The organism is Methylobacterium sp. Leaf104 (assembly GCF_001422885.1).
In the GTDB taxonomy this organism is placed as follows: Bacteria; Pseudomonadota; Alphaproteobacteria; order Rhizobiales; family Beijerinckiaceae; genus Methylobacterium.
The window spans coordinates 444,952-556,065 of the sequence record NZ_LMMZ01000001.1 but is presented as its reverse complement, the minus strand read 5'-3'; the positions used below and the strand labels follow the sequence as shown (position 1 = coordinate 556,065).

Sequence of the window (111,114 nt, the reverse complement as noted above, 5' to 3'; positions counted from 1 at the left end):
GCTCGCCCGCACCCGCATCTACGGGGAGCAGATCGCGCTCCTGCGCGGCGAACGCGCCGAGACGGTGCGTCTCGGCAGCCTGTTCCACGCCATCGTCGACAACTACATCGACATCATCGTGCGGCGGATCAAGCTCGGCAGCTTCACCCTGTCCTACAGCCAGATCAGCGTGGTGTTTCCCTACATCCTCGCCGCGCCGTCCTACTTCCTCAAGAAAATCACGCTCGGACAGTTTCAGCAGACCGGCGATGCCTTCGGCAGCGTGCAGTCGTCACTGTCGTTCTTCATCAACTCCTACGTCACCATCGCGGCCTACCGCGCCAACACGAACCGTCTGTCGTCTTTCAAGCAGGCCATGACCAAGGCGGAAGCGATCGGCGGGACCGGCGAAGGCCTGCTCCAGGGCAACGACACCAAGGGCGACGTCACCGCCGCGAAGCTCAGCCTCGGCTTGCCCGACGGGCGCGAGATCGTAGCCGCGGACAACCTGACCATCACCAAGGGCGGCGCAACGCTGCTGACGGGGCCATCCGGCTCAGGCAAGTCGACCCTGTTCCGCGCCATCGCGGGGATCTGGCCCTTCGCCAAGGGCCGGATCGACCTGCCCAAGGGGCAGTCGGCCCTCGTCCTGCCGCAGCGGCCCTACATCCCGTTGGGTACCCTGCGCGGCGCCGTCGTCTATCCCAACACCACGGACATGTTCCCGGACGAGGCCATCCGCGACGCCCTCGTGGCGGCACAGTTGCCGACACTCGTCGACCGCCTCGACGAGGTGGATGCGTGGGATCAGCGCCTCTCGGGCGGCGAGCAGCAGCGGCTGGCCGTGGCCCGGGCCGTCCTCGCCAAACCCGACTGGCTGTTCCTCGACGAGTCCACCGCCGCCCTCGACGAGCCGAGCGAGGCCGCGATCTACAGGATGCTGCGCGAGCGCCTGCCGGGCACCACCATCGTGTCCATCGGCCACCGCTCGACCCTGCACGACCTGCACGACCGGCGCCTCGACATGCAGCCAGCCAATGATGGCCGGTTCGTACCGCGGGACGTGACGGCGCCCGTCGCCGCCGAGTAGCCCTCAGCGCAGGAACGTCACCGCGATCGGTGCCAGGATCGCGGTGAGGAAGGCGTTGAATCCGAGGGCGATGCCCGCGAAGGCGCCCGCCACATCATTCACTTGAAAGGCGCGTGCCGTCCCCACGCCGTGAGCCGCGAGACCGGCCGCGAAGCCGCGGGCCCGCATGTCCCGGATGCGCAGGACATTCATCAGGGGCGTCACGAGGATGCCGCCGGTCATGCCGGTGAGCATGACGATGACGGCGGCCAGCGTCGGATCGCCGCCGAGCGTCTGGGCGATGCCCATGGCGACGCCCGTGGTCACGGATTTCGGGGCCAGTGCGATGATGACGTCGCGTGGGATGCCGAGGGCCTCGCCCAGCAGAAGAGCCGAGGCGAGCGCGACCACCGAGCCGACCAGGAGGGCCGCCAGCATCGGCGCCAGGGAGCGCAGCACGGTGGCGCGATACTCATAGAGCGGGATCGCCAGGGCCACGGTGGCCGGTCCGAGCAGGAAGTGCACGAACTGGGCGCCCTCGAAGTAGGTGGCGTAGGGGGTCTTCGTGAGTTCGAGGACGGCGGCGGTGAGCGCGATCGCGATCAGGACCGGGTTCGCCAGGGGATGGCGTCGGGTCGCCTGGGCGATCCGGTCGGCGACCACGTAGGCCAGGAGCGTCACGGTCAGCCACAGAAGCGGCGTCCGCGAGAGGTAGACCCAGACGGCGAAATCCCCGGTCATGACCGGGCTTTCGGCTTCGCGAGCCAGCGCGAGACTGCGACGAAGGTCAGCGCCGTGGCGGCCAGGGTCGTGACGGTCGAGACCAGTACCACAAGCGCCAGGGCGATGCCGTGCACCGCGAGAACATCGAGGCGCCCGACGATTCCCGCGCCGGCCGGCACGAACATCAGCGACAGGTGGGCGAGCAGCCCTTTGCCGGTACCCTCCAGGCGGCCGTCCACGAGCGGCGGCGCGAGCACGCGTCCAGCCAACCGCGGCACCCGATCCCGCAGGACCAGGAACAGCAGCAGCAGCGCCATGCCGATCAAGGGACCTGGGATCGGCAGATCGGTCGCCCGGGCCAGCGCCTCGCCGAGGAGTTGCGCCAGAAGGATCAGGGTGAGGCTGAGGATCATCAGGGCGGCGTGCTCAGCCGAGCGCGCTCTGTCCCTCGGCTGCGCTGCGCCGGGCTTCGCCGATGGCTGCCTCGTCGAGGCCCAAGAGGCCGCCGAGGCGCTCGACCAGGGCCTCCTCGAACTCGTGGACGCTGCCATCGGCACCGGCCACGGACCATGCCATGGCGAGGAGCCGGGCGCGCCGCTCCGGCCCAACCTCGTGGCCGATCATCTCGACGAGCTGCGCCATGTCGCGGGTCTGCGCGTCGAACGCGGCGGCGCGCGCGATCAAGGCCTCGGCCTCGGTCCGGTTCTGCGTGAAACGACCTTCCACCAGGCGGCCGAGGCGTTCGGTCTCCTCTGGCGCCAGGACGCCGTCGGCCCGGGCCACATGCACGAGGAGGGCGATGGCCGCGAGACGCTCATCGCCCTCCTCCGCAACCGCGTCATGGCTTCCGAGGCCGAAGGATTCGGCGGCATAGGCGCGAAGGCGGGCGAGCAGCGACATGACAATCCTTGGAACGCCCTGAATCCTTCATGGGCGACCGTCGCGCCGTCAAGCAAACGGACCTCCGGGCATCACGATGCCCCGGCACCGTGTCCGCGCTGCATCGCTTTTCCCGCCACACCGAGGCCGGTCCAAGCTTGCCATCCGACGCCGTGATCGATATGACCCTCCCCCGAACGGTCCCCTCGGACACGAGTCTCCGACCCGGAACCGCGCCGCAATAGCTCAGCTGGTAGAGCACCTCATTCGTAATGAGGGGGTCGGGGGTTCGAATCCCTCTTGCGGCACCACCGTTCCCTTCTTCATTCGCTCCCATCCGCTGACGTCCAGGTGGTACTTCGTCGGGCGATTTCGTGGCTACGGCAAGGCCGTCACGCGGCCTTCGGGACGGAAGCCTCGCTCGAAGGGCAGCCGGAACATCAATCGAGACCAGGACTTGGTACTTCGTGCCGGCGCTCCCGCCGGACCGCGAGGAGCGACCATGGCGAGCGATACCGAGACGCACCGCGACCTGATCAACGGACTCAAGACCGCGATGGGCAAGGGCGATGGGTCCTTCGAGCAAGCAGTGACGCGCGCCTTCGAGCACGTGTTCGACCACCTCGATCGATTGAACTCACATGTCTCGCTCGGCGGCCCCGGCGGGCAGGATCGCCCGCTGCAACCAGGCGAGTCCGAAACCCTGCGATAGGGATCCGGACCAGCCAGCCTGAGGTCTCGATCGTCGGCGTGCCCACAGCCGGACAGGGGTAGGGATACCTTCCCTCAGCTGCTCTGCGTGGCCCTCGCCCGGACGGGAAGCCGCCAGTTCGGTCGAACGAAGTGGCAGGTGTAGCCGTCGGGGCGTCGTTCCAGGTAGTCCTGGTGTTCGGGCTCGGCCTCCCAGAAGGGACCGACAGGCGCCACTTCGGTCACCACCTTTCCAGGCCAGAGGCCGGATGCGTCGACGTCGGCGATCGTGTCTTCCGCGACCTTCCTCTGCGCGTCATCGGTGTAGTATATCGCCGATCGATAGCTCAGACCGCGATCGTTGCCCTGACGATTGAGGGTGGTCGGATCATGAATCTGGAAGAAAAATTCCAACATGCGGCGAAAACTGGTCCGCTCGGTATCGTAGGTGATCTCGATGGCCTCGGCGTGGGTGCCGTGGTTAGGATAGGTGGCATTCGGAACGTCCCCGCCCGTGTAGCCGACACGGGTCGACACGACGCCTTCCTGGCGCCGGATCAGGTCCTGCATCCCCCAGAAGCAGCCTCCTGCGAGGACCGCGCGTTCATGGCTCATGGTTCACTCCGGATCGAGGCGTGGTGGCGATGACCGATAGATAGGAAGCCGATCAGCGTTTTGCCGCCTCGCGGCGATGTCGCGGCCCTTCGGCCCCGGCAACCAGCGCACCGCTTTCGCCGCTCGCCCGCTCCGCTGTGCCCGAGCGCACATCCGCACCGTCGATCCGGGTGCATCACAAAGCCGGCCGCCATCGCCCCCTCGGCGGCCACGACCAGCGGCGCAGCGGCTCACCGGCCCTGCGTCGTTTGCTTTTGCACCGGGAGTTTCGCCGATGAGACCAAGCCCGCTCGTCCGCTGGTTCGGTCTCGGCGCGGCCCTCCTGATCGGCTCGGCGGCGCAGGCGCGCGAACGCACGCCTCCCGAGGTGAGGGCCTGGCTCTCGGACGTCATCGCGAAGATCGATGCCGCCGATCCTGGGCGGACCGCGCCGGCACGGAGGCGCAGGATCGGAACGGTGGTGGTCCGGGTCGAGATCGCCGCCGACGGCTTCGTGAACCGGGTGGATGTCGAGGGAAGTTCGGGTGTGGCCGATCTCGATCAACGGGCGCAGCGGCTGGTCAGGGCGGCCGGCCCCTTCAGCCCGCCGCCGAAGCCGCTGTTGACCCCGGCCGGCACGACGGAGCTCAGCTTCCCGATCCGCCTCGACCGCTGACCTTACGGAGGTCCGAAGCCGGGCGCCGCCGAACCGAGCCGTGGGTCGGATGCGACGGCGAGGCCGAGGCTCCCCTAGGATGTCCCGAGGTACGGGAGCCAGGCCGCGAGGGCGAGAAGCGCCGCCAGCAGGACCGGCGGCGTCAGGACGAGCCCGACCCTCAGGTACTGGCCCCAGGTGATGCGCTGGCCCTTGGCGTCGAGGACATGCAGCCAGAGCAGGGTCGCGAGGCTGCCGATCGGCGTCAGCTTCGGGCCGAGATCGCAGCCTATGATGTTGGCGTAGATCATCAATTCGCGGGTCAGGGGTGACAGGTCCGGGGCCTGCTGGATCGCGAGCGCCCCGACCAGGACGCTCGGCATGTTGTTCATCACGGAGGACAGCAGGGCGGCCCCGACGCCCGTCCCGAGCGTGGCGGCGACCGGTCCCGCAGCGGCGAGGCGGACCAGGCCCCGAGCCAGGATCTCGGTGAGGCCGGCATTCTTGAGGCCGTAGACCACGAGGTACATGCCGAGGCTGAACAGCACGATCTGCCAGGGGGCTCCGGCCAGGACCTTGCGGAGCGGGATCACCCCGCTCCGGCCGGCAAGGGCGAGCAGGACCAGGGCACCGGCGCCGGTGACGGCCGAGACCGGGACGCCGAACGGGGCGGTGACGAAGTAGGCGCAGAGCAGGACGGCGAGGAGCGGAAAGGCCGCGCGGAAGACCCCGGCGTCGCGGATGACGCGCCGGGGGGATTCCAGCGCGTATACCGCGTAGGTCGTGTCGAGGTCGCGCCGGTAGAACAGCCACAGCACCGCGAGGGTCGCGGCCAGGGAGACGAGGTTCACCGGCACCATGACGGCGGCGTAGCGGCCGAACGATATCGCGAAGACATTCGCCGAAACGATGTTGACGAGGTTCGAGATCACCAGGGGCAGGCTGGTCGAATCGGCCACGAAGCCGCAGGCGACGATGAAGGCCATCGCCGACGCCGGCCGAAATTCGAGCCTGACCAGGATCGCCAGCACGATCGGGGTGAGCAGCAGGGCGGCGCCGTCATTGGCGAAGACCGACGCGATGGCGGCGCCGAGGAGAATCACCAGCGGGAACAGCCGGCGGCCGCGGCCGCCGCCCCAGCGCGCGATGTGCAGGGCGCCCCAGTGGAAGAAGCCCGCTTCGTCGAGGAGGAGCGAGATCACGATCAGCGCCACGAAGGTGAAGGTCGCGTCCCAGACGATGTGCCAGACCACCGGGATGTCGCCGGGCTGGATGACGCCGGTGGCCAGCGCCACGGCGGCCCCCGCGAGCGCGCTCCAGCCGATCCCGAGTCCCCGCGGCTGCCAGATGACGAGGACCAGGGTGACTACGAAGATGACCAGGGCGAGCATCGGTTCTTCTTGTTCTTGTCGGATCGAGATCTTGCGCGGGTCTTGTGGAAGGCTCGGATCAGGCCCCCGTGACGGACCGGCCCTGCGCATCGGCGACGGGCGCGCCGTCCGCCGCGGCGAGGGCGCCCGGCTGGGGCGGCAGCAGGGCGAGCACGGTCTCGGAGGGGCGGCACAGGGCGACGGCGAGGGGGCTCACGACCAGGGGACGGTTGAGCAGGATCGGATGCGCCGCGATGGCCGCGAGGAGCCGGTCGTCGGTGAGGCCCGGGTCGTCGAGGCCGAGTTCGGCGTAGGGGGTCCCCTTCTCGCGCAGGAGGTCCCGGATGGTGAGGCCCGCCCGCTCGGCGAGGCGGCGCAGCAGGGCGCCGGTGGGCGGCGACGTCAGGTATTCGACCACGTGCGGCTCGATGCCGGCGGCGCGGATCAGGCCCAGCGCGTTGCGGGACGTGCCGCAGGCCGGGTTGTGGTAGATGACGACGTCCATCAGGCGGTCTCCGGGCAGCAGGCCGACAGGGCGGCGACGGCGGGGGCGCAGACCTCGGGCCGGCCCTGGCAGCAGTCGCGCATCAGGAACTGGATCAGCGCCGACAGGTTCGGGTAGGCGGCGCTGTAGTGGATCGAGCGGCCGGCGCGCCGCGCGCCGACGAGCCCGGCGCGGCTGAGCTCCTTCAGGTGGAACGACAGGTTGGTGGCGGAGATGCCGACCGCCTCGGCGAGCTGCCCCGCCGCCAGGCCCTCCGGCCCGTCGGTGACGAGGTGGCGCACGATGCGCAGGCGGTGCTCCTGGCCGAGGGCCGCGAAGGCGGCGACGGCTTGCCCCTCGTCCATCATGATGTCAATGTTTCAAGCATCATTGAAACGTAGAGGACCGGCGCGCCTTGGACAAGACCCCTCCCTCGAACAGTTCCCCGTTGGACCACCCCCCGCAGCCCTTCGCCGACGGGCTGCCGGCCCTGAGCGGCCCCCACTTCGCCGTCCCGACCGCCGGCGATCTCGCGGGGGCGCGGCCCTTCGCCCACGCGCCGCGCTTCCTCCTGCTCTACGGCTCCCTGCGCGAGCGCTCCTTCAGCCGGTTCCTGGCCTACGAGGCGGCGCGCCTGCTGGAGGCGATGGGCGGCGAGGTGCGGATCTACCACGCGCACGGCCTGCCGCTGCCGGACGATGCCACCGCCGACCATCCCAAGGTGCGGGACTTGCGCGCCCTCTCGGTCTGGTCCGAGGGCCAGGTCTGGGTCAGCCCCGAGCGCCACGGGGCGATGACCGGGGTAATGAAGGCACAGATCGACTGGCTGCCGCTGTCGGAGGGTTCGGTGCGCCCGACGCAGGGGCGGACCCTGGCGGTGATGCAGGTCTCCGGCGGCTCGCAGTCGTTCAACGCGGTCAACGGCCTGCGCGTGCTCGGGCGCTGGATGCGGATGATCACCATCCCGAACCAGTCCTCGGTGCCGATGGCGTACAGGGAATTCGACGAGGCCGGCCGGATGAGACCGGGTCCGCTCTACGACCGGGTGGTCGATGTCTGCGAGGAACTGGTCAAGTTCACGCTCCTGACCCGCGCGCGGGCCGACTACCTCGTCGACCGCTACTCGGAGCGGAAGGAGCGGGAGCCGGAGCGGCTCCGGGCGGTGGCCGCCGATATCGGGTTCGGCACGCGGCCGGCCTGAGGCCCCGTGGCGAAGCGCCCTGTGATCGAACCACGGCTGCGCCGGGCCGTTGAGGCTGGAGGGTCGCGGAGCGAAAAAGGCCAGATGCCAGAGACAGCGGATATCAAGGCGCACATGGAAGTCCGGTCGTCGGACGGGCTCCATGTGGGGACGGTCGACCACATGGAGGGCGATACCCTCATCAAACTGACCCGGTCGGACCCCGCCGCCCATGGCCGCCACCACCTGCTGCCGCTGGCCTGGGTCGAGCGGGTGGACGAACACGTCCACCTCACCGCCACGGCCGCCGATGTCCGCGGCTACTGGGAGGATGCCGGCTGAGCGGCGCTCGCCCCCGGGCGACCTTTCGTCCGGTCGCCCGCCCTGCGGCCGGCCCTAGATCGGAGAAGCGTTGCGCTCACGCAGACGTGCGGCAACCCAGATTCGCGCCATCGAAAACTTGCGGCGGTCGAAGCGTTGCGACCGCAGAAGCGTTGCGACGACACGACCGCCCGGACAGGAAATTCTCGGACACCATGGAACGGCCCAGCGTCATCGTCGGCATCCACGGCTTGGCCAACAAGCCGCCGGTCGATGAGAAGACGCGCTGGTGGCGCGAGGCCATCGCCGAGGGCCTGGCGCGGAACGAAGGACTCGCGGATGCCGCCTTCGGCCTCGCCTTCGTGTACTGGGCCGACCTGCGCTACGAGGCGCCGCTCGCCAGCGACGCCATCGCCGAGCCGTACCGGCCGCAGGCGGAGGCGAGCCCCCTGCCAGCCGAGGCCGACGCCCCGAGCCTCACCGGCCAGGACGTCCTCGCCACCCTGTATGCCGGGATCGACCGCATCGAGGAGGCCACCGGGATCACCCTCGTCGACGACGTCATCCTGGAACACCGCTTCGACGATCTCTGGCACTATCACGGCGAGCGCGCCTTCGCGGCCGAGGTCCGGAACCGCCTGAGCGAGCGGCTGGCGCAGCTCCGCGGCCACCGCATCCTGCTGGTCGCCCATTCCATGGGCTCGGTGATCGCCTACGACGTGCTGCGGCTCCTGGAGCGGGACCGGCCGGACCTGCGGATCGACCACCTCGTCACCGTCGGCGCCCCGCTCGGCCTCGCCAAGGTGAAGATGAAGATCGCGGCCGAGTTCGGCGAGGCCCGGGTTCCGAACAACCTCGGCCACTGGACCAACCTCGCCGACGGCAACGACATCGTCACGCTCACCGGCACCCTGGCGGAGGATTTCCGGCCGAACGATGCCGGCGTCGCGGTCGCCGACCACCGGGTGGTGAACGACTACCGCCGGCCCACCGGCGAGGCGAACCACCACAAGTCCTACGGCTACCTGCGCACGCCGGAGTTTTCCCGGATCGCGCGCGGATACCTGGAGGCGGAGGCGCGGCCGACGGAAGCGGCCGTCACCGGACGAACACCGCCTCGATCGCCGGCGCATTCGGATCTGAGCAACGCCGATTGAGCGCGGCAGCGGCTGTGCGCGACGGATGCGGCGTGGGGTGCGACCGCGGCAGATGATCCGCCGCCCGCTTCCGGTCCCGCTGATGGCCGCGCAGACCCGGGTTCCCGGCGAGACGGGCGATGGGATGCGTGATCAGGGCTCCGCGCCGTCACTCCCGGGCGTCGCGGGCAGGTCCGAATGCGATGCCGTCGGCCCACGAAAAAGGGGACGCCTCGCGGCGTCCCCCGATATCGATCGATGTCGGGCCGATGCTCAGCGCTGGCCGGCGTGGTCGCCGTCGCGCAGGGTGCCGGTCGGCTCCTGCACGTGGGCCTCCAGGAACCAGAGCTGCTTGTCGACGCCGCGCGAGACCTCGGTAAGGAGGTCGGCCGTGCCGGCATCGCCCGCCTCGTCGGTGTCGTCGATGTTCTGGCGCACGGCGTTGGCGTAGACGCCGTAGCGGTCGATCAGCGCGGCCAAGTGGTCGGCGATCGCGTAGGCGTCCAGGGGATAGGGCTTCAGCTGCGAGGCCGAGGCGACCGCCTGGGCAGTGCCGCGCGCGGTGCCGCCGAGCTGGGTGATGCGCTCGGCGACCTTGTCGTTGTAGTCGTCGAGCTCGGTCCGGAAGCCATCGAGCATCTCGTGGATCCCGATGAACTGCGGGCCCTTGAGGTTCCAGTGCGCCTGCTTCACGTCGAGGGCGAGGTCGATTCCGTCCGACAGGCGCGCGTTCAGCACGTCGATCGAAACCTTCTTCGCGTTGGACTTGGTGCCGTTCTGGGTCTCGTGGAGACGCTGGTTACCGGCTTGGGTCTTATCGGCCATTCGGATCGTCCTTCAGTCTCGTGGCAAGTCTCGTGGAAGGCGCACCGCGCGACCTGCACCAGGGGCGGTGGCGGCGCCGAGCCTCCGATTTCGGCTGAGCTTGATCTCGGGCGAGCGGCGGCATGCGCCGCCCACACGGTCAATCTGCCAAACAACGACAGGCTCCGGCCCATGTTCCTGCCGATCTGGCCGTGCGGGGGGCGTTCCCGGTGGATCACGGACCAGACATGCGACTCCCGCATGGACCCACCCCCCTGCCCTCCCGTCCGATGCGCGCGGCGCGCAGGCGATCGTCAACCATAAATTGACGTCGCCGGCTCCGCCGCGAACGATGTGAACAGGATCGCGTTGGCCGACGGTGCGAAAGAGAGATCGAGGGGCGCGCGTTCATCTGACCTGACGTATGTCCGTGCTTGCCGCCGACCTCGATTCGCCCGCCGTCCCGAGTCTCTCCGCCGCACCAGGTCTTTCAGTCGCCCGGCTCCAAGGCCCGGATGTCCAACGTGGTAAGACAAAGGTGAATGGCGATGCGGCTCGATCCTCGAAACACGGTGGCAATTCTTAAGACGAGCGCGCTTAATCTTGCTCAGGATCGGCGGCAGTCCAACGCTCGTCATTCACTTCACCGGCAGCCGCGCTGCCACCCTACCGGGCATGGCATATCGCGATGATCAGTCCAGAGGTCGCTCGAAGCCGTCCGGGTGGCGGCCCGTCCGCGTCGGCCGTGCCCGGCGCCGCGCCCCTGCGCATCCTCGTGGTGCACAACCGCTACCAGGTGCGCGGCGGCGAGGACTCGGTGGTGGCCCAGGAGGTGGCGAGCCTGCGCCGCGCCGGGCAGACCGTCGAGACGCTCTTCTTCGACAATGCCGGCATCCGCACCGGATGGGACCGCCTGCGCACGGCCTACGAGGCGGCGCACGCGCCGCGCGGGATCGCCGCCGTGGTCGAGGCGGTGCGCGCGTTCCGGCCCGACCTGGTGCATGCGCACAACGTGTTTCCGCAGGTCTCGCCGGGCATGCATGCGGCCGTGCGCGCCGAAGGGGCCGCCACCGTGCAGACCCTCCACAATTTCCGCGTGACCTGCGCCAACGGCATCCTCATGCGCGAATCCCGACCTTGTGAGGATTGCGTGGCCGGCTCCCCCTATCGGGCGGTGCGGCACGCCTGCTATCGCGGCTCCCGTTTGGGATCGCTGGCGGTGGCGCGGATGATCGACGTGCACCGGCGGGCGGGCACCTGGCAGCGGGACGTGGACCGCTTCATCGCGCTCACCCCCTTCGCCCGCGCGCGCTTCCTCGCCGCCGGCCTCCCGGAGAGCCGCATCCGGATCAAGCCGAACGGCCTCGCCGATCCGGGCCTCGCCGATCCAGGCCTCGACACCGCCGGCCCGCGGGCCGGCATCCTGTTCGTCGGGCGGCTCGTGCCCGAGAAGGGCGTCGGCACCCTGATGGAGGCCGCGCGGCTCGGCCGCGCCCCCGTGACGGTCATCGGCGAGGGTCCCGAGGAGGCGGTCCTGCGCCGCGCCCCCGGCCTCACCGTCCTCGGCCCCCAGGACCGGGCGGCCGTGCAGGCGGCGATGGCGCGGGCGGCCGCCCTGGTGGTGCCCTCGCACTGGTACGAGGGCCTGCCCATGGTCATCGCCGAGGCGTTCAGCCTCGGCACGCCCGTCGTCGCCTCGCGCATCGGCGCCCTGGCCGACCTCGTCGCCGACGGCGAGACCGGCCTCCTGGTGCCGCCGCGCGATCCCGCGGGGCTCGCCCGCGCCCTCGACCGGATCGTCGAAGACCCCGACGCCGCGCGGGCGATGGGCCGCCGGGCGCGCCAGGCCTACGAGCGCGACTGGACGGAAGCCGCCGTCACCGCGCGCGCGCTCGCGATCTACCGCGAAGCCGTCGCGGCCCGTTCCACAGACACCGACCGGGCCGCCGCATGACGCGCCCTCTCATTCCGGACACCGACATGCCTGCGCGCGCCTGGGGCCACGATCCGGATGTTCCGCACTTCCTTCTGGGCGGCGTCCCGGTCTCGATCACCGACATGGGCGGCCTCGTCGCGGCGCTCCGCCGCCGCCTGGGCCGGCCCACCCCCGCGCCGGGCACCTTCGTGGTCTTCCGCGACGCGCACGGCATCGTCCGGGCACAGGACGAGCCGGAGGTGCGCGCGGCCCACGACGCCGCCCTCCTGGTCTGCGCCGACGGGCGGCCCCTGGCCTGGGTCGGGCGCCTGCGCGGCCACAGGGCCATCGCCCAGGTGCCGGGCATCGAATCGGTCGAGGCCGTGTGCCGGGCCGGCCTCGAGCCGGGCTGGCGCCACTTCTTCCTCGGCGGCGGACCCGGCGTGGCCGAGAAGCTCGCCGCCGAGATGGCCCGGCGCGCGCCCGGCCTCGCGGTGGCCGGGGCCGAGACCCTGCCCTACCGGCCCCTGACCGAGCCGGAGGCCGGGGACCTCTACGCGCGCCTGCGCGCCAACGGCACCCAGGTCCTGTGGATCGGGCTGAGTACGCCCAAGCAGGAGCTCTTCATGCAGGCGCACACCCCGTTCCTGCCGGGGATCGTCGCCATGGGCGTGGGGGCGGCGTTCGACGTGAACATCGGCACGATCCCGCGGGCGCCGCGGGTGATGACCTGGTGCGGCCTCGAATGGCTCTTCCGCCTGATCCAGGAGCCCCGGCGCCTGCGCGCCCGCTACGCCCAGGTGGTGCCGCGCTTCCTCGCCATCGTGGCCTTCGACCGCGCCCGCCGGGGCAAGCGGGCCGCGCCGCCGCACGGCGTCCCCCTGTTCTGAGCCGGGTTCAGGCGAGGGCGGGGCCGAGCGCCGCGCGGTAGGCCCGCGTCGCGGCGTCGAGGGAGAACCGTGCCAGGGCCGGCACGGCCCGGCTGCGGAAGGCGGCCCGCCGCCCGGGATCGTCGAGGAGCGCCAGGGCCGCGTCGGCCCAGCCCGCCACCGTCATCGGGCGGACCTCGCCGCATCCGGAGGCCGCGACGAGCTCCCGCGCCGCGCCCGAATGGGGCGAGGCGAGCACCGCCGTCCCGCTCTGCAGGGCCTCCTGCAGGACGATGCCCCAGACGTCGCCCCGGCTCGGGAACAGGAACAGCCGCGCCGAGGCGTAGACCGCGCCGAGATCCGCCTGCTGCACGAAGCCGTCGAACCGCGCCGCGACCCCGGCCGCCGCCAGGCGCGCCTCCATCTCGGCGCGCAGGGGGCCGTCGCCGGCGACCCGGACCCGGAGAGCCCGGCCGCTCGCCGCACAGGCGAGGACGACGTCGGTGAAGAAGCGCGCGCCCTTCACGTCCTCGTTGAGGATGCCGCAGAACAGGAGGTCGTAGGGCCGCTCCGCCTCGGGCGTGCCCGCCGCCGGGCCGGCATCCCAGGCCGGGAAGAGCGGGGCCAGCGCGAGCCGGTCGGCGGGCAGGCCGTAGCCTTCGAGGAGGGCGAGGCTGCCCGCGCTCGGCCCGAGGCCGAAGCGCGCGCCCGGGACCAGCAGCCGCCGCATCGCCCGGTGCGGCCGCGAGCGCCGGCCGGGATCGGTCTCGGGCACGCCGTCGGTGCGCAGGCCGTAGGGCACGCCGAGGGCGCGCGCGGCCGCGGCGGCCATCAGCATGGTGGGGGCGAAGTCGTTGACCACGAGGACGCTCGGGCGCAGGGCGGCGAGGCGGGGCACGATGGCCGGATTGACGTAGAGGTTGCTCACCGCGCTGCGGTACCAGCGCAGGCCCGGCACCACGGCGAAGCGGTAGGCCTCCGGCTCGGGCATCTCCCATTGCCGGGCCGCCTCGCGGGCGCTGCAGGCCAGCACGTGCAGGGGCCGGTCGAGGGCGGCGCCGAGGCGCTCGTAGAGGCGGTGCATGTACGGCGCGCGCGCGCCGATCACGATCACCACGGGGCCGTCGCGGCGCCCGGATGCGGTCCGGCTCATCGGGCGGCGCGCGCCCGCCCGCCCACCAGGGCATCGATCTGGTAGAGGCCCCAGTCCGGCTCGAGGACGTGGCGCGGCATCAGCATGAGGTCGTCCGGTCCCCGGGCCGCGCCCCGGCGGGTGGTGTGGAAGCTGCGGTAGCCCGCGTCCCGGGCCAGCGCCGTGTCGCGCGCCGGGTCGAAATCGGTGCCGGCCACGCCCCAGGGGCAGGCGAAGTCCCGGATGGGACGGCCGGTCAGCGCCTGCAGGTCCCGGCGCGAGCGGGTCAGTTCCGCGCCGATCTCCGCCGCGTCGAGGCGCGCAAGGTTGCGGTGGGTCGCCGAATGGGAGCCGACGTCGAGGCCGGCGGCGAGCCAGTCCGCCACCGCGGGGCGGTCCATGTAGCCGGCCCGGTCCGCGTCCGGGGGCGCGTCGATCCAGTCGCTGACGAGGAACAGGATCGCGGGGACGCCCAGGCTGCGCAGCACCGGCAGCGCCACCGCGTGGGTGTCGGCGTAGCCGTCGTCGAAGCTGACGAGGAAGGAGCGGCCCTGGGCGGCCTCCCCGCGCGCGACGAGGTCGGCGGCCCGGTCCGCCGTGACGAAGGTGCCGTGCCGGGCGAGGAAGCGCAGCTGACGGGCGAAGCGCTCCTGCCGGCCCGGGGCGACATGGTGATAGCAGAGCGTGTAGAGCCCGGGCGGCGCCGCCGCCATCGACCGGGACAGCGCCCGCACCCGCAGGGCCGCCTCGCGCAGGACGGGCGTGTCGCGGATGAAATGTTCGAACGTCCTGGGCATGACGCGACCTTAACAGATCCGCGGCTGATCAGCAGCGACGCGACGGACATCCCCGGAACCATTCGCCAACAGCGTTAAATTAAGGATCTTCACAGTCTTGCCTGAAGACGAGCGCCGCGCGAGCGGGGATGGCAGGCATTTCACCGTAAGAAGGCGCCTCGATCGATCGACCTGACGGACCGACGCCCGTGGCGGACCTGCGAGACATGAAACTCCGATGAGCGCGGCACTGACCATCCGTCCCTGTCCGGACCCGGCCGTCTGGGACGAAGCGATCTGGTCGCTGCCCCGCGGCAACGTCTTCGCGTCGTGGATGTGGGGCGCCTACAAGGGCAGGATCGGCTGGGACGTGACACGCCTCGTCGTGCGCGATGCCAGCGAGGCGCCGGTGGCGCTGATCCAGTACCAGGTGAAGCGGCGCGGCTTCGTGCGCTTCGTGCTGCTCCAGGGCTGCCCGCTCCTCACCGAGAAGGGCGAGAAGCACGCCGACGCGGTGGTCGCCCTGTTCCTCGAGCACCTGGCCCTCGGCCGCCTCGACCTCGTGGCGGTGAGCTTCGAGCATTTCCAGTCCGACGCGATCCTCCTCGCCCTGCTGGGTCACGGCTTCGTGCCGGCGCAGTCGGCCAAGTACTTCACCCTGGAACTCGACCTGACGGGGGGCACCGAGCCGCTCCTCCAGGCGATGGACCAGCGCTGGCGCAAGGCCCTGCGCAAGGCCGAGCGCAATCCCGACCTGACCACGCGCTTCCTCACCGACCTCGACGAGCGCCTCGCGGCCTTCGACGCCTTCTGGGAGATGTACGGCGCGCTCCAGGCCCAGAAGGGCTTTCGCGACAGCCTCAACGGGCCGCTCTTCCGCGACCTCGTCGCGCGCGATCCCCACCACCGCATCCTCGAGGTCCGCGAGAAGGGCGAGCGGGTGCTGATCCGCATCGCCCACGTCTCGGGCCGGCGCTTCACCGATTTCTACACCGCCTCGAACGATCGGGCGCGGGCCTGCGCCGCCCCGACCCTGGCGGTCTGGCGCTTCGTCGAACAGGCCCATGCCGAGGGGCGCCGGACCTTCGATTTCGGGGGCATCGACCCGGCCAACAACCGGGGCGTCTTCGAGTTCAAGCACGGCCTGAGCAAGACGCCGGCCCTCAGCGGCCCGCGCTGGATCTATGGCCGCACCCCGCGCCTGCGGGATGCGGCGGCGGCCTTCCTGTCCTATCGCTGACCGACGCGTCCCCCGGAGGTCGATGGTCCCGCAAAGCCCCGTGATCCAGCCCCGCGGCGACGAGGCCGGGCTCGTCGCCCGCGCCCTGCGCTTCGCCCGGCGTCCGGCCCTGGCCTCCCTGCTCGACCAGGCCGTCGTCAGCGGCTTCGGCTTCGTCAGCGGCATCGCCACCGCGCGCCTGGTCGGCATCGAGGAATTTGGGCTCTTCGTCCTGATCCTGATCGTGACGGCCTTCGCGCAGGGGCTGCACAACGCGCTGGTGACGGCGCCGATGATGACGCTGGCGGCGCGGGGGCGGCGATCCGCCTCGACCTACGACGCCACCGTCCTGGCCGCCGCCCTCCTCGCTGCGGTGGTGGCCGCGGCCGGCGTCGCCCTGGCCCTCGTCGCCGTCTTCGCCCTGCGCCACCATGCCGTGGAGCCGGGCGTCGTCGCCGCCGGCGCCGCCCTGACGGTGGCGCAGAACCTCCAGCTCACCGTGCGCCGAACCCTGTTCGCCCGCGGGCGCGGCCTCGTCGCCGTAGCGATGGACACCGCCCGGGCCGTGGCCTTCCCCCTGGCCCTCGCGCTCGCCTGGTGGTGCGGCCTCGTCCTCGACGCGGCCCTGGCCACCGCGCTCCTGGCGGGCACCGCCCTCGTCACCGCCGCCCCCCTCGCCTACGGCATCTGGCGCGCGCCGCGGCGCCCGCTGCGCCTCGTGCCGGTGGCGCGGCGGCACTGGGGCATCGGCCGCTGGATGTTCCCCCTGGTCTTCGTCACCTTCGGGCAGGAGCAGCTGGCCTGGATCGTCGCCGGGATCGCGCTCGGCGACGAGGCGATCGGCGGCCTGCGGGCGGCGCAGTACCTCGTCGGCTTCGTGATCATCCTGCTGACCGCCACGGAGAACATCCTTCCCACGGCCGCCGCGCACGCCTTCGAGACCGGCGGCGACCGGGGCCTGCGCGCCTATCTGGAGCGGGCGACGCTGACCCTCGGGCCCGTGGTCGCCCTGCTCCTCCTCGCCATCGCGCTCCCGGCCGGGACCTGGCTCGCCCTGGTGTTCGGGCCGGCCTTCGCGGACTACGCCGCCAGCGTGCGCATCCTGGCGCTCGCGGTCGCCTGCATCTTCCTGCGCGATATGGTGACCCAGTATTTCCGGGCGATCCAGGACACCGGCCCGGTCTTCCGCGCCTTCGTGGTCAGCCTCGTGGTCTCCCTGGCGATCATGGTCCCGCTGATCGCCTGGTACGGGATCACCGGGGCCGCCCTCGTCATCACCATCGGGCACGCGGTCTCGGCCGCGCACCTGATCCTGACCATGCGCCGGCGTTCGGCCCGCGGCGGCTGAACCGCCGGATCCGGGCGCCGGGCGTCAGTCGGGCGCCGGGCGTCCTCGGCCGTCGGGGTCAGGCCGCGAGGGCCTTCATCCAAGAGACCAGGGCCGGCTGCGCCTCGCGGCCCATGCCGGACAGGGCCGCGCTCAGTCCCGTCTCCCGCGGCAGGACGCCGAAGCGCCGGTGGAACGCGCGGGAGAACGCGCTCTCGCTGGAGAAGCCGGTGGCGTAGGCCACGGCCGAGACCCGCGGCTTCCCGCCGGGCGCCGTCAGCAGGCGCATCGCACGCAGCAGGCGCCGCTCGCGGATATAGGCGGCGACCCCGCCATCGGCCTCGAACACGCGATAGAGGTTCGAGCGGGACAAGCCGAACCGAGCGAGGATCGCGGGGGCATCCAGCGCCTCCGAGCCCAGCTCCGCCTCGATGAAGCGGCGGATCGCGATGCTGGTCAGCCGGTCCGAGGCCCGGGCGGCGCCCTCGTCGGGCTGGAAGCAGGCGTTGCAGAGATGCGCGGCCGAGAGGGAGAGGTGGCGGGCCTCGTGGGCGCTCAAGCCCTCGGCACAGGAGGCGAGCCCCGACAGGAAGGTGTGGAACAGCCGACGCACCGGCGTGCCGCCGTAATCCAGGGACTGGCCGTGCAGGCCCTCGATGGTCGCGATGTGGTCGGCCAGGTGCGCGCGGGGCAGCATGATGTTGGTGGCACAGACCGCTTCCGCCTCGGTCACCACCGGCTGCGCCATGTCGAAGACGACCAGCTGCCACGGCTTCACCGCGGCGGCCCGGCGCCCATTCTCCACCTTGCTCTGCCCGACCGTGTAGAATTGCAGCAGGATGTGGTCGACGCCCTGGCGCGCGATCATGCGGGCGTTGCGCTCCAGGCGCTGGGCCGGCGCCGAGACGCTGCCGAGCAGCACGGAGCCGAAATTGTAGGTCGTCAGCCCGATGCCCGCCGACAGGTCGGCGTCGCGGGCGACCGTCACCGCGTAGATCGACGCCAGATGCGCCTCCCAGGTGCCCGCCCGCCGGTCCGGATCGGCGGGCAGGCGGAACCGGTCGCACGGGATCGCGGAAGCCGAAGCCTCCGAAGCGGGATCTTGCGAAGCGGGGTCTTGCGAAGCGGGGTCTTGCGAAGCGGGGTCTTGCGGATTCGGCGTCTCGGACATCGCATCTCATTCGACGGTCGGCGGCGCGCCGGGGGACGACGGACCTGCGCGGGCCGGACCCGACCCACCGCGCGACGTCTCCGCCACGCGACTTGCCCGAGTCGGGCCCGTGGCGGGGCCACGTCTCGATAGCGGAGCACGATACAGGCGATCGACCGTAGAACCGCGGGCTTGTTCGTCTCCAGATCGACGGGATTCACATCTTCGTCAGGATCGGACCGGCGGCCCGGACAGGCTCGGCGAGGCCGGGGCCGGGGCCGAGGCCGGTGCCGGGCCGAGCGGCCCGGGAGACGCCGTCCACAAGCTTTTCTCGCAACCCGTCTTCGCCCACCAGGAGTCGTCGAGTCCGTTCTGCTGCCATTTACGATAATGCCGAAGTCCGGCCGCGTTTCGGGAGCAATTCACGCCCGTGAAACGCTTCACAGCCGAAGTGTCGTCATCGTCGGACCCGCAGGCCATGGGGGAGGGAGACGCGTGCTGAACCTGTTTCTCGTCCTGGCGATCCCGGCCTGGTTCGCGATGCTCTACCCCGTGCTCCGGCGCCGGCTCGCGGTGGCGGTCCGCCCGCTCGATGCCCGGCTCCTGCTTCCGATGGTGCTGGTCTGCACCTTCGCCTTCATGCCCCTGGTCTTCACGGTGCCGCGCGAGGACGGCAACGCGGTGCTGGAGGAAGGCCTCAGCGCGTCGAACATCATCACGCTGGTGCTCACCGGCCTGACCGGCCTGTACCTGTTTATGAAGATCGCCCTGGACCGGCGCGTCGCGCTGCTGCCCTTTGCGATGCCCTACCTGCCGTTCACGCTGATGATCGGCGCGAACACCCTGAGCGCCGCCTGGTCGATCGTGCCGCCCTACACGCTCTACCGGAGCGCGGAGCTGTACGTCTTCTACCACGCCTCGATCGTGATCTTCGACCGGACCGACATCGAGCGGCGCTTCGCCGACCTGCTGGCGATCATCACCGTGGCCTGGCTCGTGGCCGTGCTGCCGATCATCCTGGAGAGCCTGGCCCAGGGCATCGTGTTCTCGGCCGCCAAGAACAACATGATGCCCTACGTCTGCGCGATGCTGGGCTTCCTGGTGATCTTCCGGCCGCCGGAGCGGCGCCGGCGGACCTACCTCGTGCTGGCCCTCGCGGGCTTCGTGATCGCCGGCTCGGCGGCCAGCACCGGCGCCCTGGTGGCGGTCGGCCCGGCCCTGCTGATGTCCTCGCGCAACGCCGTCCTGCGCCGCCTCGGCATCGCCGGCGCCCTGGCGGCCACGGTGGGCTTCGTCCTGCTGATGCTCGACCTCGCGGCCTTCCCGGCCCTCCTCGACCTCCTCGCCACCATCCTGCAGAAGCCCGCCATCGAGCTCGCCAACGGCACCGGGCGCTCGACCTTCTGGCCGACCTTCATCGCGGCGACGCAGGACCGCCTCGCCGGATCGGGCTTCTCGGCCGGCGACCGCTTCATCCAGCTCCTGATCCCGACCACGGCCCTGGCCGAGACCCTGGGGCGCGAGGACGTGTTCATCACGAGCTCGCACAACATGTTCCTCAGCGCCTGGGCCGGCACCGGCCTGATCGGCCTCGGCTTCGCCCTGGTGGTCCTGCTCACGACCCTGTCCTGGGGCATGAGGCTCGATCGCGGCGGGCGCCGCTTCGTCGCCTCCTGTGTGCTGATGCTCGTGCTCAACGGCATGACGACGCCGGGCATCTTCCAGGACTGGAACGTCAACGTGCTGGCCCTGGCCGGCCTCCTGGCCTTCATCCGGGTCCAGCTCCCGCCGGACGGGCGCGTGCCGGCCTATCCCCGTGCGCCCGCGCCGGCGCCGGCGCCGAGCGCGCCCTTCCCGGATGCCGGCGTCCCGAGCGCGTGGCGCATTTCGTGAAACGGAACCGGCAACAGGCTGGATTCGGCGCGCGACGTGCCGGAATCGGCCGGAGCGACCGACCGGAGCGGGACTCGACGGGCCGCACCGTCCCGATCCGGGACGGCGGACACCGCGCCCGCCCCGCGTCGATTGCGTAACGGAAAGCGTCCATGGCTGTCATCGAACGCGCCCCACCAGCGATCCTGCAGCACCTCGGTGCCGGCACGGAGACCGCGCGCGAGCCCCTGCCCTGGTTCCTCGACATGGGCGAGGTCGGCCGCATCCTGCGCCGCCGCTGGCTGAGCGTGATCCTGCCGATCCTCGTCCTCCTGGGCCTGGCGGCGGGCTTCCTCGCCCTGCCGGCCCAGTACGCCGCGACGGTCCAGCTCCTCATCGACCCGCGCGGCCTCGCCGTGCTCAAGGACGAGGCCAACCCGCAGGGCCAGGCCAACGAATCCACGCTCCTCCTCGTCGACAGCCAGCTCCGGGTGCTCCAGTCGGACGACGTCCTGCGCAAGGTCGTGGCCTCGCAGCGCCTCGCCGCCGATCCGGACTTCGTCGAGCCCGGCGCCCTCGACCGCTTCCGCGCCTGGGTGGGGCACCTCCTCGGGCGCGCCGCCGAACCCGAGGCCGATCCGGCCCTGACGGCCCTGCGGGCGCTGCGGGACCGGATGTCGGCCCGGCGCCTCGAGCGCAGCTTCGCCGTCGACGTCTCGGTCTCGTCGAACGACCGCGAGAAGTCGGCCCGCATCGCCCAGAGCGTCGCCGAGACCTACCTCGCCACCGAGATCGGCAACCGCTCCGAGGCGATCCGGCGGGCGCGCGAAGGGCTGAACAGCCGCCTCGGCGAATTGCGCGACGGCGTCCAGCAGGCCGAGACCGCGGCCCAGGCCTTCCGCACCAAGAACAACCTCGTGGGCACCCGCACCCAGCTCGTGAGCGAGCAGCAGCTCGGCCAGCTCAGCGACCAGCTCGGCGCCGCCCGCGCCAAGGCCGCCGAGCAGCAGGCCAAGCTGCGCCAGATCGAGGGCGCCACCAGCGGCGACCCGGCCAAGCTCGACTCGATCCAGGAGGTGCTGCAGTCGCAGACCATCGGGCAGCTGCGCGGCCAGCTCGCCCAGGCCGAGCGCCAGCGCGCCGATGCGGCCACCAGCCTCGGCGAGCGCCACCCCGCGATGAACGCCTCCGACGTGCAGGTGCGCAGCGCCCGCAACCAGCTCGAGGCCGAGGTGAAGCGCATCGGCGCGGCCATCCGCAACGAGTACCGCGCCAGCATGGCCAACGTGACCGAGCTCTCGCAGGCCCTCGAGAAGCGCAAGGCCGAGGCCCTGAAGGTCGGCGACAGCTTCGTGAAGCTGCGCGAGCTGGAGCGCCAGGTCGATGCCCGGCGCGGCGTCTACGAGGCCTTCCTGGTGCGCACCCGCGAATTGCAGGAGCAGCAGCAGCTCGACACCTCGACCTCGCGCATCATCTCGCCGGCCCTGCCGCCCACCCGGCGCCAGGGTCCGCCCGCCGCCATCGTGCTCGTCGCCGCCCTCGTCGCCGGCCTCGGGCTCGGCGTCGGCGGCAGCCTGATGGCCGAGCAGTTCAGCGGGCGCATCCGCTCCCGCACGCGCCTGGAGACGCGGACCCAGCGCCTCGTCCTCGGGCTCCTGCCGACCCTGCCGCGCGGCGCCCGCAACGGGACCGACCGCCTGGGCAGCGGGCCCTACGAGGTCGCGATCACGCGGCTGCGCAACCGCCTGCGCCGCGACCTACCGGCCAAGCGCCCGCACGTCATCGTGGTCACCTCCGCCGACGACGTCGCCGGCCGCTCGATGCTCGCCCTCGACTACGCCGCCTCGGCCGCCCAGGAGAACGAGCGCGTCCTCCTCGTCGACGCCTCCGCCGACGGCACCGTGACCCGGGAGGTCGGCCTGCCGCCTCGTCGCGGCGGCCCGGTGCCCGGCCGGGGCGACCTCTCGGACGTGCTGGTGCGCCACCGCTCGGGCCTCGCCCTGATCCCGCAGGACGGCCAGACCGCGCGCAGCGACCTGCGCGGCTACGTCGACAGCATCCTGGGCACGCAGGACGCCTACGACCTCGTGGTCATCCATGTCGGCCTGATCGGCGCCGACGCCATCGCCGAGCGCCTGGCGGCCGACCCTCGCGTCACCGCGGTGCTCGTCACCGTCCGGCACGGGCAGAGCCGTTACGCCACCCTCGACCGGGCGCTCGCGGCCATCGGCCCGCGCCCCTTCGTCGGCCTCGTGCTCACCGGGGCGGAGGCGCTCGACTGAGCCGCCGGGGCACCCTGTCAGGCCGGGGTGTTCGCGCCGAGGTGGCGGTCGAAATAGCCGATCGTGCGCATCAGGCCCTCGCGCAGCGAGACCGTCGGCGCCCAGTCGAGGACCGCCCTGGCCTGGGTGATGTCGGGCCGGCGCTGGCGCGGATCGTCGGGCGGCAGCGGGCGGGCGACGATGCGCGAGCGCGAGCCCGTCAGCTCGATCACGAGGTCGGCGAGCTCGCGGATCGAGAACTCGCCCGGATTGCCGAGGTTGATCGGACCCGTGACCTCGGGGCCGGTCTCCATCAGGCGCAGGAACCCTTCGATGAGGTCGTCGACGTAGCAGAAGGCCCTGGTCTGCGAGCCGTCGCCGTAGAGGGTGATGTCCTCGTTGCGCAGGGCCTGCACCACGAGGTTCGAGACCACCCGCCCGTCGTTGGGATGCATGCGCGGGCCGTAGGTGTTGAAGATGCGCGCCACCTTGATCGAGAGATTGTGCTGCCGGTGGTAGTCGAAGAACAGCGTCTCGGCGCAGCGCTTGCCCTCGTCGTAGCAGGAGCGATACCCGATCGGATTGACCCGGCCCCAGTACTCCTCCGGCTGCGGATGCACCTCCGGGTCGCCGTAGACCTCGCTGGTCGAGGCCTGGAAGATCTTGATCTTCAGCCGCTTGGCGAGGCCGAGCATGTTGATCGCCCCGATGACGCTGGTCTTGGCCGTCTGCACCGGATCGAACTGGTAGTGCACCGGCGAGGCCGGACAGGCGAGGTTGTAGATCTCGTCGACCTCGACGTAGAGCGGGAAGGTCACGTCGTGGCGCATGAACTCGAAGCGAGGATTGTCGAGCAGCGGGGCGATGTTGCGGCGGGATCCGGTGAAGAGATTGTCGACGCAGAGGACCTCGTGCCCCTGCTCCAGCAACCGCTCGCAGAGGTGGGAGCCCAGGAAGCCGGCTCCGCCGGTGACCAGGATCGTCTTCGTCGCGCCGTATCGCATGCCCTGGTCCGAACCTATTCGCGTTGCACGGCGTCGTCGTGGGGGTGGGCGTCGGGGAGCGTGCTCCGGACCGGGGCCTGGCCGACGCCGGTGTAGTGGAAGCCCCGCCGACGCACATCCTCGGCCTTGTAGACGTTGCGCAGGTCCACCAGCACGGGCGCGGCCATCGTCGCACGCAGCCGGGCGAAGTCGAGGGCCCGGAAGGCGTTCCATTCCGTGACGATCACCACCGCGTCGGCCCCGGCGGCGCATTCGTAGGCGTCCCCCGCATAGGCCACGTTCGACAGGAGCGCGCGGGCGGCCTCCATGCCCTCCGGGTCGTAGGCGCGGATGACGGCCCCACCGTCCTGCAGGCCGGTGATCACCGAGAGCGAGGGCGCGTCGCGCATGTCGTCGGTGTTGGGCTTGAAGGTCAGGCCGAGGATCGCGATGGTCTTGCCCCGCACCGAGCCGCCGCAGGCCTGGATCACCTTGCGCGCCATGGCGCGCTTGCGCTGGTCGTTGACCGAGACCACCGTCTCGACGAGGCGGATCGGGGTGCCGGCATCCTGCGCCGTCTTGACCAGGGCGATTGTGTCCTTCGGGAAGCACGAGCCGCCGTAGCCCGGGCCGGCATGCAGGAACTTCGACCCGATGCGGTTGTCGAGGCCGATGCCGCGGGCGACCTCCTGCACGTTCGCGCCGACCCGCTCGCAGAGGTCGGCGATCTCGTTGATGAAGGTGATCTTGGTGGCGAGGAAGGCGTTGGCGGCGTACTTCGTCAGTTCCGCGGTGCGCCGGTCCGTGTAGAGGATCGGCGCCTGGTTGAGGTAGAGCGGCCGGTAGACCTCGCCCATCACGGCGGCGCCGCGGGCGTTGTCGGCCCCGATGACGATGCGGTCGGGCCGCTTGAAGTCCTCGATGGCGGCGCCCTCGCGCAGGAATTCCGGGTTCGACACCACCGCCACGTCGGCCTCGGGCCGGGTCTCGCGGATGATGCGCTCGACCTCGTCGCCGGTTCCCACCGGGACGGTGGACTTCGTCACCACCACGGTGAAGCCGGTGAGCGCGCCCGCGATCTCGCGGGCGGCGGCATGGACGTAGGACAGGTCGGCGAAGCCGTCCCCGCGCCGGGACGGCGTGCCGACGGCGATGAACACCGCGTCGGCATCGGCGACCGCGCCGGCGAGATCGGTGGAGAAGCTGAGGCGGCCGTGGCGGACGTTCTCGGCCACCAGGGCTTCCAGGCCCGGCTCGTAGATCGGCATGCGCCCGGCCTTCAGCAGGTCGATCTTGCCCGCATCGTTGTCGACGCAGATCACCTGGTGCCCGAAATCCGCCAGGCAGGTGCCCGAGACGAGGCCGACATAGCCGGAGCCAACCATCACGATATGCATGACATGCCCTTCCCTGCCGGGGCGCGTGCCCGGCAACCGACATCTGCGCGATCCGTGGCGCCTAGCAGCCCGGGATGCGTTGATCCATCAAAGAATCCGTCGGTCGGGGAGGGAAGCAGCGGGCCGCTGCCGCGGGGCGGCGGCGGCCAGATCATCTTGGTAATACTTAGCCAAGCATCCAAAACGCGGTCACGCTCTTCGCCGGTGGCGGGCCCCTCGGATACCAGCCCTCCGCCGGCACGCCTCAACATACGCTAACGGACCCGCCCACGGGACCGATTCACGAGGCGTAATGCCCGTCCCGGCGAAGCGGCCCCGCGGGCGGGCGAGCGGGTCAGGGCCGCTTGCCGGAGGGTGGCGGCAGGCGCGCGTCGCGGTCCAGGGGAGCGTAGTCCCGGGTGCGGATCGCGGTGCCGGCGGCGTCCAGCACCGTGTCGAAGCGCGCCGGGCCGCCCGCGGGGGCGCCGGGGGGCAGGCGCAGGCCGTCCGGGCCACGGTTGCCGGTGAGGGCCTGCTCGTCGGCGCGGGCGCCGTCGCCGACCCGGACGGGCTCGCTCCCGAGGAAGACGTTCCCCGCGATGGTGTTGCGCGCGGCCGCCGGATCGTCCCGCAGGATCGTGGCGAGGCCGGGATAGCGGGCGCGCCAGGGCTTGGAGCCGACCGGCATCGCCGCGTAGGCGGCGCGCAGCTCCGATTGCGGATCGGTGATCGCGTCGCTGGCCCAGGTCCGGCCGCGGGCATCGACGTGGATCGCCGGGCTCGACTCCACGAACAGGTTGTCGGCGACGCGGTTGTCCCGGCCGCCGCCGAGGAAGACCGGCTGGTCGACGCGCACGAACAGGTTGTCGCGCACCGTGACGCCGCTCGCCATGTCGTCGAGGTAGACGCCCTTGATCTCGAAGCCCGGCGCGGCGCGCATGTCGTGCAGGTAATTGTGTTCGATCACCGTGCCCCGGGCGGTCCAGTCGCGGCCGGAATAGATGGCGCCGCTATCGGTCGAGCCGGACAGGACCCGGGCGATCTCGTTCCCGGCGACCCGATGGTCGTTGCCCCGCAGCAGGATGGCGTACTCGTCGGTGTCGTGGATGTAGTTGCCCTCCACGACCTGCCCGACGCCCTCGACCGTGATCGCCGGACTCTGGGTCCGGGCCAGTTGGGCGTAGTCGCGGATCCGGCAATCCCGGGCGAAGAGCCCGGCGGGGCTCAAGGTCGCCCGGTCACCACCCGACAGGAGGACGGCGCCGATGCCGGTCTCGGCGACGGTGCTGGCCGCCAGTCCGCTGGCGGTCGCGCGCGCGATCGACAGGGCCCGGCCGGGGGTCCGGCCCAGGCGCGTACCGGTCATCACCACATCGGTCGCATCGGCGACCCGGACGAGGTCGCCCTGCGCCTGTTCGAGGGTCAGCCCCTCGAAGCGCAGATGGGACGCGCCCTCGACCGCCAGCAGGGTCTCGGTGACCGCCACCTCGATCGCACCGGCGGGATCGCGCGGCCAGACCAGGAGGACGCCCCAGCCGGCATCGCGCCACCACTCGCCGGGCGCGTCGAGTTCGCCCAGCGCGTGGACGATCCGGTAGCGGGCGCCCTTGGCGACGCCCTCGTAGGGCTGCGCGCCCAGGGTCAGGCGCCTGGCCGCGGAATCCAGGCCGACGACCGGGAAAGCCTCGAACAGCCAGTCCCAGTGCCAGTAGCCCTCGGCCCAGAGGTCGGGTTCGCCGCGCCAGCCCTCGATGCGCCCGTCGGCCGCGGTGAAGTCCGCACCGGCCCCGCTGCCGGCCGCCACCTTGGCCCAGCCGGCATTCGGCCAGCGCGCCGGCCAGAGCGCCCCGGCGCTATCGAACACGGCGAGGTTCACCCGGGCATCGCGGTGCGCGAGGGTCCGAGGTTCCTGGATGCGGGGATCGATCCCGACCGCGGCGGGCAACCGATAGGCGCGGATCTGCGCGCGCGCGGCGGCCGGCAGGCGGGCGCGCAGGTCGGAGGGGATGCCGTCGGGCGCGGGCGAGAGGGGGACGGAGCCGACGAGGCGGGTGGTGCCGTCGGGACTGCCGCGCACCACCAGGGGGGCCGCGGCCGTGCCGCCATCCTCGGGCCCGAAGCGGACCGGCTCGGAGAGGCGGTGCAGTCCGGGGGCGAGGGCGATCGCGATCGCCTGGCGCGGGTCCGATCGGCGCCAGGCCCGGCGCAGGGCCAGGGCCGCCGGCAAGGTGACGACGACGACATGGCCGACAGGGCGCTTCGAAGCGGGCTTCGAGGAAAGGGTGGTCGCCTTCGGATCGACGGTGATGACGATCGGCTCGGCGGCCGGGGCAGCGGCCCGTAGCGGCAAGCAGAGCGCCGCGAGGCCGGCCAGAAGACGCACGGGCCTTCCCGGCCGTCGGTTGCGTGCCCTCAAGCGCCGGACCTCGATCAGCGTTGCGGCGCCCGTCCCTGCGACGGCCGCCGAACGCGGATGATCTTAGGCGGTCGGGTAGGAGAACACACCCACCGACTTGTGGAACTGGCCGGTCTCGCGCACCCGGTGGCGGCGCGCCTTGTCGAGGAGGCGGCTGTCGAGGCGGTCGCCGCCGATATCGGCGAATTGCCGGTCGGTCAGGTTCGCGATCTCGCGGACCGAGGCGTGCTCCTTCCAGGAGGAGCGGATGTGGTTGATGATTGCGTGTACCATGGGAGTCGGGTCCGAAAACGGTTCGTGCCACGAGGCCAATCGCCCCGTCGCCATGGACCCGATGTAGGCTTCGCCGCAGCGCAGCACGAGAGGCGATGCGGCCGGTCTGCTATGCAGGATGGACATGAAACGGGCAGGGTTTGCTTAACGCCTGCGCATTTCGATCCTAAATCCCTCTTGACGCAGCGGTTTTCACGGCTCCGCTTCGCCGCTGGACGCAGCCTCTGCCCAATGCCCCGGCAGGCCGCGCCTCCCGCATGTGCGGTGCAGCACGGATGTCCCGGAACCGGACGCCGCACGGGCGTCCGAGACCTCGCCCGACGAGCCCGGACCGCCTATTCGGCGGCGGCCTCGTAGGGCCGGGTGGCGAGCCCGTCGGCCAGGAATCCGCCCGACTGGCGCTCCCACAGGCGGGCATAGAGGCCGCCGCCGGCGATCAGTTCGGCATGGGTGCCTTCCTCGATGACCCGGCCGGCATCGAGGACGATCAGGCGGTCGAGGGCGGCGATGGTCGAGAGGCGGTGCGCGATGGCCAGCACCGTCTTGCCCTCCATCAGGGTGTCGAGGCTCTCCTGGATCGCCGCCTCCACCTGCGAGTCGAGGGCGGAGGTCGCCTCGTCGAGGATGAGGATCGGGGCGTCCTTCAGGATGACCCGCGCGATGGCGATGCGCTGGCGCTGGCCCCCGGAGAGCTTCACGCCGCGCTCGCCCACCTGGGCGTCGTAGCCGGTGCGGCCCTTGTGGTCGACGAGGTCGCGGATGAAGCCGTCGGCCTGGGCGAGGCGGGCGGCCCGCTCGACCTCGGCCAGGGTGGCGTCGGGGCGGCCATACGCGATGTTGTCGCGGATCGAGCGGTGCAGCAGCGAGGTGTCCTGGGTCACCATGGCGATGGCGCTGCGCAGCGAGCCTTGCGTCACCCCGGCGATGTCCTGGCCGTCCACGAGGATGCGGCCGCTCTCGAGGTCGTGCAGGCGCAGGAGCAGCGCGGTGATCGTGGTCTTGCCGGCGCCGCTGACGCCGACGAGCCCGACCTTCTCGCCCGGGCGGATGTGCAGGTTCAGGCCCGTGATGATCGAGGCGTCGTCGCGGCCGTAATGGAAGCCGACATTCTCGAAGCGGATGTCGCCGCCCGTGATCGTCAGGGTCCCGGCATCGGGCCGGTCGGTGATGGCGTGCGGACGGGCGATCGTCTGCATGCTCTCCTGGATGACGCCGACATTCTCGAAGATGCCCCGCACGGTCTGCATCACCCAGCCCGACATCGCCATCAGGCGCAGGACCAGGGCGAGGCCGGCCGAGGCCTCGCCGGTGGTCATGCCCCCGCGCTGCCACAGGATCACGCAGACACTGGCGGTGGCGAGGATCAGCAGGCTGTTGAGGAGGCCGAGCAGGGTGGTGGTGCTGCTCACCAGCCGGAACTGGTGGAGATAGGCCTTGGTGTGCACGTCGACGGCGTCGCGCACGGCCGCGCGTTCCTCGCGGTCGCGGGCGAAGAGCTTCACCGTGAGGATGTTGGTGTAGCTGTCGACGATCCGCCCGATCAGGGCCGAGCGGGTGTCGGCGGTGAGGAGCGAGCGGGACCGGGCGCGCGGCACGAACCAGCGCGTCAGGGCGGCGTAGGCCGCGATCCAGACCACCACCGGCAGGGCGAGCCAGAGCGAGATCGAGCCGAACAGGCCGACCGCCGTCACCGCGTAGATCGCCACGTAGAGCAGGGTGTCGATGAACACGACCGCGAGCTCGCGCACCGCCGGCCCGACCTGCACCACCCGGTTGGCGAGGCGCCCGGCGAAGTCCGCCTGGAAGTACGAGAGCGAGTGGCCGAGGGTGTAGAGGTGCGTTCGCCAGCGGATCTGGTTCGTCGCCTGCGGCACGATCAACTGGTTCGACAGGATCTCGTGCAGCCAGATCGTGATCGGGCGCACCACCAGCAGGAGGCCGGCCGCCAGCATCAGGCCGGTGCCGTGCTCCTGCCACAGGGTCGCGCGGTCGGCCTTGTTGAGGAGGTCGATGAACCAGCCCATGAGCAGGTAGAGCGAGGCCTCCACCGACCCGGCCAGCACCGCGACCACGAACAGGATCGCCAGGGCGCCGCGGATCGGCCGGAGGTAGAAGCTCGCGAAGCCGAGCACGGATTTGGGCGGCATGCGGCCGTCGTCGAACGGCGCGAAGGTGTCGATCCGGCGCTCGAGCCAATCGAGAAACATGAGACCATCCGGTTGCTGCAGCGCCCTCTTAGCTATGCCGCCTTGACCGCCTGCCAACCGGGGAGCGATGCCGCACGGACCCGCCAGCCCCGTTGGGACGCCGCCGATGCTCCGCCTCGCCCTCTACCAGCCCGACATTCCGCAGAACACCGGCACCCTCCTGCGCCTGGCCGCCTGCCTCGGGGCCGCCGTCGAGATCATCGAGCCCGCGGGCTTCGACGTCTCGGACCGGCACCTGCGCCGCGCGGGCCTCGACTATCTCGACCGGGTCGCCGTCACCCGCCACCGCTCGTGGGACGCCTTCGCGGCCTGGCGGCAGGCGGAGAACATCCGCCTCGTCCTCGCCACCACGCGGGGCGCCCTCCCCTACACCGACTTCGCCTATCGCGACGGCGACTGCCTGCTGATGGGCCGGGAATCCGCCGGCGTGCCCGACATCGTCCACGCCGCGGCGGAGGCCCGGGTGGTGGTGCCGATCCGCCCCGACCTGCGCTCGCTCAACGTCGCGGTCTGCGCCGCCATGATCCTGGGCGAGGCGCTGCGCCAGACGGAGGGCTTTCCGCGGGCGGATTGAACGCCGTGCAATATCGCACTTGAACAGTGTTCAAACCGTGCGACAACCGGGGGGTGGACAGCAGCCACTCACCCGGAGCCCGACGATGCTCAGATTGTTTCGGACCCTCGCCCGCGGCGCCGCCGCCCGCGCCGAGGAGGACCTCTTCGACCGCAACGCCCTCCTGATCCTCGACCAGCAGATCCGTGAGACCCGTGCCGCCCTGGAGCGCAGCCGTCAGGCGCTGGCCGCTTCGGTGGCCGGCGACCGGACCGAGGAACGCCGCCTCGCGGAGGTCGAGGCCCGCGCCGCCGACCTCGAGACCCGCGCCGTGGCGGCGCTCCAGTCCGGCCGCGACGACCTCGCGGCGGAGGCGGCCGAGGCGATCGCCGAACTGGAGGCCGAGCGCGACGCGATCCGCACCGCCCGGACCCGCTTCGCCGCCGAACTGGCCCGCATCCGCGCGAAGGTCGCCGACGCCACCCGCCGCCAGGCGGAGCTCGAACGGGGCCGCCGCCTCGCCGCCGCGGCCGAGACCGCCCGGCGGCTGCGGGTCAGCCCGGACCCGCAGGACCGGGCCACGCTGAAGGAGGCCGAGGCGACGCTGGCCCGCCTGCGCAGCCTCCAGGCCGAGGCCGACGACACCGAGGAGGCCCTGCGCGAGGCCGAGCCCGGCGCCGACATCGCCGAGCGGATGGAGCGCGCCGGCTTCGGCCCGAGCGCCCGCCCCGCTCCCTCCGCCATCCTCGACCGCCTGCGCGCACGGGCCGACGCGTCCCGCCAGCCGGCCGCCTGACCGCCGCGCAGCGGCTGCGCAAGCGGCCCCTCCCCCTCAGCGGGGGAGAGGGACCGCGCGGCGCGCTTCATCGCCGATCCCACCTTCCGAAATCACCCCGACCCGAGGAGAATCCCCCATGACCAACGAGACCACGCAGCATTCCGGCGCCTGGGTCGCCTTCACCTACGCCTCGTTCCTCGGCTCCGCCGTGATGGTGGCCGCAGGGATCCTGTTCATGCCCATGGACATCTGGATCAAGGGATACTTCGCCATGGGCACGATCATGCTGGTGCAGTCCTGCATCACCGCCACCAAGACCATCCGCGACGTCCACGAGGGCCGGCGCATGGTCAACCGGATCGAGGACGCCAAGACCGAGCGGCTGCTGATGTCCGTCAAGGATTGAGCGCCGCGACCCGACCGCGGCCCGGCGAATTGACGGCCGGGCGGCGGGATGGGACATCCCCGGCATGACCATGCCCGAATCCTCCGTCCCACCGCTGCCCGAGGCCGAGCGCGACGCCGTCAAGGCCGAGGCGACGGCGTGGTTCACCACCCTGCGCGACCGGATCGTCGCCGCCCTCGAGACCCTGGAGGCGGAGGCGACCGGGCCGTTCCACCCGGACGCGCCGGCCGAGCCCGGCACCTTCGTGAAGACGCCCTGGCAGCGCACCGACCACAGCGGCGCGCCCGGCGGCGGCGGCACCATGGCGATGATCAAGGGCCGGGTCTTCGAGAAGGCCGGCGTCCACGTCTCGGCCGTGCACGGCGAGTTCGCCCCGGAATTCCGCGCCCAGATGCCGGGCGCCGCCGAGGATCCACGCTTCTTCGCCACCGGGATCTCGCTGATCGCGCATCCCTGGAACCCCAACGTGCCGACCGTGCACATGAACACCCGCTTCGTGGTGACCACGAAGACCTGGTTCGGCGGCGGCGCCGACCTGACCCCCGTGCTCGACCGGCGCCGGACCCAGGACGACCCCGATTCCCTGGCCTTCCACGCGGCGATGCGGGAGGCCTGCGAAGCCCATGCCCCGGCCGCCGACTACGCCCGCTACAAGGCCTGGTGCGAGGAGTACTTCCACCTCAAGCACCGCAACGAGCCGCGCGGCATCGGCGGGATCTTCTACGATTATCACTGGACCGGCGACCCGAAGGCCGACCTCGCCTTCACCCGCGACGTCGGCGGGGCCTTCCTGAAGGCCTACCCGGCCATCGTGCGCGCCAATCTGGCGACGCCCTGGACCGAAGCGGACCGGCTGGAGCAGCAGGTCCGGCGCGGGCGCTACGTCGAGTTCAACCTGCTCTACGACCGCGGCACGATCTTCGGCCTGAAGACCGGCGGCAACGTCGCCTCGATCCTGTCGTCGCTGCCCCCGACGGTGCGCTGGCCGTGAGCGCCCCTCCGGCGGACATCACCGAGATCAACCGCGCGGTGGCGCGGATGCTGGCGGGCGCCTTCGGCGGCGCGCCCTCCGTCGCTCGGCACGCCGACGATACCGGCCGCAGCCACGTCGACATCCTGACCTGCCGCGACGCGCCGCGTCCCGGACTCACCGCCTGCGCGACGGTGACGCTGGCCAACCACGCGCTCTACCGGGACGGCGCGGAATTCCCCGGGCGCTGCGAGATCCTGGGCGTGAGCACCGACCCCGACGTGGCGCGGATGCTAGCGGCCTGCGCCTTCCAGGTCATCGACGGGCGCTGGTTCCTGGCGCCCGGCATCGTCTTCCCCGGCCTGCTCGCCGGCCTGTCGGCGAGCCTGGCCCACGTCCTGTTCGTGCCGCCGACCCTGTTCGAGGCCCGCCTGCAGGCGCTCCCCGCGGCCGAACCGGCGCTGGCCTTCCTCCAGGCGGTGCCGATCTCGGAGGCCGAGTACGCCTTCGCGCAGGAATCCGGGGGCGATGCCCTCGAGGACCTGTTCGCCGCGCGCGGCGCCGACCTCTTCGACCTCCAGCGGGCCTCGGTGCTCTGATGGCCGAGACCGACGCCAAGGCCGCTGCCAACACCGCGACCAAGACCGATCTGCCGACCCGCTTCGCCCCCCAGCAGGACGCGGCCCTCAAGGCGATCTCGGACTGGCGCAAGTCCGGCGGCGCCCAGGTCTTCCGCCTGTTCGGCTATGCCGGCACCGGCAAGACCACCCTCGCGCGGCGCATCGCCGACGACGTCGAGGGCACGGTGGTGTTCGGCGCCTTCACGGGCAAGGCCGCGTCGGTGATGCGCCAGAAGGGCTGCCACGACGCGGCGACGATCCACAGCCTGATCTACCGCACCAAGGAGACCGAGGATGGCGGCCCGGCCTTCACCCTGAACCGGACCGGGCCGGTCTCGAAGGCCGAGCTCATCGTCATCGACGAGTGCTCGATGGTGGATTCCGACCTCGGCAACGACCTCCTGTCCTTCGACCGGCCGGTGCTGGTGCTCGGCGACCCGGCGCAGCTGCCGCCGGTGCGCGGGGGCGGCTTCTTCACCGAGGCCGAGCCCGACGTGATGCTCACCGACGTCCACCGGCAGGCCGCCGACGACCCCATCGTCCGGATGGCGATGACGGTGCGCGAGGGCGGGCGCCTGTCGATCGGCGAGTACGGCGAGAGCCGCATCGTCTCGCGCCGCTCCATCGACCCGGCCGTGGTGCTCCAGGCCGACCAGGTGCTGGTGGGCATGAACAAGACCCGGCGGCTCTACAACAACCGCCTGCGCGAGCTCGCCGGCCACACCGACCCGATGCCGGCGGTGGGCGAGAAGCTCGTCTGCCTGCGCAACGACCGCACCAAGGGCCTCCTGAACGGCTCGACCTGGACCGTGCACGCCCAGCGCTCCTCGCCGCGCGCCGACACGGTGCGCCTCGACGTGGTGCCCGAGGACGACCCGGCCCTGCGCCGCCGGCCGGTGGACATCAAGGTGCTCAAGGCCGTGATGTCGGGCTCCGAGGAGGAGATCCCGGCCTTCCTCAAGCGCGAGACCGACGAGTTCACCTACGGCTACGCCCTGACGGTCCACAAGGCGCAGGGCTCGCAATGGGACGACGTCGTGCTGTTCGACGAATCCTTCGCCTTCCGGGAGCACCGGGCGCGCTGGCTCTATACCGGCCTGACCCGGGCGGCGAAGCGGATCACCGTCGTCGTGTAGGGCGACGCGCTGGGAGCAGGGCGCGCCTCGGTGCGGGGCGCCCCTCTGTGCAGGGCGCCCCTTGCGCGACTCGGCCCCCTCGGGGACAACGGGCGCGAACGAGGGGATTCTGCATGGCCTTGACCGGACGTTGCCGCTGCGGTGCCATCCACTACGCGGCCGAGGGTGAGCCGAGCCACAGCGCCCTGTGCCACTGCACCGATTGCCGGCGGTCCTCGGGCGCGCCGGTCGTCGGCTTCGCGCTGTTCCCGAACGATCGGATCACGATCACCGGCACGCCCACGGCCTACGAATCCTCGCCCGGCGTCATCCGCGAGTTCTGCGGGATCTGCGGCACCAATCTGTTCTACCGCAACGAGGCGGTCTTTCCCGGCCAGGTCGACTTTCACACGGCGACCCTGGACGATCCCGACGCCCTGCCCCCGTCGATCCGCATCCAGGTCGCGGACGCCCCCGCATGGTTCGGCCGGTTCGACGCGCTGCCGGCCTTTCCGCGCTATCCCGAATAGGCCGGGACCCCGGCGACGCTTGGAGCGGGCCCGGCGAGCGCCTACGTGAGCGGGGTTCAGAACCGAACCGGAGCCTGCCTTGTCCCATTCCGAAGCGAGCGGTCCGCCGCAGATGCACGCCACGACGATCCTGATGGTCCGCAAGGGCGGCCGGGTGGTGATCGGCGGCGACGGGCAGGTCAGCCTCGGCCAGACCATCGTCAAGGGCAATGCCCGCAAGGTCCGGCGCCTCGCCAAGGGCTCGGTGATCGGCGGCTTCGCGGGCGCCACGGCCGATGCCTTCACGCTGTTCGAACGGCTGGAGGCCAAGCTCGAGCAATATCCCGGGCAGCTGACCCGGGCCTGCGTCGAGCTGACCAAGGACTGGCGCACCGACCGTTACCTGCGCCGCCTGGAGGCGATGATGCTGGTGGCCGACAAGGAGGTCAGCCTGCTGCTCTCGGGCGCGGGCGACGTGCTGGAGCCGGAGAGCGGCGTGATGGCGATCGGCTCCGGCGGGAACTACGCCCTGTCCGCCGCCCGCGCGCTGGAAGACAGCGCCCACGATGCGGAAGAGATCGTTCGCCGCGCCATGCGGATCGCGGCCGAAATCTGCGTCTACACGAATGACAGCCTCGTGATCGAGACGCTGGAGACGTCCGAAAGCTGACGAAGGGCTCGTCCGTTAACCGAAGTTTTCGAGACACTGCTTACCAGCTTGTATCAAAGCTCCGAGCAGGGTCTCGAACATGACGATCAAGGCGAAGATACTGATGTTCGTCCTGGCCTGCGGGGCGATCACCCTGCTGGTCGCCGGCGTCGGGATCGCCACCCTCTCGGCCTTCAACGACGCGATGGTCGAGTCCCGGCACGCGGCCCGCCGGGCCCTCGACGCGGCCAACGTCAACCGTCTCGTCAGCAACGTCGTGCTCGAATCCCGCGGCGTCTACGCCGCCAAGGATACCGCCGACGCACAGAAATACGCCGACCGGATGCGCCTGAACCTGACGGCGATGAACGACCTCCTCGCCGCCCTGGGCCGGCGCGTTCCGGAGGCCGAGGGGTCGCAGTTCGCGCGTGTCGCCGAGGGCGCGGCCACCTTCACCACCCTGCGCCAGGAGATCGCCCGGGCCGGGACCGCGATCGCCCCGAAGGCGGCGGCGGATCTCGGCTTCAACGAGGCCAACCGGGCCAACCGGCAGGCCTTTCAGGATTCCATCGACGCCCTGGTGGCCAGCGGCCAGGCCCAGGTCGCGGCGATCGATGCCGCCACCGATGCCCTCTACGCCAGCCGACTGACCCTGCTGATCGGCCTCGCCGTCGGCGGCACCCTCGCGAGCCTCGTACTCGGCATCGTCATCGGCCACCGCCAGATCGCCGCGCCCCTCGGCCGCGTCACCGCGGCGATCCGGCGCTTGTCCGAGGGCCAGCTCGACCTTCCGGCGGTCAAGCCGGGCCGGGACGAGATCGGCGGGATCTGGGCCAGCATGCAGGTCTTCGCCCGCTCGATGCAGGAGACCGCGGCCCTGCGGGCGACGCAGGACGAGGCCGCCGGCCTCGCCTCCAGCCGCCGCCGCAGCGAGCGCACCGAACTCGCCGACCGCTTCCAGGGCAGCGTCGGGGGCCTGGTCGGAGACCTCTCGGATGCCGCCGCCGCGATGGAGGAGACCGCGCGGACGATGTCGAGCCAGGCCGAGCGCACCAACCGGCAATCGGCCGCGGTGATGCGCGCCGCCCAGGAGACGGCGCAGAACGTCCAGGCGGTGGCCGCCGCCACCGAGGAGCTCGCCGCCACCGCCAACGAGATCGGCCAGCAGGTCGGCCAGACCTCGGCGGCCGCGGCGACCGCCGTCGAGAGCAGCCACCGGACGAATGCCCGCGTCGAGGCCCTCGCCGAGGGCGCGGCCCGCATCGGCGACGTCGTCGCCCTGATCTCGAACATCGCCGGCCAGACCAACCTGCTGGCGCTGAACGCCACGATCGAGGCGGCCCGGGCCGGCGAGGCGGGGCGCGGCTTCGCGGTCGTCGCCACCGAGGTGAAGACCCTCGCGGCCCAGACCGCCAAGGCCACGGACGAGATCACGGCGCAGATCGGCATGATCCAGGCCGCCACGCGGGAGACCGTGGAGGCGATCCGCGAGATCGGAACCACCATCGGCAGCGTGCACAGCATCGCCCTCGGCGTCGCGGCCGCGGTCGAGGAGCAGCAGGTCGCCACCCAGGAGATCGCCCGCAGCGTCAGCGACGCCGCCCGCGGCACCCACGACGTCACCGAGACCATGGCCGAGGTCCAGGGCGCGGCGGTGGAGGTCGGCGCCGGGGCCGCGCAGGTTCTGGCCTCCGCGGCCGAGCTCGCCCGCCGTTCCAGCGCCCTCGACGGCGAGGTCACGCGCTTCGTCGGCTCGATCCGGGCCGCCTGAGACGCGGGGACGACTGGAAAGGGCGGCGCGACGCGCTTAAGTCGGGGGCGTGCGTCAGCCAGCCCCCTCTCCCGCCCGACGCGGCATCGCCCCGGCTTCCCCCGGGGCGACCCACCGCGAGGTTCCGTCGTGATCACCGCCGACCACCTTCGCCGCGCCGTGGCCGAGGGCATCATCACCGAGATCCAGGCCGCTTCCCTGGACCGCCTGTCGCGGGCGGACGCGGCGCGGGGAGCCGGGATCGACGAGCCGCGCGACGACGAGCGCCTGCGCTTCGTCTCGGGCTTCGCCGACATCTTCGTCACCCTGGGCCTGTTCCTGTTCCTGGGCGCCTGCGCGCATTTCGGCCTGTCGGCGCTGGGGCCGGCGCCCGGCTACGCCCTGATCGCCGCCCTGGCCTGGGGCCTCGCCGAGTTCTTCACCCGCCGGCGCCGGATGGCGCTGCCGAGCATCGTCCTCCTGGTGGTCTTCGCGCTGGCGGTGCAGTCGGCGGCGGCCTTCGCGCTCGCCGGTCCGGGCCGCGCCGGCGCGAGCTGGCCGACCCTCCTCGACCTGACGGCGGATCCCCGGCTCGGCCCGCTTCCGCTGATCGGCGGCGCCCTGGCGACCCTCCTCCTCGTGACCCTGCACTACCGGCGCTTCGCGGTGCCGATCACGGTGGCGGCCGGGGCGGCGGCCCTCTGCGCCCTCGTCTTCGGGCTGCTGCTCGCCGCGGCACCGGACCTGACGCGCGCAGCCCGCGACGGCCTGTTCATCGCCGCCGGGCTCGGCGTGTTCGCGCTCGCCATGCGCTTCGATCTGGCCGATCCGGCCCGCGTCAGCCGGCGCACCGACATCGCCTTCTGGCTGCACCTGCTGGCCGCCCCGCTCATCGTCCACCCGATCCTCGGGAGCCTGACCGCGGGCGGCGGACAGGCGGCGACCCTCGGGGTGCTGGCCATCGTCCTCGGCCTCGCGGGCATCGCCCTGGCGGTGGACCGGCGCGCCCTCCTCGTCTCCGGCCTCGTCTATGCCGGCCTCGCCCTCGGCGCCCTGGTGCGCGAGGCGGGATTCGCCGGCAGCACCGTTCCCCTGAGCCTCCTCACCCTCGGGGCCTTCATCCTGGCGCTCAGCGCCGGCTGGCACCCCTTGCGCGCGCTGCTGCTGCGCGCCCTCCCCCGCCCCCTGGCAGCCCGGCTGCCGCACCCGATCGGAGCGTGATGACCACCTTCTCTCCCCGCGAGATCGTCTCGGAACTCGACCGCTTCATCGTCGGGCAGGCCGACGCCAAGCGCGCCGTCGCCATCGCGCTGCGCAACCGCTGGCGCCGGCAGCAGCTCACCGGCCCCCTGCGCGAGGAGGTCGCCCCGAAGAACATCCTGATGATCGGGCCGACCGGCTGCGGAAAGACCGAGATCGCCCGCCGCCTGGCGCGCCTCGCCGGCGCCCCCTTTCTCAAGATCGAGGCCACCAAGTTCACCGAGGTCGGCTATGTCGGCCGCGACGTGGAGCAGATCGTGCGCGACCTCGTGGAGGTCGGTATCGGCCTCAAGCGCGAGGAGAAGCGCCGTTCGGTGAAGGCCAAGGCGGAGGCGGCCGCCGAGGCCCGCATCCTCGACGCCCTCGTCGGCCCGACGGCGAGCCAGGCCACCCGCGACAGCTTCCGCAAGAAGCTGCGAGCGAGTGAGATCGACGACAAGGAGGTCGAGATCGAGCTCGCGGGCGGCGCCCCGGGCGGCCTGCCGATGTTCGAGATCCCCGGCATGCCCGGCGCCTCCATGGGCGCGGTGAACCTCGGCGACATGCTCGGCAAGGCGCTGGGCGGCCAGAAGGGCAAACCGCGCCGGATGACCGTGCGCGACGCCTACGCGCCCCTGCTCGCCGAGGAATCCGACAAGCTCGTCGACGCCGAATCCCTGACGCAGGAGGCGATCCGCGAGGTCGAGGACAACGGGATCGTCTTCCTCGACGAGATCGACAAGATCTGCGCCCGCGAAGGCCGCTCCTCGGCCGACGTCTCCCGCGAGGGCGTGCAGCGCGATCTCCTGCCCCTGATCGAGGGCACCACCGTGGCGACGAAGCACGGGCCGGTGAAGACCGACCACATCCTGTTCATCGCCAGCGGCGCCTTCCACGTCTCGAAGCCCTCCGACCTCCTGCCGGAGCTGCAGGGCCGCCTGCCGATCCGCGTCGAGCTGCAGCCGCTGACCGTCGAGGATTTCCGCCAGATCCTCACCTCGACGGAGGCGAGCCTGCTGAAGCAGACGGTGGCGCTGATGAAGACCGAGGGGGTCACCCTCGAATTCAGCGCGGACGCGGTGGACGCCCTGGCCCGCGTCGCCGTCGACGTGAACAACTCGGTGGAGAACATCGGCGCGCGCCGGCTCCAGACCGTGCTGGAGCGGGTCATCGACGAGATCTCCTTCACGGCCACCGACCGCTCCGGCGAGACCGTGCCGATCGACGCCGCCTACGTGCGCGCCCGGGTCGAGAGCCTGGCGGCCAACGCGGATCTGAGCCGCTTCATCCTCTGACGGCACGGCGCCCGGATCGACGGCGTCCGACCTCCGATCCGGGCAGGCGCATCCTATCCCTCCCAGACCTGACCCGGCCGCATGGCGAGGAAGCGCTCCGGCGCGATGCCCCGCTCGGCGCGGGCCTGCGCCAGGGCCTCCACCGGCTGCTCGATCCCCTCGTCGGTGAGCTGGAAGGTGCCCCAGTGGTGGCCGAGCATCTGGTCGGCGCCGAGCAGGAGCCCGGCCTCGACGGCCTCGGCCGGGTTCATGTGCTGGTCCTTCATGAACCAGCGCGGCTCGTAGGCCCCGATCGGCAGGGTGGCGAGGCGCGGCGGCCCGAACCGGGTGCGGGCCTCCCGGAACGTCGCCCCGTCGCGCAGGCCGGTATCGCCCGAATGGTAGTGCACGCCCACCGGGGTGGTGAGCACGAAGGAGCACCACAGGGCCATGCGGCGGTCGTTGAGGCCGCGGGCCGACCAATGGTGGGCGGGGGTGAGGTGGATGGTCAGGCCGCCGCCGAGATCCACAGACTGGCCCCAGTCGCGGGTCTCCACGTGCAGGGTGTCGTCGTAGGCGCGCAGGATCGCCTCGTTGCCGAGGGGGGCGAGGATCAGCGGCTGGTGCGCCTGCCAGAGCCGCGCCACCGTCGGCCCGTCGAGGTGGTCGTAATGGTTGTGGGTGATCAGCACCGCGTCGATCGGGGGCAGGTCCGCGAAGGCGATCCCCGGCGGGTTCACGCGTTTGGGGCCGGCGAATTTCACCGGGCTCGCCCGGTGGGCATAGACGGGATCGACCAGGATGTTGCGGCCGGCGACCTGGAACAGGTAGCTCGCATGGCCGATCAGGGTGACGCGCAGGCCGGAGACGCGCTCCGGAGGCCTGTCGGGTGCGTAGGGACTCGGGTGCGAGGCCGGCCAGGCCTGGCGCAGGGGACTGTCGACCCCGCGCCGGGAGCGCCAGCGGGCCAGGTCGCCGAGGGTCTTGTCCGCCGGCTGGTCCGGGCCGTGGAAGCGGACGCCGTCGAAGTGGTCGCTGCGCGGCCCGCGGTAATAGGGGTTTCGCCCACGCCGATGGGCGGCATAGCCGACCCCGCCGAGCGTCATCACCGTGGCGGCGCTCAACGCCTTGATCAAACTGTGCCGTTTCATGGACCCGAGATGGCGGCTGCGGCGCGCCGATCAAGCGGCGCGGCCACGCATCGCAGCTGGCAGGACCTTTCGCAGCCCGGCGCGGCCGTGCCGGGAGATCACGAGCGCCAGCGCAGCTCCTGCCGCGCCAGCGGGTTGGCGAAGCGCCGCCCCTCGCGGGCGGCCTGGAGCGCCTCGCGCTTGAGGCGGAAGTACCATTGCGACGGCAGGTCGCCCTGGCCGAACAGCACCATGGTCGGCTTGCGGTCGAGGCCGGCCTGGGCGTGCTGCAGCACCTGCTGGTCCTGGGTGAGGAACTGGCGCATCAGCGGCCGCGCCAGGGGCTTCAGGAGATTCAGCGCCGGCATGTTCCAGTACAGGGCGTTGGTGAGCAGGGTCCGGCTCTGGGTCAGCGGCGTCGCGAAGGTGTAGTTCGCGACCCGCTTCGCCCCGGCCTCGATCCGCTCCAGCCGCACGCCCGGAAGGCGGAACTCGATTTCCACCGCGGGCACGCCGCCGAGCAGCCGGTAGACGGGCGAACTCGTCGTGGTGGCGTGGCTCGTCATGGTGAAGCCGTGCGGCGTCGGCGTGAAGGTCTTGACCTTCTCGCGCAACTCCTTGGAGGGGCGGAACCACCAGGAATCGTGGACGAAGGCGACGTGGCCCGGATCGACGAGGCTGAGCGTCGTCAGGTCGAAGGAGGCCTCGACCACGAGCTCGACCACCAGGGAGCCGGCCGCCTGGAATCCGAGCTCCGGCAAGGCCGCGGGCGGCGAGCCGGTTTCCGGCCCGAGATAGGGATTGACCCAGGCGAAGCCCGCGCTCTCGCGGATGGGAAAGCGCTGCACCGCGATGCGCGAGAAGTCGGCGTTGTCGGACGCCGAAAGGGTCGGCACGTCGCGGCAGCGCCCGTCGGTACCGAAGCGCCAGCCATGGAACGGACAGGTCAGTTCATCGCCCGCGAAGCGGCCCTTCGACAGGGCCATGCCGCGATGGGGGCAGCGGTCGCGGAGCGCGAAGGGGGCGCCGGACGCCTCGCGGCCGAGGACGATCTGTTCGCCGTTCAGCTCGACGGCCCGCAGGACCCCCGGCTTCAGGGATTCGGAGCGGCCGACGCAGTACCAGGCGTCGGGCAACGGCTGGCGCATGGCATCCGGGTCGAGCGCCGCGTCGTCGGGCGCCGGCATCCGCAGGGCTGTGGACATGGGGAGGGGCGGGTCCGTGGCCTTTGGGGGGGCGCGTGCTCGCGTCGCGGCACCCCGCGAGGGGAAGGCCCGAAGCTTTAGACCTCCGGCGGGGCCGAGGCCAGCCGGCCGGCCGCGGCAGCCGGGCGCCGACGCGGGCAGCGGCGGATGGGCGCGGGCGCGGGCCTTTTCAAACCGGATGGGGCTGACTAACTTCGGCTCACCCGCAACGAACGAAAGGAGGTGATCCAGTGTCTCATTGTCATCAGCCGCTCACCACGGCCTCCCGGACCTGGACCGTCGCCTCCGGCGCAGCCTTCTAGCGCTCGAAGCGAACGCGACAGTTTCGGCCGGACGATACAGCGGTTCGGCAATGGAAGGGCCGCCCCTCACGGGGCGGCCCTTCGATGTTTCGGTATCCCTCGCCCCCCAAGGGCCTGGACGTCCCAGGACCGCACCGGAGCCTCCGCGGCGTCAGGCGCTGCGCTTTTGGAAGATCGGCTGCGCCAGCGCCTCGGCGCGAGCGGCCCAGAGATCGCGCTCGCTCCGCATCTCGGTCAGTTGCACGGCATCGGCCGCCATCTTCGCCTGGAGGTCGCGGACCTCCCGCTCGAACGCGCCCTGGGCGGCGGTGAGGCGGTCGCGCTCCATGCGCACCTCCTCGAACTCGCGCATCTCGGCCTCGACATGGGCGCGCAGGTTGCGCAACTCGCGGGCGATGACGCCCTGGAGCGCATCGTAGCGGTCGCTCTCGACCTTGAGCTTGGCCTTCAGCATGATGTTCTCGGCCATCAGGTCCGAGACGTCGGCCTCGGCGGCATCCGCCGCGACGGGCGCCGGCGTCACGACGCGCGGGGTCCAGGCTTTTCCCTGGTCCGTCGAGCGGACCTCCTCGGCCTGTGCGGGCGCGGCGGCGGGCTGGGTCTCGGCCGGATTGGTCGCCGCCTTCATCGCCGCCAGCCAATCCCGCAGCGGACCGGGCTGCGGCCGGGATGCCGGCTCGTACGGGGCTTGGTGGCGGGCTGCTTCCGACATCGGCTGATCCTCGACTCTTGCGACGCATCCGATCAAAACATGCTTAACGAACCGTAAAGAGCCACGACTTCAGGCTGTGGCCGGCGAGGCGCCCGCGGTTCGTTCCGTCCCCTCGCGCCATCGGATGTCCGTGATAGAGGCAGGCGCCGGCCCGTCGCCGCGCGCCGTCCAAGACCGTTCGAGGATCGAAGTGCCGAGGATCGATGTGACCATGACGCGCGACCTGCCCGACTCGCTGGAATCGCCCGACCTCTCCGGTCTCCCTGGCATCCGGCACGCCTTCTTCACGCGGCGCGGCGGAGTCTCAGAAGGAATCTACGCCGCTCTCAACGGCGGCCTCGGCTCGAACGACGCGCCCGATCACGTGGCGCAGAACCGGGGCCGGATGAGCCGGCACCTCGGCGTGGCCGAGGACGCGCTCGTCAGCCTGTACCAGGTCCATTCCCCGGAGGTGGTCGTGGTGGAGGCGCCGATCGCCCTCGCCGACCGTCCGCAGGCCGACGGGATGGTGACGCGGGTTCCGGGCCTCGCCCTCGGGATCGCCACGGCCGATTGCGGGCCGATCCTGTTCGCCGACCCGCACAACCGCGTCGTCGGCGCGGCCCATGCCGGCTGGAAGGGGGCCCTCGGCGGGGTGATCGAGCGGACCGTGGCGGCCATGGAGGGCCTCGGTGCCGAGCGCGGCCGCATCGTCGCGGTGCTGGGCCCGACGATCGCGCAGCCCTCCTACGAGGTCGGCCCCGACTTCATCGCGCGCTTCCGGGCGGAGGCCCCGGGCTTCGAGCGCTTCCTCGGGACGGGGGCTCGCGCGGACCACGCGCAGTTCGACCTGCCGGGCTTCATCCGGGCGCGCCTCGCGGAGGCCGGGGTGGGGCAGGCCGGCGACCTCGGGCGCTGCACCTATGCAGACCCGGACCTCTTCTACAGCTACCGCCGGACCACCCATCGGGCCGAGCCGGACTACGGCCGCCTGATCTCCGCGATCACGCTCGCCGGCTGAGCCGCCCTCCGGGCTGCGACACTTTGTCAATCGCCGGCCGCGAAAAAAGCGTGGCCGTTGGTGAACCTTGGCCATTCACGCGCGTTCGGTGTTCACGGAGTGGGTGAGAATAAGACGAGCATCGCCACAAAGGGGCCGCCTTCGCTGCGGCTGGCGTGATCGCAACGCAACAGCTTCTCGCTCGCTGCTGGCTTAAAGACGGGGAACTGCAGCGGACGCCACCAGCAAAAGGGGCGCCGGTGCGTAACGGTTAGAGGACCAGATCATGAAATCCTTCCTTCGCAGCGCCACCGCGCTCGCCGGCATCGCTCTCGCCGGCTCCGCCTTCGCCGCCGACCTTCCGCGTCGCCAGGCTCCGCCGCCGGTGTTCGTGCCGGTGCCGGTGTTCACCTGGACCGGCTTCTACGCTGGTTTCAACGCCGGCTACGGCTTCGGCACGGGCAACGACAACAACGGCCCGACCACCGTGGTCGCCCTGTCGCCGATCTACGTCGGCACCCCGGCCGGCGTCGGCGCCGGTGCGTTCGGCGGCCGTAACAACAACGAAGGCTTCGTCGGCGGCGGCCAGATCGGCTACAACTACCAGTTCACCCCGGGCTCGGGCTTCGTCGTCGGCGTCGAGGCCGACGCCCAGTACGTCGACTTCGGCAACAGCCGGAACCGCTACACCAACATCGTCGGCGCCCTGAACCCCGACCTGACCCCGGTCAACCCGAACGGCCTGTCGGGCCTCGACTACTTCGGCACCGTCCGCGGTCGTCTCGGCTACGCCTTCGACCGCACCCTCGTGTACGGCACCGGCGGCTTCGCCTACGGCGGCGGCGGCGGCTCCGACTTCGGCCTGCCCAACAGCAGCCGCAACGACTTCCGCACCGGCTGGACCGCCGGCGGCGGCATCGAGTACGCGCTCCCCACCGACTCGTTCCTGAACTTCTTCAAGTCCTCGGCCGTCACGCTGAAGGTCGAAGGCCTGTACGTGAACCTCGACCGCGACAACGCCAACAACGGCGTGTTCGCGTTCTCGAACTCCACCGGCCAGACCTACCGCATCAACACCAACTACGCGACCGCCGCCTCCGGCTACACCAACCGCCGCTCCGACGAGTTCGTCGTCGTCCGCGCCGGCCTGAACTACAAGTTCGGCTCCTACTAAGATCCGAGCCCATCGCGCTCCTCGGGGTGCGTTCACGTCACGGGAGAGCCCGGCCGCAAGGCCGGGCTCTTTCGCGTTTGCCCTCCCCGTGTGGAAATGCACGGGGTCGCGGAACATTCGGATCGACGCATGCATCCGGGACGGCAAACTTTGCGTTGAGCCCCTGACAAAGGCCGGCGGCACCCCCATCTGTGACCCGCCCGTGCGGGTGGTCACCCGCCGGCTTGCCCCAGGAGGACAACTCCATGAACAGCGAAGAACGCGACGTCATCGGCGGCATTTTCCAGCGCCTGGAGCAGGCTTCGAGCCAGCCCCGCGACGCGGAAGCCGAGCGCTTCATTGCCGACAAGATCCGGGCCCAGCCCTACGCCCCCTACGCGATGGCGCAGCTGATCTACGTGCAGGAGGAGGCGATCAAGAGCCTGAACGAGCAGCTCGAGCAGCTGCGTCGCGCCGGCCAGCAGCAGCCCCAGGGCGGCGGTGGTTTCCTGTCCAGCATTTTCGGCGGCGGCTCTTCCGCCCGCCAGCCCGAGCCGCCGCGCCAGGGCGGCGCCTGGGGTAACCAGGGCGGGCAGCCCGGCTACGGCCAGCCGCAGCCCGGCTACGGTCAGCAGCCGGGCTATGGCGGCCCGCAGCAGGGCGGCCCCTGGGCCGGACAGCAGGCCGCGCCGGCCCGCGGCGGCGGCTTCATGGCCACCGCCCTGCCCATGGCGGCGGGTGCCGCCGGCGGCATGCTCCTCGGCAGCGCCCTCTCCAACGCCTTCGCGGGCGGCCATTCGCAGCTTGGAAGCGCCGCGGCGGCCGGTCTCGGCGGTACGCCGAACGTCACCGAGAACAATTTCTTCGGTGGCAGCGGCAACGAGGATCTCGGCTCGGCCCTGGGTGGCGGCAACGACCTCCAGGACGCCTCGTTCGCCGATGATTCCGGTGGCGACTTCGGCGGCGATCTCGGCGGCGGCGGCGACGACGACTGGGTCTGATCCACGACGGGGGGAGCCGGCGCTCGCGCGGCGGTGCCGGCTCCCTTCCGATCAGATCCGGGCCGTCAGAGGACCTCGACCCGGGTGCCCACCGGCGTGCGCTCGTAGAGGTCGATGACGTCCTCGTTCATCATGCGGATGCAGCCGGACGAAACGTTCTGGCCGATCGTATGCGGCTCGTTGGTGCCGTGGATGCGGTAGAGCGAAGAGCCGAGATAGAGCGCCCGCGCCCCGAGCGGGTTGCCGGGTCCGCCGGACATGTGGCGCGGCAGGTCGGGGCGGCGGCGGATCATCTCCTCTGGTGGCGTCCAGTCCGGCCATTCCCGCTTCTGGCTGATGGTCTTCAGGCCCGACCACGCGAAGCCCGGCCGGCCGACGCCGATGCCGTAGCGGATCGCCTGGTGCCCGGGCTGCACGAGATAGAGAAACTTCCCGGGCGTATCGACCACGATGGTCCCCGGCCGTTGCGGGCCGTCGAAGGACACGACCTGACGGGCGTAGCGCGGGTCGGGCGCGCGGGTGATGCTCTCGACCGCCGGCTCCATGCCCTGGGCCGATGGGGGAGCGGCGACGCGGACGGGTGGCCGCAGGAAAGCCGCGGCGATCGGCAGCGTCTCGCGGCGTTCGACGCGCTCCTCGGGGACCCGGTCACCGGAATGGAGCTGGCGCGGAGCCGGGGCGACACCGTAGAGACCGGGATCGCGTGCCGCCGCCCGCTCGTCGGCGGGGCGGGAGACGTAACGGACCGGAGCGGGTGCGGCCGGGCGCGCATCCTGGCCTCCCCCGAGCATGTACTCGATGAAGCCCCCGCCATAGGCGCCGGGCCGCGCGGGTCCCTGCTGCGCCTGTGCCCCCTGCCCCGCCAATCCCGCCGTGAGGCAGGCGATGGCCACGCACCAATCGAACCGCATGCTCGTCAACGCTCCAAGCCCGGTCGGACCCGCTCCCGGGTGCGACGTGCCGACAGGATCGGAGACCGAGGCGAGGACCCGGTGAAGGAACATGGTGAATCGTTCAGCCCGGCCCGGCTTCGAACAGCTCGTCGGATTCAGCGTGAACGGGCGGTAAAGGTTGCCGGGGCGTTGCGACGTTCAAGAAATCGCAATCAGTTCGCGCCATCGTCATCCGGCTTCACTCTATCCGGCTGATCGCGACCGATGACTCTCAAACGTTACCGCATCGAGGACAGCCTCGGGCTCGCCGCCCCCGCCGCGGCGGCGGAGGGCGCCGTCTCGTCGGAGGCGGCGAACCTGAACAACAAGCGCCTCGAAGAGATCCTGGCGGCGATCCAGGATCTCAGGAAGGTGACGCAGACGAGCACCGTCGAGACCGTCGAGGCGTGCCGGCGCGAGCTGAACGAAGCCTTCGCGATGCGCTCCGAGCTCGACATCATGAAGGACGCGATTACCCGCACCAAGCAGGAGATCGCGACGCTCTACCGGTCGGAGAACACCGGCAAGGGGATGCGCCGCGTCGCCGGCGAGCTCGACGCCGTCGTCGATTCGACCGAGCGCGCCACCAGCACCATCCTGGGCGCGATCGAGGAGATCGAGACCAACGCGAGCATGCTGCGCGCCATGACCACCACCATGGCCGGGCGCGAGAACATCGACGCGATCCTCGACCGCGTCGTCGTCGCCTTCGAGGCCTGCAACTTCCAGGACCTCACCGGCCAGCGCATCAACAAGATCGTCGGCGTGCTGAAGTTCATCGAGGAACACCTCGACCGGATGATCGAGGCCTGGGGCGGCCTCGACACCTTCAGCGAGCTGCTGGGCGCGGGTCCCGCCAAGGTCGACATCGACGACGAGAGTTCGCTCCTCAACGGGCCGAAGCTCGCCGACGACATCGGGCACGTCGACCAGGGCGACATCGACGCGCTGTTCGACTGACCGGATGGGCGCCGATCCCCTCCGGCGCCCCTTCCCTCTGCATTCCGCGAGGCTTAAGTCAGCGGCATGAGCCGCGCGCCCGCGAAAGACCACGCCTCGAAAGATCTGCCGCCGGACGGCTTCGACGAGCAGGACGGCTTCCGCGAGGACGACCTCCGGGACGACGCCTCCGACGACGGGCAGGACCACGCCCAGGCCGACGACGCCCCCGAGATCGACTTCGATTTCGAGGAGGGCGCGGTCAAGGCCGGCACCGAGGTGATCCGGCGGTTCTGGACGACCCTGCCGACCTCGCCCGGCGTCTACCGGATGTTCGACGACAAGGGCGACGTGCTCTACGTCGGCAAGGCCAAGAACCTCAAGGCGCGGGTCGGCTCCTACGCCCGGGGCCAGGCCCATTCCAACCGCATCGCCCGCATGATCTCGCAGACGGCGGCGATGGAGTTCGTCACCACCGCCACCGAGACCGAGGCGCTGCTCCTCGAGGCCAACCTCATCAAGCAGCTGAAGCCGCGCTTCAACGTGCTGATGCGGGACGACAAGTCGTTTCCCTACATCCTCGTCACGGCGGATTCGGAAGCGCCGCAGATCATCAAGCATCGCGGCGCCCGGCGCCGGAAGGGCAGCTATTACGGCCCCTTCGCCAGCGTCTGGGCGGTCAACCGCACGGTCAACGCCCTGCAGCGCGCCTTCCTGCTGCGGACCTGCACGGACAGCTACTACGAGAACCGCACCCGGCCCTGCCTGCTCTACCAGATCAAGCGCTGCTCGGGTCCGTGCACCGGCGAGATCGACCTCGCCGACTACCGGGCGCTCGCCGACAACGCCAAGAGCTTCCTCGCGGGCAAGTCGAACGCGGTCAAGGACCGCATGCGCGAGGAGATGCAGGACGCCTCGGAGAAGATGGAGTTCGAGCGCGCGGCCCGGTTCCGCGACCGCATCGCGGCCCTGTCGGCGATCCAGGGCACCCAGGGCGTCAACACGCAGGGCGTCGAGGAGGCGGACGTCTTCGCCCTCGACGAGCAGGCGGGCCAGTTCTGCATCGAGGTGTTCTTCTTCCGGAACTTCCAGAACTGGGGCAACCGCGCCTACTTCCCCAAGGCCGACCGCACCATGACGCCGGACGAGGTCCTGGCCTCGTTCATCGGGCAGTTCTACGACGACAAGCCGGCGCCGCGCAGCGTCCTGGTCTCGCACGCCATCGAGGATGCGGAACTCCTGGCCGCCGCCCTGTCGAGCCGCACCGACTACCGGGTCGAGATCCACCAGCCGCAGCGCGGCGAGCGCAAGAACCTCGTCGAGTACGCCCAGCGCAACGCCAAGGAGGCTCTCGGCCGGCGCCTCGCCGACACCGCCTCGCAGGGCAAGCTCCTGGCCGCCCTCGGCCAGTCGTTCGGGCTCACCGGCGCGCCCCGGCGGATCGAGGTCTACGACAACTCGCACATCATGGGCACGAACGCCGTCGGCGGCATGATCGTGGCCGGGCCGACGGGCTTCGCCAAGCAGCACTACCGCACCTTCAACATCAAGTCGGAGGAGCTGACCCCCGGCGACGATTACGGGATGATGCGCGAGGTGCTGCAGCGCCGCTTCAAGCGCCTCGTGAAGGAGAATCCCCGCACCGCCCGGGAGGCGGCGATCGCCGCGAGCGAGGGCGGCGCGCAGGAGCCCGTGGCCGAGGCGGCCCCGGAGAGCGACACCCTGCCGGCCTGGCCCGACCTCGTGCTGATCGACGGCGGCAAGGGGCAGCTCGACGCCGCCCGGACCGCCCTGGAGGAGATCGGTGTCACCGACGTCGCCCTGGTGGGCATCGCCAAGGGCCGCGACCGCGACGCCGGGCGCGAGACGTTCTTCGTGCCCGGAAGGCCGCCCTTCAAGCTGCCGCCGCGCGACCCGACCCTCTACTTCGTGCAGCGCCTGCGCGACGAGGCGCACCGCTTCGCCATCGGCAGCCACCGGGCCAAGCGCAAGCGCGAGATGGTGAGGAATCCGCTCGACGAGATCGCCGGGATCGGCCCGAGCCGCAAGCGCGCCCTGCTCCACCATTTCGGCACCGTGAAGGCGATCCAGCGGGCGGCCTTCGAGGATCTGGCGAAGACCCCGGGGGTCAACGCCGCCACGGCCCGGGCCGTGTACGACTTCTTCCACACCCATGCGTGAGGAGATCGGCGTACCCGCGCGGTTGACCCCCACCGCCGCACATGGTTTCACGCCTGCGATGAATCCCGTCCTCACCCGCCGTCGGTCGCCAGCCTGGACGCTCGCGAACTGCCTCACCTACGGGCGGCTCGTGGCGGTGCCCGTGGTCGTCGCGCTGCTGTACTGGCCCGACGAGCCGAGCGCGCGCTTCGGCGCCCTGGCGGTCTACATCCTGGCCGCGATCACTGACTACCTCGATGGCTACGTGGCGCGGACCTACGACCAGAGTTCCGCCCTCGGGCGGATGCTCGACCCCATCGCCGACAAGCTGCTGGTGGCCGCCTGCCTCCTGATGCTGGCCGCCGACCACACCATCGTCGGCTGGACCCTCTGGGCCGCGATCGTGATCCTCTGCCGGGAGATCCTGGTCTCGGGCCTGCGCGAGTATCTCGCCGAGCTCAAGGTCGGCGTGCCGGTGAGCAAGGTCGCCAAGTGGAAGACCACCGTGCAGCTGATCGCCATCGGATTCCTGGTGGCCGGGCCGGCCGGGGAATCGATCCTGCCGGGCACGATCCAGGCCGGGACCGTCCTCCTCTGGATCGCCGCCGCTCTGACGCTCTATACCGGCTGGGACTACCTGCGCTCCGGCATCAAGCACGTCATCGACGACCCGCGCTGAGGAACCCATCGCGATGAAGCTCGTCTATTTCGCCTGGGTGCGCGAGCGCGTCGGCAAGGCCGAGGAGATTGTCGACCTCCCCGACGGGATCGTCACGGTGTCGGACCTCGTCGCCTGGCTGCGTGGCCGGGGCGAGGAATACGCCTACGCCTTCGAGACCACCGGCATCGTCCGCGCGGCGATCGACCGGGTCCATGCCAAGCCGGACGCGCCGATCGCCGGCGCCTCCGAGATCGCGTTCTTTCCGCCCATGACCGGGGGCTGAGGCTCGGGCCTCAGCCCGCGCGGCCGATGACCGGCAGCCGAGGCGTCGGCCTCAGCGCTTGCCCAGCGCCGCCGTGAAGGCCGCGAGATTGTGGCGCATCATCGCCACGTAGGTCGGCGCCGGTCCGTCGGCGCCCGACAGGGCGTCGGAGAAGACCTTGCCGCCGATGGCCGCGCCGCTCTCGCGGGCGATCTGCTGCATCAGGCGCGGGTCGCTGATGTTCTCTAGGAACACGGCCGGGACCTTCTCCTGGCGGATCTGCCGGATGATCCGGGCGACATCGCGTGGACTCGCCTCGCTGTCCGTCGACACCCCCTGCGGCGCGATGAAGGCGAGGCCGTAGGCGGCGGTGAAGTAGCCGAAGGCGTCGTGGGTGGTGATGATCCGGCGCTGGGCCTTCGGGATCGCGCCGATTGCCGTGCGCACCTCGGTCTCGAGGGCGTCGAGGGTGGCAAGGTAGGCCTTGGCGTTGTCCGCGTAGGTCGCGGCGTTGTCGGGGTCGATCCGCACCAGGGCATCGCGGATGTTGCCGACGTAGATCCGCGCATTGGCGATGCTCTGCCAGGCATGGGGATCGTCGTGGTGCCCATGCGCGTGGCCGGATCCGCCATCGGATCCGCCATGGCCGTGATCGTCGTCCTCGGCCTCGATCGGCCTGACCCCGGCGGAGGCGACGACGACCGGCGCCTTCGTGCCCGAGGCCTTGATCAGACGGTCGATCCACCCCTCCAGCCCGAGGCCGTTCACCACCACGAGGCGGGCATCGGCCAGGGTGCGGGCGTCGCTCGGCGCCGGCGCGTAGCCGTGGGCGTCGGCATTGGGCTGGACCAGGGACGTCACCGCGACCCGGTCGCCGCCGACCTGGGCGACGAGGTCGGCCAGGATCGAGAAGCTCGCCACCGCCCGGAGCTTGCCCTCGGCCGCCGCGGCCGGGCCGAGGAGGAGCCCGAGGACGAGCGCGAGAGCGACGGGCAGGCGCGAAAGCCGGAGCGGCATCGGGGACGGTCCTTTCGGTGAACCCGTCGGCTCTACTGTAACATTATCACATTTCCAAGTCCGAGCGGGCGTTCCCGTGTCTTTCCCTTGATCTCGCCGGGATGCGGACGCAAACACCCCCGGCAGTCACGGCCCGGGCGCCGTCGGGCGGGCACGGACACGGAAAGAGCGGACCAGATGGCGCGACGGGCGCTTCCCAAGAGCGACATCCTCCCCCTCCTCGGCCGGGTCTGGCGGGAATGGCTGCGGCCGCACCGGGCCACCCTTGCGGTGGTGCTGGTTCTGATCGCCGTCGTGGGGGCGGCGACCGGCCTGTACCCGACCCTGATCAAGCTCGCCTTCGACGCCTTCGACCGAAAGGACATGGCCGCCCTCGCCTACGGCCCGGTGATCGTCATCGCCATCACGTCGATCCGCGGCTTCGCGCTGTTCGGCCAGAACGTCCTGACCAACCGCGTGGTCACCCGCGTGGAGGCCGATATGCAGGCCGCCCTCTACGGGCACCTCATCGAATCCGACCTCGCCCAGCTCGGACGCGAGAGCCCGGCGGCCTTCACGCAGCGCTTCACCACGGATTTCGCCTTCATCAAGGAGGCTCTGACCCGCATCTCCACGGTCCTCCTGCGCGACATCGCCATGCTGATCGCCCTGGTGGCGGCCCTGGTCTGGATGGATCCGATCCTCACCCTGGTCGCCGGGGTGGTGGTGCCCTTCGTCGCCGGCCCGATCGGCCGGGTCGGCCGGAAGCTGCGCCGGGTCTCGACGGCGACGCAGGAGCGCATGGGCCTGACCGCCAGCCTGATCACCGAGAGCCTGCAGGGCGCACGCATCGCCAAGACCTACGCGCTGGAAGGCTACCTCAAGGGGCGCGCGCAAGGCGCCTTCGACGAGGTGCGCAGGCTCAAGATGAAGGCCGCCAATGCCCGCGGGCGCCTCGACCCGCTCCTCGAGATCGGCGGCGGCCTCGCGGTCGCCGCGGTGCTGGCCCTGGTCGGCCAGCGCGTGACCTCGGGCGACCGCACGGTGGGCGACTTCACGGGCTACGTCACCGCGCTGCTCCTGGCCTCCCAGCCGATCCGCACGCTGGGCACCCTCAACGCGATCCTGCAGGAGGCCGGGGCCGCGCTCCAGCGCTACTTCGCCCTGATGGACGAGGCGCCGCAGATCCGCGACGTGCCGGGCGCGCGCCCGCTCCGGGTGGCGGGGGGCGAGATCCGCTTCACCGGCGTGCGCTTCCGCTACCGCGCCGACGCGCCCGCCCTGGAGGGCATCGACCTCACCGTCCCGGCCGGCGCGACGGTGGCCCTGGTCGGCCGCTCGGGCTCGGGCAAGTCCTCCCTCCTCAACCTCGTGCCGCGCCTCTACGACGTGACCGAGGGCGCCGTGCTCATCGACGGGCAGGACATCCGCGCCATCTCCCTCGCCTCCCTGCGCGCGGCGGTGGCGGTGGTCTCGCAGGACGTGGTCCTGTTCGACGACACCATCGCGGCCAATATCGGCTTCGGCCGGCCGGGGGCGACCCGGGCCGAGATCGAGGGGGCGGCCGAGGCGGCGGCGGCGCACGGCTTCATCAGCCGGCTGCCGGAGGGCTACGACTTCCCCGTCGGCCCCTCGGGCGGGCGGCTCTCGGGGGGCGAGCGCCAGCGCATCTCCCTGGCCCGCGCCTTCCTCAAGGACGCGCCGATCCTCCTCCTCGACGAGGCGACGAGCGCGCTCGATTCCGAGTCCGAGCGCCTCGTCCAGGACGCCCTCCTGCGCCTGATGCAGGGCCGCACCACCCTGGTCATCGCGCACCGCCTCTCCACCGTGCGCGACGCCGACTGCATCGTCGTCATGGAGAGCGGGCGCATCATCGAGACCGGGCGCCACGAGACACTGGTGGCGGCGGGCGAGGCCTATGCCCGGCTCCACCGGATGCAGCTCTCCGGCGACGCCGAGGACGCGGCCCTGCCGGCCTGACGGGACCGATCCGCGCCCCGCGGCGTTGAGCCGGCCGGAGCGGGATCGAGGACCTCGATGCGGACAGAGCCTTTCGGAACCACCGCGGGCGGCGCGGCCGTGACGCGCCATACCCTCGCGCGGGGCGACGTCACGGTGCAGATCCTCGATTACGGCGCCCTCATCAGCCGGATCGAGGTGCCGGACCGGACGGGCCGCAGCGCCAACGTGGTCCTCGGCGCCGCCGACCTCGCCGGCTACGCCGCGAGCGACGCGCATTTCGGAGCGCTCATCGGGCGCTACGCCAACCGGATCGCCGGTGGCCGCTTCAGCCTCGACGGCCAGCTCTACCGGTTGCCCCGCAACGAGGGCCGCAACACCATGCACGGCGGACCGGAGGGCTTCGACCGCCGGATCTGGCGGGTCGAGGCCGCCGATGCGACGAGCCTGACCCTGGCCTACCGCTCCCCCGACGGCGAGCAGGGCTTTCCCGGCAACCTCGACGTCACCGTGGCCTATCGGCTGGAGGCGGACGGCACCCTCGCCATCGCCTACGCCGCCGTCACCGATCGGCCGACGATCCTGAACCTGACCAATCACGGCTACTTCAACCTCGCCGGCGAGGGTACGGGCTCCGCCCTCGGGCACGTGGTCACCATCGCGGCGGAGGCGATCCTGGAGACGGATGCCGAGCAGATCCCCACGGGCGCGCTCCTGCCCGTGGCCGGCACGCCCTTCGACTTCCGGACACCGGCGGCCCTCGGCGCGCGCATCCGGACCGCGCATCCGCAACTCGCCCTGGCCCACGGCTACGACCACACCTTCGTGCTCGGAGGCGACGGGACGCTGCGCGAGGTCGCGCGGGCCGTCGATCCGGCGAGCGGGCGCTGCCTCACCGTGGCGACGACCCAGCCGGGGCTGCAGCTCTACACCGCCAACATGCTCGACGGGACGGTGACGGGCTCGGGCGGCGGGCTGTACCGGGCCGGCGACGCGGTCTGCTTCGAGGCGCAGGGCTTCCCGGACGCCCCGAACCACCCGGCCTTTCCCAGCACCGTCCTGCGGCCGGACGCGCCCTTCCGGGCGACGACGGCCTATCGGTTCGGCACCGTTCCCTAGGTCCGGGTCGCGGCGCGGTCGCGGGCCTCAGCCGTGATGGGAGTCGGGCTCGATCAGGATCTCGCGCTTGCCGGCATGGTTGGCCGGGCCGACGATGCCCTCGATCTCCATCTTCTCCATCAGGGAGGCGGCGCGGTTGTAGCCGATCTGCAGGCGGCGCTGGATGTAGCTCGTCGAGGCCTTCTTGTCCCGCATCACCACCTGCACGGCCTGGTCGTAGAGATCGCCGCCGGCCTCGCCGAAGCTGCCCTGGTCGAAGACCGCGCCGTCCATCTCGATCTCGTCGGCGCCGCCCTTGGCGCCCGACGCGCCGTCCTCCTCGGCCGTGACGGCCTCGAGGTAGGAGGGCCGGCCCTGGCGCTTGAGGTGGGCGACCACGCTCTCGACCTCCGCATCCGAGCAGAACGGCCCGTGCACGCGCGTCGTGCGCCCGCCGCCGGCCATGAACAGCATGTCGCCCTGGCCCAGNGCGACCACGCTCTCGACCTCCGCATCCGAGCAGAACGGCCCGTGCACGCGCGTCGTGCGCCCGCCGCCGGCCATGAACAGCATGTCGCCCTGGCCCAGGAGCTGCTCGGCGCCCATCTCGCCGAGAATCGTGCGGCTGTCGATCTTCGACGTCACCTGGAAGCTGATCCGGGTCGGGAAGTTGGCCTTGATCGTGCCCGTGATCACGTCGACGCTCGGGCGCTGGGTCGCCATGATCAGGTGTATGCCGGCCGCGCGCGCCATCTGGGCCAGACGCTGGATCGCGCCCTCGATGTCCTTGCCCGCCACCATCATCAGGTCGGCCATCTCGTCGACCACGATCACGATGTAGGGCAGCGCCTTGCCCGCCACCATCATCAGGTCGGCCATCTCGTCGACCACGATCACGATGTAGGGCAGCGCCGAGAGGTCCATCTCCTCCGTCTCGTAGACGGCCTCGCCGGTCTGGCGGTCGAAGCCCGTCTGCACGGTCCGGGTCAGGATCTCGCCGCGCCCGCGCGCCTCGGCGAGGCGCGCGTTGAAGCCGTCGATGTTGCGCACACCGACCTTCGACATCTTCTTGTAGCGCTCCTCCATCTCGCGCACGGCCCATTTGAGGGCGATGACCGCCTTCTTCGGGTCGGTGACGACGGGGGAGAGCAGGTGCGGGATGCCGTCGTAGACGGAGAGCTCCAGCATCTTGGGATCGACCATGATCAGGCGGCACTCCTCCGGCTTCATCCGGTAGAGGAGCGACAGGATCATGGTGTTGATCGCCACCGACTTGCCCGAGCCCGTGGTGCCCGCCACCAGCAGGTGGGGCATCTTGGCCAGATCCGCGATGATCGGCTCGCCGCCGATGTTCTTGCCGAGGCACAGGGCCAGGCTCTGCTTCGTCTCGGCGAAGTCGGCCGAGGCGAGGAGCTCGCGCAGATAGACGGTCTCACGCCGGGCATTCGGCAGCTCGATGCCGATGGCGTTGCGGCCCGGCACCACGGCGACGCGGGCCGAGACGGCCGACATCGAGCGGGCGATGTCGTCGGCGAGCGAGATCACGCGGCTCGACTTGGTGCCGGGCGCCGGCTCGAGCTCGTAGAGGGTGACAACCGGGCCGGGGCGCACCGCCAGGATGTCGCCGCGCACGCCGAAATCGCTGAGGGTGGCCTCCAGCAGGGTGGCGTTCTGCTCCAGGGCTTCCGACGAGATCTGGCTCGAGGCGGGCAGGCGCGGCGCATCGGCGAGCAGCTCCAGGGCGGGATGCCGGTAGTTCTCGGCGTTCTGGGGCTGGGGCGGTGTCGCGCGGCGCGCGGCGGCGGGAACGGGCGGCGGCGCGGCGGGCGCCACGCGGGACCGCGCCGGGGCCACGGCCTCGGCGGGCGGTGCCGCCTCGAAATCGACGGCCGCGTCGGCCTCCTCGTCGTCGTGGTGCACCGGCGCCGGCGGACGCCGCGAGGCGGCCGGGGCCTGCGGCGGCGCATCGAAGACCGGCTCGCGCCGACCGTCGGACGGCGCCACCCGGGCGTCGGCGGCATGGGTCGCCCAGGGCGCATCCTCGGGGGCCGCGAAGGCGCGCTGCGCGGCCAGCGCCGGCGAGGCGCCCGCATAGGCGAGCGCGGTGGCGGCGGCCGCCCGCTCGGCGCGCCAGTCGGCGATGCGTGCCGCCAGGGCCGCGCGCCCGCCCATCAGGGCCTGCGCCATCGCCCCGAGGGAGACGATGCCGAGGCTCGGCTCGTCGTCCTCGTAGCGGCCGTCCTGGCTGGCATCCGGGCGGCCGCGCGCCGGCTGGCGCGCCGGGGCCGGGGGCGCGTCGTAGGCGTCGAGATCCTCCTCGTCGATCTCGCCGACCCGGCACGCCCCGGTGAGGCACAGGATGGCGATGCCGGCGAAGAGGAAGCCCGCGAAGGCGAGGAGCGGCGTCGCGACGATGCCGAGCATCGTGCGGGCGGCATGCATCAGGGCGTCGCCCGCGACGCCCCCGAGGCCGGTGGGCAGCGGCCAGCGCGCCGTGGAGGGCAGCGCGCTCGCCACGGCGCTCGCGGCGAAGAAGCCGATGATCCACAGGGTCAGGCGCAGGCCGCCGCGGGGCAGCGCCCGCGTGCGCATCAGCTGGATGCCCCACAGCGCCGGGGGCAGCACGAAGGCGAGCGAGCCCAGTCCGAGCAGCTGCATCGCCAGGTCGGAGACGACGGCACCGCCGGTGCCGAGGACGTTGTGGGCGGGATGGTCGGTGGCGTGGTTCAGGCTCGGATCGTCGATCGACCACGTCGCCAGCGCGACCGTCAGCGCGGTGGCACCGGCAAACAGCACGAGACCGCCCAACTCTGTCATCCGCTTGGCCAGGAACGGGCGAAAGCTGTCGACGAAAGTATCGTAGGGCGATGCGGAACGGCGAAGCGAGCGCATGCGGTACCAGACACGATGGGGAACTGTCCGGTCACGCTAGCGTCGGCGGAGTTAACGGCTGGCTAAGGTTGAGACTTCCCTTCCAGCCCGAACCCCGGCCCCTGGCCGCCGTGGCACAGGCGCCGCACCGGTTCGCCTCGGCACCGCGACGCGGCCGTGCAGACACGGGGTGCCCGGGCGACACAACGCCTTCCCTCCCCGCAGCCCGGCTCCCAGGACGGGGCGTGAGGACGCGCTCGGCACTCCGCTTCGCGAAACCGCCCCTCGCAACGCGAAAGGCCCCGGTCGCGGGGACCGGGGCCTTCCGTTTCGACGCCCGAAGGCGCCGCAGGTTTCAGGCGTCTCAGGCCTCAGTAGTTGTAGGCGCGCTCGCCGTGATCGGCGATGTCCAGGCCCTCGCGCTCCTCGTCCTGGGTGACGCGGAGGCCGATGGTGAGATCGACGAGCTTGTACAGGATGGCGGAGCCGACACCCGACCAGACAATGGTGAAGCCGACGGCCTTGAGCTGGCTCATCAGGGCGGCGCTGGTCTCGTAGGCGCCGACCGCGAGTTCACCGGGCTTCGAGGTGTAGTCGGGCAGGCCGACGCCGCCGAAATCCGGGTTCACGAGGAGGCCGGTGGCCACGGCGCCGAGGATGCCGCCGATGCAGTGGACGCCGAAGACGTCGAGGGAATCGTCGTAGCCGAGGGCGTTCTTCACCGTGGAGCACATGATGAAGCAGACCGCGCCGGCGACGAGGCCGAGGATGATCGAACCCATCGGACCGGCGAAGCCGGCGGCCGGAGTGACGGCGACGAGGCCGGCGATCGCACCCGAGAGCATGCCGAGGAGCGACGGCTTGCCCTTCAGCATCCACTCGACGAGCAGCCAGGAGAGGGCGGCGGCGGCGGTGGCGACGAAGGTGTTGAGCATCGCCATGGCGGCGGTGCCGTTGGACTCGAGGTTCGAGCCGGCGTTGAAGCCGAACCAGCCCACCCACAGGAGCGAGGCGCCGATGGCGGTCATGGTCAGGGAGTGCGGGGCGAGCAGGTCACGGCCGTAGCCGATGCGCTTGCCGAGCATGAGGCAGCCGACGAAGCCCGCGATGCCGGCGTTGATGTGCACCACGGTGCCGCCGGCGAAGTCGAGGGCGCCCCATTTGAAGAGCAGGCCCGCATCGGCGTTCACCGCGTCGAGGGCCGCCTGGGCGGTCGCCTTCGAGGCGTCGTCGGTGGCGGCGGCCAGCGCCTTGGCGGCGTTGCCGACCGCATCCGGGCCGCCCCAGTACCAGACCATGTGCGCCATCGGGAAGTAGATCAGGGTGGTCCAGAGGATCATGAACACGACCAGCGCCGAGAACTTCATCCGCTCGGCGAAGGCCCCGACGATGAGGGCCGGGGTGATCATCGCGAACGTCATCTGGAAGCAGATGTAGACGTATTCGGGGATCACGACGCCGTTCGAGAAGGTGGCGACGGTGGAGTTCGCGTCGATGCCCTTCAGGAAGGCCTTGGACAGGCCGCCGACGAAGTCGTTGAGGCCGCCGCCATTGGTGAAGGCGAGGCTGTAGCCGAAGATGACGAACAGCAGGCAGGAGATGCAGGCGATGGCGAAGACCTGCGTCAGGACCGAGAGCATGTTCTTGGTGCGCACGAGGCCGCCGTAGAACAGGGCGAGGCCCGGCACGACCATCAGCAGCACCAGGGCGCTGGAGATGAGCATCCAGGCGGTGTCGCCCTTGTTCGGAACGGGCGCGGCCGCCGCGGCGGCCGGCACGGCCTCCGCCGTGGGCGTCTGCGCAAGGGATGGCTCGATGAACAGGAGCGCCAGCGCGGCGCTCCCCAGCCCGAGCGCCAGGGCATTGCGAAGTTTCATGGAAACGAGACTCCCGATCGCGGTGCGATGCTGATGTGAAGTGGGACTGTCAGGACTGGCCGGACGGGATCGTCCGGTCGAAGGCTGCCTCAGAGGGCGTCGACGTCGGTCTCGCCGGTGCGGATGCGGACGGCCTTCTCGAGGGGGACGACGAAGATCTTGCCGTCGCCGATCTGGCCGGTGCGGGCGGCGGCCGCGATCGCGTCGATGACGCTGGCGGTGAGGTCGGAGGCCACGGCCACCTCGATCTTGAGCTTGGGCAGGAAGCTCACGGCATATTCGGCGCCGCGGTAGATCTCGGTGTGGCCCTTCTGGCGGCCGTAGCCCTTCACCTCGGTGACGGTGAGGCCGTGTACGCCGATGCCGGTCAGAGCGTCGCGCACCTCCTCCAGCTTGAACGGCTTGATGATGGCCATCACGATTTTCATGGGCGACGCCCCCTTAGCTACGAGTGGAATTCGGCAGACGGAAAACTTGGCAGAGGTAACCTGCGCGCGTGGAGGCCACCGGCCGGCGCACGCAAGCGTCGCGACACGATCGGACCGGCCGGTCCGCACGGAATCGTTTCCGACCCGTACGTCCGCCCCCATATTCAAGGACTATGCCAGAGGAACTTTTTCGCCGGTGGCGCTTCTGCCCAAGAAGTGTTCGGGCACTGATTCAAGACGCGGCTTTTTTCCGGCCAAGTTTGCGCGCGAAATAGGCAAAACGCTGACGAAACAGGCAAATATGGTGCTGGGCGGGCTTTTCGCCGGTGATGCGGGACCGTTCAGGCCTCGGCGCGTCGCGGGCGGATCATGCCCTCCTGCGCCACCGACGCGACTAGGATGCCGTCGCGGGTGAAGATCTGTCCGCGGGCGAAGCCGCGCGCGCCGTCGGCGCTCGGGCTGTCCTGGGCGTAGAGCAGCCAGTCGTCGGCCCGGAACGGCCGGTGGAACCACAGGGCGTGGTCGAGGCTGGCGGACTGGATCTCCGGGTCGAACACCGTCTGCCCGTGCGGGATCAGGGTGGCGTCGAGCAGCGTCATGTCCGAGGCGTAGGCGAGGACGGCGCGGTGGATCGCCGGATCGTCGGGCAGGCGGTCCACGGCCCGCATCCAGACGTGGAAGCGCGGCTCGCGCGGCGCCCGGCGCAGGTAGCGCTCGATCTCGACGGGCCGGAGTTCGATGGGACGGCGACGGCCGAAATAGGAGAGGATCGGCGCCGGGATCGCGAGGCCGTGCCGGGCGGCATCGGCGGTGGCGGCGGGCGCTTCCGGCACGTCTTCCGGCGGCGGCACGTCGGGCATGGCGGCCTGGTGCACGGCGCCCTCCTCCGCATCGTGGAAGGAGACTGACATCGCGAAGATCGCGCGCCCGTGCTGGTGCGCCACGACCCGGCGGGTGGTGAAGCTGCGCCCGTCGCGGATGCGCTCCACCGCGTAGTCGATCGGCGCCTTCGGGTCGCCGCCGAGGAGGAAGTAGGCGTGCAGGGAGTGCGGAGGCCGGGTGTCCGGCACCGTGCGGGTCGCGGCGACCAGGGCCTGCGCCACCACCTGTCCCCCGAAGACCCGGAACCACCCGGTCTGCAGGCTCTCGCCCCGGTAGAGATCCGGCTCCAGGCTCTTCAGGTCGAGGATGTCGAGGAGTTCGGTGACGATGCCGGTCATGCCGCTTCCCTGCTCGCCCGGCGATTTCCGGGCCGCGTGGCCGCCGAGGCGGCACGGGCGATCCTTCACATGTGAACCATCTCCCTGGCAAGGATCGCGACGGCATGGCGCCGGGCTTCCGCCGCGACCGCGCCCAGCGACGATGATGCGGTCCCGATCCGCGACACCGCGCGTTGCTCCGGAGACCGGGGAATGGCACTCCCTTCCCGGCAGCGAGGACGGCGGGGATCGGCATGGACGCAACGGAGACGCGCGGGAACCGGCGCAGCGTGGTCATCGCCGGCGCCGGCATTCCCGGCCTGACCCTCGCCCTGGCGCTGGCGCAGGCGAACGGCCCGGCCCTCAGCGTCACCCTGTGCGATCCCGGCCTCGGCGCCGGTGCGTCGCGCCATGCCGGGCGGGCCTACGCGGTGGCGGCGGGCGGGCGGCGGATGTTCGAGCGCCTCGGCGTCTGGGAAGCCGCGGCCGCGGCCGCCCAGCCGATTCACGACATGGTCGTGAGCGACAGCCGCCTGGCCGACCCGGTGCGCCCGGTCTTCCTGACCTTCGCGCAGGAGGCGGAGGCCGGCGCGCCCTTCGCCCACATGGTCGAGGCGGAGCCCCTGGTGGCCGCGCTGCTCGCGGCGGCCGAAGTGGCCGGCGTGGTGTTCGATCCCACCGGCATCGTCGAAGCCCTGCCCGCCGGCGGCATCACCCGCCTCGCCCTCGGCGACGGACGCACGCGGCAGGCCGCCCTGCTGGTGGCGGCGGACGGGGCGCGCTCGCGCCTGCGCGAGGCCGCCAAGATCGGCTGGGTCGGCTGGTCCTACCCGCAGATGGGGCTCGTCGCCACGATCGGGCACGAGCGCGACCATGCGGGTCGGGCCTACGAGCACTTCCTGCCTGGCGGTCCCTTCGCGATCCTGCCCCTGGTGGATGGCGGCGCCCTCGGGCACCGCTCGTCCATCGTCTGGACGGAGCGGGCCGCCGACGTGCCGGCCCTGACCGGCGGCGGACCGGAGGAGACCCTGGCCGAGATCGAGCGCCGCTTCGGGCTCAATCTCGGGCGCCTGTCCCTGGAGCGGGGGCCGAGCGCCCATCCCCTCGCCTTCGGCATGGCCCGCAGCTTCCGGGGCGAGCGCCTCGCGCTCCTGGGCGACGCCGCGCATGTCATCCACCCGATCGCCGGGCAGGGACTGAATCTCGGCCTCGCGGGCGCGGCGGTGCTGGCGGAGGCGGTGACCGACGCCCTCCGACTCGGCCTCGACCCCGGCAGCCCGGACGTGCTGAAGCGCTACGAGCGCGCCCGCCGGTTCGACACCGTGGCCATGGGGGCGGTGACGGACGGGCTTAACCGCCTGTTCTCCAACGACGTGATGCCCCTGCGCCTCGCGCGCGATTTCGGCCTGGGCCTCGTCGACCGGCTGCCGGGCCTGAAGCGCCTCTTCATCGGCGAGGCGGCGGCGGCGCGTGGCCCTCAGCCCCGCCTGATGCGCGGCGAAGCCCTCTGAAACGCCCAACGGCGGCCCTTCCCGTCGAGGAAGGACCGCCGCTCATCGAAGTCCATGTCCCGAAGGACGTTACTTTCATGTCCCGAAGGACGTGCCTGCCGGTGGCGTTTACTTGCCCTTGGCGGCCTTGCTGGCCTTCTCGCGCTCGATGCCCTCGAGGATCAGGCGATGCGCCTCCTCCTTGCCGCCCCAGCGCTTGATCTTCACCCACTTGCCGGGCTCGAGATCCTTGTAGTGCTCGAAGAAGTGCTGGATCTGGTGGATCGTGATGTCGGGCAGGTCGGTGTAGTTCTCGATCCGGTCGTAGCGCATGGTCAGGTGGCGCGACGGCACGGCGATGATCTTCTCGTCCTCGCCGGAATTGTCCTCCATCACGAGGACGCCGATCGGGCGGGCGCTGATGATCGCGCCGGGGGCGATGGCGCGGGTATTGGCCACGAGCACGTCGCAGGGGTCGCCGTCACCCGAAAGGGTGTGCGGGATGAAGCCGTAATTGCCCGGATAATGCATCGCCGTGTAGAGGAACCGGTCGACCACCAGGGCGCCGGCCTCCTTGTCCATCTCGTACTTGATCGGGTCGCCACCGATCGGCACCTCGATGATGACGTTCACGTCGTCAGGCGGATTCTTGCCGATCGAGACCGCGTCGATGATCATGTGTCTGCTCCCGCAAGCAGGGGCATTCCGGCCCCGTTGCCGGGTGTCTTAAGGCCCTTCCGCCGCGAAGGAAATCGTACCTTGCGGTGGGCGGCGACGTTTGCACGGAATTGTCGGGTCCGCCTCAGGGGCGCTCGGAGGGACCGAAGCGCCGGCGCCAGGCCGCGGCGAGGCGCGCGAAGGTCCGCTCGATCCAGCGGGCCGCGTGTTCCAGGGGGACCTTCAGGGCGGGCACGTCCTGGCTCAGGAGGGCGAGGCCGACCGGGAGCATCCACAGGCCGAGGACGGGCAGGATCGAGAAGATGCCGCCGAGGATGAAGAGGATCGCCGCCAGGAGGCGGATCCAGAATCGCGAGGGCTCGCGCAGCCACTCCAACGCCCTGCGTATGCGGTCCGGCAGCTTCGCGCTGAGGTCCGTGACCCGCCTGTCCCAATCCGCCGCCGTCACGCCCATCCGTGGTCCCGTCCGCAATGCCCCGAGGCCCGGCCTGCCGGACCGGTCCGCGGGGCGGCTCGGACTCAAGCGAGGTCAGGTGAAGCGGAAACCAACCTTGGGCAGAACCGTTCCGGCGATCCGGTCGACGGCATGGCCGATCTCGGCGCCGCCCAGCCCCGCATAGAAGGATCGCGCCCGCTCGTTCCCCTCCAGCGTCCAGATCCCGACCCGGGACAGCCCGTGGTCGGAAAGATCGTTGGAGACGGCCCGGAACAGGCGCCGACCGAGGCCGAGACCCTGGTAGGCCGGGCGGATGTAGAGCTCGTCGATCTCGCCGGGCGCCCGGAGGATGCGGCCCCGTGCCGGTCCGTAGACCGCGTAGCCGACGATGCTGCCCGCCTGCTCGACCACCACGAGGGGGCGGGTGCGCTGGGTCGCGCCGAGCCACCATTGCGAGCTGCGCTGCGCGATCATCCGCTCCAGTGCGACCCCGGGGATGATTCCCCGGTAGGCCTCACGCCAGGTCTCGTCGAACAGGTCCGACAAGGGATCGGCGTCGGCCGGACGGGCGCGGCGGATGCTGGTGGTGCTCGTACGCATGACGGATCCCCGCGCTCGATGAAGACGATGGACGGTTCGCTATCGGTGTCGATCACCGCATCGGAGGTGACGATCCGGGCGAAGACAAGGCGACCTTCGGCAACGCAAGGCCGATGCCGGTTGCTCCCCGCACGCCACGGCGTGTTTGCCGCGGCCGCCGCGCACTGGTAGATCAGCACCCTCCCGATCCCCGCCCCACCGGTCCTGCCGCACCCGTGTTCAACCGCTTCCTCTCGTACGAGACCCGCTACGCCCGGCGCATGGCGCGGATCGCGCGCTTCGAGCGCCCGATCGCCGGCCCGGTCTCGCGGGCCAAGGCCTGGGCGAACATGCTGCTGGTGGATCACGGCGTGTTCCGCCTCGCCTACCTGAACCGGCACCGGATCGGCGCGGGCAAGCTCTGGCGCTCGGCCCAGCCGACGCCCCACCAGCTGGCCTGGTTCAAGCGCCAGGGGGTCCGAACCGTGATCTCCCTCCGGGGCGGGCGCGAGCACGGCTCGTGGCCCCTCCAGCGCGAGGCCTGCGAGCGCCAGGGCCTGACGCTCGTGGAATTCGTGCTGCGCTCGCGGGAGGCGCCCTCACGCGAGACCATCCTGGCGGCCAAGGCGTTCTTCGACGGGGTCGAGTACCCAGCGATGATGCACTGCAAATCGGGCGCGGATCGCGCCGGTCTCGCGGCGGCGCTCTACCTCATCCTGCACGAGGGCCTGCCCGTCGCGGAGGCCATCGGCCAGCTCTCGGCCCGCTACGGCCATTTCCGGTTCGCCAAAACCGGAATCCTCGATGCGTTCTTCGCCCTCTATCGCCGGGACGGCGAGGCTCGGGGCATCGACTTCCTGACCTGGGTCGAGACCGAGTACGACCCCGAGGCGCTCAAGCGCTCCTTCCGCCCCGGCTTCTGGTCCGACCTCGTGGTGGACCGGATCATCAAGCGCGAATAGCCGGGCACGAGAAAACCCGCCGCGGCCGAGCCGGGCGGGTTTGTCCGAGAGGAGGTCCTGGGCGGGTGCGCCCGCCGGGATCGCCTCAGGCGGCGAGGCGGGCCTTCGACGGGGCATTCTCGTTGCTGACGATGAAGCGGCCGGAATTGGAAAGCGGACCGTTCTTCGGGGTCAGAACGTTGGCGGCCACGAAGACCAGCGACACGTTCAGGGCGACGGCGGCGACAACGAGGAGAGCGATCATCGGAGGTGTTCCAGGGCGGTTGCGTTGAGCCTTATATGGCACCGCACCATTTTCACTGGTATACCAAATTCTACACACCACTCATGCGGCGGATGCAAACCTCGCCGCCCTGAGCGACCGATCCGGTGCCGAGCCCGACCTCACCGCATCGCTCGAATCGCAATCATGCACGGCTCGCCAGACAGGCGACCGCACGCGATCGCTGCCGGCATCCCAGCTTTCGCAGCGCACCAATCAGTTCATCGATAGACTTTCGATATCGGTCGCGAAGGACGATACGTAACCGGGACTTTCACCGGTGAGGATGATCAGGGTCAAGATCAATCCGACCGCGCCGAGATACACCACGGCGAAGAGGTCCCTGTCGTCTCGACCTGCCAGGACGATGCCGGCGAACGGAACCGTCTGAAGCGTGAGCACCGCCGCGATGTTCATGGACAACCTCGAAATCAGCCGGGCCGTTGAGTCGGTCGATCGGCGCCGGTCCCGCTCGTCGGGTGGTTCGATTCCTAAGGCCGGCCCGTCATGAGAGAGATCGACGGGCCGGCCGACAAGTTCCGAGGGCGTGGGTCGCAGGTGCGGTTGCGGCCTCAGGCCGCCTGGACCGGCCGCGCCGCCACCGGAGCCGCCACGCTGTCATCGGTGAGGAAGCGCAGGCGCAGGGGCTTGAGGACGAACATCGCCAGGATCGCCGCCACGACGTTGAGCCCGATGATGATCGAGAACACCGCCGACCAGCCGTACTTGGCCGAGATCACGCTGGCGATCGGCACCAGGAACGAGGCCGTGCCCTTGGCGGTGTAGAGCAGGCCGGCATTGGTGGTGGCGAACTTCGAGCCGAAGGTGTCGCCACAGGTGGCCGGGAACAGGGAGTAGATCTCGCCGAAGACGCCGAAATAGACCGCCGTGGCGAAGACGAAGACCAGCGGATAGGTGCCGTAGGTCAGCAGGGTGATGATCGCCAGGGCGGCGATCGAGAAGGCGATGAACATCGTGTTCTCGCGTCCGAGATTGTCGGAGACGAAGCCGAAGAACGGGCGTCCGAAGCCGTCGAAGATGCGGTCGAGGGAGATCGCGAAGGTGAGCGCCGCCATCTGCAGGCCGAACAGGCTGACGGGAACGTCCGCGACCTTGAAGTCGTGGGCGATCGGCGCGATCTGCGCCGCCGCCATCAGGCCGCCGGAGGCCACCATGACGAAGATCACGTACATCAGCCAGAAGACGGGGGTGCGCACCACCTCGCGCGGCGTGCGGTCGACCTTGGCCTGGGGCAGACGAAGGGTCTTGCGCTGGACCGGCACCGCCAGGGACGGCTTGCGCAGGAGGAACGACAGGGCCACCACGATGGCCCCCTGACCGAGCCCGAAATACAGGAAGGCGTCCTGGTACCCGCTGGTGGCGATCATCTTGGCGATCGGCACCACCGTGACGGCCGCACCGGCGCCAAAGCCGGCCGCGGTGGCGCCGGCGGCGAGGCCGCGCCGGTGGGGGAACCACTTCAGGGCGTTGCCGACGCAGGTCCCGTAGACGGAGCCGGCACCGATACCGCCGATCACGGCCGCCGCGTAGAGGAGGAAGAGAGAGTCGGCATGGGCGTTCAGGAACCACGCCAGGGCGATCATGATGCCGCCGAAGCAGACCACGATGCGCGGGCCGTAGCGGTCGACGAACCAGGCCTCGACCGGCACCAGCCAAGTCTCGGTGGCGACAAAGATGGTGAACGCGAACTGGATCGCCGCGCGACCCCAGTGAAACTTGGCGTCGATCGGGTCGACGAAGAGCGTCCACCCGTACTGGAGATTGGCGATCATCGCCATGCACAGCACGCCGAAGGCGAGTTGCCACCATTTGGCGGACGGTGAGTCCTGACGTTCCATCCCGAATTCCTTCTTGATCGGATTGTTCGCACCGATGCCGCCAGCATGCACCAAAATTCGTTGTATGCAATATACCAGGGAATGAAATGTGGTTTGGGACGTGTGAGGCGGTGTCGGCGGGAGGACCGAGCCGAGGCCGTGAATAATCGTGCAGGTTGTCGCGATGCCGCCCTACGCCCACGGCGCACCGGCCCGCGCCCGGCGGATTCGGGCGGAGGCGGCATCGCCGGCGTCGGATCCGGCGCTCGGCGGCGCGGCCGCTGCGGGCGATCCCGTCGCCGTCGGGACGCGCCCGGCGGTGAGGCCGGCCCTACTCTGCCGCGATGCGGCTCGCCTCGCGGTAGGGATGGGCCGGGTAGGTGCCGATGATCCGCAATTCCCGCGAGAAGTAGCCGAGTTCGGCGAGGGCCCGGGCGAGGCCGGGCTCCTCCGGATGGCCGTCCACCTCGGCATAGAACTGGGTCGCGACGAACTGGCCGTCGACCATGTAGCTCTCGAGTTTCGACATGTTGACGCCGTTCGTGGCGAAGCCGCCGAGCGCCTTGTAGAGGGCCGCCGGGATGTTGCGGACCCGGAAGACGAAGCTGGTCACCATCGGACCGGCCTCGGGCGAGACCGGCTCGGGGTCGGGCGAGAACACCACGAAGCGGGTCGTGTTGTGGCTCTCGTCCTCGACGTCGCGCTCTAGGATGTCGAGGCCGTAGACCTCCGCAGCCAGGGCGGGGGCCAGGGCGCCCCGGGTGGGATCGCCCGCCTCCGCCACCTCGCGGGCCGCGCCGGCGGTGTCGCCGGCGACGATCGGGCGGACGCCGAGGCGTCGGATGATCTTGCGGCACTGCCCGAGGGCGTGGACGTGGCTGTGCACCGTCCGGATCTGTTCGACCGGGGTGCCGGGCAGGACCATCAGCTGGAAATGGATCGGCAGGAAGTGCTCGGCCACGATGTGCAGGCCCGAGGTCGGGATCAGGTGGTGGATGTCCGCCACCCGGCCCGCGATCGAGTTCTCGATCGGGATCATCGCCCGCGTGGCGCGGCCTTCCTTCACGGCCGCGAAGGCGTCCTCGAAGGTCGGGCACGGCAGCGGCGTCCAGTCCGGGTAGGCCTGGGCGCAGATGATGTGGGAGTTCGCGCCGGGCTCGCCCTGGTAGGAGACGATGTGCTGGGGCATGGCGGGCTGGTCTTTCCGAGGCGCTTCAGTTCAGGCGGCGGGCCGACAGGATGGCGCGGGCGCGTTCCAGGTCGGCGGGGGTGTCGACGCCCAGCGGCAGGTCGTCGACGACGATGGCGTCGATGCGCATCCCGGCCTCGAGCGCCCGGAGCTGCTCCAGCTTCTCGCGGGTCTCGAGTTCGCCGGGCGGCAGGGCCATGAATCGGGCCAGCGCCTTCCGGCGATAGGCGTAGAGGCCGATGTGATGGTAGAGCGGCCCCTCGCCCCAGGGCGCCTCGGCGCGGGTGAAGTAGAGCGCGCGCAGGCGGCGGGTGCCCACCGCGTGGCCGACGAGCTTGACCACGTTGGGGTCGCGCCGCTCCGACTCCTCGGTGATGACGGCGCAGAGGGTGGCGATGTCGACCGTGCGGTCGGCCAGGGGCAGGATCGCGGCGCCGATGATGCCCGGGTCGATGGTCGGCAGGTCGCCCTGGACGTTGACCACGACGTCGTGGTTGCCCTGCGGATCGATGATCTCCAGGGCCTCCGCCAGGCGATCCGAGCCGGACGGATGATCGGCCCGGGTCAGCACCGCGAGGCCGCCGACGGCCTCGATCGTCTCGATGATGGCCGGCGTGTCCGTGGCCACCACGACCGGCCCGATGCCGGCCTCCACGGCCCGGCGCCAGACGTGCACGATCATCGGCTCCCCGGCGAGATCGGCCATCGGCTTGTTCGGCAGGCGGGTCGCGGCCATGCGCGCGGGAATGAGGACGATGGGATCGGACATCGGTCTGGGCCCTGCTCCGGCTGGGGCAGGTGCTTAACAGCGGCGCCACGGGTTGTCATGCGCGCCAGGGCGCGGCCTTGCCGGCTCGGGTCCCTGGCACTTGTCCGCCAAGCGGGAACCGGATCGGCCCGCTCGCGTCTGAAGAAGTGAGGGATGGCGGCGACACCCGCCGCTCTGCGACTACGCGAAGCGCGACGGGACCATTGTCAAGGTCGGGCTTCAGCGGCTAAGCACCCTCGACCGTTTCCAAAGTCCGGCACAGGTACGCGCTGGACTTCGCCCTGAATTCTCCCCCCTCAGGCCGGCCGCACCGGAGTTGTCGAGAATGGACTCTTTCGAGCTGAACAAGGTTGCGGGTGCCGCGCTCGGCGCGCTGCTGTTCGCCGTGGGGTCGGGCTTCGTCGCCGAGCTGATCTATCATCCCAAGCCCGCGGGCGGTGCGGGCTATGCCCTGCCCGAGCCGCAGCCGAAGGCAGCCGGTGGCGCCGCCCCCGAGGCGAAGGCCGAGCCTCTGCCGATCCGTCTGGCCAGCGCCACCGTCGACAAGGGCCAGTCCGCGGCCAAGAAGTGCGCCTCCTGCCACAGCTTCGAGAAGGGCGGCCCGAACAAGGTCGGCCCGCATCTCTGGGGCGTCGTCGACCGCCAGCGCGCCCACGAGCCCGGCTTCGAGTACTCGGCCGCGCTGAAGGAGAAGGGCGGGACCTGGACCTACGACGAGCTCGACCACTTCCTGGCGAACCCGAAGGGCTACGTCCCCGGCACCAAGATGGCCTTCGCGGGCATCACCTCGCCGACCGAGCGGGCCGACGTCATCCTCTACCTGCGCAGCCTCGCCGACACCCCGCACCCGCTGCCGGCGGCTGAGAAGAAGGCCGAAGGCGACAAGCCGGCCGAGGCCCAGCCGGCCGCCGCCAAGGCCGGGGATGCCAAGCCCGCCGATGCCAAGCCCGCGCCCGACGCGAAGCCGGCGGCCGAAAAGCGTCGCGAGGAGACGCAGAAGCCGGCCGACGCATCGAAGCCGGCCGAGGACCAGAAACCCGAGGTCGCCAATCCGGCCACGGCCGCCAAGCCCACCGTCGCGGGTGAGGAGGCGAACAAGCCGGCGTCGGCGAAGCCCGCCGACGACACCCCGGTCCAGGCGGCTCCCGCCGCGCCGCCCGCCCCGGCCGCGACCAAGCCGGCCGAGAAGCCGGCCCAACAGTGAGCCGGGCTTCCGGCGGGGACACCGTCCTTTCATGAGCGAAGAAGGCCGGGCATCGCCCGGCCTTCTTCGTTCGTCGGGACCGAGGGCAGGCCTACGCGTTGAGGTTCCTGCGCGCACGCGCCCGCTTGGCGTTCGCGGCTGGTCCGTCCTAGAACACCCGCCTGCCGTCGCCGGTGCGGCGGCGGAACCGCGACCCCGGAATCCGGAGACCGCCTGCCAGTGATGCGAATTGCCCTGATCGGACGCCTCGTCGCCGCCCTCGCCTTCCTGGCCTGTGGCCTGCCCGCCCGGGCCGCCCCCGATCCGGAACCCGCCGCGCCGAACGGCGCCTGGATGCCCGCGATCACGCTGATGGGCGCGCCGAAATACGGCCCCGACTTCAAGCATTTCGACTATGCCGACCCGAACGCGCCGAAGGGCGGCCTCGTGCGCCTCGGCGCCCAGGGCGGCTTCGACAACTTCAACTACGTGGTGTCGGGCCTGAAGGGCGATCTCGAGGGCGGGATCGTCCAGATCTACGATACCCTTATGACGGAATCGGCTGACGAACCCTTCACCTCCTACGGCCTCCTCGCCGACGGCGTGCGCCTCGCCGACGACCTCTCGGCGGTGTCCTACCGCCTGCGCGAGGGCGCGCGCTGGCACGACGGCCGGCCGGTGACGCCCGAGGACGTGGTCTGGTCCTTCGATGTCCTGAAGGCGAACAGCCCGTTCTACTCGGCCTATTACCAGACCGTGACCAAGGCCGCCGTCACGGGCCCGCGGGAGGTGACCTTCACCTTCTCCGAGGCCGGCAACCGCGAACTTCCGCAGGTCCTCGGCCAGTTGCGCGTGCTGCCCAAGCACTGGTGGACCGGCACGGACGCGCAGGGGCGTCCGCGCGACGTGACCCAGACCACCCTGGAGATCCCCCTCGGCTCGGGTCCCTACCGCCTGGCGAAGTTCGAGGCCGGCCGCAGCGCCACCTACGAGCGGGTGGCGGATTACTGGGGCAAGGACCTGCCGGTGAATGTCGGCCGCAACAACTTCGGCACCATGCGCAACGAGTATTTCCGCGATGCGACGGTGCTGATCGAGGCGCTGAAGGGCGACCTGTTCGACTTCCGGACCGAGAACGTGGCGCGCAACTGGGCCACGGCCTACGACAATTTTCCCGCCGTGAAGGAGGGCCGCCTGATCAAGGAGGAGTTCCCCGATCGCGGCAACGGCAACATGCAGGCCTTCGTCCTCAACACCCGCCGGGCGAAGTTCGCCGATCCGCGCGTGCGCCGGGCCTTCAACCTGGCGATGAACTTCGAGGAGATGAACCGGTCGCTGTTCTTCGGCCTCTACAAGCGCATCGATTCCTACTACTTCGGCTCGGAGCTGGCCTCGTCCGGGCTGCCGCAGGGTGACGAGCTGGCGATCCTCGAAGCCGTGAAGGACAAGGTCCCTCCTTCCGTCTTCACCACGCCCTACGCGAACCCCGTCAACGGCACGCCGGACGCGGTGCGCGCCAACCTGCGCGAGGCCGTCGGTCTCCTGAAGCAGGCCGGCTACGAACTTCGCAACGGCCAGATGACCGACGTGAAGAGCGGCGAGCCCCTCACCGTCGAGTTCCTCGAATTCCAGAGCGTGTTCGAGCGGGTGGTGCTGCCCTACGCGGCGCAGTTGAAGCTCATCGGCATCAACAGCTCCCTGCGCGTCATCGACCAGGCCCAGTACCAGAACCGCCTGCGGGCCTTCGACTTCGACATCACCACGAGCTCGTGGCCGGAATCCCTCTCGCCGGGCAACGAGCAGCGCGAGTACTGGGGCTCGGCCTCGGCCGACAAGGCCGGCTCGCGCAACCTCATCGGCATCAAGGATCCGGCCATCGACGCCCTGATCGAGAAGGTGATCTTCGCCAAGGACCGCCCCGGCGCGCTGGCGGCGACGCACGCCCTCGACCGGGTGCTGCTGGCCCACGACTTCGTCGTGCCGCAATGGGGCTCGAACGTCTCGCGCACCCTGCGCTGGAACCGCTTCGGGCATCCGGAGGTGCTGCCGAAATACGGCAGCTCGGGCTTCCCCGCGACCTGGTGGTACGACGAGACCCTGGCCGCCAAGACCGGGGCGCCGCGTTGAGCGCCGGCCCGACCCGGCGCGCCGTCGTCGCGGGCGCCGGCGCTCTCGGTGCGACCCTGGTCCTGCCCGCCCCCGCCCCCGCCCCCGCCCGGGCGGCGGCCCGCAGCAGCCACGGCCTGTCGAGCTTCGGGGACCTGAAGTACCCGCCCGACTTCCCGAACTTCGACTACGTCAATCCGGATGCGCCGCGAGGGGGTCGCTTTTCGGCGCAGCTCGCCTCCACCCTGGGCAACCAGGCGTCCGACACCTTCAACACCCTGAACATCTACGTCCTGCGCGGCGACGGCGCCGCCGGCATGAACCTGACCTTCGACTCGCTGATGGTGCGCGCCCTCGACGAGCCGGACGCGCTCTACGGCCTCCTCGCCCGCTCGGTCGAGATCTCCGAGGATGGGCTGTCCTACCGCTTCGGCCTGCGGCCGCAGGCCCGCTTCCACGACGGCTCGCGCCTCACCGCCCACGACGTGGCGGCGTCGATGCGCCTCCTCAAGGAGAAGGGCCACCCCGAGATCTCGCAGGTGATCCGCGACCTGACCGAGGCGGTGGCGGAGGACGACGCCACGGTGACGCTGCGCTTCGCGCCCGGCCGCAGCCGCGACCTGCCCCTCTTCGTGGCGAGCCTGCCGGTGTTCTCGGCCGCCTACTACGCCACGCACGAATTCGAGGCCTCCTCCCTGGAGCCGCCCCTCGGCTCCGGTCCCTACCAGGTCGGGCGCCTGGAGGCGGGCCGCTTCATCGAGCTGGAGCGGGTGAAGGATTACTGGGGCGCCGAGCTGCCGGTGAATGTCGGCCAGAACAACTTCGACGCCATCCGGTACGAGTATTTCCGTGACCGCCAGGTGGCGTTCGAGGCCTTCAAGGGCGGTGCCTTCACCTTCCGCGAGGAGTTCACCGCGCGGGTCTGGGCCACGGGCTACGACTTCCCCGCCGTGCAGGAGGGCCGCGTCCGCAAGGAGGTGGTGCCCGATGCCCGTCCCTCCGGCACCCAGGGCTGGTGGATGAACACCCGGCGCGAGGCCTTCCGCGATCCCCGGCTGCGCGAGGCGATCGGCCTGTGCTTCGACTTCAACTGGTCGAACGCCAACCTGATGTACGGCGCCTACATCCGCACGGCCTCCTACTTCGAGAATTCGGACCTGAAGGCGACGGGCCGTCCCGCGCCGGAGGAGCTCGCCCTCCTCGACCCCCTGCGCGGCGACCTGCCGGCGGAGGTCTTCGGCGAGGCCTGGAGCCCGCCGAGTTCCGACGGCTCGGGCCAGGACCGCGCCCTGCTCAGCCGCGCCGTGGCCCTGCTCCGCGAAGCCGGCTGCACCCGCGACGGCGGCGTCGTCCGGCTCCCCTCCGGCAAGCCGTTGGAGATCGAGTTCCTCGACAACGACCCGGTGTTCCAGCCGGTGACGCAGCCCTTCATCCGCAATCTCGGGCTGATCGGCATCCGCGCCAGCATCCGGCTGGTCGATCCGTCGCAGTACCAGGCCCGGGTCAAGGACTTCGACTTCGACCTCACCGCCCGCCGCTTTGGCAGCGGCCTCACGCCCGGCCCGGAACTGCGCGAGGCCTACGGCTCCCGCAGTGCCGGCACGCCCGGCTCGAACAACCTCGCGGGCATCGCGAGCCCCGCCATCGACGCGCTGATCGAGAAGGTGACCGAGGCGACGTCCCGCGCCGACATGGTTCACGCGGCGCGCGCCCTCGACCGGGTCCTGCGGGCCGGCCGCTACTGGGTGCCCATGTGGTACAAGGCCGATCACCGGCTGGCCCTCTGGGACGTCTATGGCCGCCCGGCCAGGGGGCCGACCTACGATCTCGGTGTGCCGAGCGTCTGGTGGTACGATGCCGCCAAGGCCCGCCGCATCGGCCGAACCTGAGAGACACCCGTGCTCGGCTACATCCTGCGCCGTATCGCGCTCATGGTCCCGACGATCTTCGGGATCATGCTGATCACCTTCGTCATCGTGCAGTTCGCCCCCGGCGGCCCCGTGGAACGGGTGCTGGCGCAGCTCCAAGGCCAGAACGAGGGCAGCCTGTCGCGGGTGACCGGCGGAGCCGGCGACCTCGGCGGCGTCGCACGCAGCGGAGGCGGCGGGGAGGCCAATGCCCGCTACCGCGGAGCGCAGGGGCTGGACCCCGCCTTCATCAAGAAGCTCGAGCAGCAGTTCGGCTTCGACAAGCCGGCCCCCGAGCGCTTCGCCAAGATGATCTGGGACTATGTCCGGTTCGATTTCGGCAACAGCTATTTCCGCGATGTTTCCGTCCTGCAGCTGATCCGCGAGCGGCTGCCGGTGTCGATCTCGCTCGGCCTCTGGATGACGCTGATCTCCTACGCGATCTCGATTCCGCTGGGCATCCGCAAGGCGGTGCATGACGGCTCGCGCTTCGATCTCTGGACCTCGACCGTGGTCATCATCGGCTACGCGATTCCGAGCTTCCTGTTCGGCATCGCGCTGATCATCCTGTTCGCCGGCGGCTCCTTCGTGCAGATCTTCCCGATCCGGGGCCTGACCAGCGAGAACTTCGACTCCCTCAGCCTCTGGGGCAAGGTCGTCGACTATGCCTGGCACATGACCCTTCCGCTGGCGGCCCTGGTCCTCGGCGCCTTCGCGACCTCGACGCTGCTGACCAAGAATTCCTTCCTCGACGAGATCCGCAAGCAATACGTGCTCACGGCCCGGATGAAGGGCCTCTCCGAGCGCCGGGTGCTCTACGGCCACGTCTTCCGCAACGCCATGCTGATCGTCATCGCGGGCTTTCCGGCGGCCTTCATCTCGGCCTTCTTCACCGGATCGCTGCTGATCGAGACGATCTTTTCCCTCGACGGGCTCGGGCTCCTGTCCTTCACCTCCATCGTCGGGCGCGACTACCCCGTGGTGTTCGCGACCCTGTACATCTTCTCCCTGCTCGGGCTGGCGGTGAACCTGCTCTCCGACCTGATCTACACCTGGATCGACCCGCGCATCGACTTCTCGGCCCGGGCGACGTGACCGCCCTTCCCCTGGTCATCCGCCACGAGCACGCGGGCGACGCCGAGGCCATCGAGCGGCTCCATGCCCGCGCCTTCGGCCCCGGCCGCTTCGCCCGCACCGCCTATCGCCTGCGCGAGGGCACGGTGCCGGTGGCCGAGCTCTGCTTCACCGCCCTGGTGGCGACCTATCTCGTGGGGTCGGTGCGGGTGGGGCCGGCCGAGGCCGGTGGGCCTCTGCTGGTGCTCGGACCGCTCACCGTCGATCCGAGCTTCGAGGGCCGCGGCATCGGCGCCGCCCTGATGACGGCCTGCCTCGACGCGGCGGCCGCCGCCGGCCACGGCCTCGTCATCCTCATCGGAGACGCGCCCTATTACGGGCGCTTCGGCTTCTCGCCGATCCCGCCCGGACGCCTCGTACCGCCCTCCCCCGTCGACCCGGCCCGCTTCCTCTGGCGCGAGTTGACGGCCGGCGCGGCCGCGACGGTCACGGGGAACGTCACCGCCCTGCGCCGGCGTTGAACCGCCGGAGGCGCCGACCCGGCGCCGGCAGGGACCACACCCGATGGACGATTCGGCGATCCGGCACGACACGATCACGGCCAATGGCGTCGCGCTCCACGTGGCACGGCTCGGGCGCGGCCGCCCCCTGGTGCTGCTGCACGGCTGGCCAGAATTCTGGCTGACCTGGGAGCCGGTGATGCGGCGCCTCGCCGACCGCTTCGAACTGATCGCACCGGACCTGCGCGGCTTCGGCGCCAGCGAGAAGCCCGACCTTCGACCTTCCGACGCCGCCGGCGCCGACGTCCATGCCGCCGACGTCGTCGCACTGCTGGATGCCCTCGGCCTGGCCCGGGTCGGCATCGTCGGCCACGATGTCGGGGCCTATGTGCTCCAGGTCCTCGGGCGGACGGTACCGGAGCGGTTGAGCGGGCTCTTCGCCTTCGACTGTCCGTATCCGGGCATCGGCCCGCGCCTCGCCGCCCCGGAGATGCTGGCCGAGATCTGGTACCAGTCCTACCACGTCAAGCCGTTCGCGGCGGCGCAGGTCGGCGCCTCGCGCGAGGGCTGCCGGCTCTATATCGGCCACTTCCTGCGCCACTGGGCCGGCGGCAACCCGGCCGCCTTCGACGACGTGCTGGAGGCCTTCGTCGACAATTTCCTGGCCCCGGGCAACCTGCAGGGCGGCTTCAACTGGTACGTCAGCGCGCAGGCCGGACGTCTCGCCATGATCCGGGGCGAGGCCCCGCGCCTGCCGCCGGTCACCCTCCCGACCTGCATCCGCTGGGGCGATTCCGACCCGCTGTTCCCCTTCGCCTGGACCGACCGCCTCGGCGAGACCTTCTCGGACCTCGACCTCGCCGAACTGAAGGGAGTCGGCCACTTCCCGCATCGGGAGGATCCGGATCGGGCGGCCGCCGAGATCGCGCGGTTCTTCGGGCGGCTGCCGGGGTGAGCCCTCAGGCCGCCCGGCCGCGCCGCCCTTCGACGAGCCACATCGCCAGCACGGCGGCCGCCAGGGCAGCCAGAGCCCACAGGCCGAGGGCCAGGGGATAGACCTCGACGCCGCGGATGTTGGCGCTGTCGCTCGGGCGGAAGCCGATCCAGTCGGCGCCGGCGAGTCGGCCGCTGCGGACGGATTGGAGGCGCGGCACCACGGTGCCGCCGCCGGCCTCGGCGACCCGGCGGATGGAGCCGCCCGTGCCCTCGGCCAGGGCCTTCAGGCGCTCGGTGTCGCTGAAGACGTCGGCGAGTTCGCGCGGGTTCGGCGGACCGACGCTGACGAAGGCGACGAGGCTGCCCGAGCGCAGGGTGTGCAGGCCGAGTTCGGTCGCCTCGAAGGTCGCCGCGAACAGACCCGGCTCGCTCTGCGCGAGGGTCAGGGTGCGCTGGCTGCCGGTGGGACCCGTGACGGTGACGGGCTCCACAGTGTCGGCCATGGTCTGGCGCTCGACGCGGACCTCGCGACCATGACCGGTGGTCTGCGCCCGCAGGGCCTCCTCCTCCAGGGCCGGCTCCTTCATGAGCCAGTGCCCGAGCCGGCGCAGCAGGTCGAGATAGGGGCCGCCCTCCTGATAGCCGCGGGCCCAGAGCCAGGCGTGATCGGACAGCAGCAAAGCCACCCGGCCCTTCTCCTCGCGCGACAGGGCGAGCAGCGGCAAGGCGTTCGGCCCCTGCAGGATCGGCTGGATGCCGGGCTTCACCTGGGCGGAGACGATGCGCAGCCAGTCGCCCCAGGCCGGCGGCGAGGCCTCGGACCCGGGCAGCGCCCGGGTGACGGGGTGGCGGTTGCCGACGCCCGTGAGGGCCGCCTTGTATGGCTGCTCGACCACGCGCCCATTGGGCTCGCCGGGCAGGATCGCGGCCAGGCGCGTGCGCGACAGGCTGGTGGGCGAGGCGAATTCGGGGCCGGCCGCGATCAGCAGGGCGCCGCCCTCGCGGACGTAGCGGACGATGTTGTCGAAATAGGCCGAGGGCAGCACGCTCTGGTTGGCGTAGCGGTCGAAGATGATCAGGTCGAAATCCTTGATCTTCTGAACGAACAGCTCGCGTGTCGGAAAAGCGATCAAGGAGAGTTCGGAGATCGGCGTGCCGTCCTGCTTCTCCGGCGGGCGCAGGATGGTGAAGTGGACGAGGTCGACGTTGGCATCGGACTTCAGGAGGTTGCGCCAGGTCCGCTCGCCCTGGTGCGGCTCGCCCGAGACCAGCAGCACCCGCAGCTTCTCGCGGATCCCCTCGATGGGCAGGACCGCACGGTTGTTGATGGTGGTGAGTTCGCCCGGCAGGGGCTCCACCTCGATCTCGACCACGTTCGGACCGCCGTGCTCGATCCGCATGGTCAGGGAGAAGGGCTGCCCAGTCGGGAAGGTCCGGCGGCCGACCTCCTCGCCGTCGCGGCGCACGGTGACGGTGGCGCTGCCTGTGCCGCCGCGCTCCATCACCTCGGCCCGGATGGTGAGGTCGCGCCCAACGATGCCGAAGCGCGGCGCCTCGATGAGCTTGATCTGCCGGTCGCGCTCGTCCGAATGGCCGGTGACCAGGACGTGAAGCGGGCCTTTGAGCCCCAGGGCCGCCACCGAGGCCGGGATGTCGTGCACGACGCCGTCGGTCAGCATGACGACGCCCGCCAGCCGCTCGGCCGGCACGTCGGCCAGCGCCTGCGACAGGGCGGTGAACAGCCGGGTGCCCTCGTCGCCCTCCTTGGCGTCGGGCACGTCGATGAAGCGCGGCTCGATGTTGGTCAGGGCTCCGAAGCGGCGCTGCAGCTCGGCGCGGACGGCGTCGGTCATGGCCGGACGGTCGCCGAGCGCCTGCGAGCCCGAGCGGTCGACCACGATCGCGGCGATGTCCTTCACCGGCTCGCGGTCCTCGCGTACGAGGGACGGATTCGCGATCGCCAGGAGGACCAGGGCGAGGGCGAGCGCCCGTAGGATCGCGGTGCTCCCCCGGGCGAGGAAGGCCAACCCGGCGAAGACCGCGACGAGGATTCCCAGGCCGATCAGCACCGGCCAGGGCACCAGGGGGGTGAAGCTGAGGCTCAGCATGGGCGCGGGGCCTCCGGTGCAGGGTACGTCACTGGCCCAACCGCTCCAGCAGCGCCGGGACGTGGACCTGATCAGCCTTGTAGTTGCCGGTGAGCGTGTAGATCACGAAGTTGATGCCGCCGCGGAAAGCCATCTCGCGCTGACGCTGGTCGCCGCCGACGATGGGGTAGAGGGGCTCGCCGCGCTTGCCCACGGCCCAGGCGGCGGCGAGGTCGTTGCTGGTGATGACGATGGGCGAGACGCCGTCGCCGGCCCGGGCCGGACGGCGCTCGGAGCCCTCCCCGGCCGGCGGCAGGGTCTCGACCCAGGTCTGGCCGGTGGCGTAGCGGCCGGGGAAGTTGTCCACGAGGTAGAAGGCCTTGGTCAGCACGTGGTCCGGCGGCACCGGCTCGAGCTCGGGCACTTCCAGAGTCGCCAGCATCTTGCGCAGATAGGCCCCCTCGGGCGTCGGCGGGCCGCCCGGCCGCGCGGTCAGCGCGTCGCGGGTGTCGAAGATCACGGTGCCGCCGTTGCGCATGAAGGCGTCGATGCGCCGGATCGCGGTCTCGCTCGGCTGCGGCCGCCCGGCGACGATGGGCCAGTAGATCAGCGGATAGAAGGCGAGCTCGTCCTTGGCGGGGTCGATCCCGATCGGGTCGCCGGGCTCCAGGGCGGTGCGGCTCGCCAGCATCTGGGTCAGGCCGGAGAGGCCGGCCCGGCTCGCGGTGTCCGCCGCCTCGTCGCCGGTCACCACGTAGGCGAGCCGGGTCGCCAGGGCCGAGTCGAAGGCGCCCGCACGGGCCGGGGCGGCCGATTGGGCCTGCACCGGCTGGGGTGCGCCGACCAGGGGCGCAGCGAGGGCGAGGCCGGCCAGGAGGATCGCGGCCGGGCGCGAAACGAAGCCCCGCGCGCGCCGGAGGAAGCCGCCGAGCCAGAGGCCCGCGAGGGTGTCGAGGATGAGGAGCATCAGGGCCAGGGTGAAGAGGGTGGCGCGCAGGTCGAGGGTCTCGGCACCGGCGAGCGAGCCGAGGCGGGCACCGGACAGGGCCGCGAAGTCGAGGGGCTTCAGCCGATCGGTCACCCCGAGGGCGTTGACCGCGATGCCGCCATCGGCCGGTCCGTAGAAGCCCGGCGGGTGCTCCAGGGTGGCGCGGTCGCCGGTATCGGCGGAGACCGCGGTGGCACCGGCCGGCGGCGCTCCGAGGGCGCCGAACCCGTCCAGGGTGAGGCGCGGCGCGAGCACGGCGGTCGGTCGTGCGGCGGCATCGCCCGCCGGCAGGGTCTTGGCGCCGGCGAGGTTCACCACCCGGCGCAGCATGTCGATGAACAGGCCCGACAGAGGCAGGTTCGACCAGGTGGTGTCCGCCGTGACGTGGAAGAGCACGACGAGGCCCTGGCCGCGCTTCTGCGCCGTGACGATGGGAGTCCCGTCCTGGAGCGACGCCCAGGTCCGGCCCGGCAGGTCGCCGTCGGGCTCGGCCAGGATCTGCCGGCGCACGCCGATATCGGCGGGGGGCGTCAGTCCGGCGAAGGGGCTCTCGGGTGCAAAGGGGGCGAGGGTCCTGGGGCTGTCCCAGGAGAGGGTGCCGCCCAGGGTGCGGCCGCCGCGGCGCAGGCGCACCGGCACCAGGGGATCGTTGCCGGCGGCGAGGCGTGGTCCGGCGAAGCGCAGCAGGAGGCCGCCCTCGTCGACGAACTGCTCGACGCGGGCGAGGGTCGGCCCGTCGAGGGCGCCGACATCGGCCAGCACGAGGACGGAGACCTGGTTGTCGAGGAGCTGCGTGATCGAGTCCGCGATGCCCTTGGCTCCGCGCGGCTCCTGCACGTCGGCGTAGGGGCTGAGGGCGCGCGAGAGATAGTAGGTGGGCGCCAGCAGCGGCTGGGCCTGATCGCTGGTTCCGCCGAAGACGAGGCCGACGCGGCGGCGCTTGCCGCGCTCGTCGACCAGGGTCACGGCACCGGCCGAGCGCTCGGCCGCGACTTCGATCCGGCTGATGCTGTTGCGCAGTTCCACCGGCAGGTCGAAGCCGACCTCGGTCTCGGTGGCGTCGGGCGCGAAGGTGAAGGCGTGCTCGGCCAGCGGCAGGCCCTTCTGGTCGACGGCGCGCACGAGACCGGTGTCGCGACCGTTCGGTGCCGCCCGCAGGACATGCGCGGTGAGCTGGCCGCTGGCCTCCGCGGCCGAGAGCGCGAGCGCCGGTGGCCGGTCGGCCTTCAGGATGGTTAGCGCGGCCCCGGTCCGGCCGACGAGGTCGGCGAGGCTCTTGCCGAAAGCGTCCTCGCCCGGTCCCGCGACGCCGTCGCTGATCCACAGGATCGCCGTGCTCGGGCTGCGCTCGAGAAAGGCGGCGAGCGTCGGCAGGTGCGCGGCGCGGTCGGCGAGATGGGGACGCGGCGCGATCGCCCTCAGGCGCTCCAGGGCCGCGGCCGGGACCTTGGATTCGAAGGCGGCCGCCGGCTCTGCCAGGGCGGTCACCGCCACGGGCCGGCCGTCGCGGGCGGCGCCCTCGATCGCGTCGGTGGCGACCCGCAGGCGGTCGCGCCAGTCGTGGGCGGCGGTGAAGCCGTTGTCGAGGACGACGAGGAGCGGCGTGCGCCCGGTCACGGCGCCGGTTCCGGAGGGATTCCAGACTGGGCCGGACACCGCCAAGACCAGGCAGGCGGCGGCGAGAATCCGCAGGATCAGCAGCCAGGGGGGCGTCCGCGCCGGCGTCTCGCGCTTGCCCAGCAGGTCGGCCATGATCCGCAGGGGCGGAAAGTCGATGCGGCGCGGGCGCGGCGGGGTCACCCGCAGCAGGAACCACAGGGCCGGCAGGGCGACGAGCGCGGCGAGGGCCAGAGGCGCGGCGAAGGTGAGGGGCAGTCCGAGCATGCGGCGATCCTCAGCCGGTCCCGCGCGCCGCGGCGACGAGGGTCAGCAGGCGCAGGGCCGCCTCGCTCGCCGGACGGTCGGTGCGATGGATCGTCAGGGTCCAGCCCTGGGTCCGGGCGATGTCCGCGAGGCGGTCGCGATGGGCCGCGATTCTCACCCGGTAGGCCTCGCCCCAGGCGCCGGCGTCGCCGACATTGAGGCTGAGCTTCGACTCGAGGTCGTGCAGGACCGCCTGTCCGGAGAACGGAAACGTCTCCTCGACGGGATCGACGATCATCACGAGGTGCCCCCGGGTACCCCGGCCGGCCAGCCGATCCACCGAGGCCTTCACGGCCTCGGGCGGCGACAGGAAATCGCTGATCAGCACGGCCTCGTCGAACCGGCCCGGGGTCGCGGGCGGCGGCGCGTCGTCGTCCTGCCCCTTGGCATCGGCGACGAGGGCCTGGGCCATGGTCTCGACGATGCGGCGCGAGGCGGTCGCGCGGGTGAGACCGAGCAGACCGGTGCGCTCGCCGCCCTCCACCAGGGCGTCGGCGAGCGCGAATCCCAGAACGAGCGCGCGCTCCACCTTCGGCGCCTGCGCCAGGTGCGAGGAGAAGCCCATGGAGGCCGAGCGGTCGATCCAGAACCAGATGTTGTGGGTGGCCTCCCACTCGCGCTCGCGCACGTAGAGCCGGTCGTCGCGGGCGGAGCGGCGCCAGTCGATGCGGGCGGCGGCCTCGCCGGCGACGAACGGCCGGAACTGCCAGAAGCTCTCGCCCGGCCCGGCACGACGGCGGCCGTGGATCCCGTGGGCCAGCGTCGAGGAGACCCGGCGGGATTCGAGAATCAGCCGCGGCATCCGCTCGGCCAGGGCCAGCGCACTCTCGGTCTCGCGGCGTCCGGGATTGCGGGCGCTCCGGTCGAGGACCTGGGTGGCGCCGCCGCCGGGCCGGGAAATCGCCATGCCCTAGAGCTTGCCGGCGAGCTGGGCGATGAGGCCCGGGATGGTCTCTCCGTCCGCGCGGGCGGCGAAGCTCAGCGCCATGCGGTGCTTCAGCACGGGCTCGGCCAGGGCCTTCACGTCGGCGACGGAGGGGGCGACGCGGCCCTCGATCAGGGCGCGGGCACGTACCGCCAGGGTCAGCGCCTGGCTGGCGCGGGGACCCGGGCCCCAGAGGAGCTTGCCCTTGAGCGCGGGGTCGCCGCCCTCGGGGCGCGCGGAGCGCACGAGGTCGAGGATCGCATCGACCACCGCGTCCCCGACGGGCAGGCGGCGCACGAGGCGCTGGGCCGTGAGCAGCGCCTCGGTGGACATCACCGCCTGCGGCTTGTGCTCGTCGACGCCGGTGGTCTCGATCAGGATGCGACGCTCGGCGGCGCGGTCGGGGTAGCCGACATCGATCTCCAGCAGGAAGCGGTCGAGCTGGGCCTCGGGCAGCGGATAGGTGCCCTCCTGCTCGATCGGGTTCTGGGTGGCCAGCACGTGGAAGGGGCGCGGCAGGTCGTGGCGCTCGCCCGCCACCGACACGAAGTGCTCCTGCATCGCCTGGAGCAGGGCCGACTGCGTGCGCGGGCTGGCGCGGTTGATCTCGTCCGCCATGAGGAGCTGGGTGAAGACCGGGCCCTTCACGAAGCGGAACGAGCGATGGCGATCGGCATCCTCGTCGAGGATCTCGGTACCGAGGATGTCCGACGGCATCAGGTCCGGCGTGAACTGCACCCGGCGCGCATCGAGGCCGAGGACGGTGCCGAGGGTCTCGACGAGCTTGGTCTTGGCGAGGCCGGGCAGACCGACGAGGAGGCCGTGGCCGCCGGCCAGGATCGTCACCAGGGCGAGGTCGACGACCTGCTCCTGGCCGAAGATGACCTTGTGGATCGCCTCGCGGGCCTGCCCCACCGAACCGAGACAGGCTTCCGCCGTGGCGACGATGCCGTCATCGAGGGTGGTGGCCGGCTGGGAGCCCTGAATCATGCGTGTCGGTCCTGGCTTCTCCGCGTCGGCCGTCGAGGGTCGCGCGCGGCGGGAATGCGCCATCGAGGGGCTGGCCTGGCGTCGGCCGTCTGCCCGGGAGTGTGGCGCCCTTTGCGCCACGCTGGCAAGGTCGGCGCGACGACGCAGGGTTCAGGCCGACGCGAGCGGCCTCCGAACGACGCTCGGAGGACGTGATCGCGCCGGGAGGACGTCGCGCCGCCGTTCCCCCGTCGTCCGGATGCGCTATCTTGTGATCGCATGACCGACCTAGTCCCGCCCGCCGCCGATCCGACGATCGACCGCCTCAGCGCCGCCCTCGGCGATGCGGCGCGCCGTGGCCCGCCGCCGGTGGAGCGCTGGAATCCGCCGTTCTGCGGGGCGATCGACATGCGGATCGCGGCCGACGGGACCTGGCACCACGATGGTGCACCGATCCGCCGCCCGGCCCTCGTCAAGCTGTTCGCCTCGATCCTCCGGCACGAGCCCGATGGCGGCTACGTCCTGGTCACCCCCGTGGAGAGCGTGGGCATCACGGTGGAGGATGCGCCTTTCGTCGCCGTGGAGATGGCGGTCGAGGGCGACGGTCCGGGGCGGCGCATCGCCTTCCGCACCAATGTCGACGACCTCGTGCCGGTGGATGCCGGCCATGCCCTGCGCTTCGAACAGGATGCGGGCGGCGGCCTGCGCCCCTACGTCCATGTCCGCCGCGACCTCTGGGCGCTGCTGACCCGGGCGCTGACCCACGACCTCCTCGCCCTGGTCGAGGAGCAGGACGGCTGGCTCGGCGTCGCGGCCGGTGGCGCCTTCCACCGCATCGCCCCCGCCGAGAGCGCATGAGGCAGCCCGACGCGCTGGCCGACCTCGTCGCGCGGGCCACCGCCCGTCTGTCTGCGGACCCGCCCGGTGACGGCGCCCCGACCGCGAACCCGCGCGGCGACCACGACCTCGACGGGGCCGACGCGGCGGCGGTGCCGGAGCGCCCACACCGGCGCGCCGCGGTGCTGGTGCCCGTGCTGCCCCGGGCGGGCGGCCCCAGCGTGCTGTTCACCGTGCGGGCCGCACACCTGCGTGACCATTCGGGGCAGATCGCCTTTCCGGGCGGAAAGATCGAGCCCGACGATCCGAGCCCGGCCGATGCCGCCCTGCGCGAGGCGCGCGAGGAGGTCGGCCTTCCCGCCGAGGCGATCCGTGTCCTCGGCTATCTCGATCCCTATCTCTCGGCGACCGGCTTCCTGGTACTGCCCGTACTCGGCCTCGTCGACCCGGAAGCGGGCCTGACCCTGAACGCGAACGAGGTCGCCGCCACCTTCGAGGTTCCCTTGAGCCACCTCCTCGATCCGAGCCAGCGCCGCATCGAGAGCGCGGTCTGGCGCGGGCGGCACCGGCGCTACTACGCCATCACCTACGGGGAGTTCCGGATCTGGGGCGTCACGGCCGGGATCGTCAACAACCTGCAGGAGCGCCTCTTCCCGTGACGCCGCGCCCGCTCACCCGCCCCCCGAGACAATCATGATTCGCCGCGTCCTCGAAGAACTCCTGATCTTCCTCTCCCCGTTCCTGCTCTTCGCGGTCTACCTCGCGATCCGCGGGCGCCGGCCGGACCACGGTGCGCACTGGGATGGGCAGGCCTTCCGCCTGACCCTGGCGGGCCTCGTGCTGGTCATCGTGTCCCTGGTGGCGACGGGTCTGTTCAGCGAGCGCCATCGCGGCGGCTACGTGCCGCCGCATCTGGAGAACGGGCAGGTCGTGCCCGGGCGCTTCCAGTGAGCGGGCAAGCCCTCGACGAAGCGGGCCTCGCGCGCCTCCTCGACAGGCCGGAGGTCCGACGCGTCCTCGCCGCCCTGGCAGCCGAGGGCGAGGCCACCCGCCTCGTCGGCGGCTGCGTGCGCGACGCCCTGCTCGGACGCGCGGGCGACGACATCGACCTGACCACGACGCTGCGGCCGCAGGCCGTGATGGCGAAGGTCGAGGCGGCCGGCCTGCGCGCCATCCCGACCGGGATCGAGCACGGCACCGTCACCGTGCTCGCGGGAGAGGCCGCCTTCGAGGTCACGACCCTGCGGGAGGATGTCGAGACCGATGGTCGCCATGCCGTCGTGCGGTTCGGCCGCGACTTCGCCCTTGATGCGCAGCGCCGGGACTTCACCATCAACGCGCTCTCCCTCGCACCCGACGGCACGCTCCACGACACCACCGGCGGAATCGAGGACCTGAAGGCCGGCCGGGTGCGCTTCATCGGCGAGGCGCGGACGCGCATCCGAGAGGACGCCCTGCGCATCCTGCGGTTCTTCCGGTTTCATGCCCGCTACGGGGCCGGACCTCCCGACCCGGAGGGCCTGTCGGCCTGCATCGCCGCTCGGGATGCCCTGGACGGCCTCTCGCGCGAGCGCATCCGAGCAGAATTGCTGAAGCTGCTGTCGGCCCCGGGCGCGCCCGCTGCCGTCGAGCCCCTGAGCGAGACCGGGCTGCTGATGCGGTTGATCGGCGGCCTCGGCGATCTCGGCCGCTTCATCCGCGTCGTCGCCCAGGGCACCGGAACGTCGGCGATCGAGCGCCTGGCCGCGCTGGCGATGTGGTCCGACATCGATGCCGGGCGTCTGGAGGCCGACCTGCGGCTCTCGAAGGTCGAACACGCGGCGCTGGCGGCCTATGGACGGGCTCTCGGAGCCCTGCACGGACGCGCCACGATCGACGCCACCGAGATGCGCCGGTTGGCGGCCGACCACGATCGGGCCGCCCTGGGACTGGCATACGGGGCGACCCAGCGAGAACGGAATCCGGTCGTCACACCGGAGGCCGGGAGCTATCTCGACGATCTCGTGAGCGGCCGGGTGACGGCCCCGAAGTTTCCCCTCACGGGCGCCGATCTGGTGGCGCGAGGGATCCGGCCCGGTCCGGAGATCGGTCGCCGGCTCGCCCGGGCGCGCGCCCTGTGGCTGGATATCGGCTGCCCGGAAGATGCGGCCGCGCGCGAGACCCTGCTCGAGCGCGCGACCGGGTAGGATCTCGAACGCCGTCGGCCCTCAGAAGTTGAGGGCGACCTTGGCGTCGCGCAGCTGGACGATCTGGCCGGTGAGCTCGTCCTTCTTGGCGAAGTCCTCGGTCGCATCGCGCAACATCTCGACGGCCTCGATGTCGCGATCGAGCGATTCCGGCGAGATCTCCTCGAAAGGGTTTGCACGCTCGGCGATCACCGTCACGGAGGTCGGACCGATATCGGCGAAGCCGCCGCGGACCAGGACGCGCTTGCCGGTGTGGCCGGCCTCGTTGATGACGATGACCCCGACCTTGAGGGCGGTGAGCACGGGAGCATGGCCGGGGAGAACCGTCATCTCGCCCTCGATGCCGGGCAGCTGCACGGCCTCGATCTGGCCGGAATACAGCGTCCGCTCGGGACCGACGAAATCGAACTGGAAGGTGGCCATGAGGTCGAGGATCCCGGCTCGGGTTGTCTGTGCGGAGTGACGGCGCGCCGTGCCCGGAAGGCGCGCGCCGTCGTGTTCGTCGTCAGGCCCGGCGGCGATCGGCGACGAAGCCGATCCCGAGGCCCAGCACCGCGCCGATGACGGCGAAGATGCCGATATGCTGCATCTGGCCCGTGGTCAGGGATCCGCCGCGGGTTCCCGCCGGCGCATCACCCTGAACTTCGAGGCTGAACGAGCCGATCTTGATCTCGGCGGCCTCGGGCCGGGTCAGATACCCGGTGAGACCGCCGACCACGAGACCGACGAGGAGGAGAACGACCTTCGCGTTCAAGACCTCAGGCCGCCGCGGCGATCTTCTTCGCCTTCTCCTTGGCGTCCTCGATCGTGCCGACCATGTAGAACGCCGCCTCCGGCAGGTCGTCGTACTCGCCGTTCACCAGGCCCTTGAAGCCCTTGATCGTGTCGGCCAGCGGAACTTGGATGCCCGGCGAGCCGGTGAAGATCTCGGCCACCGAGAAGGGCTGCGAGAAGAAGCGCTCGATCTTGCGGGCGCGGGCGACGGTGAGCTTGTCCTCTTCCGAGAGCTCGTCCATGCCCAGGATCGCGATGATGTCCTGCAGGGCCTTGTAGCGCTGCAGGGTCTGCTGGACCTTGCGAGCGACCTCGTAGTGCTCCTCGCCGAGGACGGCGGGGTTGAGCATGCGCGAGGTGGAGTCCAGCGGATCCACGGCCGGGTAGATGCCCTTCTCGGCGATCGAGCGCGACAGCACGGTCGTGGCGTCGAGGTGGGCGAACGAGGCGGCGGGCGCCGGGTCGGTCAGATCGTCGGCCGGCACGTAGATCGCCTGCACCGAGGTGATCGAGCCCTTGGTGGTGGTGGTGATGCGCTCCTGAAGGGCGCCCATGTCGGTGGCCAGCGTCGGCTGGTAGCCCACCGCCGACGGGATGCGGCCGAGGAGCGCCGACACTTCCGAGCCGGCCTGGGTGAAGCGGAAGATGTTGTCCACGAAGAACAGCACGTCCTGGCCCTGGTCGCGGAAGTCCTCGGCGATGGTCAGGCCGGTGAGGGCGACGCGCGAGCGGGCGCCGGGGGACTCGTTCATCTGGCCGTAGACCAGGGCGCACTTGGAGCCTTCCGCCGAGCCGTTATGCTCCTTGGGGTCCATGTTCACCTTGGACTCGATCATCTCGTGGTAGAGATCGTTGCCTTCGCGGGTGCGCTCACCGACGCCGGCGAACACCGAGTAGCCGGAGTGCACCTTCGCGATGTTGTTGATGAGCTCCATGATCAGCACGGTCTTGCCGACGCCGGCGCCGCCGAACAGGCCGATCTTGCCGCCCTTGGCGTAGGGGGCGAGGAGGTCGACCACCTTGATGCCGGTGACGAGGATCTGCGACTCGGTGGACTGCTCGGAATAGGCGGGTGCCGGCTGGTGGATGGCGCGCAGGGTGTCCGACTGGATCGGGCCGGCCTCGTCGATCGGCTCGCCGATGACGTTCATGATGCGCCCGAGGGTGTTGAAGCCGACCGGGACCTTGATGGCCTCGCCGGTGTCGGTGACTTCCTGGCCGCGGACCAGACCTTCCGAGGTGTCCATGGCGATGCAGCGCACCGTGCTCTCGCCGAGCTGCATGGCGACTTCGAGAACGAGACGGCTGCCGTTGTTCTTGGTCTCGAGAGCGTTGAGGATCTCGGGCAGGTGGCCGTCGAAGTGAACGTCGACCACGGGGCCGATGACCTGGGTGATCTTGCCGACCTTGTTCGAGCCGGCGCCGGGGATCGCGGTGTTCGCCATGTTACGGGTCCTTTGGATACGTTGCGGTCAGGGCGTCGGGTGCGCTTAGAGCGCTTCGGCGCCCGAGATGATCTCGATGAGTTCCTTGGTGATCATGGCCTGACGCGTCCGGTTGTAGATCTGCGTCTGCTTCTTGATCATTTCGCCCGCGTTGCGCGTGGCGGAATCCATCGCGCCGGTGCGGGCGCCCTGCTCGGAGGCGGCGTTCTCCAGGAGCGCGCGGAACACCTGGACGGTGAGGTTGCGCGGGAGCAGCGTGTCGAGGATGGCCTCCTCGCTCGGCTCGAACTGGAGGGCGGCGTCGGGGGCCGTCGCGCCGGTCTCCGGAAGCTCGGCCGGGATGAGCTTCTGCGCCGTCGGGATCTGGGAGATCACGGAGCGGAAGCGCGAGTAGAACAGCGTCGCGACATCGAACTCGCCGGCATCGAAGCGGGCGATGATGCTATCGGCGATCTCGGCGGCGAACTCGTAGTCGACCGCTTTGTTGCCGCGCAGGTCGCGGTTCTCGATGATCTCGTCGCGGAACTGACGACGAAGCAGGTCGTAGCCCTTCTTGCCGACGGTGATCATCTTCACCGTCTTGCCCTCGGCCACGAGCTTGCGGGCATGCTCACGGGCGAGACGCGCGATCGACGAGTTGAAGCCGCCGCACAGGCCGCGATCGGCGGTGCAGACGACGAGCAGGTGGGTCTTCTCCGAGCCGGTGCCGGACAGGAGCCGGGGCCCCTGCACGCCGCCGACGAGGTTCGCCGCGAGGTTGCCGAGCACCTGGGACATCTTCTCGGCGTAAGGACGCGCGCTCTCGGCGGCCATCTGGGCGCGCCGCAGCTTGGCGGCGGCGACCATCTGCATCGCCTTGGTGATCTTCTGCGTGCCCTTCACCGAGGTGATGCGGTTCCGCAGATCCTTCAAACTCGCCATGGGGTGACTTCCAGATCCATCCGCTGCCGCTCAAGGCGAGGCGCCCGAACGACCCGGGCGCCTGCTCTCACTGAGGTCCGGCCACCCGGGGGCAGCCGGTCGTGCTGTCGAAGCTCTACGCCAGGGACTTGGCGACGCTCTCGACGACGCCCTTCAGCGTCTTGGCGCTGTCGTCGGACAGGTCCTTCGAGTCGCGGATCTTGGTGAGGAGGTCGGCGTGCTTGGTGCGCAGGGCCGAGAGCAGGGCGTCCTCGAACGGACGGACCTTGTTCAGCGGCAGGGTGTCGAGGTAGCCGTTCACGCCGGCATAGATCACGGCGACCTGCTCCTCCATCTTCAGCGGCGAGAACTGCGGCTGCTTCAGGAGCTCGGTCAGGCGCGAGCCACGGTTCAGGAGCTTCTGGGTCGAGGCGTCGAGGTCCGAGCCGAACTGCGCGAAGGCGGCCATCTCGCGGTACTGGGCGAGCTCGCCCTTGATCTTGCCGGCGACCTTCTTCATCGCCTTCGTCTGGGCCGAGGAGCCCACGCGAGAGACCGAGAGGCCGACGTTCACCGCCGGGCGGATACCCTGGTAGAACAGGTCGGTCTCGAGGAAGATCTGGCCGTCGGTGATCGAGATCACGTTGGTGGGGATGTAGGCCGAGACGTCGTTGGCCTGGGTCTCGATGACCGGCAGCGCGGTCAGCGAGCCGTTGCCGGCGGCATCGCCCATCTTGGCGGCGCGCTCGAGCAGGCGCGAGTGCAGGTAGAACACGTCGCCCGGATAGGCCTCGCGGCCCGGCGGGCGGCGCAGCAGCAAGGACATCTGGCGGTAGGCCACGGCCTGCTTGGAGAGATCGTCGTACACGATCACGGCGTGCATGCCGTTATCGCGGAAATACTCGCCCATGGCGCAGCCGGCGAAGGGCGCGATGAACTGCATCGGCGCGGCGTCCGAGGCGGTGGCGGCGATGACGATCGAGTACTCGAGCGCGCCGTTGTCCTCCAGGGACTTCACGAACTGGGCGACGGTGGAGCGCTTCTGACCGATGGCGACGTAGACGCAGTAGAGCTTAGCGTTCTCGTCGGTGCCGGCATGGGCCGGCTTCTGGTTCAGGATGGTGTCGAGGGCGATGGCGGTCTTGCCGGTCTGGCGATCGCCGATGATGAGCTCGCGCTGGCCGCGGCCGACGGGGATCAGGGCGTCGATGGCCTTGAGGCCGGTGGCCATCGGCTCGTGCACCGATTTCCGCGGGATGATGCCCGGGGCCTTCACGTCGACGCGGCGGCGCTCGGTGGTGGCGATGGGGCCCTTGCCGTCGATGGGGTTGCCGAGGGCGTCGACGACGCGGCCGAGCAGCGCCTTGCCGACCGGCACGTCCACGATGGCGCCGGTGCGCTTGACGGTCTGGCCTTCCTTGATGTCGCGATCGGACCCGAAGATCACGATGCCGACGTTGTCCTGCTCGAGGTTGAGGGCCATGCCGCGCACGCCCGACTCGAACTCGACCATCTCGCCGGCCTGGACGCTGTCGAGGCCGTAGGCGCGGGCGATGCCGTCACCGACGGACAGAACCTGACCGACCTCGGTGACCTCGGCTTCCTGGCCGAAGTTCTTGATCTGATCCTTCAGGATCGCGGAGATCTCGGCGGCGCGGATGTCCATCGTCGGGCCTCTTGTCTTGGATTGAATGAATGGGGTGGGGAACGGGAAGCGGTCGGACCTCGAAGGTCCTTACCGGGCTTCCCGCATCGCGAGGCGAATACCGTTGAGCTTGGTGCGCAGGGAGGCGTCCACCATGCGGCTGCCGATCTTGACCACGAGGCCGCCGATCAGGCTGGGGTCGATCCTGAGGTCGAGGTCGATCTCGGAGCGCGCCACGTCGCGCAGGGAGGCCTTGATCTCCTCGACGACGGCGTCGGAGGGACGCTCGGCGACGGTCACCTCGGCGCGCACGATGCCCTTCGACTCGCGCACCAGGGTGCGGAAGGCGCGGATCATGTCGGGGAGCGCGAACAGGCGGCGGTTGGCGGCGGCGAGGCGGATGAAGTTGCCGCCGATGCCGCCGATGCCGGACTTCTCCAGGAGGGCGACGATGGCGGCCTCCTGCTCGGCGCCCGAGAAGACCGGGCTGCGCACGAAGCGGCGCAGGTCGGCGCTCTCCTTCAGCATCGCGTCGAACCGGTCGAGGCTCGCCGCGACGCCATCGACGTCGCGCTCGTCACGCGCCAGTTCGAACAAGGCCGACGCGTAACGCGCCGCTACGCCTGCAACCGGGGAACCCGCCTCGGAACCGTTCTGCGCCACGCGCCGCTCTCTCTTCAATCCTGCCTGAGGGCTCCGGCCGTGTCGCACCGTCGTCGGCGCGGGCTTTCGAAACCGTCAGGATTGGGAACGTGCCGGTCTGCGCGGGCCATGAAAAACCCGCCCTTCCGGCGCGGCGAGGGCCTAGCATGCGTGTCCGGGGGGCGCAAGACGACGGAACTTGCGCCGGAGCGTTGTGCAACGCGAGATGCCGAACCCTGTTCCGATGCGGGCAAACGGTGGCGAAGGTGAGGCCGCGGTCTCAGCAGGTGATCCGGTCGCAGCGGCGGGTCGCGGCGATCATCCGGGCCAGCGCCTTCGGACCGGGATGGCCGAGGAGGCCGGTATTGCCGAGGACGTAGGAGGGTGTTGCGGTGAGGCCGAGATCGGCCGCCATGCGCATCTGCGCTTTGAGGGCGAGACGGACCTCCTCGCTGTCGGCGATGCTCTCGATCTCGGTGGCGGGCACGCCGAGCTTGGCGGCGGCCTTGAGGGCACCGGGTCCATCGATCTTGCCGGGCTTGCCGAGCAGAGTCCGGTACAGGCTCCAGGCCGCGGCCGAGCCGAGCTTGCGCTGGATCGCCAGGGCGACCTTGGCGGCCTGGGCCGACTGCACAGCCAGGATCGGATTGTTGATCAGGCCGATTCGCAGCGACGGGTCGCTCTCGCTGAGCGAGACCATGTCGGCCGCCGCCTTTCGGCAATACGGGCAGTTGTAGTCGAAGAACTCGTACAGGGTCGTCTCGGCCTCCGCCGGGCCGACATAGGTCACGCCGCGCAGGGCCGGGATCTCGCCGACGATCTCGCCGGGCAGGCGCATGTTGGCGACCGGGCGACCATCGTCGTTGTCGACCTTGAAGGCTTGGCCGTAGTCCTGCGCGAGAACCGGCCCCGCGGAGGCGAGGGCAGCGGAGGCGAGGAGGAAGCGCCGGCGGTCGAGGCCCGGTGTCGCGAAGCTCATGGGGCGGCCCTGGAGAGGTGGGGACGGGAAGCGTGGGAACGGCCCGGCTTCTAGACCCACCGGCTCCGGACCGCCAGACGCGCGCCTCAGCGCATCGCCCCGGGCCGGTCGCCCCCCGCCCAGGCGAGGGCCTGTTCCAGGCGGTCGTTGCCCCAGAACAATTCGCCGTCGTCCGTGAGGAAGGTCGGCGCTCCGAAGATGCCGCGCGAGCGGGCCTCCTCGCCGTTGACGCGCAGGCGCCCCTTGTTCGTTTCGGCCGCGGCCTGTTTCAGGATGATCGTGCCGTCGAGGCCGAGACCGTCGAGGATCGACACCACGGCGGGCGGCTCGGCGATCGACTGTCCGCGGCCGAACTCGGCCTCGTAGACCGCCTTCGAGAACGGAACGAGCCAGTCGTGGTCCATGCCGTAGGTCGCCGCCCGGGTGGCGCTGAGGCTGTTCTGTGGAAAGGGATCGGGACGCTTGACCGGCGGCAGCCCGAGGCGGGCCGCCTCGCGCTCGACGTCGCGCCACATATGGCGTCCCTTGGCGGCGTAGAGGTTGAAGGGTGAGGAATTCCAGCCCTGTGCGGCGAAGATCGGCCCCACCAGGAAGGGGCGCCAGCGGATCTCGACGCCGGAGGCCGCCGCCAGGGCCTCGATCCGCATCGCCGAGAGGTAGGAATAGGTCGATGCGAACTCGTACCAGAATTCGAGGGTCGGCCTGCGCGGCATGCGTCGAATCTCCGGGATCGAGAATGGTCGTCAGTGTCGCCCGCCCGGGGGCTCGCGACAAGGCGCTTCCCGACCACGGCCTCGCCGAGCGAACGCGTCCGACGGCACGGCGGTTGCACGGCCCCGCGCTCCGCTGATAAGCCGCCGCAATCACGCCGCAGATGCGCCGCCGAAGCGCACGATGCCCGAACCGGAAGCGAGCCCATGACCGACGCGAACCCGAAGCCCGTCAACAAGGTCGTGCTCGCCTATTCCGGCGGCCTCGACACCTCGATCATCCTGAAGTGGCTGCAGACCACCTATGGCTGCGAGGTCATCACCTTCACGGCCGATCTCGGCCAGGGCGAGGAGTTGGAGCCGGCGCGCAAGAAGGCCGAACTCCTCGGCATCAAGCCCGAGAACATCTTCATCGAGGACCTGCGCGAGGAATTCGTGCGAGACTACGTGTTCCCGATGTTCCGCGCCAATGCCCAGTACGAGGGCGTCTATCTCCTCGGCACCTCGATCGCCCGGCCGCTGATCGCCAAGAAGCAGATCGAGATCGCCGAGAAGCTCGGAGCGGACGCCGTCTGCCACGGCGCCACCGGCAAGGGCAACGACCAGGTCCGGTTCGAGCTCGGCTATTATGCGCTGAAGCCCGACGTCACGGTCATCGCTCCCTGGCGCGAATGGGACCTCAAGAGCCGCGAGCAGCTCATCGCCTTCGCCGAGCAGCACCAGATCCCGATCTCCAAGGACAAGCGCGGCGAGAGCCCGTTCTCGGTGGACGCCAACCTCCTGCACGCTTCATCGGAGGGCAAGGTTCTCGAGGATCCCGCCGACGAGGTGCCGGACTACGTCTACTCGCGCACCCGCTCGCCCGAGGAGGCGCCGGACACGCCGACCGTGATCACCATCGGCTTCGAGAAGGGGGATGCGGTCTCCATCGACGGCGAGCGGCTGTCGCCCGCGAGCCTGCTCGCCAGGCTCAACCAGCTCGGCCACGACAACGGCATCGGTCGCCTCGACCTCGTCGAGAACCGCTTCGTCGGTATGAAGAGCCGCGGCATGTACGAGACACCCGGCGGCACCATCCTGCTGCCGGCCCACCGCGCCATCGAGTCGATCACGCTGGACCGGGGTGCCGCGCACCTCAAGGACCAGCTGATGCCGCAATACGCGGAGCTGATCTACAACGGCTTCTGGTTCTCGCCCGAGCGCGAGATGCTGCAGGCCCTGATCGACAAGAGCCAGGAGATGGTCACCGGCGAGGTCCGACTGAAGCTCTACAAGGGTGGCGTCCACGTCATCGGCCGCACCAGCCCGAACTCACTCTACGACCAGGACCTGGTCACCTTCGAGGAGGGCGCGGTGGCCTACGACCACCGCGATGCGGCCGGCTTCATCAAGCTCAACGCCCTGCGCCTGCGCACGCTCGCCCAGCGCAAGAAGAAGCTCGGCGCCTGAGGGCTGACGGGGCCCGGCGGGTCCCCTCCCCCGAGGGGATCCGACTACCCGGTCGGGCCTGCGGAGAACGCCCGCAGGATCTGCGGCACCTCGCCCGCGATCTCCCGGGCGAGAAACCCCACCGGCCCGACCGATCGGGCCAGCCGGGCGCCCGCTTCGCCGTGGAGGTAGACGCCCCACAGGGCGGCCGTCAGCGGATCGGCGCCCCGGGCGAGGATGCCGGTGACGAGGCCCGCGAGGGCGTCGCCCGAACCGGATGTGGCCAGTCCGACGCCGCCGCCGCCGAAGTGCCAGCGCGCGCCGTCGGGGGCGACGATCCAGCTCTCGGCCCCCTTCATGACCACCACGGCCCGCAGCATCTCGGCGGCGCGCAGGGCCGCATCCAGCGGATCGGCCTCGACCGCCTCGCGCTCCCAGCCGAGGAGTTGCGCCATCTCGCCCGCATGCGGCGTCAGCACCGGCGGCGCCTTGAGGGCGCGGATCGTCCCGGCATGGGCGGCGAGACCGCAGATCGCGCCCGCATCGAGCACGTAGGCGGTCTCGTCCTGATCCGCGAGGAGCGTGCGGACCAGCGCCGTGGTGACCTCGCAGGTGTTCATGCCAGGTCCGAGCAGGACCGCGTCGCAGCGCCGGGCGGCCTTGGCGATGCGCGGCGCCGCCGCCTCGGCCGCGATCTCGCCCGCATCGGTTTCCGGGAGACCGATCACCATGGCCTCCGGCACGGCCAGCGCCAGCGCCACCGCGACGGACTCGACCGAGGCGATCTTGAGCTTGCCCGCGCCCGCCCGCAGGGCCGCGACGCCGGCGAGGAAGACGGCGCCCGGCACCTCGGCGCAGCCGCCGAGGACGAGGACGCTGCCCCGATCGTCCTTGCTGCCGGCCTCCGGGGTCGGGAGCGGGCGCTCCCGCAGGCACGCCGCGTCGAGTTCGGTCCCGGTCATCGCACGTCCTCCGTCAGCGAGGGTTCGGCAGTGACGGGGGCGCCGGCCCGCTGCACCGGAGCGACGAAGTTGTAGCGCGCGAGATGCAGGCGGCCGGTGGACCCTTCCTCCGCCTGGAAGGCGTACTCGGTCACGGAGCAGTTCAGCACGTCGCCCTCCGCATCGATGCCGAGGATCTCGGCCTCGCTGAGGTTTTCGATGAGGTAGCGCAGGCAGAGCACCACCACCTGGTGGGCGACGATCAGGACGCGCTTCTCGCCGTGATGCAGGGAGACCGTGTCCATGGCGCTGCGCAGGCGCAGGACGACGTCGCACCAGCTCTCGCCGCAGGTCGGGCGATAGTAGAACTTGCCCAGGCGGGCCCGCAATTCGGCCTGCTCGGGATGGAGCGCCTCGATGCCCGTCCGGGTGAGGCGGTCGAGGAGGCCGAGTTCCTTCTCGCGTAGCCGCTCGTCGACGTAATCGTCCGGCGCATCCGGCGCCACGCCGCCGGCCTGGCGGATGCCTGCCACGGTCTGGCGTGCCCTGAGGTAGGGCGAGGTCAGCACCACGTTCGGGCGCTCCGCCTCCGGCATCTCGGAAAACCAGCGCCCGAGCGCCTCGGCCTGCTGTCCGCCGCGATCGCTCAAGGGGACGTCGACGTCCCGCTCGGCGATGTCGATGCGCTCGAGCCCGGCGTCATGGGCGGCGTCGCGCGCGACATTGCCCGCACTCTCGCCGTGTCGGACGATCCAGATCCGGCTCGGCCAGCGTTGCAGCATCCGTCGTGGTCCTCGGCTTGTTCCACCTCGGCAACGTTCCTGCGGGCCGACCCGTTCGCTCCCTGCGTCGTTCCAGACGCAACGGGCGCGGGTCAGGCCGGCTGCCAGCCCGCATCGGTGCGGGTGAAGTCGCCCGGACCGAGATCGGCGTAGCGCAGGAAGATCTGGAGTACCGGCTGCATCTCGCGGTGCTCGGCCGGCAGGTCGGTGCCCGGGCCGTAGGGAGCGTCCGTGTCCACGGCCGGCACGTCGCGGGTATCATCCCAGCGGATCGCCAGGACCCGCACGCGGGCGACCTGCTCGGCCGTCACGTCGAAGGTGACGTGCTCGGGCGTCTCGCCTGTGGCCTCGTCGCGAAAGACGTCGCCGACATCGTCGGAGGCGAGCTTGGCCAGGGTGTTGTGGTAGGCGTAGCGCCCCGGCTTCAGGACGGCGCTGGCGGTGAACACCGCGAGGGCGTCGCCCAGTGCCCGGTGCTCCGCGTCGGCGCCGTCGTCGTCGCCGGTGACGTTGAAGATGTCGCCGTCGCGGTCGGTGCTGCCGTAGGGCGCGTCGGGATGGACGATGGGCGCGCCGACGCCCTCGGGGTTCCAGGCCACCACGATCCGGCGAATCAGCGCGATGCGCTCCAGGGTGAGTTCGAAGGTCGGCTGGGTCATCGTCTGTCTCTCGCCCGCGGGGCGGCTGGGCCTGGTCGCCGGGAAATCTGAATTGTCGGCAGGTCTGGGGCGGCAGGTAGCCGATCCGGTCGCCCCGGGCTACCGTTTCAGGCAGCCCATCAGGCCCGAGACGCCGTTCATCCGTGCCTGGATGCGGGCGGCCTGAGCCCGCACGCCGCGCGACGGCAGGGCGGGATTGCGCAGGATCGGGTTCGGCAGCACGGCGGCGAGCAGGGCCGCCTCCCCGCGAGTCAGGGCGCGGGCCGGCTTGCCGAACCAGCGCTGCGCCGCGGCCTCGGCACCGAACACCCCCTCCCCCCATTCGGCGATGTTGAGGTAGATCTCCATGGTGCGCGCCTTGCCCCACAGGGTGTCGGCCACCAGGGCCAGGGGGATCTCCAGGGCCTTGCGGATCACCGAGCGGCCCGGCCACAGGAAGACGTTCTTCACCGTCTGCATCGGGATGGTCGAGGCGCCCCGGCTCGGCCCCTCCTCGTCGTCGACGACGTCGCGCAGGGCGCCCCAGTCGACACCGTTGTGCAGGCAGTAGCGCTGATCCTCCGAGGCCACGACTGCCTGGACGAGGTAGGGTGAGATCGCGTCGAGGCCGACAGCCTGCCGGTCGACGGACTTCAGCGTCAACCATCGTCCCAGCATCAGGGTTGAGGGCGGGGTCAGCGCACTATAGACGAGCGCGAGCGACAATAAGAGGACGAGGCCGATGACGGGGAGGAGCAGGATGAGATTGACGATCCGCCGCACGCCCCCGGTCCGCCGTCGGCCGGATGCCTCGCGCATCGGCATCGGGCGCGCCGAAACCTGCCGCAACGGCCGCTCCGCGCTCTCCTCCCGATCCTGAATTCGAACCTCCCCCCACCCACGACACGACCACGTCTGACCGAAGGCCCGACCGAACATGACCTCAACGCAAGGATCCCACGCTTCGGTCAAGGCGGATGCCCCGGTCGACGCGTTTTCCCACAGGCTTGCCACGGTCGCGGACACGGTGGAGGCCTATCTCGCCGAGCGCCTCACCCCGGAGACGCAGGCCGGCGAGATCACGCGGCCGATGCGCCTGATGGAGGCGATGCGCCACGCCGTCCTCGGCGGCGGCAAGCGCCTGCGCCCGTTCCTCGCGATCGAGACCGCCCGGATGCTCGGCGGCTCCGAGACCGGAGCCCTCGCGGCCGGCTCGGCCATCGAGCTGGTGCACTGCTACTCCCTCGTCCACGACGACATGCCGGCTATGGACGACGACGACCTGCGCCGGGGCAAGCCCACCGTGCACAAGGCCTATGACGAGGCCACCGCGATCCTGGTGGGCGACGCCCTCCAGACCCTGGCCTTCGAGATCCTGGCCGATTCCGCCTGGCAGCCCGACCCGTCCGTGCGCGCCGACCTCGTCCTCGGCCTCGCCAAGGCCTCGGGCCTCGGCGGCATGGTCGGCGGCCAGCTCCTCGACCTCGGCGCCGAGGGCCGTTTCGGACCCGTGTCGCTCGGCGTCGACGATACCCTGCAGATGCAGGCGATGAAGACCGGCGCGATCCTGGCCTTCTCGGTGGAAGCTGGCGCGATCGTCGGCGGCGCCACGCCGGACCAGCGCAGGGCGCTGCTGCGCTACGGCCATGCCCTGGGCCAGGCCTTCCAGATCGCCGACGACATCCTCGACCGCGAGGCCTCGCCCGAGACCATGGGCAAGGCCACCGGCAAGGACAAGGATGCCGGCAAGGCGACCCTCGTCGACCGCCTCGGCCTCGACGGGGCGCGGGCCGAGTGTGACCGTCTCGTTGGCGTCTGTGAGGCGGCCGTGGCGTCCTGGGGCGACAAGGCCGAGACCCTGCGGCAGGCGGCGCGGTTCACGGTGGCGCGCAAGGTCTGACGCCAGATCCGACGGCGGGCCGACCGCTTCCGTCCTCCGAATATCCATCGCGAGTTGATCCCATGACCTCCTACAAGCTCCTCCTCCTCCCCGGCGACGGCATCGGCCCCGAGGTGATGGCCGAAGTCGAGAAGGTGATCGACGCCCTGGACGCGCTGGGTCTCGCCCACTTCGAGATCGAGCGCGACCTCGTCGGCGGCAGTGCCATCGATGCCCACGGCAAGCCCCTGACGGACGAGGCCCTGGCCCGGGCCGATGCCGCCGACGCCATCCTGCTCGGCGCGGTGGGCGGCCCGAAATGGGCCGATGTCGCCTACGAGATCCGGCCCGAGGCGGGCCTCCTGCGCCTGCGCAAGGATCTCGGCCTCTTCGCCAACCTGCGTCCGGCCATCTGCTACCCGGCCCTCGCCGATGCGTCGGCCCTGAAGCGCGAGCTGGTCGAAGGCCTCGACATCATGATCGTGCGCGAGCTCACCGGCGGCGTCTATTTCGGCGAGCCGAAGGAGATCACCACCCTGCCCGACGGCTCGAAGCGCGCCGTCGACACGCAGGTCTACACCACGGCCGAGATCGAGCGGATCGCGCACGTGGCCTTCGATCTCGCACGCAAGCGCTCGGGCCGGGTCGCCTCGGCCGAGAAGCACAACGTGATGAAGTCGGGCGTCCTCTGGAAGGAGGTCGTGACCCGGGTCCATTCCGAGTACGGCGACGTCAGCCTCGAGCACGTGCTCGCGGACAACTGCGCCATGCAGCTGGTCCGACGTCCGAAGCAGTACGACGTGCTCGTCACCGACAACCTGTTCGGCGACGTGCTCTCGGACGTGGCGGCGATGCTCACCGGCTCCCTCGGCATGCTGCCCTCCGCGTCGCTCGGCGCCGTCGACGCCAAGGGGAGCCGGAAGGCCCTCTACGAGCCCGTCCACGGCTCGGCGCCGGACATCGCCGGCAAGGGCTACGCCAACCCGATCGCCATGATCGGCTCGCTCGCCATGTGTCTGCGCTACTCGTTCGGCCTCGGCGAGGCGGCCGACCTGCTGGACGCGGCCGTCACCCGCACGCTTGCCTCCGGTGCCCGCACCCGCGACATCGCCGCCGAGGGCGTCACGCCCATCAGCACGGCCGAGATGGGCGACGCGATCATCCGCGAGCTGACGCACGCCGCCGGCTGACCGCAGCCCGCGGTATCCGAAGACACGACACGCCAAACGAAAACGGGCCCCGTGAGGGGCCCGTCGCATGTCCGGCCCGAGCGCCGGACCTAGTAGGGATTGCCGAAGCGCGAGACGTACGAGGTCGGGTCGATCGCGTCGACGGCCGAGAAGTCGACGTTGCGGATCGCGCTGGAGCGGGCGCCGATGAACGGGCCGTTGGTGATCGGATCGGGCAGGATGCCGCCGCCGAAGCGATCGTTGCGGCCGTAGGGCGGCGAGTTCAGGTAGCTCGCCGTGATGAACTGCGGGTTGGTCGCCGGGTTGCTGACCGAGCCGTTATTCGCCTCGACCACGTTGCCGGCATCGAGCCAGCTGCGCGGACGGATGCGGATCGGCAGCGGCTGGCTGACGCGGTAGCCGGCCGGCGCGTAGCGCCCCTGGGCCTCGGCGGCGGTGTTCGCGCCGACGGCTGCGAGCGTGAGGGCACCCATCAGGGCAATCGAGACAGAGCGCATGACGCACCTTCGTTGAAGCTGTGGGACTGTAGGCCGGGCTTCCTTAAGAAACTGCGGCCTCCGTATGGGGGGAAGACGTGCCAGCGCGGCCGAGGTTCCCGGATTATGGCCGCGCTTCGCGAGATCGCCGCAGTTTGGCCTCATTTTTTCGTGTGCCCCGATCGGAGATCGATCCCGTCTCGGTCCCGATCTCCCGCATGGGGGCCCGCGTGCCCTGCGGCGCGCAGCGCGGATCGCGCCGCGCCTCGACCATCGCGAAGGCGGCCTCCATCTCCGGCCACGCTTGACCGTTCAGCGCGACCTTGTCGAGGAGGCAGGCGATGGCACGGGGCTCGGGCGCCTGACCGAGGGGGGCACAGAGCCAGCCGTCGAGGCGGAGCGCCCCGGCCCCCAGGCTGGCGAAACCGGTGCAGGTCCGCTTGCCCTCGCCGCCGAGGGTCACCTCCAGGGTTTCCATCGGGCCGAACTTCGTCTCGAGCGTACCCCGCTCGCCGGTGCGGATCACCGCGAGGGCCTGACCGTCCGCGGCCCGCCGGGCCAGGGTCACGAACAGGCCCAGGCCCGGATCGCTCTCGGCGGCCTCGGACAGGATCAGGCGCAGGTAGGGCGCCTCGATCGTGTCGAAGCCCCCCTGGACCAGGACATCCTCCCGCCGGCCGCTCATCGGATTTCGGCGCGCGGCCTCCGCGCGGGGCCGCTCGATCGCCTCGGGGTCGTCGAGGCGGAAGCGGGGGGCCGTCAGGGTGATCGGCATCGCAGGCCGGACGGCCTGCGCGGAGGCGGGCACGAAGCCGGACCCGCCCTGGGCCTCTGGCGAGGGCGCGACGGGGTGGGGTCGCTCCTGCAACACGAGGACGCTCAAGGCTGCGATCGCGGCGCTCGCCGCGACGACCCGTCCCGCGCGGCGCACCGCCAGGAGCGGACGCCGCCGCTCCGCCCCGGCCGTGACGACCTGTCTGACGCCGTCCTGCTCGAGAACCGTTCGCATCGCGTTCCGGGGTTGTCCGGCGGCCGTGCACCGCCCGCGCCGATCCTGCCCCGCTCCCCGACAAGTCCGGGTTTCCGAAGGTGCGGCGGATGCCGGCTTTCGGGCGACAGGGTGAATCCTTGGTATCGACCCATGCGGGCGGCACATGCCGGCCCCGGCTTGCAGCGGGCCGTGCCCGTCGCGATCTGAAGAAACGGGGTTGTTGCTTGAGACACAGATTAAGGAATCCATGATCCCCCTTTCCGTCCTGGACCTCGCCTTCGTGCCCGAGGGTGCGACGCCCGCGGACGCCCTGCGCAACAGCGTGGACCTCGCCCGCCACGCGGAGGCGCACGGCTACCGTCGTTTCTGGCTCGCCGAGCACCACAACATGATCGGCGTCGCCAGCGCGGCGACCGCCGTCGTGATCGGGCACGTCGCGGCCGGTACCCGGACGATCCGCGTCGGCGCGGGCGGTATCATGCTGCCGAACCACGCGCCCCTGGTGATCGCCGAGCAGTTCGGCACCCTGGAGACCCTGTTCCCCGGGCGGATCGACCTCGGCCTCGGGCGTGCCCCCGGCACCGACCCGCGCACCACCCGGGCCTTGCGGCGCTCGCCCGACGCCGCCGACACGTTCCCGCAGGACGTTCTGGAGCTGCGGGCGCTCCTCGGCGATCCGCAGCCAGGGCAGGCGGTCCAGGCCGTTCCGGGAACCGGCCTGAAAGTGCCGCTGTGGATCCTCGGTTCGAGCACGTACGGCGCGCAGCTCGCCGCGATGCTGGGACTCCCCTACGCCTTCGCCTCGCACTTCGCGCCCGAGCAGCTGTTGCCGGCGCTCGCCATCTACCGCGAGCGCTTCCAGCCCTCGGCTCAGCTGAGCCGGCCGCATGCGATGATCGGCATCAACGTGGTGGCGGCCGAGACCGATTCCGAGGCGCGCCGGCTGTTCACCTCAGCCCAGCAGCAATTCACCAACCTCGTGCGCGGCACGCGCGGCCTCCTGCGTCCGCCCATCGACGACATCGAGACCTACTGGGCGCCGCACGAGAAGGCCCAGGCCTCGCGGATGCTGGCGCGCGCCCTCGTCGGCTCGCGCGAGACCGTGCGACAGGGGCTCGCCGACCTGATCCAGGAGACCGGCGCCGACGAGATCATGGTCGCGGCGGCGATCCACGAGCCGGCGGCCCGGCGGCGCTCCTACGCGATCCTGGCGGAGGCGCGGGACACCCTCGGCTCCGCCCCGACCGCCCTGGTGGCGTGATCGGGGCGCCCGACCCTTGACAGCGGCGGGAGCGAGGCGTCTTGCTCCCGCGCTTGGCGACTCATGCTGCGATGCGGTGGTCGCCGGATAGAGCGGACCGGGATCGGGCCGCGAAAACCTTCGCGGCCGGCGGGCCGCCGGCCACGGCAGGTGGCTCGGCGCACGGCAGGGAGGCTTGAGAACGGCGCCGGACCCGGACGCTGCGGCTCGCCAGACCGGCGGGCGCCGCCCCGGCCCTCGGCGCCCGCGCAGAGCGGAGTGAGGAACCATGGGTTACAAGGTCGCCGTCGTGGGTGCCACGGGCAATGTGGGCCGCGAGATGCTGGACATCCTGTCCGAGCGCGCCTTTCCGGCGGACGAGGTGGTGGCGATCGCCTCGCGCCGCTCGGCCGGCCAGGACGTATCCTTCGGCGACAAGATCCTGAAGGTGAAGGCGCTCGATTCGTACGACTTCTCCGACACCGACATCTGCCTGATGTCGGCCGGCGGCGAGACCTCGAAGGAATGGTCGCCCCGCATCGGCCAGTCCGGCTGCGTCGTGATCGATAACTCCTCGGCGTTCCGCTACCATCAGGACGTGCCGCTGATCGTGCCGGAGGTGAACCCGGACGCCATCAACGGCTTCTCCAAGCTCAACATCATCGCCAACCCGAACTGCTCCACGGCGCAGCTCGTGGTCGCGCTGAAGCCCCTGCACGACGCCGCCACGATCAAGCGCGTGGTGGTGGCGACCTACCAGTCGGTCTCCGGCGCCGGCAAGGACGCCATGGACGAGCTGTTCCAGCAGACCCGCTCGGTCTTCACCGCCGGCGAGATCAAGGCGGAGAAGTTCTCCAAGCGCATCGCCTTCAACGTCATCCCGCACATCGACGTGTTCATGGAGGACGGCTACACGAAGGAAGAGTGGAAGATGGTCGCCGAGACCAAGAAGATGCTCGACCCGAAGATCAAGCTCACGGCCACCGCCGTGCGCGTGCCTGTGTTCATCGGCCACGCCGAGGCCGTCAACGTCGAGTTCGAGCGTCCGATCACGGCCGAACAGGCCACCGCGATCCTGCGCTCGGCCCCCGGCCTGATGGTGGTCGATAAGCGCGAGCCCGGCGGCTACATGACCCCGCACGAAGCCGCCGGCGAGGACGCCACCTACGTCTCCCGCATCCGCGAGGATGCCACGGTCGAGAACGGCCTGAACTTCTGGTGCGTCGCCGACAACCTGCGCAAGGGCGCGGCGCTCAACACCGTGCAGATCGCCGAGATGCTGGTGAACCGGAAGCTGTTGAAGCGGGCGCAGGCGGCCGCCTGAGCTCGACACTTCCCGAGATCGGCCGCTGAATCCTCAGCGGCCGCCGACGTTGCGACCGACGCCGTCCCACCCCGTGGGGCGGCGTTTCGCGTTCGCAGGCCCACCGGACGATTGTCCTTGAATTTCTTCCTAGGATGCGATAGGAAAAAGAATATATCATGAACATAGGTGGTCGCGATGTCAGATCCCCAGCGTCGGACGCCGTCCAGTCCCGCCACCGAACTGCGTGATCTCCGCCTGCTCCTCGCGGTTCTCAGGACCGAAACGAAGCTGGTCCGGCTCCGGCGCGCCCTGAGCCGCAAGTACGATCCCGATCAACCCCGGGCACCGGCCGGACAAAGCGACGGCGAGCGCTGGGTCTCGGACGGAGGCGGCTCCGGCAACCCCATCGGTTCATTGCCCCGAACGGGCGGCCGGGGGGCGTCGCTGGACGGTGATCCGAATGCCGAGTCGCCCCAAAGAACGATGCTGGACGGCGGCGGTGAGGTTCTGTCGATCCAGGTGCGCTCCGGTCGTGGCACGTGGGACGAGCGGCACGCCGTCGTCACCCCGGACGGCGACAGCCGCGTCTTCGAGAACGCAGGCGATGTCCAGACGATTCGCGACGGACAGAGCGGCGAGATCCTGTCTCGCTCGACCTTCGCGACGGATCGCGCAGCGTCCGATGCGACGATCCAGCCGGCTTTCTTGCCGGCTGCGCCCTTCGTCGTCGCGCCGGCTGTCGCTGCGACGCTCGAAGCCGCAGGGATGCTGTTCACCGTTCTCGCCGGGCGCTCGGCGGGGCTCGGCAAGGAACCGGACTCGATCGCCCTACGGTATGATTTCGAACCGGACCCAGAAAAGAAGTTTTCGGTCGTATGGGTCGGCAAGGTCGATCAACAGGCTCTCGACCAATTCTGCCCGCACAACGAGGAAGTCCAGGCCGTTACGGACGATGCGACGCGGCGGCTGGCGGCATTGCACCCGAAACTCGACAAGACGAGACTCGGAAGTCTCATTCATTACGATATTGGACAAACATTCAAATTGCGAGACTATCCGGAGATCAAAATCGAATACTCCCTCGACAAAGCGACGGGAGACAAGGCAAATTACGGCGCGAGAGATTCGGTGCGACTCGATCTCTATGAACTGGCACCGGATCAGATGGTCTGCGTGTATGATCCGAAGACAGGCAATGAGGGCCTTCACCCGAAGCGGGCCCTCGTTCCGGCCAGAACCGCCAAGCGGCATTTTCCAACCTCGCGAGGGATCATCATGATCCAGGTCCGGCCTCGACCATGACGACCACCCGACCATGACGACCAGCCGACAGATCAAAGTCCTGACGGCGCCGCTGCTCGCGCGGAACCCCGATCTCGCGCATGCCAGAAGGAACATCCTGTGGCTTACGCCGATCGACCATGTCGGGCGGCTGATCCTGATCGATCGAACCTCTCACCCGGATAGTTTTGTCGTCAGCTGGCATATCGTCCAGTTCTTCATGCCCGGAACAACATCGTGGTTCAGCCTGGGACGCTGCGGCGATCGGATTGCCCGGTCCAAGCATTTCCTGGGGGGACTCAGCTGGAATTGGTCCGATCGGACGATCTACCAAGACTTCGTCGTTCGCGTCGAGGCGGATATCCTGCCGTTGTTCCGGTCCCTGGATACGACGCGCAAGTGTCTGGAATTCCAACGCGGCGATCCGCACCGGAACGGCTTCTTGGATCATTACTGGCATCTGGGTGCCTGCCTCGCGCTGGGCGAGATCGAAAAGGCGCAGGCGCTTTTCTCCCCGTTGCGCGCTTACCGTGTCGGCGGGCCACCCGCGGAAAATGCTGCGGAACAGCGTGTTTTCGAACGCTTGCGTGCATTGGAGCAGCCGCTGCGCTCCGGGGACCGCGCGGCACTCTGTGCCCTCCTTGCACAATGGGAAGCGGAAAACCTCATCGGAAGCCCTTTGGAGCGTTACTGGTTGCGGACTGCGTTTTCGGTGGAGGGCGTCGGTTAGGTCGTGGCGACCCAGCGCCGATTCGAGCCCGATCGCGATGGAGCGCCTCACCTGACATCCGTCTTTGGCGCTGCCCCGTCTCCGGCCTCGATCGTACGCAGGAACGCCGGACCCCAGCGTCGTCCCGCCCTCACCACACCACATTTGGAATCGGACGACGACTTCCGTGGGTCTGTGCATTCGCAGCAAACGGCCAGCTTGCAATCCTTCGGGCGGCACATCGCGCGTGACAGCGGCTTTGGTCGCGACCATGGTGCCAGCGCCATCGATGAAACGCGCGTGGTGATCGTCGCACCGGTCCAGCCAAGCCAGACATCATTGACATGATGCCGAACCGATGACGACAAAGCAGCAAATCAAAGGCCTGTACGCGCCATTACTCCGAGCCAACCCGGATCTGGTCCCGCCACATCCCCACCGCTGATCGCCGGCAGGCAGCGCGTGATCCGCTCGGGCGTCCAGTCCCACCACGCGAGAGCGAGCAACCGCTCCGCCACCTCCGGCGGCACCCGCATCCGCACGACGACGGCCGGGTTGCCGGCCACGATGGCGTAGGGCGGCACGTCGCGGGTCACCACGGATTTCGCCGCCACGACGGCGCCGTGACCCACGGTGACGCCGGGCAGGATCGTGCAATCGTACCCGAGCCAGACATCGTGGCCGATCACCGTGTCCCCGCGATTCGGAAAGGCCGTCTCCCCGGGAAAGCGCCCGGCCCAGGCGCCGCCGAAGATGGCGAAGGGGTAGGTCGAGGGCGCGTCGATCCGGTGGTTGCCGCCGTTCATGAGGAAGCGCGTGCCAGTCCCAAGGGCGCAGAAGCGGCCGATGCGCAGGCGGTCGCCCAGGAAGGCGAAGTGGTAGAGGATGTTGTCGAGGAAGGCCTGCGGTCCGGCGGGGTCGTCGTAATAGGTATAGGCGCCAATCTCGACGTTCGGCGGCAGGGCGAGGTTGCGTAGGAAGGTGATCCGGGGCTGGCCCGGTATCGGGTGGAGCGCATCCGGGTCTGGACCGTGGCGCGGGTCGTGGGGCATGGCGGGGCTCCGGCGGCGGACGCGGGTCGTCCGGTCGGGTCCCAAGATAGCCGGCGTCCCGTCTCTTGGGCGATGCCTGCGGGGGGTGTCGTCCGCGGGATGTTTGCGCGAACCCAAGGTCGGGCGCTTCAAAACATCTTGAAAATCGAGGCGAACCGGCCTAACTTCAAATCCATCAGTTCTGGTTGCAGTTGTGAGACTGCGGTTCGGGAGTGGGCCCCACCGGGTCCGCTCTTTTTTATTGCCGCAATGCCTCTCGCGCCGGATCGCGTCGGACAAGGCCGGACTTCAAGCGCAGCATGGCGGACAACCACAACAGCGAGCTCACCGAGAAGCGCCTCATCACCGAGACCGGTGTGGCCGCGCGCGTGGTGCAGGTCATCGAGGGCTCGATCCAGGGCCTGGGCTATCGCGTGGTCCGGGTGAAGGTGACGAGCGCCAACGGCTGCACGGTGCAGATCATGGCCGAGCGGCCCGACGGCACCATGACGGTGGACGATTGTGAGGCGGTGAGCCGGGCGATCTCGCCACTGCTCGATCTCGACGACCCGATCGGCAAGCCCTACTACCTCGAGATCTCCTCGCCGGGCATCGACCGGCCGCTGGTGCGGGCCGTCGATTTCGCGCGCTGGGCCGGCTACGAGGCCAAGGTCGAGCTCGCCGTGCCGATGGACGGCCGCAAGCGTTTCCGCGGCATCATCGGCGCGCCGAACCCCGACGGGCTCACCGTACCGATCGACCTGCCCGACGTGAAGGAGGGCCTGCCGAGCCGCATCGACCTGCCGCTGCGCGACCTCGGCGACGCCTACCTGGTGCTCACCGACGAGCTGGTCCGCGAGTCCCTGCGCCGCGGCGGTCCGCCCGTCCTCGAAGACGAGGCGGACGACGCGGAGGAGGACGTGGCGGAGAGCGAAGCCGAACCGGCCCCTGCCCCGCTCAAGAAGAAGATTTCCCGTCTCCTGAAGCCGAAGGCCTCGCAGCGGCCGAAGCCCGTGAAGGTCGAGACCGAGGAGAGTCTCGCCATCAAGGCCCGGAACAAGGCCAAGCCCGTCCGCACCAAGGCGGTGCGGGTGAAGGAAGACGGCAAGCTCCATTAACACGCCCGAATCCCCACCGCGCCGAGCGGCGAAGGGGATCGCGACGGAACACGACGAAGAGAAGGACGAAAACCGATGGCTGTCGTCAGCGCCAACAGGCTCGAACTCCTGCAGATCGCCGAAGCGGTTGCCCGCGAGAAGGTGATCGATCGCTCCATCGTCATCGACGCGATGGAGGAAGCCATCGCAAAGGCCGCGCGCTCCCGCTACGGCGCCGAGACCGACGTGCATGCCGAGATCGACCCGAAGACCGGCGCCCTCCGTCTGTCGCGCCACCTCGTCGTGGTCGATCAGGTCGAGAACGACGCCCGCGAGGTCACCCTGGAGCAGGCCCGCCGCTACAACCCCGGCGCCCTCGTGGGCGACGTCATCTCAGACACCCTGCCGCCCTTCGACTTCGGACGCGTCGCCGCCCAGTCGGCCAAGCAGGTCATCGTCCAGAAGGTCCGCGACGCCGAGCGCGATCGCCAGTTCGACGAGTACAAGGACCGTATCGGCGAGGTCGTGAACGGCCTCGTGAAGCGGGTCGAGTACGGCAACGTCATCGTGGATCTCGGCCGCGGCGAGGGCATCGTCCGCCGCGACGAGATGATTCCGCGCGAGACGTTCCGTCCGGGCGACCGCATCCGCTCCTACCTGTTCGACGTGCGCCGCGAGGTGCGCGGGCCGCAGATCTTCCTCTCGCGCTCGCATCCGCAGTTCATGGCAAAGCTCTTCGGCCAGGAAGTGCCGGAGATCTACGACGGCATCGTCGAGGTGAAGGCGGTAGCCCGCGACCCGGGCTCCCGCGCCAAGATCGCGGTGATCTCGCGCGATGGTTCGATCGACCCGGTCGGCGCCTGCGTCGGCATGCGCGGCTCCCGCGTCCAGGCGGTCGTCGGCGAGCTCCAGGGCGAGAAGATCGACATCATCCCGTGGTCCGAGGATCAGGCGACCTTCATCGTCAACGCGCTGCAGCCGGCGGAAGTCGTGAAGGTGGTGCTCGACGAGGAGGCCGACCGGATTGAGGTGGTGGTGCCCGACGACCAGCTCTCCCTGGCCATCGGCCGCCGCGGACAGAACGTGCGCCTGGCCTCGCAGCTCACCGGCTGGGACATCGACATCCTGACCGAGGCCGAGGAATCCGAGCGCCGGCAGAAGGAGTTCGCCGAGCGCACCGCGATCTTCATGGAAGCCCTCGACGTCGACGAGACCGTGGGTCAGCTCCTGGCGGCGGAAGGCTTCCGCAACGTCGAGGAGATCGCCTATGTCGAGCCGGGCGAGCTCGCCAACATCCAGGGCCTCGACGAGGAGAGCGGCACCGAGATCCAGGCGCGCGCCCAGGATCACCTGGCTCGCGTCGAATCGGAGTTCGATGCCAAGCGCCAGGAACTCGGCGTACAGGACGAACTGCGCGAGATCGACGGCATCACCACGCCGATGCTGGTGGCCCTCGGCGAGAACGAGGTGAAGACGATCGAGGACCTGGCCGGCTGCGCCACCGACGATCTCGTCGGCTATACCGAGGGGCGTGGCCCCGAGGCCAAGCGCCACGCCGGCTACCTCGACGGCTTCGAGATCTCGCGGGCCGAGGCGGAGGCCATGGTCATGGCCGCTCGCGTCCATGCCGGCTGGATCGAGGCCCCGGCGGAGCCTGAGGCGACCGAGGCCACGGACGAGGAACCGGCCTCGGCCTGAGGCGGCGAATCGACGATCCCCGCGGTCATGGATCGCGGGGACGTATTCCTGTTGATGAGAGAATTCGACGCCGCATGACGGGCGAAACCGCAGATGTGACCGACGACGCCGTCGAGCTCGA

At 70.7% G+C, this 111,114-nt stretch carries 106 protein-coding genes, 1 tRNA gene and 1 pseudogene (2 of these 108 cut by a window edge); 55 read left to right on the top strand and 53 right to left on the bottom strand.

The window, feature by feature from the left end; genetic code table 11:
• A protein-coding gene (locus ASF49_RS02610; protein ID WP_056467177.1) for an ABC transporter ATP-binding protein/permease crosses the window boundary here: on the top strand, positions 1-1,069 show its 3' portion. Its footprint begins 1,043 nt before the window's first position; the window shows 1,069 of its 2,112 coding nt (coding positions 1,044-2,112); the start codon falls outside the window, past its left edge; its stop codon occupies positions 1,067-1,069.
• 3 nt (positions 1,070-1,072) lie between these two features.
• Here the strand turns inward: ASF49_RS02610 and ASF49_RS02605 are convergent, their stop codons facing one another.
• Genes ASF49_RS02605 through ASF49_RS02595 form a run of 3 tightly spaced genes read right to left on the bottom strand, consistent with a single transcriptional unit; the run spans position 1,073 to position 2,671 of the window.
• Positions 1,073-1,789: an LrgB family protein gene (locus tag ASF49_RS02605; protein WP_056467174.1), complete on the bottom strand. Its 717-nt coding sequence runs from the start codon at positions 1,787-1,789 to the stop codon at positions 1,073-1,075.
• The gene (locus ASF49_RS02600) at positions 1,786-2,184 is read right to left on the bottom strand and encodes a CidA/LrgA family protein (RefSeq protein ID WP_056467171.1); all 399 of its coding nucleotides are present in this window, start codon (positions 2,182-2,184) and stop codon (positions 1,786-1,788) included. Before ASF49_RS02600 ends, ASF49_RS02605 begins: the two co-directional genes overlap by 4 nt.
• Positions 2,185-2,197: 13 nt before the next feature.
• Positions 2,198-2,671 (bottom strand): tellurite resistance TerB family protein, encoded by a 474-nt coding sequence (locus tag ASF49_RS02595; RefSeq protein ID WP_056467167.1) that lies wholly within the window; start codon positions 2,669-2,671, stop codon positions 2,198-2,200.
• Positions 2,672-2,885: 214 nt separating this feature from the next.
• On the opposite strand from ASF49_RS02595, the gene ASF49_RS02590 reads away from it, so the two are divergent.
• Both ASF49_RS02590 and ASF49_RS02585 read left to right on the top strand, forming a co-directional pair.
• Positions 2,886-2,961, top strand: a tRNA-Thr gene (locus ASF49_RS02590).
• A 191-nt stretch (positions 2,962-3,152) separates the two neighbouring features.
• Positions 3,153-3,362 (top strand): hypothetical protein, encoded by a 210-nt coding sequence (locus ASF49_RS02585; RefSeq protein WP_056467164.1) that lies wholly within the window; start codon positions 3,153-3,155, stop codon positions 3,360-3,362.
• Between the two features lie 74 nt (positions 3,363-3,436).
• Here ASF49_RS02585 and msrA read toward each other — a convergent pair whose 3' ends face one another.
• Positions 3,437-3,955 carry a peptide-methionine (S)-S-oxide reductase MsrA gene (gene msrA / locus ASF49_RS02580; RefSeq protein ID WP_056467161.1) on the bottom strand — a complete coding sequence of 173 codons (519 nt, stop codon included), beginning with the start codon at positions 3,953-3,955 and terminating at the stop codon, positions 3,437-3,439.
• A gap of 274 nt (positions 3,956-4,229) precedes the next feature.
• Between msrA and ASF49_RS02575 the strand changes: the two genes are divergently transcribed.
• Entirely contained in the window at positions 4,230-4,610 is a 381-nt protein-coding gene (locus tag ASF49_RS02575) for an energy transducer TonB family protein (RefSeq protein ID WP_056467158.1), read from the top strand.
• 74 nt (positions 4,611-4,684) lie between these two features.
• On the opposite strand, the gene ASF49_RS02570 is transcribed toward ASF49_RS02575, so the two are convergent.
• Genes ASF49_RS02570 through ASF49_RS02560 form a run of 3 tightly spaced genes read right to left on the bottom strand, consistent with a single transcriptional unit; the run spans position 4,685 to position 6,811 of the window.
• Positions 4,685-5,980: an arsenic transporter gene (locus tag ASF49_RS02570; protein WP_056467155.1), complete on the bottom strand. Its 1,296-nt coding sequence runs from the start codon at positions 5,978-5,980 to the stop codon at positions 4,685-4,687.
• A gap of 58 nt (positions 5,981-6,038) precedes the next feature.
• Entirely contained in the window at positions 6,039-6,464 is a 426-nt protein-coding gene (gene arsC / locus ASF49_RS02565) for an arsenate reductase (glutaredoxin) (protein WP_056467152.1), read from the bottom strand.
• Positions 6,464-6,811, bottom strand: a complete 348-nt coding sequence (locus ASF49_RS02560; RefSeq protein ID WP_056467148.1) for an ArsR/SmtB family transcription factor — start codon at positions 6,809-6,811, stop codon at positions 6,464-6,466. Before ASF49_RS02560 ends, arsC begins: the two co-directional genes overlap by 1 nt.
• Before the next feature lie 80 nt (positions 6,812-6,891).
• On the opposite strand from ASF49_RS02560, the gene arsH reads away from it, so the two are divergent.
• The 3 genes from arsH to ASF49_RS02545 all read left to right on the top strand — a co-directional run bounded on the left by arsH (position 6,892) and on the right by ASF49_RS02545 (position 9,101).
• Positions 6,892-7,644 (top strand): arsenical resistance protein ArsH, encoded by a 753-nt coding sequence (arsH, locus tag ASF49_RS02555; RefSeq protein WP_056467145.1) that lies wholly within the window; start codon positions 6,892-6,894, stop codon positions 7,642-7,644.
• A gap of 114 nt (positions 7,645-7,758) precedes the next feature.
• Positions 7,759-7,965 (top strand): DUF2171 domain-containing protein, encoded by a 207-nt coding sequence (locus ASF49_RS02550; protein WP_156652775.1) that lies wholly within the window; start codon positions 7,759-7,761, stop codon positions 7,963-7,965.
• Between the two features lie 194 nt (positions 7,966-8,159).
• Positions 8,160-9,101: a lipase/acyltransferase domain-containing protein gene (locus tag ASF49_RS02545; protein ID WP_056467138.1), complete on the top strand. Its 942-nt coding sequence runs from the start codon at positions 8,160-8,162 to the stop codon at positions 9,099-9,101.
• Between the two features lie 252 nt (positions 9,102-9,353).
• Here ASF49_RS02545 and dps read toward each other — a convergent pair whose 3' ends face one another.
• On the bottom strand, positions 9,354-9,905 hold the full coding sequence (gene dps, locus ASF49_RS02540; RefSeq protein ID WP_056467134.1) for a DNA starvation/stationary phase protection protein Dps: 552 nt from the start codon (positions 9,903-9,905) through the stop codon (positions 9,354-9,356).
• Positions 9,906-10,572: 667 nt separating this feature from the next.
• Here dps and ASF49_RS02535 point away from each other — a divergent pair.
• Together ASF49_RS02535 and ASF49_RS02530 are read left to right on the top strand one after the other, a co-directional pair.
• Positions 10,573-11,838, top strand: a complete 1,266-nt coding sequence (locus tag ASF49_RS02535; RefSeq protein ID WP_244472825.1) for a glycosyltransferase family 4 protein — start codon at positions 10,573-10,575, stop codon at positions 11,836-11,838.
• A 26-nt stretch (positions 11,839-11,864) separates the two neighbouring features.
• A complete protein-coding gene (locus ASF49_RS02530; RefSeq protein WP_162240954.1) occupies positions 11,865-12,689 on the top strand; it encodes a WecB/TagA/CpsF family glycosyltransferase in 825 nt (274 codons plus the stop codon).
• Positions 12,690-12,696: 7 nt separating this feature from the next.
• On the opposite strand, the gene ASF49_RS02525 is transcribed toward ASF49_RS02530, so the two are convergent.
• Positions 12,697-13,821, bottom strand: coding sequence for a glycosyltransferase (locus ASF49_RS02525; protein WP_056467129.1), 1,125 nt, complete (start codon positions 13,819-13,821; stop codon positions 12,697-12,699).
• Entirely contained in the window at positions 13,818-14,597 is a 780-nt protein-coding gene (locus ASF49_RS02520; RefSeq protein ID WP_056467126.1) for a polysaccharide deacetylase family protein, read from the bottom strand. The genes ASF49_RS02525 and ASF49_RS02520 overlap by 4 nt, the downstream gene beginning before the upstream one ends.
• 217 nt (positions 14,598-14,814) lie before the next feature.
• Between ASF49_RS02520 and ASF49_RS02515 the strand changes: the two genes are divergently transcribed.
• Positions 14,815-15,816 carry a lipid II:glycine glycyltransferase FemX gene (locus tag ASF49_RS02515; protein WP_056467123.1) on the top strand — a complete coding sequence of 334 codons (1,002 nt, stop codon included), beginning with the start codon at positions 14,815-14,817 and terminating at the stop codon, positions 15,814-15,816.
• Positions 15,817-15,838: 22 nt separating this feature from the next.
• The gene (locus tag ASF49_RS02510; RefSeq protein WP_082510754.1) at positions 15,839-17,143 is read left to right on the top strand and encodes a lipopolysaccharide biosynthesis protein; all 1,305 of its coding nucleotides are present in this window, start codon (positions 15,839-15,841) and stop codon (positions 17,141-17,143) included.
• A 58-nt stretch (positions 17,144-17,201) separates the two neighbouring features.
• Here ASF49_RS02510 and ASF49_RS02505 read toward each other — a convergent pair whose 3' ends face one another.
• On the bottom strand, positions 17,202-18,293 hold the full coding sequence (locus ASF49_RS02505) for a helix-turn-helix domain-containing protein (protein WP_056467116.1): 1,092 nt from the start codon (positions 18,291-18,293) through the stop codon (positions 17,202-17,204).
• A 474-nt stretch (positions 18,294-18,767) separates the two neighbouring features.
• Between ASF49_RS02505 and ASF49_RS02500 the strand changes: the two genes are divergently transcribed.
• Both ASF49_RS02500 and ASF49_RS02495 read left to right on the top strand, forming a co-directional pair.
• Positions 18,768-20,165 (top strand): O-antigen ligase family protein, encoded by a 1,398-nt coding sequence (locus ASF49_RS02500; protein WP_056467113.1) that lies wholly within the window; start codon positions 18,768-18,770, stop codon positions 20,163-20,165.
• 152 nt (positions 20,166-20,317) lie between these two features.
• Positions 20,318-22,426: a GumC family protein gene (locus tag ASF49_RS02495; RefSeq protein WP_056467109.1), complete on the top strand. Its 2,109-nt coding sequence runs from the start codon at positions 20,318-20,320 to the stop codon at positions 22,424-22,426.
• A gap of 17 nt (positions 22,427-22,443) precedes the next feature.
• Here the strand turns inward: ASF49_RS02495 and ASF49_RS02490 are convergent, their stop codons facing one another.
• The 5 genes from ASF49_RS02490 to ASF49_RS02470 form a co-directional block, all read right to left on the bottom strand.
• Positions 22,444-23,409, bottom strand: coding sequence for a UDP-glucuronic acid decarboxylase family protein (locus ASF49_RS02490; RefSeq protein ID WP_056467106.1), 966 nt, complete (start codon positions 23,407-23,409; stop codon positions 22,444-22,446).
• A gap of 14 nt (positions 23,410-23,423) precedes the next feature.
• Positions 23,424-24,785 carry a UDP-glucose dehydrogenase family protein gene (locus ASF49_RS02485; protein WP_056467103.1) on the bottom strand — a complete coding sequence of 454 codons (1,362 nt, stop codon included), beginning with the start codon at positions 24,783-24,785 and terminating at the stop codon, positions 23,424-23,426.
• Positions 24,786-25,119: 334 nt separating this feature from the next.
• Entirely contained in the window at positions 25,120-27,147 is a 2,028-nt protein-coding gene (locus tag ASF49_RS02480) for a right-handed parallel beta-helix repeat-containing protein (protein WP_056467100.1), read from the bottom strand.
• Positions 27,148-27,243: 96 nt separating this feature from the next.
• Positions 27,244-27,453: a hypothetical protein gene (locus tag ASF49_RS02475; RefSeq protein WP_056467096.1), complete on the bottom strand. Its 210-nt coding sequence runs from the start codon at positions 27,451-27,453 to the stop codon at positions 27,244-27,246.
• Positions 27,454-27,788: 335 nt separating this feature from the next.
• Positions 27,789-29,660 (bottom strand): ABC transporter ATP-binding protein, encoded by a 1,872-nt coding sequence (locus tag ASF49_RS02470; RefSeq protein WP_056467093.1) that lies wholly within the window; start codon positions 29,658-29,660, stop codon positions 27,789-27,791.
• A gap of 106 nt (positions 29,661-29,766) precedes the next feature.
• On the opposite strand from ASF49_RS02470, the gene ASF49_RS02465 reads away from it, so the two are divergent.
• The 11 genes from ASF49_RS02465 to hslU all read left to right on the top strand — a co-directional run bounded on the left by ASF49_RS02465 (position 29,767) and on the right by hslU (position 39,544).
• Positions 29,767-30,234, top strand: coding sequence for a tRNA (cytidine(34)-2'-O)-methyltransferase (locus ASF49_RS02465; RefSeq protein ID WP_056467090.1), 468 nt, complete (start codon positions 29,767-29,769; stop codon positions 30,232-30,234).
• 85 nt (positions 30,235-30,319) lie between these two features.
• Positions 30,320-31,009, top strand: a complete 690-nt coding sequence (locus ASF49_RS02460; protein ID WP_056467086.1) for a PspA/IM30 family protein — start codon at positions 30,320-30,322, stop codon at positions 31,007-31,009.
• A gap of 118 nt (positions 31,010-31,127) precedes the next feature.
• Positions 31,128-31,397 (top strand): YiaA/YiaB family inner membrane protein, encoded by a 270-nt coding sequence (locus ASF49_RS02455; protein ID WP_056467083.1) that lies wholly within the window; start codon positions 31,128-31,130, stop codon positions 31,395-31,397.
• A gap of 64 nt (positions 31,398-31,461) precedes the next feature.
• Positions 31,462-32,388 carry an oxygen-dependent coproporphyrinogen oxidase gene (gene hemF, locus ASF49_RS02450; RefSeq protein ID WP_056467081.1) on the top strand — a complete coding sequence of 309 codons (927 nt, stop codon included), beginning with the start codon at positions 31,462-31,464 and terminating at the stop codon, positions 32,386-32,388.
• A complete protein-coding gene (locus ASF49_RS02445; protein WP_056467078.1) occupies positions 32,385-32,966 on the top strand; it encodes a suppressor of fused domain protein in 582 nt (193 codons plus the stop codon). Before hemF ends, ASF49_RS02445 begins: the two co-directional genes overlap by 4 nt.
• Entirely contained in the window at positions 32,966-34,123 is a 1,158-nt protein-coding gene (locus tag ASF49_RS02440) for an ATP-dependent DNA helicase (RefSeq protein WP_056467075.1), read from the top strand. Before ASF49_RS02445 ends, ASF49_RS02440 begins: the two co-directional genes overlap by 1 nt.
• A 119-nt stretch (positions 34,124-34,242) precedes the next feature.
• The gene (locus tag ASF49_RS02435; RefSeq protein ID WP_243214318.1) at positions 34,243-34,632 is read left to right on the top strand and encodes a GFA family protein; all 390 of its coding nucleotides are present in this window, start codon (positions 34,243-34,245) and stop codon (positions 34,630-34,632) included.
• A 112-nt stretch (positions 34,633-34,744) separates the two neighbouring features.
• Complete coding sequence (hslV, locus tag ASF49_RS02430; protein ID WP_156652826.1) at positions 34,745-35,281, top strand: ATP-dependent protease subunit HslV; 537 nt, start codon at positions 34,745-34,747, stop codon at positions 35,279-35,281.
• Positions 35,282-35,360: 79 nt separating this feature from the next.
• Positions 35,361-37,031, top strand: coding sequence for a methyl-accepting chemotaxis protein (locus ASF49_RS02425; protein ID WP_056467065.1), 1,671 nt, complete (start codon positions 35,361-35,363; stop codon positions 37,029-37,031).
• Positions 37,032-37,160: 129 nt separating this feature from the next.
• Positions 37,161-38,231, top strand: a complete 1,071-nt coding sequence (locus tag ASF49_RS02420) for a hypothetical protein (RefSeq protein ID WP_056467063.1) — start codon at positions 37,161-37,163, stop codon at positions 38,229-38,231.
• On the top strand, positions 38,231-39,544 hold the full coding sequence (gene hslU / locus ASF49_RS02415) for an ATP-dependent protease ATPase subunit HslU (protein WP_056467060.1): 1,314 nt from the start codon (positions 38,231-38,233) through the stop codon (positions 39,542-39,544). The genes ASF49_RS02420 and hslU overlap by 1 nt, the downstream gene beginning before the upstream one ends.
• A gap of 53 nt (positions 39,545-39,597) precedes the next feature.
• Here hslU and ASF49_RS02410 read toward each other — a convergent pair whose 3' ends face one another.
• The 3 genes from ASF49_RS02410 to ASF49_RS02400 all read right to left on the bottom strand — a co-directional run bounded on the left by ASF49_RS02410 (position 39,598) and on the right by ASF49_RS02400 (position 42,872).
• Positions 39,598-40,674 carry an MBL fold metallo-hydrolase gene (locus ASF49_RS02410; RefSeq protein ID WP_056467057.1) on the bottom strand — a complete coding sequence of 359 codons (1,077 nt, stop codon included), beginning with the start codon at positions 40,672-40,674 and terminating at the stop codon, positions 39,598-39,600.
• Positions 40,675-40,772: 98 nt separating this feature from the next.
• On the bottom strand, positions 40,773-41,858 hold the full coding sequence (locus ASF49_RS02405; RefSeq protein WP_056467056.1) for a Rieske 2Fe-2S domain-containing protein: 1,086 nt from the start codon (positions 41,856-41,858) through the stop codon (positions 40,773-40,775).
• 453 nt (positions 41,859-42,311) lie between these two features.
• Positions 42,312-42,872, bottom strand: coding sequence for a hypothetical protein (locus tag ASF49_RS02400; RefSeq protein ID WP_082510752.1), 561 nt, complete (start codon positions 42,870-42,872; stop codon positions 42,312-42,314).
• A 211-nt stretch (positions 42,873-43,083) separates the two neighbouring features.
• Between ASF49_RS02400 and pgeF the strand changes: the two genes are divergently transcribed.
• The 3 genes from pgeF (at position 43,084) to ASF49_RS02385 (ending at position 46,005) form a co-directional block, all read left to right on the top strand.
• Positions 43,084-43,872 (top strand): peptidoglycan editing factor PgeF, encoded by a 789-nt coding sequence (gene pgeF / locus ASF49_RS02395; protein WP_056467053.1) that lies wholly within the window; start codon positions 43,084-43,086, stop codon positions 43,870-43,872.
• 265 nt (positions 43,873-44,137) lie between these two features.
• Entirely contained in the window at positions 44,138-45,025 is an 888-nt protein-coding gene (locus ASF49_RS02390) for an outer membrane protein (RefSeq protein ID WP_056467050.1), read from the top strand.
• Positions 45,026-45,270: 245 nt separating this feature from the next.
• A complete protein-coding gene (locus ASF49_RS02385) occupies positions 45,271-46,005 on the top strand; it encodes a DUF2076 domain-containing protein (protein WP_056467046.1) in 735 nt (244 codons plus the stop codon).
• A gap of 65 nt (positions 46,006-46,070) precedes the next feature.
• On the opposite strand, the gene ASF49_RS02380 is transcribed toward ASF49_RS02385, so the two are convergent.
• Positions 46,071-46,916, bottom strand: a complete 846-nt coding sequence (locus tag ASF49_RS02380; RefSeq protein WP_056467044.1) for a L,D-transpeptidase — start codon at positions 46,914-46,916, stop codon at positions 46,071-46,073.
• A 246-nt stretch (positions 46,917-47,162) separates the two neighbouring features.
• On the opposite strand from ASF49_RS02380, the gene ASF49_RS02375 reads away from it, so the two are divergent.
• The 4 genes from ASF49_RS02375 (at position 47,163) to moaD (ending at position 50,980) form a co-directional block, all read left to right on the top strand.
• The gene (locus tag ASF49_RS02375; protein ID WP_056467041.1) at positions 47,163-47,897 is read left to right on the top strand and encodes a chemotaxis protein; all 735 of its coding nucleotides are present in this window, start codon (positions 47,163-47,165) and stop codon (positions 47,895-47,897) included.
• A gap of 66 nt (positions 47,898-47,963) precedes the next feature.
• Complete coding sequence (gene uvrC, locus ASF49_RS02370; protein WP_056467038.1) at positions 47,964-50,057, top strand: excinuclease ABC subunit UvrC; 2,094 nt, start codon at positions 47,964-47,966, stop codon at positions 50,055-50,057.
• Between the two features lie 58 nt (positions 50,058-50,115).
• Entirely contained in the window at positions 50,116-50,715 is a 600-nt protein-coding gene (gene pgsA / locus ASF49_RS02365; protein WP_056467036.1) for a CDP-diacylglycerol--glycerol-3-phosphate 3-phosphatidyltransferase, read from the top strand.
• Positions 50,716-50,728: 13 nt separating this feature from the next.
• On the top strand, positions 50,729-50,980 hold the full coding sequence (gene moaD, locus ASF49_RS02360) for a molybdopterin converting factor subunit 1 (RefSeq protein ID WP_056467030.1): 252 nt from the start codon (positions 50,729-50,731) through the stop codon (positions 50,978-50,980).
• Between the two features lie 51 nt (positions 50,981-51,031).
• Here moaD and ASF49_RS02355 read toward each other — a convergent pair whose 3' ends face one another.
• Positions 51,032-51,976, bottom strand: a complete 945-nt coding sequence (locus ASF49_RS02355; protein ID WP_056467027.1) for a metal ABC transporter substrate-binding protein — start codon at positions 51,974-51,976, stop codon at positions 51,032-51,034.
• 177 nt (positions 51,977-52,153) lie between these two features.
• Between ASF49_RS02355 and ASF49_RS02350 the strand changes: the two genes are divergently transcribed.
• Both ASF49_RS02350 and ASF49_RS02345 read left to right on the top strand, forming a co-directional pair.
• Positions 52,154-53,935 carry an ABC transporter ATP-binding protein gene (locus ASF49_RS02350; RefSeq protein ID WP_056467024.1) on the top strand — a complete coding sequence of 594 codons (1,782 nt, stop codon included), beginning with the start codon at positions 52,154-52,156 and terminating at the stop codon, positions 53,933-53,935.
• 57 nt (positions 53,936-53,992) lie between these two features.
• A complete protein-coding gene (locus tag ASF49_RS02345; protein WP_056467021.1) occupies positions 53,993-55,033 on the top strand; it encodes an aldose epimerase family protein in 1,041 nt (346 codons plus the stop codon).
• Between the two features lie 27 nt (positions 55,034-55,060).
• Here the strand turns inward: ASF49_RS02345 and ASF49_RS24345 are convergent.
• The 5 genes and pseudogenes from ASF49_RS24345 to tesB all read right to left on the bottom strand — a co-directional run.
• Positions 55,061-55,501 (bottom strand): annotated as a pseudogene (locus tag ASF49_RS24345) (DNA translocase FtsK); the annotation flags it as partial.
• Between the two features lies 1 nt (position 55,502).
• The coding region (locus tag ASF49_RS02340; protein ID WP_442919036.1) for a DNA translocase FtsK at positions 55,503-57,904 on the bottom strand (2,402 nt) is incomplete at its 3' end.
• Between the two features lie 350 nt (positions 57,905-58,254).
• The gene (locus ASF49_RS02335; protein ID WP_056467016.1) at positions 58,255-59,760 is read right to left on the bottom strand and encodes an ammonium transporter; all 1,506 of its coding nucleotides are present in this window, start codon (positions 59,758-59,760) and stop codon (positions 58,255-58,257) included.
• Between the two features lie 89 nt (positions 59,761-59,849).
• Entirely contained in the window at positions 59,850-60,188 is a 339-nt protein-coding gene (locus ASF49_RS02330; RefSeq protein WP_056467014.1) for a P-II family nitrogen regulator, read from the bottom strand.
• A gap of 341 nt (positions 60,189-60,529) precedes the next feature.
• The gene (tesB, locus tag ASF49_RS02325) at positions 60,530-61,408 is read right to left on the bottom strand and encodes an acyl-CoA thioesterase II (RefSeq protein ID WP_056467957.1); all 879 of its coding nucleotides are present in this window, start codon (positions 61,406-61,408) and stop codon (positions 60,530-60,532) included.
• A 233-nt stretch (positions 61,409-61,641) separates the two neighbouring features.
• Between tesB and ASF49_RS02320 the strand changes: the two genes are divergently transcribed.
• A complete protein-coding gene (locus ASF49_RS02320) occupies positions 61,642-62,898 on the top strand; it encodes an FAD-dependent monooxygenase (RefSeq protein WP_056467012.1) in 1,257 nt (418 codons plus the stop codon).
• 108 nt (positions 62,899-63,006) lie between these two features.
• Here ASF49_RS02320 and ppa read toward each other — a convergent pair whose 3' ends face one another.
• The 3 genes from ppa to ASF49_RS02305 form a co-directional block, all read right to left on the bottom strand.
• Positions 63,007-63,555 carry an inorganic diphosphatase gene (ppa, locus tag ASF49_RS02315; RefSeq protein WP_056467008.1) on the bottom strand — a complete coding sequence of 183 codons (549 nt, stop codon included), beginning with the start codon at positions 63,553-63,555 and terminating at the stop codon, positions 63,007-63,009.
• Between the two features lie 124 nt (positions 63,556-63,679).
• The gene (locus ASF49_RS02310) at positions 63,680-64,009 is read right to left on the bottom strand and encodes a hypothetical protein (RefSeq protein WP_056467003.1); all 330 of its coding nucleotides are present in this window, start codon (positions 64,007-64,009) and stop codon (positions 63,680-63,682) included.
• Positions 64,010-64,084: 75 nt separating this feature from the next.
• Positions 64,085-64,591, bottom strand: a complete 507-nt coding sequence (locus ASF49_RS02305; RefSeq protein ID WP_056467001.1) for a GNAT family N-acetyltransferase — start codon at positions 64,589-64,591, stop codon at positions 64,085-64,087.
• 215 nt (positions 64,592-64,806) lie between these two features.
• Between ASF49_RS02305 and ASF49_RS02300 the strand changes: the two genes are divergently transcribed.
• The gene (locus ASF49_RS02300; protein ID WP_056466999.1) at positions 64,807-65,532 is read left to right on the top strand and encodes a fused DSP-PTPase phosphatase/NAD kinase-like protein; all 726 of its coding nucleotides are present in this window, start codon (positions 64,807-64,809) and stop codon (positions 65,530-65,532) included.
• An 85-nt stretch (positions 65,533-65,617) separates the two neighbouring features.
• On the opposite strand, the gene ASF49_RS23455 is transcribed toward ASF49_RS02300, so the two are convergent.
• The 5 genes from ASF49_RS23455 to ASF49_RS02280 form a co-directional block, all read right to left on the bottom strand.
• Complete coding sequence (locus ASF49_RS23455) at positions 65,618-65,776, bottom strand: hypothetical protein (RefSeq protein ID WP_156652771.1); 159 nt, start codon at positions 65,774-65,776, stop codon at positions 65,618-65,620.
• A gap of 234 nt (positions 65,777-66,010) precedes the next feature.
• Entirely contained in the window at positions 66,011-66,211 is a 201-nt protein-coding gene (locus ASF49_RS02295) for a hypothetical protein (protein ID WP_056466996.1), read from the bottom strand.
• Between the two features lie 155 nt (positions 66,212-66,366).
• Positions 66,367-67,653: an oxalate/formate MFS antiporter gene (oxlT, locus tag ASF49_RS02290; RefSeq protein ID WP_056467954.1), complete on the bottom strand. Its 1,287-nt coding sequence runs from the start codon at positions 67,651-67,653 to the stop codon at positions 66,367-66,369.
• A gap of 310 nt (positions 67,654-67,963) precedes the next feature.
• The gene (locus ASF49_RS02285; protein ID WP_056466993.1) at positions 67,964-68,821 is read right to left on the bottom strand and encodes a prephenate dehydratase; all 858 of its coding nucleotides are present in this window, start codon (positions 68,819-68,821) and stop codon (positions 67,964-67,966) included.
• 25 nt (positions 68,822-68,846) lie between these two features.
• Positions 68,847-69,590 carry a 3-deoxy-manno-octulosonate cytidylyltransferase gene (locus ASF49_RS02280; protein ID WP_056466985.1) on the bottom strand — a complete coding sequence of 248 codons (744 nt, stop codon included), beginning with the start codon at positions 69,588-69,590 and terminating at the stop codon, positions 68,847-68,849.
• A 325-nt stretch (positions 69,591-69,915) separates the two neighbouring features.
• Here ASF49_RS02280 and ASF49_RS22890 point away from each other — a divergent pair, with 325 nt between their 5' ends.
• The 6 genes from ASF49_RS22890 (at position 69,916) to ASF49_RS02250 (ending at position 77,315) form a co-directional block, all read left to right on the top strand.
• Entirely contained in the window at positions 69,916-70,794 is an 879-nt protein-coding gene (locus tag ASF49_RS22890) for a c-type cytochrome (RefSeq protein ID WP_082510750.1), read from the top strand.
• Between the two features lie 222 nt (positions 70,795-71,016).
• Positions 71,017-72,900, top strand: coding sequence for an extracellular solute-binding protein (locus ASF49_RS02270; protein WP_056466982.1), 1,884 nt, complete (start codon positions 71,017-71,019; stop codon positions 72,898-72,900).
• Complete coding sequence (locus tag ASF49_RS02265) at positions 72,897-74,768, top strand: extracellular solute-binding protein (protein WP_056466979.1); 1,872 nt, start codon at positions 72,897-72,899, stop codon at positions 74,766-74,768. The genes ASF49_RS02270 and ASF49_RS02265 overlap by 4 nt, the downstream gene beginning before the upstream one ends.
• Before the next feature lie 9 nt (positions 74,769-74,777).
• Positions 74,778-75,881, top strand: a complete 1,104-nt coding sequence (locus ASF49_RS02260) for a microcin C ABC transporter permease YejB (protein ID WP_056466975.1) — start codon at positions 74,778-74,780, stop codon at positions 75,879-75,881.
• The gene (locus tag ASF49_RS02255; protein ID WP_056466974.1) at positions 75,878-76,381 is read left to right on the top strand and encodes a GNAT family N-acetyltransferase; all 504 of its coding nucleotides are present in this window, start codon (positions 75,878-75,880) and stop codon (positions 76,379-76,381) included. Before ASF49_RS02260 ends, ASF49_RS02255 begins: the two co-directional genes overlap by 4 nt.
• A 43-nt stretch (positions 76,382-76,424) precedes the next feature.
• Entirely contained in the window at positions 76,425-77,315 is an 891-nt protein-coding gene (locus tag ASF49_RS02250; protein WP_056466972.1) for an alpha/beta fold hydrolase, read from the top strand.
• 4 nt (positions 77,316-77,319) lie between these two features.
• Here the strand turns inward: ASF49_RS02250 and ASF49_RS02245 are convergent, their stop codons facing one another.
• From ASF49_RS02245 to ASF49_RS02230, 4 genes are read right to left on the bottom strand one after another with little or no spacing between them, the layout of a single operon-like run.
• Complete coding sequence (locus ASF49_RS02245) at positions 77,320-79,404, bottom strand: hypothetical protein (protein WP_056466968.1); 2,085 nt, start codon at positions 79,402-79,404, stop codon at positions 77,320-77,322.
• Positions 79,405-79,432: 28 nt separating this feature from the next.
• On the bottom strand, positions 79,433-82,255 hold the full coding sequence (locus ASF49_RS02240; protein ID WP_056466963.1) for a DUF4159 domain-containing protein: 2,823 nt from the start codon (positions 82,253-82,255) through the stop codon (positions 79,433-79,435).
• A gap of 10 nt (positions 82,256-82,265) precedes the next feature.
• Positions 82,266-83,201: a DUF58 domain-containing protein gene (locus ASF49_RS02235; RefSeq protein WP_056466959.1), complete on the bottom strand. Its 936-nt coding sequence runs from the start codon at positions 83,199-83,201 to the stop codon at positions 82,266-82,268.
• Between the two features lie 3 nt (positions 83,202-83,204).
• Positions 83,205-84,209 (bottom strand): AAA family ATPase, encoded by a 1,005-nt coding sequence (locus ASF49_RS02230; RefSeq protein WP_056466955.1) that lies wholly within the window; start codon positions 84,207-84,209, stop codon positions 83,205-83,207.
• Between the two features lie 258 nt (positions 84,210-84,467).
• On the opposite strand from ASF49_RS02230, the gene ASF49_RS02225 reads away from it, so the two are divergent.
• Genes ASF49_RS02225 through ASF49_RS02210 form a run of 4 tightly spaced genes read left to right on the top strand, consistent with a single transcriptional unit; the run spans position 84,468 to position 87,211 of the window.
• Positions 84,468-85,046: a DUF1285 domain-containing protein gene (locus ASF49_RS02225; RefSeq protein ID WP_056466951.1), complete on the top strand. Its 579-nt coding sequence runs from the start codon at positions 84,468-84,470 to the stop codon at positions 85,044-85,046.
• Positions 85,043-85,684 (top strand): CoA pyrophosphatase, encoded by a 642-nt coding sequence (locus ASF49_RS02220; protein ID WP_056466948.1) that lies wholly within the window; start codon positions 85,043-85,045, stop codon positions 85,682-85,684. The genes ASF49_RS02225 and ASF49_RS02220 overlap by 4 nt, the downstream gene beginning before the upstream one ends.
• Positions 85,685-85,718: 34 nt before the next feature.
• Complete coding sequence (locus ASF49_RS02215) at positions 85,719-85,976, top strand: DUF6111 family protein (RefSeq protein WP_056466945.1); 258 nt, start codon at positions 85,719-85,721, stop codon at positions 85,974-85,976.
• The gene (locus ASF49_RS02210; protein WP_056466944.1) at positions 85,973-87,211 is read left to right on the top strand and encodes a CCA tRNA nucleotidyltransferase; all 1,239 of its coding nucleotides are present in this window, start codon (positions 85,973-85,975) and stop codon (positions 87,209-87,211) included. The genes ASF49_RS02215 and ASF49_RS02210 overlap by 4 nt, the downstream gene beginning before the upstream one ends.
• Before the next feature lie 21 nt (positions 87,212-87,232).
• On the opposite strand, the gene atpC is transcribed toward ASF49_RS02210, so the two are convergent.
• The 8 genes from atpC to ASF49_RS02170 all read right to left on the bottom strand — a co-directional run bounded on the left by atpC (position 87,233) and on the right by ASF49_RS02170 (position 94,309).
• Positions 87,233-87,634, bottom strand: a complete 402-nt coding sequence (gene atpC / locus ASF49_RS02205) for an ATP synthase F1 subunit epsilon (protein WP_056466941.1) — start codon at positions 87,632-87,634, stop codon at positions 87,233-87,235.
• A gap of 82 nt (positions 87,635-87,716) precedes the next feature.
• A complete protein-coding gene (locus tag ASF49_RS02200) occupies positions 87,717-87,965 on the bottom strand; it encodes a hypothetical protein (RefSeq protein ID WP_056466938.1) in 249 nt (82 codons plus the stop codon).
• Positions 87,966-87,969: 4 nt separating this feature from the next.
• A complete protein-coding gene (gene atpD / locus ASF49_RS02195; RefSeq protein ID WP_056466935.1) occupies positions 87,970-89,430 on the bottom strand; it encodes a F0F1 ATP synthase subunit beta in 1,461 nt (486 codons plus the stop codon).
• 45 nt (positions 89,431-89,475) lie between these two features.
• The gene (locus ASF49_RS02190; protein WP_056466933.1) at positions 89,476-90,351 is read right to left on the bottom strand and encodes a F0F1 ATP synthase subunit gamma; all 876 of its coding nucleotides are present in this window, start codon (positions 90,349-90,351) and stop codon (positions 89,476-89,478) included.
• 115 nt (positions 90,352-90,466) lie between these two features.
• Positions 90,467-91,996: a F0F1 ATP synthase subunit alpha gene (atpA, locus tag ASF49_RS02185; protein WP_056179751.1), complete on the bottom strand. Its 1,530-nt coding sequence runs from the start codon at positions 91,994-91,996 to the stop codon at positions 90,467-90,469.
• Between the two features lie 69 nt (positions 91,997-92,065).
• Positions 92,066-92,638, bottom strand: coding sequence for a F0F1 ATP synthase subunit delta (locus tag ASF49_RS02180; protein WP_056466930.1), 573 nt, complete (start codon positions 92,636-92,638; stop codon positions 92,066-92,068).
• Between the two features lie 259 nt (positions 92,639-92,897).
• Positions 92,898-93,596 (bottom strand): DsbA family protein, encoded by a 699-nt coding sequence (locus ASF49_RS02175; protein WP_056466925.1) that lies wholly within the window; start codon positions 93,594-93,596, stop codon positions 92,898-92,900.
• 86 nt (positions 93,597-93,682) lie between these two features.
• Positions 93,683-94,309, bottom strand: coding sequence for a 2-hydroxychromene-2-carboxylate isomerase (locus ASF49_RS02170; protein WP_056466922.1), 627 nt, complete (start codon positions 94,307-94,309; stop codon positions 93,683-93,685).
• A 204-nt stretch (positions 94,310-94,513) separates the two neighbouring features.
• Here ASF49_RS02170 and ASF49_RS02165 point away from each other — a divergent pair, with 204 nt between their 5' ends.
• Positions 94,514-95,755, top strand: coding sequence for an argininosuccinate synthase (locus tag ASF49_RS02165; protein ID WP_056466919.1), 1,242 nt, complete (start codon positions 94,514-94,516; stop codon positions 95,753-95,755).
• Between the two features lie 44 nt (positions 95,756-95,799).
• Here ASF49_RS02165 and ASF49_RS02160 read toward each other — a convergent pair whose 3' ends face one another.
• From ASF49_RS02160 to mtgA, 4 genes are all read right to left on the bottom strand, one after another.
• A complete protein-coding gene (locus tag ASF49_RS02160) occupies positions 95,800-96,696 on the bottom strand; it encodes an NAD(P)H-hydrate dehydratase (RefSeq protein WP_056466916.1) in 897 nt (298 codons plus the stop codon).
• Positions 96,693-97,457: a histidine phosphatase family protein gene (locus ASF49_RS02155; protein WP_056466913.1), complete on the bottom strand. Its 765-nt coding sequence runs from the start codon at positions 97,455-97,457 to the stop codon at positions 96,693-96,695. Before ASF49_RS02155 ends, ASF49_RS02160 begins: the two co-directional genes overlap by 4 nt.
• 92 nt (positions 97,458-97,549) lie before the next feature.
• Positions 97,550-98,116 carry a hypothetical protein gene (locus tag ASF49_RS02150; protein ID WP_056466910.1) on the bottom strand — a complete coding sequence of 189 codons (567 nt, stop codon included), beginning with the start codon at positions 98,114-98,116 and terminating at the stop codon, positions 97,550-97,552.
• 99 nt (positions 98,117-98,215) lie between these two features.
• Positions 98,216-98,914, bottom strand: a complete 699-nt coding sequence (gene mtgA, locus ASF49_RS02145) for a monofunctional biosynthetic peptidoglycan transglycosylase (protein WP_279292494.1) — start codon at positions 98,912-98,914, stop codon at positions 98,216-98,218.
• A gap of 118 nt (positions 98,915-99,032) precedes the next feature.
• On the opposite strand from mtgA, the gene ASF49_RS02140 reads away from it, so the two are divergent.
• The gene (locus ASF49_RS02140) at positions 99,033-99,995 is read left to right on the top strand and encodes a polyprenyl synthetase family protein (protein WP_056466900.1); all 963 of its coding nucleotides are present in this window, start codon (positions 99,033-99,035) and stop codon (positions 99,993-99,995) included.
• Positions 99,996-100,057: 62 nt separating this feature from the next.
• The gene (leuB, locus tag ASF49_RS02135) at positions 100,058-101,164 is read left to right on the top strand and encodes a 3-isopropylmalate dehydrogenase (RefSeq protein ID WP_056466898.1); all 1,107 of its coding nucleotides are present in this window, start codon (positions 100,058-100,060) and stop codon (positions 101,162-101,164) included.
• 89 nt (positions 101,165-101,253) lie between these two features.
• Here leuB and ASF49_RS02130 read toward each other — a convergent pair whose 3' ends face one another.
• Together ASF49_RS02130 and ASF49_RS02125 are read right to left on the bottom strand one after the other, a co-directional pair.
• Complete coding sequence (locus ASF49_RS02130) at positions 101,254-101,661, bottom strand: hypothetical protein (protein WP_056466896.1); 408 nt, start codon at positions 101,659-101,661, stop codon at positions 101,254-101,256.
• Between the two features lie 103 nt (positions 101,662-101,764).
• Positions 101,765-102,649, bottom strand: coding sequence for a hypothetical protein (locus tag ASF49_RS02125; RefSeq protein WP_243214323.1), 885 nt, complete (start codon positions 102,647-102,649; stop codon positions 101,765-101,767).
• A gap of 229 nt (positions 102,650-102,878) precedes the next feature.
• Between ASF49_RS02125 and ASF49_RS02120 the strand changes: the two genes are divergently transcribed.
• From ASF49_RS02120 to ASF49_RS02105, 4 genes are all read left to right on the top strand, one after another.
• A complete protein-coding gene (locus ASF49_RS02120) occupies positions 102,879-103,892 on the top strand; it encodes an LLM class flavin-dependent oxidoreductase (RefSeq protein WP_056466893.1) in 1,014 nt (337 codons plus the stop codon).
• 268 nt (positions 103,893-104,160) lie between these two features.
• On the top strand, positions 104,161-105,195 hold the full coding sequence (locus ASF49_RS02115; protein WP_056466891.1) for an aspartate-semialdehyde dehydrogenase: 1,035 nt from the start codon (positions 104,161-104,163) through the stop codon (positions 105,193-105,195).
• Between the two features lie 177 nt (positions 105,196-105,372).
• Complete coding sequence (locus ASF49_RS02110; RefSeq protein ID WP_156652769.1) at positions 105,373-106,479, top strand: hypothetical protein; 1,107 nt, start codon at positions 105,373-105,375, stop codon at positions 106,477-106,479.
• 13 nt (positions 106,480-106,492) lie between these two features.
• Positions 106,493-107,188: a hypothetical protein gene (locus ASF49_RS02105; protein WP_056466885.1), complete on the top strand. Its 696-nt coding sequence runs from the start codon at positions 106,493-106,495 to the stop codon at positions 107,186-107,188.
• A 356-nt stretch (positions 107,189-107,544) separates the two neighbouring features.
• On the opposite strand, the gene ASF49_RS02100 is transcribed toward ASF49_RS02105, so the two are convergent.
• The gene (locus tag ASF49_RS02100) at positions 107,545-108,219 is read right to left on the bottom strand and encodes a CatB-related O-acetyltransferase (RefSeq protein ID WP_056466883.1); all 675 of its coding nucleotides are present in this window, start codon (positions 108,217-108,219) and stop codon (positions 107,545-107,547) included.
• A gap of 299 nt (positions 108,220-108,518) precedes the next feature.
• On the opposite strand from ASF49_RS02100, the gene rimP reads away from it, so the two are divergent.
• From rimP to ASF49_RS02085, 3 genes are all read left to right on the top strand, one after another.
• Positions 108,519-109,316, top strand: coding sequence for a ribosome maturation factor RimP (rimP, locus tag ASF49_RS02095; RefSeq protein WP_056466879.1), 798 nt, complete (start codon positions 108,519-108,521; stop codon positions 109,314-109,316).
• Between the two features lie 75 nt (positions 109,317-109,391).
• Complete coding sequence (gene nusA / locus ASF49_RS02090) at positions 109,392-110,993, top strand: transcription termination factor NusA (protein WP_056466876.1); 1,602 nt, start codon at positions 109,392-109,394, stop codon at positions 110,991-110,993.
• Positions 110,994-111,067: 74 nt separating this feature from the next.
• Positions 111,068-111,114, top strand: the start of a protein-coding gene (locus ASF49_RS02085) for an RNA-binding protein (RefSeq protein ID WP_056466873.1). Its footprint extends 697 nt past the window's final position; the window shows 47 of its 744 coding nt (coding positions 1-47); the start codon lies at positions 111,068-111,070; its stop codon lies beyond the right edge, outside the window.

Excerpts from the sequence above, each read along its gene's own strand:
- ASF49_RS02220 (WP_056466948.1), top strand. The coding sequence starts at position 85,043 with ATGAGGCAGCCCGACGCGCTGGCCGACCTCGTCGCGCGGGCCACCGCC.
- ASF49_RS02240 (WP_056466963.1), bottom strand. The coding sequence starts at position 82,255 with ATGCTCGGACTGCCCCTCACCTTCGCCGCGCCTCTGGCCCTCGCCGCG.
- ASF49_RS02475 (WP_056467096.1), bottom strand. The coding sequence starts at position 27,453 with ATGGTACACGCAATCATCAACCACATCCGCTCCTCCTGGAAGGAGCAC.
- arsC (WP_056467152.1), bottom strand. The coding sequence starts at position 6,464 with ATGGACGTCGTCATCTACCACAACCCGGCCTGCGGCACGTCCCGCAAC.
- ASF49_RS02410 (WP_056467057.1), bottom strand. The coding sequence starts at position 40,674 with ATGAAACGGCACAGTTTGATCAAGGCGTTGAGCGCCGCCACGGTGATG.
- ASF49_RS02295 (WP_056466996.1), bottom strand. The coding sequence starts at position 66,211 with ATGAACATCGCGGCGGTGCTCACGCTTCAGACGGTTCCGTTCGCCGGC.
- ASF49_RS02460 (WP_056467086.1), top strand. The coding sequence starts at position 30,320 with ATGCTCAGATTGTTTCGGACCCTCGCCCGCGGCGCCGCCGCCCGCGCC.
- pgsA (WP_056467036.1), top strand. The coding sequence starts at position 50,116 with ATGAATCCCGTCCTCACCCGCCGTCGGTCGCCAGCCTGGACGCTCGCG.
- rimP (WP_056466879.1), top strand. The coding sequence starts at position 108,519 with ATGGCGGACAACCACAACAGCGAGCTCACCGAGAAGCGCCTCATCACC.
- ASF49_RS02335 (WP_056467016.1), bottom strand. The coding sequence starts at position 59,760 with ATGAAACTTCGCAATGCCCTGGCGCTCGGGCTGGGGAGCGCCGCGCTG.
- ASF49_RS02405 (WP_056467056.1), bottom strand. The coding sequence starts at position 41,858 with ATGTCCACAGCCCTGCGGATGCCGGCGCCCGACGACGCGGCGCTCGAC.
- atpA (WP_056179751.1), bottom strand. The coding sequence starts at position 91,996 with ATGGACATCCGCGCCGCCGAGATCTCCGCGATCCTGAAGGATCAGATC.
- ASF49_RS02100 (WP_056466883.1), bottom strand. The coding sequence starts at position 108,219 with ATGCCCCACGACCCGCGCCACGGTCCAGACCCGGATGCGCTCCACCCG.
- ASF49_RS02125 (WP_243214323.1), bottom strand. The coding sequence starts at position 102,649 with ATGCGAACGGTTCTCGAGCAGGACGGCGTCAGACAGGTCGTCACGGCC.
- ASF49_RS02110 (WP_156652769.1), top strand. The coding sequence starts at position 105,373 with ATGTCAGATCCCCAGCGTCGGACGCCGTCCAGTCCCGCCACCGAACTG.
- ASF49_RS02605 (WP_056467174.1), bottom strand. The coding sequence starts at position 1,789 with ATGACCGGGGATTTCGCCGTCTGGGTCTACCTCTCGCGGACGCCGCTT.
- ASF49_RS02390 (WP_056467050.1), top strand. The coding sequence starts at position 44,138 with ATGAAATCCTTCCTTCGCAGCGCCACCGCGCTCGCCGGCATCGCTCTC.
- uvrC (WP_056467038.1), top strand. The coding sequence starts at position 47,964 with ATGAGCCGCGCGCCCGCGAAAGACCACGCCTCGAAAGATCTGCCGCCG.
- oxlT (WP_056467954.1), bottom strand. The coding sequence starts at position 67,653 with ATGGAACGTCAGGACTCACCGTCCGCCAAATGGTGGCAACTCGCCTTC.
- ASF49_RS02310 (WP_056467003.1), bottom strand. The coding sequence starts at position 64,009 with ATGGGCGTGACGGCGGCGGATTGGGACAGGCGGGTCACGGACCTCAGC.
- ASF49_RS02535 (WP_244472825.1), top strand. The coding sequence starts at position 10,573 with ATGATCAGTCCAGAGGTCGCTCGAAGCCGTCCGGGTGGCGGCCCGTCC.
- leuB (WP_056466898.1), top strand. The coding sequence starts at position 100,058 with ATGACCTCCTACAAGCTCCTCCTCCTCCCCGGCGACGGCATCGGCCCC.
- nusA (WP_056466876.1), top strand. The coding sequence starts at position 109,392 with ATGGCTGTCGTCAGCGCCAACAGGCTCGAACTCCTGCAGATCGCCGAA.
- hslV (WP_156652826.1), top strand. The coding sequence starts at position 34,745 with ATGCACGCCACGACGATCCTGATGGTCCGCAAGGGCGGCCGGGTGGTG.
- ASF49_RS02455 (WP_056467083.1), top strand. The coding sequence starts at position 31,128 with ATGACCAACGAGACCACGCAGCATTCCGGCGCCTGGGTCGCCTTCACC.
- ASF49_RS02440 (WP_056467075.1), top strand. The coding sequence starts at position 32,966 with ATGGCCGAGACCGACGCCAAGGCCGCTGCCAACACCGCGACCAAGACC.
- ASF49_RS02225 (WP_056466951.1), top strand. The coding sequence starts at position 84,468 with ATGACCGACCTAGTCCCGCCCGCCGCCGATCCGACGATCGACCGCCTC.
- ASF49_RS02305 (WP_056467001.1), bottom strand. The coding sequence starts at position 64,591 with ATGCGTACGAGCACCACCAGCATCCGCCGCGCCCGTCCGGCCGACGCC.
- ASF49_RS02510 (WP_082510754.1), top strand. The coding sequence starts at position 15,839 with ATGGTCCCGCAAAGCCCCGTGATCCAGCCCCGCGGCGACGAGGCCGGG.
- ASF49_RS02560 (WP_056467148.1), bottom strand. The coding sequence starts at position 6,811 with ATGATGGACGAGGGGCAAGCCGTCGCCGCCTTCGCGGCCCTCGGCCAG.
- ASF49_RS02140 (WP_056466900.1), top strand. The coding sequence starts at position 99,033 with ATGACCTCAACGCAAGGATCCCACGCTTCGGTCAAGGCGGATGCCCCG.
- atpD (WP_056466935.1), bottom strand. The coding sequence starts at position 89,430 with ATGGCGAACACCGCGATCCCCGGCGCCGGCTCGAACAAGGTCGGCAAG.
- ASF49_RS02150 (WP_056466910.1), bottom strand. The coding sequence starts at position 98,116 with ATGACCCAGCCGACCTTCGAACTCACCCTGGAGCGCATCGCGCTGATT.
- ASF49_RS02505 (WP_056467116.1), bottom strand. The coding sequence starts at position 18,293 with ATGTCCGAGACGCCGAATCCGCAAGACCCCGCTTCGCAAGACCCCGCT.
- moaD (WP_056467030.1), top strand. The coding sequence starts at position 50,729 with ATGAAGCTCGTCTATTTCGCCTGGGTGCGCGAGCGCGTCGGCAAGGCC.
- ASF49_RS02175 (WP_056466925.1), bottom strand. The coding sequence starts at position 93,596 with ATGAGCTTCGCGACACCGGGCCTCGACCGCCGGCGCTTCCTCCTCGCC.
- ASF49_RS02385 (WP_056467046.1), top strand. The coding sequence starts at position 45,271 with ATGAACAGCGAAGAACGCGACGTCATCGGCGGCATTTTCCAGCGCCTG.
- hslU (WP_056467060.1), top strand. The coding sequence starts at position 38,231 with ATGACCACCTTCTCTCCCCGCGAGATCGTCTCGGAACTCGACCGCTTC.
- ASF49_RS22890 (WP_082510750.1), top strand. The coding sequence starts at position 69,916 with ATGGACTCTTTCGAGCTGAACAAGGTTGCGGGTGCCGCGCTCGGCGCG.
- ASF49_RS02575 (WP_056467158.1), top strand. The coding sequence starts at position 4,230 with ATGAGACCAAGCCCGCTCGTCCGCTGGTTCGGTCTCGGCGCGGCCCTC.
- ASF49_RS02285 (WP_056466993.1), bottom strand. The coding sequence starts at position 68,821 with ATGCCCCAGCACATCGTCTCCTACCAGGGCGAGCCCGGCGCGAACTCC.
- ASF49_RS02350 (WP_056467024.1), top strand. The coding sequence starts at position 52,154 with ATGGCGCGACGGGCGCTTCCCAAGAGCGACATCCTCCCCCTCCTCGGC.
- ASF49_RS02375 (WP_056467041.1), top strand. The coding sequence starts at position 47,163 with ATGACTCTCAAACGTTACCGCATCGAGGACAGCCTCGGGCTCGCCGCC.
- ASF49_RS02355 (WP_056467027.1), bottom strand. The coding sequence starts at position 51,976 with ATGCCGCTCCGGCTTTCGCGCCTGCCCGTCGCTCTCGCGCTCGTCCTC.
- ASF49_RS02570 (WP_056467155.1), bottom strand. The coding sequence starts at position 5,980 with ATGCTCGCCCTGGTCATCTTCGTAGTCACCCTGGTCCTCGTCATCTGG.
- atpC (WP_056466941.1), bottom strand. The coding sequence starts at position 87,634 with ATGGCCACCTTCCAGTTCGATTTCGTCGGTCCCGAGCGGACGCTGTAT.
- ASF49_RS02160 (WP_056466916.1), bottom strand. The coding sequence starts at position 96,696 with ATGACCGGGACCGAACTCGACGCGGCGTGCCTGCGGGAGCGCCCGCTC.
- ASF49_RS02530 (WP_162240954.1), top strand. The coding sequence starts at position 11,865 with ATGCCTGCGCGCGCCTGGGGCCACGATCCGGATGTTCCGCACTTCCTT.
- ASF49_RS02330 (WP_056467014.1), bottom strand. The coding sequence starts at position 60,188 with ATGAAAATCGTGATGGCCATCATCAAGCCGTTCAAGCTGGAGGAGGTG.
- ASF49_RS02165 (WP_056466919.1), top strand. The coding sequence starts at position 94,514 with ATGACCGACGCGAACCCGAAGCCCGTCAACAAGGTCGTGCTCGCCTAT.
- ASF49_RS02130 (WP_056466896.1), bottom strand. The coding sequence starts at position 101,661 with ATGCGCTCTGTCTCGATTGCCCTGATGGGTGCCCTCACGCTCGCAGCC.
- ASF49_RS02270 (WP_056466982.1), top strand. The coding sequence starts at position 71,017 with ATGCGAATTGCCCTGATCGGACGCCTCGTCGCCGCCCTCGCCTTCCTG.
- ASF49_RS02515 (WP_056467123.1), top strand. The coding sequence starts at position 14,815 with ATGAGCGCGGCACTGACCATCCGTCCCTGTCCGGACCCGGCCGTCTGG.
- ASF49_RS02550 (WP_156652775.1), top strand. The coding sequence starts at position 7,759 with ATGGAAGTCCGGTCGTCGGACGGGCTCCATGTGGGGACGGTCGACCAC.
- ASF49_RS02465 (WP_056467090.1), top strand. The coding sequence starts at position 29,767 with ATGCTCCGCCTCGCCCTCTACCAGCCCGACATTCCGCAGAACACCGGC.
- ASF49_RS02345 (WP_056467021.1), top strand. The coding sequence starts at position 53,993 with ATGCGGACAGAGCCTTTCGGAACCACCGCGGGCGGCGCGGCCGTGACG.
- ASF49_RS02490 (WP_056467106.1), bottom strand. The coding sequence starts at position 23,409 with ATGCGATACGGCGCGACGAAGACGATCCTGGTCACCGGCGGAGCCGGC.
- ASF49_RS02320 (WP_056467012.1), top strand. The coding sequence starts at position 61,642 with ATGGACGCAACGGAGACGCGCGGGAACCGGCGCAGCGTGGTCATCGCC.
- ASF49_RS02600 (WP_056467171.1), bottom strand. The coding sequence starts at position 2,184 with ATGATCCTCAGCCTCACCCTGATCCTTCTGGCGCAACTCCTCGGCGAG.
- ASF49_RS02400 (WP_082510752.1), bottom strand. The coding sequence starts at position 42,872 with ATGTCGGAAGCAGCCCGCCACCAAGCCCCGTACGAGCCGGCATCCCGG.
- ASF49_RS02115 (WP_056466891.1), top strand. The coding sequence starts at position 104,161 with ATGGGTTACAAGGTCGCCGTCGTGGGTGCCACGGGCAATGTGGGCCGC.
- ASF49_RS02230 (WP_056466955.1), bottom strand. The coding sequence starts at position 84,209 with ATGATTCAGGGCTCCCAGCCGGCCACCACCCTCGATGACGGCATCGTC.
- ASF49_RS02485 (WP_056467103.1), bottom strand. The coding sequence starts at position 24,785 with ATGCATATCGTGATGGTTGGCTCCGGCTATGTCGGCCTCGTCTCGGGC.
- ASF49_RS02190 (WP_056466933.1), bottom strand. The coding sequence starts at position 90,351 with ATGGCGAGTTTGAAGGATCTGCGGAACCGCATCACCTCGGTGAAGGGC.
- ASF49_RS02525 (WP_056467129.1), bottom strand. The coding sequence starts at position 13,821 with ATGAGCCGGACCGCATCCGGGCGCCGCGACGGCCCCGTGGTGATCGTG.
- mtgA (WP_279292494.1), bottom strand. The coding sequence starts at position 98,914 with ATGCGCGAGGCATCCGGCCGACGGCGGACCGGGGGCGTGCGGCGGATC.
- ASF49_RS02545 (WP_056467138.1), top strand. The coding sequence starts at position 8,160 with ATGGAACGGCCCAGCGTCATCGTCGGCATCCACGGCTTGGCCAACAAG.
- ASF49_RS02380 (WP_056467044.1), bottom strand. The coding sequence starts at position 46,916 with ATGCGGTTCGATTGGTGCGTGGCCATCGCCTGCCTCACGGCGGGATTG.
- ASF49_RS02520 (WP_056467126.1), bottom strand. The coding sequence starts at position 14,597 with ATGCCCAGGACGTTCGAACATTTCATCCGCGACACGCCCGTCCTGCGC.
- dps (WP_056467134.1), bottom strand. The coding sequence starts at position 9,905 with ATGGCCGATAAGACCCAAGCCGGTAACCAGCGTCTCCACGAGACCCAG.
- tesB (WP_056467957.1), bottom strand. The coding sequence starts at position 61,408 with ATGACCGGCATCGTCACCGAACTCCTCGACATCCTCGACCTGAAGAGC.
- ASF49_RS02235 (WP_056466959.1), bottom strand. The coding sequence starts at position 83,201 with ATGGCGATTTCCCGGCCCGGCGGCGGCGCCACCCAGGTCCTCGACCGG.
- ASF49_RS02280 (WP_056466985.1), bottom strand. The coding sequence starts at position 69,590 with ATGTCCGATCCCATCGTCCTCATTCCCGCGCGCATGGCCGCGACCCGC.
- ppa (WP_056467008.1), bottom strand. The coding sequence starts at position 63,555 with ATGATCATCGACGCGGTCTCGATCGGCAAGAATCCGCCTGACGACGTG.
- ASF49_RS02215 (WP_056466945.1), top strand. The coding sequence starts at position 85,719 with ATGATTCGCCGCGTCCTCGAAGAACTCCTGATCTTCCTCTCCCCGTTC.
- msrA (WP_056467161.1), bottom strand. The coding sequence starts at position 3,955 with ATGAGCCATGAACGCGCGGTCCTCGCAGGAGGCTGCTTCTGGGGGATG.
- ASF49_RS02120 (WP_056466893.1), top strand. The coding sequence starts at position 102,879 with ATGATCCCCCTTTCCGTCCTGGACCTCGCCTTCGTGCCCGAGGGTGCG.
- ASF49_RS02105 (WP_056466885.1), top strand. The coding sequence starts at position 106,493 with ATGACGACCAGCCGACAGATCAAAGTCCTGACGGCGCCGCTGCTCGCG.
- ASF49_RS02155 (WP_056466913.1), bottom strand. The coding sequence starts at position 97,457 with ATGCTGCAACGCTGGCCGAGCCGGATCTGGATCGTCCGACACGGCGAG.
- ASF49_RS02585 (WP_056467164.1), top strand. The coding sequence starts at position 3,153 with ATGGCGAGCGATACCGAGACGCACCGCGACCTGATCAACGGACTCAAG.
- pgeF (WP_056467053.1), top strand. The coding sequence starts at position 43,084 with ATGACGCGCGACCTGCCCGACTCGCTGGAATCGCCCGACCTCTCCGGT.
- hemF (WP_056467081.1), top strand. The coding sequence starts at position 31,462 with ATGACCATGCCCGAATCCTCCGTCCCACCGCTGCCCGAGGCCGAGCGC.
- ASF49_RS02245 (WP_056466968.1), bottom strand. The coding sequence starts at position 79,404 with ATGCTGAGCCTCAGCTTCACCCCCCTGGTGCCCTGGCCGGTGCTGATC.
- ASF49_RS23455 (WP_156652771.1), bottom strand. The coding sequence starts at position 65,776 with ATGATCGCTCTCCTCGTTGTCGCCGCCGTCGCCCTGAACGTGTCGCTG.
- ASF49_RS02425 (WP_056467065.1), top strand. The coding sequence starts at position 35,361 with ATGACGATCAAGGCGAAGATACTGATGTTCGTCCTGGCCTGCGGGGCG.
- ASF49_RS02170 (WP_056466922.1), bottom strand. The coding sequence starts at position 94,309 with ATGCCGCGCAGGCCGACCCTCGAATTCTGGTACGAGTTCGCATCGACC.
- ASF49_RS02495 (WP_056467109.1), top strand. The coding sequence starts at position 20,318 with ATGGCTGTCATCGAACGCGCCCCACCAGCGATCCTGCAGCACCTCGGT.
- ASF49_RS02595 (WP_056467167.1), bottom strand. The coding sequence starts at position 2,671 with ATGTCGCTGCTCGCCCGCCTTCGCGCCTATGCCGCCGAATCCTTCGGC.
- ASF49_RS02470 (WP_056467093.1), bottom strand. The coding sequence starts at position 29,660 with ATGTTTCTCGATTGGCTCGAGCGCCGGATCGACACCTTCGCGCCGTTC.
- ASF49_RS02250 (WP_056466972.1), top strand. The coding sequence starts at position 76,425 with ATGGACGATTCGGCGATCCGGCACGACACGATCACGGCCAATGGCGTC.